At 69.0% G+C, this 115,343-nt stretch carries 88 protein-coding genes and 3 pseudogenes (1 of these 91 only partly in view); 39 read left to right on the top strand and 52 right to left on the bottom strand.

The features are described 5' to 3' along the window. The first annotated feature begins 562 nt into the window (after nt 1-562). Entirely contained in the window at nt 563-922 is a 360-nt protein-coding gene (locus POL72_RS15560) for a hypothetical protein (RefSeq protein WP_272096106.1), read from the top strand. 90 nt (nt 923-1,012) lie between these two features. After that, nucleotides 1,013-1,165, top strand: a complete 153-nt coding sequence (locus POL72_RS15555; protein ID WP_272096105.1) for a hypothetical protein — start codon at nt 1,013-1,015, stop codon at nt 1,163-1,165. A 197-nt stretch (nt 1,166-1,362) separates the two neighbouring features. Here the strand turns inward: POL72_RS15555 and POL72_RS15550 are convergent, their stop codons facing one another. The 3 genes from POL72_RS15550 to POL72_RS15540 all read right to left on the bottom strand — a co-directional run bounded on the left by POL72_RS15550 (nt 1,363) and on the right by POL72_RS15540 (nt 4,613). Next, nucleotides 1,363-1,494 (bottom strand): hypothetical protein, encoded by a 132-nt coding sequence (locus POL72_RS15550; RefSeq protein WP_272096104.1) that lies wholly within the window; start codon nt 1,492-1,494, stop codon nt 1,363-1,365. Between the two features lie 239 nt (nt 1,495-1,733). Further along, nucleotides 1,734-2,693 (bottom strand): ATPase, encoded by a 960-nt coding sequence (locus tag POL72_RS15545; protein WP_272096103.1) that lies wholly within the window; start codon nt 2,691-2,693, stop codon nt 1,734-1,736. A 756-nt stretch (nt 2,694-3,449) separates the two neighbouring features. After that, the gene (locus tag POL72_RS15540; protein ID WP_373372205.1) at nt 3,450-4,613 is read right to left on the bottom strand and encodes an IS481 family transposase; all 1,164 of its coding nucleotides are present in this window, start codon (nt 4,611-4,613) and stop codon (nt 3,450-3,452) included. A gap of 124 nt (nt 4,614-4,737) precedes the next feature. Here POL72_RS15540 and POL72_RS15535 point away from each other — a divergent pair. Next, nucleotides 4,738-5,064 (top strand): annotated as a pseudogene (locus POL72_RS15535) (hypothetical protein); the annotation flags it as partial. 23 nt (nt 5,065-5,087) lie between these two features. On the opposite strand, the gene POL72_RS15530 reads toward POL72_RS15535, so the two are convergent. Next, nucleotides 5,088-7,202: a recombinase family protein gene (locus POL72_RS15530; RefSeq protein ID WP_272096100.1), complete on the bottom strand. Its 2,115-nt coding sequence runs from the start codon at nt 7,200-7,202 to the stop codon at nt 5,088-5,090. A 295-nt stretch (nt 7,203-7,497) separates the two neighbouring features. On the opposite strand from POL72_RS15530, the gene POL72_RS15525 reads away from it, so the two are divergent. Further along, entirely contained in the window at nt 7,498-8,058 is a 561-nt protein-coding gene (locus POL72_RS15525; RefSeq protein WP_272096099.1) for a hypothetical protein, read from the top strand. A 275-nt stretch (nt 8,059-8,333) separates the two neighbouring features. Here POL72_RS15525 and POL72_RS15520 read toward each other — a convergent pair whose 3' ends face one another. From POL72_RS15520 to POL72_RS15490, 7 genes are all read right to left on the bottom strand, one after another. After that, nucleotides 8,334-10,610, bottom strand: coding sequence for a hypothetical protein (locus tag POL72_RS15520; RefSeq protein WP_272096098.1), 2,277 nt, complete (start codon nt 10,608-10,610; stop codon nt 8,334-8,336). A gap of 9 nt (nt 10,611-10,619) precedes the next feature. After that, on the bottom strand, nt 10,620-12,677 hold the full coding sequence (locus POL72_RS15515; protein ID WP_272096097.1) for a DCC1-like thiol-disulfide oxidoreductase family protein: 2,058 nt from the start codon (nt 12,675-12,677) through the stop codon (nt 10,620-10,622). After that, on the bottom strand, nt 12,674-13,903 hold the full coding sequence (locus POL72_RS15510; RefSeq protein WP_308738121.1) for a tryptophan 2,3-dioxygenase family protein: 1,230 nt from the start codon (nt 13,901-13,903) through the stop codon (nt 12,674-12,676). Before POL72_RS15510 ends, POL72_RS15515 begins: the two co-directional genes overlap by 4 nt. A gap of 124 nt (nt 13,904-14,027) precedes the next feature. After that, on the bottom strand, nt 14,028-14,711 hold the full coding sequence (locus POL72_RS15505) for a hypothetical protein (protein ID WP_272096095.1): 684 nt from the start codon (nt 14,709-14,711) through the stop codon (nt 14,028-14,030). 19 nt (nt 14,712-14,730) lie between these two features. Next, the gene (locus POL72_RS15500; protein WP_272096094.1) at nt 14,731-15,138 is read right to left on the bottom strand and encodes a hypothetical protein; all 408 of its coding nucleotides are present in this window, start codon (nt 15,136-15,138) and stop codon (nt 14,731-14,733) included. A 195-nt stretch (nt 15,139-15,333) separates the two neighbouring features. Further along, nucleotides 15,334-15,675, bottom strand: a complete 342-nt coding sequence (locus tag POL72_RS15495) for a hypothetical protein (protein WP_272096093.1) — start codon at nt 15,673-15,675, stop codon at nt 15,334-15,336. A gap of 931 nt (nt 15,676-16,606) precedes the next feature. After that, nucleotides 16,607-18,094, bottom strand: coding sequence for an MBOAT family O-acyltransferase (locus POL72_RS15490; protein WP_272096092.1), 1,488 nt, complete (start codon nt 18,092-18,094; stop codon nt 16,607-16,609). 355 nt (nt 18,095-18,449) lie between these two features. Between POL72_RS15490 and POL72_RS15485 the strand changes: the two genes are divergently transcribed. The 3 genes from POL72_RS15485 to POL72_RS15475 are packed head-to-tail and all read left to right on the top strand — an operon-like array spanning nt 18,450 to nt 20,604. After that, on the top strand, nt 18,450-19,010 hold the full coding sequence (locus POL72_RS15485) for a hypothetical protein (RefSeq protein WP_272096091.1): 561 nt from the start codon (nt 18,450-18,452) through the stop codon (nt 19,008-19,010). Between the two features lie 3 nt (nt 19,011-19,013). Further along, entirely contained in the window at nt 19,014-19,814 is an 801-nt protein-coding gene (locus POL72_RS15480) for a polysaccharide deacetylase family protein (RefSeq protein WP_272096090.1), read from the top strand. Nucleotides 19,815-19,860: 46 nt separating this feature from the next. Continuing rightward, nucleotides 19,861-20,604 (top strand): SirB1 family protein, encoded by a 744-nt coding sequence (locus POL72_RS15475; protein ID WP_272096089.1) that lies wholly within the window; start codon nt 19,861-19,863, stop codon nt 20,602-20,604. Nucleotides 20,605-20,651: 47 nt separating this feature from the next. Here the strand turns inward: POL72_RS15475 and POL72_RS15470 are convergent, their stop codons facing one another. Further along, nucleotides 20,652-22,301 (bottom strand): sensor histidine kinase, encoded by a 1,650-nt coding sequence (locus POL72_RS15470; RefSeq protein ID WP_272096088.1) that lies wholly within the window; start codon nt 22,299-22,301, stop codon nt 20,652-20,654. Nucleotides 22,302-22,585: 284 nt separating this feature from the next. Between POL72_RS15470 and POL72_RS15465 the strand changes: the two genes are divergently transcribed. Continuing rightward, nucleotides 22,586-23,443, top strand: a complete 858-nt coding sequence (locus POL72_RS15465; protein WP_272096087.1) for a CPBP family intramembrane glutamic endopeptidase — start codon at nt 22,586-22,588, stop codon at nt 23,441-23,443. A gap of 93 nt (nt 23,444-23,536) precedes the next feature. On the opposite strand, the gene POL72_RS15460 is transcribed toward POL72_RS15465, so the two are convergent. Continuing rightward, nucleotides 23,537-24,643, bottom strand: coding sequence for a hypothetical protein (locus tag POL72_RS15460; RefSeq protein WP_272096086.1), 1,107 nt, complete (start codon nt 24,641-24,643; stop codon nt 23,537-23,539). Between the two features lie 636 nt (nt 24,644-25,279). Here POL72_RS15460 and POL72_RS15455 point away from each other — a divergent pair. The 3 genes from POL72_RS15455 to POL72_RS15445 all read left to right on the top strand — a co-directional run bounded on the left by POL72_RS15455 (nt 25,280) and on the right by POL72_RS15445 (nt 27,443). Further along, entirely contained in the window at nt 25,280-26,185 is a 906-nt protein-coding gene (locus tag POL72_RS15455) for an FG-GAP repeat domain-containing protein (RefSeq protein WP_272096085.1), read from the top strand. Nucleotides 26,186-26,603: 418 nt separating this feature from the next. Next, the gene (locus tag POL72_RS15450; RefSeq protein ID WP_272096084.1) at nt 26,604-27,035 is read left to right on the top strand and encodes a hypothetical protein; all 432 of its coding nucleotides are present in this window, start codon (nt 26,604-26,606) and stop codon (nt 27,033-27,035) included. A 204-nt stretch (nt 27,036-27,239) separates the two neighbouring features. Further along, nucleotides 27,240-27,443 carry a sigma factor-like helix-turn-helix DNA-binding protein gene (locus tag POL72_RS15445; protein ID WP_272096083.1) on the top strand — a complete coding sequence of 68 codons (204 nt, stop codon included), beginning with the start codon at nt 27,240-27,242 and terminating at the stop codon, nt 27,441-27,443. A gap of 409 nt (nt 27,444-27,852) precedes the next feature. Here POL72_RS15445 and POL72_RS15440 read toward each other — a convergent pair whose 3' ends face one another. From POL72_RS15440 to POL72_RS15400, 11 genes and pseudogenes are all read right to left on the bottom strand, one after another. Beyond that, nucleotides 27,853-28,314 (bottom strand): DUF7919 family protein, encoded by a 462-nt coding sequence (locus POL72_RS15440; protein ID WP_444547640.1) that lies wholly within the window; start codon nt 28,312-28,314, stop codon nt 27,853-27,855. A gap of 14 nt (nt 28,315-28,328) precedes the next feature. Then, nucleotides 28,329-28,499, bottom strand: a pseudogene (locus POL72_RS52240) (DUF8616 domain-containing protein); the annotation flags it as partial. A 21-nt stretch (nt 28,500-28,520) separates the two neighbouring features. Next, complete coding sequence (locus POL72_RS15435) at nt 28,521-29,108, bottom strand: hypothetical protein (protein WP_272096081.1); 588 nt, start codon at nt 29,106-29,108, stop codon at nt 28,521-28,523. Nucleotides 29,109-29,446: 338 nt separating this feature from the next. After that, on the bottom strand, nt 29,447-29,797 hold the full coding sequence (locus POL72_RS15430; protein WP_272096080.1) for a hypothetical protein: 351 nt from the start codon (nt 29,795-29,797) through the stop codon (nt 29,447-29,449). A gap of 8 nt (nt 29,798-29,805) precedes the next feature. Beyond that, nucleotides 29,806-30,126 (bottom strand): hypothetical protein, encoded by a 321-nt coding sequence (locus POL72_RS15425; RefSeq protein WP_272096079.1) that lies wholly within the window; start codon nt 30,124-30,126, stop codon nt 29,806-29,808. A 459-nt stretch (nt 30,127-30,585) separates the two neighbouring features. Next, nucleotides 30,586-31,017 (bottom strand): hypothetical protein, encoded by a 432-nt coding sequence (locus POL72_RS15420; RefSeq protein ID WP_272096078.1) that lies wholly within the window; start codon nt 31,015-31,017, stop codon nt 30,586-30,588. Between the two features lie 12 nt (nt 31,018-31,029). Continuing rightward, entirely contained in the window at nt 31,030-32,493 is a 1,464-nt protein-coding gene (locus POL72_RS15415) for an RHS repeat-associated core domain-containing protein (RefSeq protein ID WP_272096077.1), read from the bottom strand. Between the two features lie 472 nt (nt 32,494-32,965). Further along, nucleotides 32,966-33,346, bottom strand: a complete 381-nt coding sequence (locus POL72_RS15410) for a hypothetical protein (protein ID WP_272096076.1) — start codon at nt 33,344-33,346, stop codon at nt 32,966-32,968. A 392-nt stretch (nt 33,347-33,738) separates the two neighbouring features. Then, nucleotides 33,739-34,104, bottom strand: a complete 366-nt coding sequence (locus POL72_RS15405; RefSeq protein WP_272096075.1) for a hypothetical protein — start codon at nt 34,102-34,104, stop codon at nt 33,739-33,741. A 169-nt stretch (nt 34,105-34,273) separates the two neighbouring features. Then, nucleotides 34,274-34,510 (bottom strand): CPCC family cysteine-rich protein, encoded by a 237-nt coding sequence (locus POL72_RS51710; RefSeq protein WP_373372203.1) that lies wholly within the window; start codon nt 34,508-34,510, stop codon nt 34,274-34,276. Then, nucleotides 34,507-36,813, bottom strand: a complete 2,307-nt coding sequence (locus tag POL72_RS15400) for an RHS repeat-associated core domain-containing protein (RefSeq protein WP_272096074.1) — start codon at nt 36,811-36,813, stop codon at nt 34,507-34,509. Before POL72_RS15400 ends, POL72_RS51710 begins: the two co-directional genes overlap by 4 nt. 220 nt (nt 36,814-37,033) lie before the next feature. Here POL72_RS15400 and POL72_RS51705 point away from each other — a divergent pair. Together POL72_RS51705 and POL72_RS15390 are read left to right on the top strand one after the other, a co-directional pair. Further along, nucleotides 37,034-37,153, top strand: a pseudogene (locus tag POL72_RS51705) (hypothetical protein); the annotation flags it as partial. Between the two features lie 88 nt (nt 37,154-37,241). Beyond that, nucleotides 37,242-37,421, top strand: a complete 180-nt coding sequence (locus POL72_RS15390; RefSeq protein WP_272096072.1) for an ATP-binding protein — start codon at nt 37,242-37,244, stop codon at nt 37,419-37,421. A gap of 304 nt (nt 37,422-37,725) precedes the next feature. Here the strand turns inward: POL72_RS15390 and POL72_RS15380 are convergent, their stop codons facing one another. The 3 genes from POL72_RS15380 to POL72_RS15370 form a co-directional block, all read right to left on the bottom strand. Continuing rightward, a complete protein-coding gene (locus tag POL72_RS15380) occupies nt 37,726-38,175 on the bottom strand; it encodes a hypothetical protein (protein ID WP_272097961.1) in 450 nt (149 codons plus the stop codon). 1 nt (nt 38,176) lies between these two features. Then, nucleotides 38,177-44,629 (bottom strand): RHS repeat-associated core domain-containing protein, encoded by a 6,453-nt coding sequence (locus POL72_RS15375; protein WP_272096071.1) that lies wholly within the window; start codon nt 44,627-44,629, stop codon nt 38,177-38,179. A gap of 345 nt (nt 44,630-44,974) precedes the next feature. Next, nucleotides 44,975-46,588, bottom strand: coding sequence for a sigma 54-interacting transcriptional regulator (locus POL72_RS15370; RefSeq protein ID WP_272096070.1), 1,614 nt, complete (start codon nt 46,586-46,588; stop codon nt 44,975-44,977). Nucleotides 46,589-47,145: 557 nt separating this feature from the next. On the opposite strand from POL72_RS15370, the gene POL72_RS15365 reads away from it, so the two are divergent. From POL72_RS15365 to POL72_RS15355, 3 genes are all read left to right on the top strand, one after another. Further along, nucleotides 47,146-49,716: a sensor domain-containing diguanylate cyclase gene (locus tag POL72_RS15365; RefSeq protein ID WP_272096069.1), complete on the top strand. Its 2,571-nt coding sequence runs from the start codon at nt 47,146-47,148 to the stop codon at nt 49,714-49,716. Nucleotides 49,717-49,786: 70 nt separating this feature from the next. Continuing rightward, entirely contained in the window at nt 49,787-50,146 is a 360-nt protein-coding gene (locus POL72_RS15360) for a hypothetical protein (RefSeq protein WP_272096068.1), read from the top strand. A 525-nt stretch (nt 50,147-50,671) separates the two neighbouring features. Next, the gene (locus POL72_RS15355; protein WP_272096067.1) at nt 50,672-51,040 is read left to right on the top strand and encodes a hypothetical protein; all 369 of its coding nucleotides are present in this window, start codon (nt 50,672-50,674) and stop codon (nt 51,038-51,040) included. Between the two features lie 159 nt (nt 51,041-51,199). On the opposite strand, the gene POL72_RS15350 is transcribed toward POL72_RS15355, so the two are convergent. Together POL72_RS15350 and POL72_RS15345 are read right to left on the bottom strand one after the other, a co-directional pair. Next, nucleotides 51,200-52,369: a protein-glutamine glutaminase family protein gene (locus tag POL72_RS15350; RefSeq protein WP_272096065.1), complete on the bottom strand. Its 1,170-nt coding sequence runs from the start codon at nt 52,367-52,369 to the stop codon at nt 51,200-51,202. A gap of 380 nt (nt 52,370-52,749) precedes the next feature. Then, a complete protein-coding gene (locus tag POL72_RS15345; RefSeq protein WP_272096064.1) occupies nt 52,750-53,427 on the bottom strand; it encodes a type 1 glutamine amidotransferase domain-containing protein in 678 nt (225 codons plus the stop codon). A gap of 125 nt (nt 53,428-53,552) precedes the next feature. Here POL72_RS15345 and POL72_RS15340 point away from each other — a divergent pair, with 125 nt between their 5' ends. Continuing rightward, entirely contained in the window at nt 53,553-54,455 is a 903-nt protein-coding gene (locus tag POL72_RS15340) for a LysR family transcriptional regulator (protein ID WP_272096063.1), read from the top strand. A 270-nt stretch (nt 54,456-54,725) separates the two neighbouring features. On the opposite strand, the gene POL72_RS15335 is transcribed toward POL72_RS15340, so the two are convergent. Together POL72_RS15335 and POL72_RS15330 are read right to left on the bottom strand one after the other, a co-directional pair. After that, a complete protein-coding gene (locus POL72_RS15335) occupies nt 54,726-55,850 on the bottom strand; it encodes a pectate lyase family protein (protein WP_272096062.1) in 1,125 nt (374 codons plus the stop codon). Nucleotides 55,851-56,075: 225 nt separating this feature from the next. Further along, nucleotides 56,076-57,365: an outer membrane protein assembly factor BamB family protein gene (locus POL72_RS15330; RefSeq protein WP_272096060.1), complete on the bottom strand. Its 1,290-nt coding sequence runs from the start codon at nt 57,363-57,365 to the stop codon at nt 56,076-56,078. A gap of 29 nt (nt 57,366-57,394) precedes the next feature. Between POL72_RS15330 and POL72_RS15325 the strand changes: the two genes are divergently transcribed. Beyond that, a complete protein-coding gene (locus POL72_RS15325; protein WP_272096059.1) occupies nt 57,395-57,559 on the top strand; it encodes a hypothetical protein in 165 nt (54 codons plus the stop codon). Next, on the top strand, nt 57,556-58,434 hold the full coding sequence (locus tag POL72_RS15320; RefSeq protein ID WP_272096058.1) for a hypothetical protein: 879 nt from the start codon (nt 57,556-57,558) through the stop codon (nt 58,432-58,434). Before POL72_RS15325 ends, POL72_RS15320 begins: the two co-directional genes overlap by 4 nt. 63 nt (nt 58,435-58,497) lie before the next feature. Here the strand turns inward: POL72_RS15320 and POL72_RS15315 are convergent, their stop codons facing one another. From POL72_RS15315 to POL72_RS15300, 4 genes are all read right to left on the bottom strand, one after another. Continuing rightward, a complete protein-coding gene (locus tag POL72_RS15315; protein WP_272096057.1) occupies nt 58,498-59,250 on the bottom strand; it encodes an SDR family NAD(P)-dependent oxidoreductase in 753 nt (250 codons plus the stop codon). Between the two features lie 111 nt (nt 59,251-59,361). Continuing rightward, on the bottom strand, nt 59,362-59,946 hold the full coding sequence (locus POL72_RS15310) for a TetR/AcrR family transcriptional regulator (protein WP_272096056.1): 585 nt from the start codon (nt 59,944-59,946) through the stop codon (nt 59,362-59,364). Between the two features lie 430 nt (nt 59,947-60,376). Next, entirely contained in the window at nt 60,377-61,882 is a 1,506-nt protein-coding gene (locus POL72_RS15305) for a carboxypeptidase-like regulatory domain-containing protein (protein WP_272096055.1), read from the bottom strand. A gap of 237 nt (nt 61,883-62,119) precedes the next feature. Further along, the gene (locus POL72_RS15300) at nt 62,120-62,833 is read right to left on the bottom strand and encodes a TetR/AcrR family transcriptional regulator (RefSeq protein WP_272096054.1); all 714 of its coding nucleotides are present in this window, start codon (nt 62,831-62,833) and stop codon (nt 62,120-62,122) included. Nucleotides 62,834-62,916: 83 nt separating this feature from the next. Between POL72_RS15300 and POL72_RS15295 the strand changes: the two genes are divergently transcribed. The 4 genes from POL72_RS15295 (at nt 62,917) to POL72_RS15280 (ending at nt 67,748) form a co-directional block, all read left to right on the top strand. After that, a complete protein-coding gene (locus tag POL72_RS15295) occupies nt 62,917-64,053 on the top strand; it encodes an FAD-dependent oxidoreductase (RefSeq protein WP_272096053.1) in 1,137 nt (378 codons plus the stop codon). Between the two features lie 74 nt (nt 64,054-64,127). Beyond that, nucleotides 64,128-65,690, top strand: a complete 1,563-nt coding sequence (locus tag POL72_RS15290; RefSeq protein ID WP_272096052.1) for an MYXO-CTERM sorting domain-containing protein — start codon at nt 64,128-64,130, stop codon at nt 65,688-65,690. An 87-nt stretch (nt 65,691-65,777) separates the two neighbouring features. Next, nucleotides 65,778-66,467 (top strand): helix-turn-helix transcriptional regulator, encoded by a 690-nt coding sequence (locus POL72_RS15285; protein WP_272096051.1) that lies wholly within the window; start codon nt 65,778-65,780, stop codon nt 66,465-66,467. Between the two features lie 120 nt (nt 66,468-66,587). Continuing rightward, on the top strand, nt 66,588-67,748 hold the full coding sequence (locus POL72_RS15280) for an epoxide hydrolase family protein (protein WP_272096050.1): 1,161 nt from the start codon (nt 66,588-66,590) through the stop codon (nt 67,746-67,748). Between the two features lie 212 nt (nt 67,749-67,960). On the opposite strand, the gene POL72_RS15275 is transcribed toward POL72_RS15280, so the two are convergent. From POL72_RS15275 to POL72_RS15265, 3 genes are all read right to left on the bottom strand, one after another. Beyond that, nucleotides 67,961-68,488, bottom strand: coding sequence for an RDD family protein (locus POL72_RS15275; RefSeq protein WP_272096049.1), 528 nt, complete (start codon nt 68,486-68,488; stop codon nt 67,961-67,963). A 209-nt stretch (nt 68,489-68,697) separates the two neighbouring features. Then, nucleotides 68,698-70,953 (bottom strand): hypothetical protein, encoded by a 2,256-nt coding sequence (locus tag POL72_RS15270; protein ID WP_272096048.1) that lies wholly within the window; start codon nt 70,951-70,953, stop codon nt 68,698-68,700. Nucleotides 70,954-72,115: 1,162 nt separating this feature from the next. Next, complete coding sequence (locus tag POL72_RS15265) at nt 72,116-74,053, bottom strand: RICIN domain-containing protein (RefSeq protein ID WP_272096047.1); 1,938 nt, start codon at nt 74,051-74,053, stop codon at nt 72,116-72,118. A 908-nt stretch (nt 74,054-74,961) separates the two neighbouring features. Between POL72_RS15265 and POL72_RS15260 the strand changes: the two genes are divergently transcribed. Continuing rightward, a complete protein-coding gene (locus POL72_RS15260; RefSeq protein WP_272096046.1) occupies nt 74,962-75,393 on the top strand; it encodes a hypothetical protein in 432 nt (143 codons plus the stop codon). Beyond that, nucleotides 75,369-75,905: an RNA polymerase sigma factor gene (locus POL72_RS15255; protein ID WP_272096045.1), complete on the top strand. Its 537-nt coding sequence runs from the start codon at nt 75,369-75,371 to the stop codon at nt 75,903-75,905. The genes POL72_RS15260 and POL72_RS15255 overlap by 25 nt, the downstream gene beginning before the upstream one ends. Before the next feature lie 13 nt (nt 75,906-75,918). Here the strand turns inward: POL72_RS15255 and POL72_RS51700 are convergent, their stop codons facing one another. Beyond that, nucleotides 75,919-76,110: a transglutaminase N-terminal domain-containing protein gene (locus POL72_RS51700; protein WP_373372223.1), complete on the bottom strand. Its 192-nt coding sequence runs from the start codon at nt 76,108-76,110 to the stop codon at nt 75,919-75,921. Nucleotides 76,111-76,184: 74 nt separating this feature from the next. Here POL72_RS51700 and POL72_RS15250 point away from each other — a divergent pair, with 74 nt between their 5' ends. Beyond that, complete coding sequence (locus tag POL72_RS15250) at nt 76,185-76,862, top strand: hypothetical protein (RefSeq protein ID WP_272096044.1); 678 nt, start codon at nt 76,185-76,187, stop codon at nt 76,860-76,862. A gap of 30 nt (nt 76,863-76,892) precedes the next feature. Here POL72_RS15250 and POL72_RS15245 read toward each other — a convergent pair whose 3' ends face one another. Next, nucleotides 76,893-77,300 (bottom strand): nuclear transport factor 2 family protein, encoded by a 408-nt coding sequence (locus POL72_RS15245; protein ID WP_272096043.1) that lies wholly within the window; start codon nt 77,298-77,300, stop codon nt 76,893-76,895. 229 nt (nt 77,301-77,529) lie between these two features. Between POL72_RS15245 and POL72_RS15240 the strand changes: the two genes are divergently transcribed. Beyond that, nucleotides 77,530-78,462 carry an AraC family transcriptional regulator gene (locus POL72_RS15240; RefSeq protein WP_272096042.1) on the top strand — a complete coding sequence of 311 codons (933 nt, stop codon included), beginning with the start codon at nt 77,530-77,532 and terminating at the stop codon, nt 78,460-78,462. A gap of 390 nt (nt 78,463-78,852) precedes the next feature. Next, nucleotides 78,853-79,224, top strand: a complete 372-nt coding sequence (locus POL72_RS15235) for a response regulator (RefSeq protein WP_272096041.1) — start codon at nt 78,853-78,855, stop codon at nt 79,222-79,224. Here the strand turns inward: POL72_RS15235 and POL72_RS15230 are convergent. Further along, a complete protein-coding gene (locus POL72_RS15230) occupies nt 79,193-84,688 on the bottom strand; it encodes an AAA family ATPase (protein WP_272096040.1) in 5,496 nt (1,831 codons plus the stop codon). The two genes, POL72_RS15235 and POL72_RS15230, sit on opposite strands and share 32 nt — an antisense overlap. A 782-nt stretch (nt 84,689-85,470) precedes the next feature. Here POL72_RS15230 and POL72_RS15225 point away from each other — a divergent pair. Continuing rightward, nucleotides 85,471-86,610, top strand: a complete 1,140-nt coding sequence (locus POL72_RS15225; RefSeq protein WP_272096038.1) for a hypothetical protein — start codon at nt 85,471-85,473, stop codon at nt 86,608-86,610. A gap of 66 nt (nt 86,611-86,676) precedes the next feature. Continuing rightward, on the top strand, nt 86,677-87,327 hold the full coding sequence (locus POL72_RS15220; RefSeq protein ID WP_272096037.1) for an NAD-dependent epimerase/dehydratase family protein: 651 nt from the start codon (nt 86,677-86,679) through the stop codon (nt 87,325-87,327). Nucleotides 87,328-87,528: 201 nt separating this feature from the next. Here the strand turns inward: POL72_RS15220 and POL72_RS15215 are convergent, their stop codons facing one another. After that, complete coding sequence (locus tag POL72_RS15215; RefSeq protein ID WP_272096036.1) at nt 87,529-88,554, bottom strand: hypothetical protein; 1,026 nt, start codon at nt 88,552-88,554, stop codon at nt 87,529-87,531. A 726-nt stretch (nt 88,555-89,280) separates the two neighbouring features. On the opposite strand from POL72_RS15215, the gene POL72_RS15210 reads away from it, so the two are divergent. Continuing rightward, nucleotides 89,281-89,814, top strand: a complete 534-nt coding sequence (locus POL72_RS15210; RefSeq protein WP_272096035.1) for a hypothetical protein — start codon at nt 89,281-89,283, stop codon at nt 89,812-89,814. A gap of 33 nt (nt 89,815-89,847) precedes the next feature. Here the strand turns inward: POL72_RS15210 and POL72_RS15205 are convergent, their stop codons facing one another. Beyond that, complete coding sequence (locus tag POL72_RS15205) at nt 89,848-90,297, bottom strand: DUF6640 family protein (protein ID WP_272096034.1); 450 nt, start codon at nt 90,295-90,297, stop codon at nt 89,848-89,850. 444 nt (nt 90,298-90,741) lie between these two features. Here POL72_RS15205 and POL72_RS15200 point away from each other — a divergent pair, with 444 nt between their 5' ends. The 6 genes from POL72_RS15200 to POL72_RS15175 all read left to right on the top strand — a co-directional run bounded on the left by POL72_RS15200 (nt 90,742) and on the right by POL72_RS15175 (nt 97,478). After that, complete coding sequence (locus tag POL72_RS15200; protein ID WP_272096033.1) at nt 90,742-91,857, top strand: lipase family protein; 1,116 nt, start codon at nt 90,742-90,744, stop codon at nt 91,855-91,857. Between the two features lie 24 nt (nt 91,858-91,881). Continuing rightward, a complete protein-coding gene (locus POL72_RS15195; protein ID WP_272096032.1) occupies nt 91,882-93,111 on the top strand; it encodes a lipase family protein in 1,230 nt (409 codons plus the stop codon). A gap of 200 nt (nt 93,112-93,311) precedes the next feature. Next, nucleotides 93,312-93,941, top strand: a complete 630-nt coding sequence (locus POL72_RS15190; RefSeq protein WP_272096031.1) for a hypothetical protein — start codon at nt 93,312-93,314, stop codon at nt 93,939-93,941. A gap of 245 nt (nt 93,942-94,186) precedes the next feature. Then, nucleotides 94,187-95,953, top strand: coding sequence for a CotH kinase family protein (locus tag POL72_RS15185; RefSeq protein WP_272096030.1), 1,767 nt, complete (start codon nt 94,187-94,189; stop codon nt 95,951-95,953). A 75-nt stretch (nt 95,954-96,028) separates the two neighbouring features. Further along, on the top strand, nt 96,029-96,592 hold the full coding sequence (locus tag POL72_RS15180; RefSeq protein WP_272096029.1) for a deaminase: 564 nt from the start codon (nt 96,029-96,031) through the stop codon (nt 96,590-96,592). Nucleotides 96,593-96,656: 64 nt separating this feature from the next. Beyond that, on the top strand, nt 96,657-97,478 hold the full coding sequence (locus tag POL72_RS15175) for a phosphodiester glycosidase family protein (RefSeq protein WP_272096027.1): 822 nt from the start codon (nt 96,657-96,659) through the stop codon (nt 97,476-97,478). Between the two features lie 94 nt (nt 97,479-97,572). Here POL72_RS15175 and POL72_RS15170 read toward each other — a convergent pair whose 3' ends face one another. The 5 genes from POL72_RS15170 to POL72_RS15150 all read right to left on the bottom strand — a co-directional run bounded on the left by POL72_RS15170 (nt 97,573) and on the right by POL72_RS15150 (nt 104,166). Further along, on the bottom strand, nt 97,573-98,139 hold the full coding sequence (locus tag POL72_RS15170; RefSeq protein WP_272096026.1) for a YaeQ family protein: 567 nt from the start codon (nt 98,137-98,139) through the stop codon (nt 97,573-97,575). An 11-nt stretch (nt 98,140-98,150) separates the two neighbouring features. After that, nucleotides 98,151-98,504: a DUF3817 domain-containing protein gene (locus tag POL72_RS15165; RefSeq protein ID WP_272096024.1), complete on the bottom strand. Its 354-nt coding sequence runs from the start codon at nt 98,502-98,504 to the stop codon at nt 98,151-98,153. A gap of 233 nt (nt 98,505-98,737) precedes the next feature. Next, nucleotides 98,738-102,517, bottom strand: a complete 3,780-nt coding sequence (locus tag POL72_RS15160; protein ID WP_272096022.1) for an FG-GAP-like repeat-containing protein — start codon at nt 102,515-102,517, stop codon at nt 98,738-98,740. Between the two features lie 480 nt (nt 102,518-102,997). Then, nucleotides 102,998-103,561, bottom strand: a complete 564-nt coding sequence (locus tag POL72_RS15155) for a hypothetical protein (RefSeq protein WP_272096021.1) — start codon at nt 103,559-103,561, stop codon at nt 102,998-103,000. Continuing rightward, a complete protein-coding gene (locus POL72_RS15150) occupies nt 103,558-104,166 on the bottom strand; it encodes a hypothetical protein (RefSeq protein ID WP_272096020.1) in 609 nt (202 codons plus the stop codon). The genes POL72_RS15155 and POL72_RS15150 overlap by 4 nt, the downstream gene beginning before the upstream one ends. A gap of 1,059 nt (nt 104,167-105,225) precedes the next feature. Here POL72_RS15150 and POL72_RS15145 point away from each other — a divergent pair. Next, entirely contained in the window at nt 105,226-107,565 is a 2,340-nt protein-coding gene (locus POL72_RS15145; protein ID WP_272096019.1) for a LysM peptidoglycan-binding domain-containing protein, read from the top strand. A 36-nt stretch (nt 107,566-107,601) separates the two neighbouring features. On the opposite strand, the gene POL72_RS15140 is transcribed toward POL72_RS15145, so the two are convergent. The 4 genes from POL72_RS15140 to POL72_RS15125 all read right to left on the bottom strand — a co-directional run bounded on the left by POL72_RS15140 (nt 107,602) and on the right by POL72_RS15125 (nt 114,301). Further along, nucleotides 107,602-108,447 carry a hypothetical protein gene (locus POL72_RS15140; RefSeq protein WP_272096018.1) on the bottom strand — a complete coding sequence of 282 codons (846 nt, stop codon included), beginning with the start codon at nt 108,445-108,447 and terminating at the stop codon, nt 107,602-107,604. Between the two features lie 370 nt (nt 108,448-108,817). Beyond that, nucleotides 108,818-110,182 (bottom strand): prolipoprotein diacylglyceryl transferase family protein, encoded by a 1,365-nt coding sequence (locus POL72_RS15135; RefSeq protein ID WP_272096017.1) that lies wholly within the window; start codon nt 110,180-110,182, stop codon nt 108,818-108,820. 16 nt (nt 110,183-110,198) lie between these two features. Further along, nucleotides 110,199-110,684, bottom strand: coding sequence for a hypothetical protein (locus POL72_RS15130; RefSeq protein WP_272096016.1), 486 nt, complete (start codon nt 110,682-110,684; stop codon nt 110,199-110,201). Nucleotides 110,685-110,686: 2 nt separating this feature from the next. Continuing rightward, complete coding sequence (locus POL72_RS15125) at nt 110,687-114,301, bottom strand: eCIS core domain-containing protein (protein WP_272096015.1); 3,615 nt, start codon at nt 114,299-114,301, stop codon at nt 110,687-110,689. 416 nt (nt 114,302-114,717) lie between these two features. Here POL72_RS15125 and POL72_RS15120 point away from each other — a divergent pair, with 416 nt between their 5' ends. Beyond that, nucleotides 114,718-115,343, top strand: the 5' portion of a protein-coding gene (locus POL72_RS15120; RefSeq protein ID WP_272096014.1) for a hypothetical protein. Its footprint extends 85 nt past the window's final position; the window shows 626 of its 711 coding nt (coding positions 1-626); its start codon is at nt 114,718-114,720; its stop codon lies off the right edge, out of view.

Genomic DNA, 115,343 nt, shown 5'->3' with positions numbered 1-115,343 from the left:
CCCTCGCCGCGCCCGCTTGCGGCCCGTTCACCCCCTCGTTCGCCGGGCATCTCCGCCACGGCCCGGCGCCGTCGCGCTGCTTCCTTGAGCGCCGGCGGCAATGCCGGCAGCCCTGTACGCGGCCGATACCCCGGAGTCCGGTACGACAGGATCGGAATCGCCTCGTTCTCATAAGGCGCGCGCTCCCAAGACGGCCCGCGCCTCCAACGGGCTCCGTGCGCTGCGGACGCCGCCGCTCCAGGGACGCGGCCGACGACGCCAGGATCGCGGACTCGATGCAGTACGCACATAATGCGAGCTGGATCGCCTGTTGACGCCGCCCTCCCATGGGAGAAGCATCCGGAGTCGGGGAAGAACATGAGGCACCGGCTGAAGGTGGAGACGCGCATGCCCGTGCGTTGCGGCTGTTCCTGTGCGCTCCTCGTCGATTCGGCGCCCGCCAAGGCAATCATCCAGTTGGCAGCCTGCCATTCCCGAAGGTTTGTTCCTACTCTGGGAATGACTAGGTCTCTGCGATCGGCCGTTGCAACGCCGACGAACCAGGAACATTGCCGAGGGCAGCATGGCGGACATCGAGAAGTTGCTGGTCGATTTCTACAACGGGGCACATATGGTCGACATCGTCACCAAGTGGGCTTTTGTGGTCACAAACCGACAGATGGTTCTTGAGAATCTCGCGTCGTTCGAACGGGCATACGAGCAGCTCGTCGAGCTTCGCGCAGCGGGGAAGCTCGGCGCCGGAGCGGCCGACTTCTCAGTGGAGAACCTCGACGTGGTCAAGCGCATCAACCAGCTGATCGCGCCGGGACTCGACAGCGACGAAGCGCGTCGATCGGCTCGAGAGATACATGATTTGGCTGAACGATGCGCGCGAGCGCTGCAAAGAAGCGACACGCCGCCCGCGGGACAAGGAAGTCAATGACCCCGAGGAGATGGGCAGCCCACGGGGTGTGAGAACCGTTGACGCTCACGCTGGCTCATGGTCCTGCGAGCAGGCTCATCAACACAAGGGATGCGGGAGGGCCCCCTGAAGACCAAGGCCCAGGCCGTACTCGCCTTCCTCGGGGCCTGCGGGCTGGAGGTCCCCGCCGACGTGCGAGAACGCGTCCTCGCGAGCACTGACCTCGGCGGGCTGCACCGCTGGAGCCGCCGCGACGCCGTGTGATCAGCGACGCCGAGGAGCTCCTCGCCACGGCGGACTCCTACTGCGGGAAGTTGCCCCGGATCAGCAGAAAACCGCCAAGCCGCCAAGTACGCCAAGGGGAGAGGGGAAAGGGGCATAGGCGTTAACCAAGCTTCGCGCCGCGTTCTCCTACATCCGAACGTTTACGTTTACGTTTACGTTTACGTTTACGTTTACGTTTACGTTTTCGTTTTCGTTTTCGTGGTCGTGATCGTGGTCGTCAACGATAGGTCGTGAACGACCACGACCACGACCACGACCACGACCACGACCACGACCACGACCACGTTCACGTCCACGACCACGACCACGTTCGTGGTCGAACGAGCTTGGTTAACGCCTATGGGGGAAAGGGGGCCGTCCGGGCGTCCCCCCTATTCCCAGGTTTTCTTGGCGCCCTTGGCGGCTTGGCGGTTTGCTTCGCCGGCCGAATTCCCGCAGTAGCGCTACGGCGCCGGAGGTGAGTCAGCGGGCGGGAGCTCTCCGGGACCGGCGCTCGCCGGTCGGGCGGGCTCGGGGTCGTCCGGTCAGGGATCCGTGAACCCCGAGCTCAGGGCGATTCCCCGTCATCGCCCGCCTCGCCGTCTCCCGGCTCGGCCTCCTCCGACTCGCCATCTTCCGGCTCGGCCTCCTCCGACTCGCCGCCCTCCTCCCCCTCCTCTTCTCCTCCGCCATAGGCGCCGCGGGAGGCGGGGAACGGCGCATAGTCCTTCATCTTGTCGGTGCCCGCGTACCAGTACTCCGCGGCGGCGCGCAGCCTCCGCTCGGCGTTCACGACGAGTGTGTACGCGGCGTCGCGGAGCTTGCGCGAGCGCACCGTCTCGAGAGAGAGCTTCTTGTCGGCGAGCATGCGCGCGAGCAGCGGCGAGAGCTCGCGGAGGCGGTCCGCCGCGGCGCCCTCGCCGCGAGGCGCCTTGTGAACGGCCTCCGCGTGCTCGGCGCAAAGCAAGAGGAGATCGGAGGCGTCCTGGACCAGATCCGCGTCGCCGCTGCCCGCCCGGATCGCCATGAGCCGCTTTTGCCCTTCGGGGCTCTTCTTGAAGCGGAGATCGAAGAAGCGGAGGAGCGATTGCTTAATCTGAACGGCCTCGGCGGCCGGCTTCACGAAGGCCGCGGCGGCCCGCTCCTGGCGCTGCTGCGCCGCTTGCCAGCGCGATTGCACGACGCGCAGGAGCTCGATCTTCTCACGAAGCCCGCCGATCTCCTCGGGCGTGAGCGGGGGCTCGCCCTCGGCGAACGGCGTGCGCACGAGATCCGCCGCGTCGCGCTCGGCGGCGAGCTGAATGCGGCTCGACCAGATGACGCGCCGAGCGAGCTTGCCTGGAAAAAGGGAGGCGTTATCGCCGAGCGACTCGGCCTCTCGGAGCAGCTCGGCCTCTCGCTCGGCGCTCAGCGTGAACTCGGGCGCACCGCCCGACGCTCGGCGCGCGCCTCCGGCGTCGCTCGAAGCGCGCGAGCTCTGGGCGTTCTTGGTCCTGGCTGAAGCGGTGGAGGGTGCCTTCGTTGCCATGGCGATGAAATGTCTCCTTGTCGAGGTCAGCGCCCCTCCGAGCAGAGGCGCGGTCGCTCGATGAGGAAATCGGCGGCGCCGAGGATTCGGGTCACAGGAGAGCACGATACCGACGCTTTCGTGGCGAGGTCGCAAGGAGACAGAGGCGCCGCGCAAACGGACACCGAGGCTGCGCAGCAGCGGTGCAGCAGCGGCAACGGCCATGCGCAGGCGTCGAGCCATGGTAACCCAGGGCAGCAACTGGGCGTGCAGAGGGGCGCTGGGGCTGCACAGGAACCACGCGATCGTACGATAGGACACCCCAATGGGTGCGCAGGAGGGTCGCGAGGGCCGCGCAGGAGCCACGCGATCGTACGATAGGACACATCAATGGGTGCGCAGGAGGGTCGCCGGGGCTGCGCAGCAGGGCGCCGAAGCCGCGCAGGAAGGTCGCCGAGCCTGCGCAGCAGGGCCGCCGGGGCTGCGCAGCAGGGCGCCGAGGCCGCGCAGGAAGGTCGCCGGGCCTGCGCAGCAGGGTTGCGGGGGCTGCGCAGTGTACGAGCGGAGCCCTGGTAACACTTCTGACCGGGAGCTGCGGTGACACTTCCTTGAGCTACAGGCCCATGCTCCGGGAGGACTGGAAACAGGGACCGGATCCTCGTCGGCGCGACACGCTCGCCGCGCTTTCTCGGACCGCCTGGATCTATACACGAACCGCTCCCCGTGGTCGCGGTACACACGAGCCTCTTCTCACGATCCGGCGTGAGTTCGCGCAGGTCACCGCGCCCTGGCCAGCTTCAGCTCCTTGTTCTTCAGGGTGACCTGCGCGAGCAGAACCGGGCCGTAGTACAGCTCCCAGACGTCATCGGCGCTCGGAATCAGCCCCACGGGCTCGCCGGCGAGCAGTGAGGAGACGGTGGTCTGCGCGCCCCCGAACAGCATCCGTCCTTGGTCGTCCAGGCGTCGAATGGCCATCGTGTCCGGGTACTCCGGCGACGAGGGCTTGCTCGGCATCGAGCGGCGCGAGGGCGTGTAGCGCGAAGCCGGCGTCCTCTGGCCGAGCGCCTCGTGCGGACGCTGATCATTGTACTCGTGCCGAAACCGATCGAAGACGCGCTGCTGCGCTGCCAAGTTGGCTTCTGGCGGCGATGTCGCCTCCGCCTTCAACGTCTTGTGCATTCGCTCGTGGCGGCCGTTCTGCTGCGGCTTACCGGGCTCGATCCGCTCGGGATGAATGCCGAGCTTGATCCAGCTGACCGAGAGCGCCGAGAGCCCACCGATGCCAATCGTGGCGAACGGCGGCCCGTTATCGGAGCGGATGCGGTGCGGCAGCCCGAACTCGCGGAACGCGCGCTCGAAGTGCGGCCGCACCGAGGCCTCGTCCGGCTTCGCCACGCCCTCGCACTTGAACAGGTACCGCGACGCCTGGTCCGTCAACGTCAGCGGGTGGCAGCGCGTCCTGTCGCCGAGCGCGAAGTGCCCTTTGAAATCGGCGCACCACGTGTCATTCGGCTGCTCGGCTGGAGCCAGCGGCGACGGCATCGCGGTCGTCGGCGTCACTACGCGGCGCCGACGGGGCCGGATCAGCCCGTGCTTCTTGAGCAACTCGCCGATGGTGCTCGTTGCTGGCAGCCCCTCGACGCCCAGGCTCTCCAGCCGCGCACGCAGCTTCTTCGGCCCCCACGTGGGGCGCTCCTTCCGCAGCGCGATCAGCGCGTCGATGAGCGCCGCTGGCGTCGCATGCGGGAACGAGCGCGCCACGGGCCGCCGCTCCTCCAGCCCGCTCGGTCCGGCCTGCTCGTAGCGCTCCACCCACTTGTACCCCGTCTTCCGGCTGATGCCGAACCGCCGGCACAGCTCCGCGAACGTCTCGTCCGACTCGTTGACCTGCGCGATGAATCGAAGCCTCTCGTCCACTGAACATGTCTCTTTCCAGGGCACCGGCGCTCCTCCGTCGCCGGTCCTCTACGACATGTGTCACCTAAGCTCCCGGTCCGTCCGGGTGCTACCCAGGCTCCCGGTCTGAACCGTTACCCAGGCCACCGGTCCGTACCGAGACCACTCCATGCCCTCAGTGACCCATGAAGCCCTGGTGGAGCTGTTCAAGAACCGGCCCACGCTCGCCGCCGAGATGCTGCACGACGCGCTCGGCCATCCGGTCCCGACCTTCACGGAGGCGCGCGTCGAGTCCTCCGATTTCACCGAGATCGTGCCGTCCGACCGCCGCGCGGATGTCGTCGTCGTGCTGCTGGCCGGCGAGCAGCAGCAGCCCGCGATGGCGATCGTGGTCGAGGTTCAGCTCGGGGTGGACGCGGACAAGCCCTACGTCTGGCCCGTGTACGTCACCCAGACGCGCGCCCGGCACCGCTGCCCAACCGGGCTGCTGGTGATCGACCACGCATGATGCATCTCCTGTCACATTTTCTTCGAGGACTTCCTGCTCGGCGATGTGGGGTGCTCGCGGCGGAGCTGATGGAGCCGCTGCAGCTCCAACTCGTCGGCGATCACCGCCCACTTCCCGTCGATGCGGCGAGCTCGCACCCAGCCACGGCGGAGCCACCCACTCAGGGTGACGACGGGCATCTTCAGCTCGCGCGCCAGGTCCGCAAGCCACCAGGCGTCCTCTGGCGGCGGTTTGGGCCCCCGCGGGACGGAGCCGTGGCGAGACAGCATCGCCCGGACCAATCGACCGTTGAACTGGTTTCGCTGCGTCGGGGTGAGCCAGCCGCCGGCGTTGAGTCGCTCGGCGATCCGTTCTGTCGTGAATCCCTGGCGCCGCATGTCGTGGATCGTCGCCATGAGCGCTTCCTTGTCGCCCATCTTGGCCAGGGTGTGAACAGGGCGGCGGAGGCGCTGGTGCGTCTGGTAGCCACCGACCCAATGCACGATGAGGTCCGTCCATGCCGTATCGGTTTTCGCCGTGGCGACTACATGGTCGACAAGTAGCCTCAACACAGTCTTGCGATCCACGACCGTCGTAGTAGGCGCATTCCAGAGAGCGGGTAGGTCCTCTGCAAGGGCGCGGATCGCGGCGAGGTCCTCCGCCGTCAGGCGTTGCGGCGTCTCCCGGGCGTGCCACTCGTACTCCTCGCGCAGCTGGCATTCGGCGCGGAGCGCATCCTCCCAGGCACGCTCAAGCGTGCGTGCTACGAGCCGGTTCTCGGGCTCTACGCTGTTATACTGACGTGCAGCACGCTCTGCTTCGTAGCGTGCACGTTCGAGGCGCTGCTGCCAAAGGGCTTCCTGCTGCGCGCGCTGCTTCTCCAGATCGACGCGGACCCGCAAGCTGATCTCCAGCGCGGCCGGCGTCAACGCCGAAAGCGCCAACGCCACGACTGTCCTATCTACGCAGGGGCCTGAGATGCTGGTACAGACCTGACCGCCATGATGGCTCGCTTCCTGGTCGCAGACGTAGCGCGGGTAGAGACGTCCGTTTCTCTTGTATGAGGAGTACTGCACCGTCATCCCTAGGCCGCAGCTTCCGCACCTGACGAGCCCCTGCAATAAGGCACTACCATGCCGCGCGGCCCCCGAGGCCGCCTTCGCTCGGTTGGCCCTCAGGCGACGCTGGTTTCGTTCGAATTGCTCCCAGCTGATATAGGCCGGAAAGCGATCACGAACGCAGGCCTGCCAGTCCGCGGGCTCGACAAGCGACGTGCGCCCCGTTGCGCGCCGACCTGGCTGCTGCCGACGTGGGTCCGTCTTGCGCCGGCCATACACATATGCCCCCGCATAGATGGGGTTGCGAAGCATATTGGCCACCATGCCATGATGAGGACGGTGCCATTCAAGGCCACCGCGGTCCGCCCCGATGCGACGACGCACGCCGATCTGGAGCCCCTGCTCGACGGTCGCGCGGAGCACGGCGCGTACGTTACCGAGGCGCTCGAACTGCTCGAAGATGAAGCGCACGACCGCCCGCACTGACTCATCGGGATCGAGGACTACCTCACCGGAGGATTGCAACAGGTAGCCCGAGGGGACGGGCTTGGTGAGCTCTCCACGGCGCGCCTTCTGCAGCTTGCCCTGGAGCAGTCGTTGACGCAAGATGTGTAACTCGGCCTCGGACATCGTCCCCTTCAGTCCCAACAGCAGACGATCGTTGTAGTGCGACGGATCATACAGGCCGTCCAAATCTGCGATTAGGGTGCCGAAGCGAGCGCATAGCTCGAGCAACTGGTGCCAGTCCTTGTTCGAGCGTGCGAGCCGCGACATCTCCACGCCCAGGATGATCCCAACATGATCCAGTGCGACCTCGGCTAACAGCCTCTGGAAATCCTGGCGCCCCGCCGCTGAAGCCCCCGACGTTGCAAGGTCGTCGTCGAGGACCAGGATCCGCTCCGCTATCCAACCGAGCCCGCGCGCCATCGCTTCGAGGCTGTATTGCAGTCGTGTCGACTCCTGGTTGTGCTGGACCTGGTACACCGATGACTGGCGTACGTAGACGATTGCGAGCCGGTCGAGGTGGCGGCTGCTGAGCTTTGTCGGGCGCGCCTCGATGCTCGCGCTGGGCCCCGCCATGGTTGTCATCGGCTGCCTCCCGGTGCGCCGCCAGGTAACGGCTCATCATGAGGCTGAGGACGCTCACGAGATGGGTCTGACCCTCCGGCGCCAGCGCCGTCCACAGCTGCTCCTCGCTGGTCCTCTGCTGGGGCATGGGGCACCGTCCGACCCGGACCTCGCCGCTCACATGGCTCGTCGCTCGATCGTGCACGTGTACGCAGCCAGCGTGCCAACGCCAAGAGCGCCTCTGCGGCAACGACCGGTGGCTCGCTGTGGGTTGAACCCTCTGTGACTTTTTCTGTACTCAGCCTGGCTGCTGGTCGTGACCATCAACGCAGCGATGGCGCGGTGGTGCTCGCGGCCGATCGACACCGGCCACCCTGGCTGGACGCTGACGCCGCTGGTGCTCGGGCCCCAGGGCGTCCCGGTCGTCACCGACGTTGAGCAAGCGAGGGCGGCGCCCGAGGTGGCCGTGCTCTCCGCGATGGCGCACGGACAGAGCGAGGCCGCCGAAGCCATCGGCGTGGCGTTTTTCGAGGCGGCGGACGAGCTCGATGAGGAGCGCCGGGCCGTCTACGGGGACCTGGTGCTATCCTCGCTGAACGCAGCGGCGAGGCGGAAGTTGGAGGCGATGATGAAGAGCGGTTACCAGTTTCAGAGCGAATTCGCGCGCAGCTACGTAGCGAAGGGCCGGCAGGAGGGAATCCTCGAAGCCAAGGCGCACGACGTGCTCGCCATCCTCGAGGCCCGCGGGCTCGAGGTCCCCGCCGAGGTGCGGGAACGCGTCCTCGCGAGCACCGACATCGACGAGCTGGATCGCTGGATCCGCCGCGCCGCCGTGATCAGCGACGCCCGGGAGCTCCTCGCCACGACCGGCTCCTGAACCGACGCCTCGGGCCCGAGGAGCAGCCGAGCGCGCTGCCCCAGTCGCCAGGCGGCGATGCAGGGTGTCCCCTGCCCCCCATAGGCGTTAACCAAGCTTCGCGCCGCGTTCTCCTGCATCCGAACGTTTACGTGGTCGTGAACGTGGTCGTGGTCGTGGTCGTCAACGATAGGCCGTGAACGACCACGACCACGACCACGTCCACGACCACGACCACGTTCACGTAAACGTTGGTGGTCGAACGAGCTTGGTTGACGCCTATGCCCCTGCACCCCCTACTTCTCCGCGCTCGCCTCCTTGAGCGGAGGCGGCAGCGCCGGCAGCCCCGGACGCGGCCGATACCCCGGCTTCCGGTACGACAGGATCGGGATCGCCTCGTTCTTGTACGGCGCGCTCTCCCCCGGCTTCGGGCACTGATCTCGCACCCAGTACACGTCGCACGCCACGATCTCGTCCTCCGGCCGCCCGGTCCGCTCATGATACCTGAGCAGGTAGTCCTGGAGGCCCGGCTTGCGAAATGCCTTGTTCCGATCGAGCCGGATCCTGTTGAAATAGTCCTGCTGGATCTGCCCGAGCCCCAGCCCCCGCGCGTCAGAGAGGTTCAGATCCGGCGGGAGCCCCGTGAACGGATCCACGTGCCGGCCATCGACGGTGATCGCGTCGACGCTGATCGACCCGTCCTCCGTGATCGGGTTCGGCGCGAACATCCCCCACCCCTGGAGGATCCGCGGATACACGATCGTCGCCTGCACGAAGCTCGGCTGAGAGTGCTTGAGGAACGCAGGCACGCTCTTGTTCTCGTTGATGGCCTGGCTCACCGCGCAGAGCCCGAGGTACGCGATCAGCGCCTCCCGCGCGATCGTCCTCCCGCGGGCGAAGCGCTCCCCGAGCGGCGACGGGCTCTCCACCACGCCCGCCGCCCTCCCGCGCGGCGCCCGGCCCAGCCCGAAATACCGCGCGATCTCGTCGCGCCGCCTCGAGGCGACCCCGAGCAGCGCGCCCGGCGCGCCGAGGGCCAGCGCCCAGACGAACGGCCAGGCAAAACGACCTCCAGGGAGCGCCCGCACGATCTCGCGCAGCGCCGCCGCGCCGCGGAACACCCGCCCGTCCGCCGGGTCGCTCGCGTCGCGCACCTCGAAGAGCTCCGGCCGGGGCTCCCCTCCCCCGGCGGCCTCCGCGCCGCCTGCCGGGACAGCGCGCGCCTCCTCGAACCGGAGCAGCTCCAGCGCATCGAGCCGGACAAGGAAGCGCATGAGGGCGAAGGCGAGCGGTGAATCGCCGTCATAAACGACGACCCGGGGCGCCGCGCGGCGGCGATACCAGCGCTCTAGCGCGTCCCAGTGCTGCGCCGTCGGCAGCAGGAACGACCAGGCGATCATGAACCACGAGAACGGGCCGAGGCGCATCATCACCCCGAACGACCCGTGCAGGGCCCACATCCCCCCCATCGCGAGCGCCCGCGTGAAGCGGCGGCCATAGGGCGAGAGGATCCACGTCACGAGCAGCGCCTCGAGCATCAGCACGCCCCAGGTGAGCCCCTTCGTCGCCCAGAAAGGGATGAGCTCCCGCGCGAGGACGGCGACCCCGGTCACCATGCGATCGAGGTGCAAGACGTAGTGCACCGTCTCGCCGTGACGCCAGATCTGGCCCGACTTGTTGACGACGTTGAAATAATAGACGGTCGCCAGGTTCAGGATCGCGAGGAGCACGATCCCCGAGACGTACGGCCGCTCGGCCCAGTCGGGGCGCCTCCGATCCGCGAGATCGGCGGCCGTCCGCTCCCGCCGCTCGCGGTAGGAGCGAATCAGCGCGTCGACGGAGAAACGCCTGCCGGTCGGCATGAACATGGCCCAGCAGGTGATGATGTTCACGACGACATAGCCGCCGTTCTCGATCATGACGATCCGGTTGTCCCTGCTCGTCACGAGGATGAACGACAGGATCGAGAACAGCCGCGTGTTCCATCCGACGAAGAAGCAGAGAAAGCAGAAGAGCGAGAGCGCGAACGCGACGTGGACCTCTCCCGTCGACGAGAAAGCGTGATACAGGCTGAAGTTGTATCCGCTGCTCGGGTGGAAGAGGTGATAGTGGTTGGTGAGCACCCCGTCGTTGCTGTAGATCCAGCTCGCCTCGGTCCAGTGGCGCACGCAGTCGGCCGAGAGGAGGAAGCCGAGCACCAGCCTGAACAGGCCGAGCGTGCGGACGTCGATGGTGCAGTAATGCTCCTTGATCCATCGCCCCACGCGCCGGAGGCGCCCCTCGGCTGGCCGCCTCGGAGCCCCGCCCTCGGGCGCTCGCGGCGCGCCCTCACCGCCCGGCGCGCTCTCCCGCGGCTCGCCTTCGCCGGGCGGAACATCGCCTGTCGGCGCGCCCTCATCGGGCGAAGCATCCCCTGTCGACGCGCCTTCGCCGGGCGGAACATCTTCTGTCGGCGCGCCCTCACCGGGCGGAACATCCCCTGTCGACGCGCCCTCACCGGGCGGCGCGCCCGCGCCACGTCCGAGCGCCGCCTCGGGGTCCGCGGCGCTCGGGTCCTCGTCAGGCCGACCCATCCGAGCGCCTCAGTTCGGCTTGCCGTGCCGGCGGAGGCTCGGCGCGAAGGGTAGGCCCCCCTCGCCCAGCTTTCCGGTGCCACCCCGCGAGTGCGAGAACAGCTTGTCGCGCTCGAAGCTGGTCGGCGCGGGCTCGCCCGGCGCGGGGATCGGCGCCGAGACCCAGTACGCGTCGAAGCCCGACAGCGACGCCTCGCGCCCCGTTCCTGACGTCTTGGGCCCGCCCTTCGCGAGGTAGTCGCGGAAGGCGCGCTGGTAATCGGACCACTCCGGCTGCCGGATGCGATCGAGGTAATCGGACCAGAGCTGGCCGAGCCGCGCCCCGGGGTTCCCGGCAGGCTGGAGCCGCGGCTCCTCCCCGGTCAGCGGATCGATCGGCTCCGACGCGCGCGTCTGGCCGTCGATCACCATCATCGCGTTGTCCCGCGGCGGCTCGGGCGCCATCACGTTCCACCGCGCCAGCATGCGCGGCCACGACGCCACGCCCGCGAGCACCGCCCCCTGCGGGACGGCCGCAGCGCCGGGCAGCGGGTTCTCCTTCGCCGTCTGCGCCAGCACCGCGGCGAGCACCACGAGCACCGCCGCCTCCCGCAGCGACCCCAGCGCGAGCCGCGCCGTCCGCACCGCCGGCGCAGGCGCCGGCGCAGGGCCGTCCGGAGCGGGGCCCGCGTCGCCGCCGTCCGCTTCGCCCTCGTCGGGCAGCGGGATCCCGCACGCATGCCGCCCGAGGAGCTCGCTGATGCGGTGCCTGCGGGCCGCGACCACATCGTAGAGCGCGTTCAAGAGGTGCGAGACGCCCGGCAGCTTGAGCGGCCAGGCGAGCCAGCCGAGCGGCAACGCCAGGAGCCCCTCGGTCACCGCGCCGCCTCGCGTGTAGACGCGACCCTTCCGGTCGATCGCGAGCGCCGTCCGATCCACGAGCTCCGGCGTGACCTCCTTCGGCATCGGCACGCGCTCCGTGGCGCCGGTCTGGTTGCGGACGTAGAGCTCGTCGAGCGCGACATTGCCCTGGAACGTCAGGTGCTCGCGCAGATCGAGCCGCTTGACGAGGCGCGCCAAGAGGAGGCAGACGCCGCAATCGGCGTCGTACACGAGCGTGCGCGCGCGCCCCTCGCTCCAGGAGCGCTCGTACGCGTCCCAGAGCTCGCCGGGGAGCACCATCGGCGCCGCGGCGGCGAGCGCCCAGCCGAACAGCCCGAGATCGAAGAAGACCCCGAGGATCAGCCCGTGCAGGACCATCAGCGCGGCGGCGGCCCCGCGCGTCCAGCGGAAGAGCGCCGGGACGAAGAGCAGCGCCGGGATGGCGAGCTGCATGGCCCACGTGCCGAAGGTGAGCCCGCGCAGCGTGCCGAGCGGCAGGGCGTCGCGGAGCCAGATGCCCGCGTCGCTCGCCAGGCGCTCGGCGTGGAGCGCATAGTAGAACGCCGTCCCGTCGCGCCACGCCGCGCCGCGCTGCTGGAGCGCCGTACAGAGGTAGATCAGGGCGAGCTGCAGCAGCACGGCCAGCGCGGCGAGCGACGTCGGCGACCACCCGGGCAGGCGCCCGGCCGCGATCTCGGCCTCCGAGACCCTCGACCTGTCGTTCAGCTCGGTGTCGCGCTTCTCGTCCCGCAACGCGAGCGAGGCGCGGAGGCTGTCGAGCGAGAAGCGGCTCCCGCACGGCAGGAACGCCGTGAGCGCGAGGATCGCGATCGCCGCGTAGTTGCCGGCGTTCTCGAGCAGGATGTTCCTCGACGTCAGGCTCACCAGCACGAGCACGGAGAGCACGTGAAAGACGCGCGTCCGGTGGCCGATGAGGAACAGGGCGTAGACGACGAGCGCCAGCGAGAAGGCGAAGTGGGCCTCTCCCTCCGTCGAGATGGCGTGGAACAGGCTGAAGACCTGCTGTTTGCCCCGGAGGTTGAAGAGGTGGTTGTGGTTCGGGAGGACGCCCTCGTTCGAGTAGAAGTCCCGCACCCATCGCCACCGCCCGAAGAGGTCGGCGATAAGGACCAGCCCGAAGGTGATGCGAAACAACCCGAGCGAACGGGCGTCAAGACGCAAGAAGTGATCGCGAAGTGATTTCACGGAGAGTCCTCGACACGGAATCCGTAATCCGATGCGTGCTCGAGCACAGGGACGCTCGGCTTACGCAAGAGCAGGGAGCGCACCGTCCAGAGATCGCCGAAGACGCGGTAGCGCAGCGCGGTCTGGTCGAGGTAATCGACGCCCGCGGAGCCGCCCGTGCCGGTGCGCCGGCCGATCACCCGCTCGACCATCCGCGCGTGGCGCTGCCGCCAGATGAGCATGGCCTGCTCCATCTCCAGGATGCGGTCGAGCACCTCGCGCGGCCACGCGAGCCGGGGCAGCTCGCGGTAGCTCTCGATGAAGACGATCGCCGCGCGGATCGCCCGGCGCTTCTCGCGCGTGGCCTCGTCGGCCGCCGGATCGTCCTCGGCGAGCAGGAACGCCTCGGCGGCCGCGCTCTCCGCCTCGTAGCGCGCGCGGAGCCGCTCGACGTCCGGCGGGGTGAGCGCCTTGTCGATCGCCATCTGGACGCGGCGCTCGTTCTCCTCGCGCATCGAGCGCGTGTAGCTGCGCAGGAAGCTCAGGACGCCCTCCGGCTCGCTCGATCCGTCGATCGGCGTCCGCGAGAGCCACTCGTACAGGGTGTGCTTGAGGCTCGGCCCGCTCGCGAGCCGCGCCTCCACGCGGCGCGTGGCCGCCGAGGGCGCGCCGTCCGCGGTCTTGAGCGCCTCCTTGTAGCTCCCCTCCCGGCCGAGCGGGATCCGGAGCGCGTCGTCGAGGCCCAGCACGAGCTCGATCTCGCGCAGCTGCGCCGACTGGAAGCCGCTCGCCGGGATGAGGCGATCGCGGAAATCGAGGTAATCGCGGGTCGTGAGCGTCTCCATGACCCGGAAGTGCTCGATCGCCTGCTCGAAGATGGCGACGACCCGCCGGAACGAGCGCGCCGCGGAGGCGAGCTTCTGATCGGGCACCGGGTTCTGGCGGAAGAGCTCGCGCGCCGAGGTGAGCTCCCGGAGGATGAGCTTGAACCAGAGCTCGTAGATCTGGTGGACGACGATGAACAGGGCCTCGTCGTTGCCGACCTTCTGCTCGTCGTCGTCGAATCCACCCTGGAGGGCGAGCAGCTCCTCGACGTGGATGTAATCCCAGTAATTCATGTCGTTGGTGATTCGAGAGGCGCCGCCAGCAGCGTTCGTGCGGCGTGTTCGCAGCAAGCGGTGCGCCCGCGCCACGAGCGGCGCCGGGAGTCTACTTCCCGCCCCCCAGGAAACGGAAGGGCCTGGCACGGGTCGCACGGATTGCGCGCCTGCGCAAAAAGCAACGTGATGCGCCGCCGGGCGAGCGCGCGCGGCGCGCCTTGCCGGGCGAGCGCGCACGGGCGGCCTCCACCGAGGAGCGTGCGCGGCGCGCTCAGGGCGCGCTCGCGCCGGGCGGCGGCTCGGCCGGGGCGCGCCGCACGCCGTCGGGGCCCATGTCGACGGGCGGCGCGTAGCTCCTGAGCTCGGCCCGCTCGTAGCTCGCGCCGCCCGCGGCCTCGATCACGACCACGCCGACGTCCGGGCAGAACGTCGACACGTAGCGCGCCGGCCTGTCGCCGAGGCGCTCCTCCACGGTCTGCACGCACCCCGTGAACCGCCCCGCGGGCACCTCGATCGCCACGTCGACCGCGGCGATCCGCGCGCGGCCGCCGTGCTCGCCGGTCCACGCGGTGCCGGGCGCGATCGGCTCCTTGAGCACGAAGACGCCCGTGTCGCTGCGGATCACGCCCTCGCCGGTGAACTCGAAGCGCTTCACCCCCGAGGGGAACCGGAGCTCGCCGCTGCGCGCGTCCGCGCGGTGCACGCGCGCGACGAGGAGGCCCTGCTCGCCGCCCTCGCTCAGGGTCGCGTAGTGGTAGATGTGCCCGTCGACGAGCGGGAAGTAGCGCTCGGCCCGCGTGCCCGAGGTAGCGCCCTGCTGCCCGTCGGGCGCCGCGTCCCACACAACGGGCCGACCCGGGCTGGCGGCGCCCCCGCAGGCGATCAGCGCGAGCGCGAGCGCGGCGAGCCAGCGCGCGGGGCGGCGGCCTGAGGGACGTCCGGGCTCGGCGTTCACCCCGCTGCCTCCTCGATCGTCACGGGGCCGCGTGGCCGTGGGACCAGTACCAGAGCGCGAGGAACGCGAGCAGCGCCATGGCCGCAAGGAGCAGGACGACGGCGAGCGGGTCGGGGTCGATCCGGCGCAGCAGCGCCCGCGCCGCGCGGCGGACGTCATCGTGCTCGGCCTCCTTCGCGAGCCGCCCCGCCTCCGCGCGGACCAGCGCGTAGTCGCCGCGCTCGAACGCCTGCTCGAGGCGCTCGATCTCGGGATCGCGAGGGCCCGCCGGCGCGTCGTTGCCGGGGGGCGGCGCCGCCTTCTCGTCGCGCCGCTTCCTGCGCTTCTTCGGCGGGCGCCGCGGCTCGGCGTCGGCCTGCGCGTCCGGCGGCGAGCTCGGATCCGGCTCGGGCCGGGCGTCGGTGTCGGCCTGCTCCGTGTCCGTCACGTACAGCTCTCGGTGGTGATGTAGGCCATGGCCGAACCCCGCGGCAGATCCCCGGGACGGCGCAGGCTACCCCAAGCCCGGCCGCGCGTGCCCGAAAAAGGCCGGAAAACCCGCGGTCCGCCGCCGCTTGCCGCCGGCGGCCCGGCCGGGCGCATCGGCCCGGGCGCGCAGCGCGCTCCTCCGATGCGCCCCGGCCTACTCGAACGGCAGCCGGTCCCGCTGCCGGTCGACCTCGGCCGGATCCGGGCGGTCTCTCCAGGGGACCATCGCCTCGCCCTCGCCGCTCACAACGCAGCGGAGCGCCTCGCAGGCGGCCCGGTAGTACGCCTTGCGACCGCAGCCGACGGCCTTGAAATGGCCGCCGAGCTGCTCCTCGATGCGGACGTCCCTGTCGGCGCAGTCGAGGTCGGAGGTGGCGCGCGCCCGGATCATCGGCATCGCGTTCGCCGGCACGTTGGCCACGCTGCATGACAGCGAGAGCGCGCCGGCAAGGAGGACGGCGAGGGGGGCGAGGGCGGCGAGAGGGGGCGGGCGCACGGCGAGAGCCTAGATCACATCGGGAGATCGCGCCGACTCATCTCTGCGTCGGCGGCGGCCATCCTCGTCCAGGCCGGGTGCGGTCGTCGTGCCGGCGGGGCGCGTCGTCATCGCGGGCGAGCCCGTGCTCATCCGCGGCCGTGGTCGACCCGACACGTTGCGTAGACCGCCGCTCCAGCAGGCCGCTACGCTCGCCGGCTCATGAGCAAGGTCACCGCGCTCGGGATGGACACGATCACCGAGAAGTCGGGGCATCGGATGACCGGCATGGCGGTGAGCGTATGCACCACGCCCGCAGCGCCGAGCCCGGTGCCATAGAGCGGATCGATCCGCTCGGCGCGAGGACGTCATACGCGTACGACGCGCGCGGTCAGGTCACCGCGATCACCGGTCCGGACGGCTCGGCGGAGCGGTTCGTCTACGACGCGCGCGGCAACCTGGGTGGGCCGACGTTACTCGACGGGCTGGGAGATCAAGCTCGATCGGGAGCATGGCAGCGGCGTCGCGTCGATGACGATCGAGTCGGCGGCGGGGGTCGAGCGCATCCGCATCGAGGAGGACGGCCTGGGCCGCGAGGCGGCGCGCGTGCGCGAGGGCGGCTATGCGATCCGCAGCACGCGGGACGATGGCGGGCGGCCGGTGGTCATCACGGTCGAGGACGCCGCGGGCCGGCCGCTGCGCGAGCGTCGGTATGCCTGGAGCGCGGCCGGGCCACGTTCGATCCATCGTTATGGCCGGGGCCCCACCTGCGTTGATCGCGGCCTGCTCCCTCCGCCCCGTCGCGCACGCTCTGCACACGCGCCGCAGAGCGGCGGTCACCCGCACAGGAGACGGGTCCAGATCGGCGTTTTCGGCGCGGAAGCGCACGAAAGGGAGCTGAGCACCGAAAACGCCGAGATGGGCCCGTATCCGAAGCGGGTGACCGCCGCTCTCAGAACTGGAAGTATACGAACGGGACCGCGGCCGCGCTCGCCGCCTCGTGGAGACCGATCGCGACGAGGAACAGCAGCGCGCCCTGCACCGGCGCCGGCGCCGCGATGAAGGCGCCGCGGGCGCGCTCGTAGAGGCGCTCCGGCACGTAATGGGACAGGAGCGCGACCCCGAGGAGCGCGACCAGCACGGGCGGGAGGTTCGGGTGGAAGGTCGTCAGCGTGCCGATCTGCCGCAGGATGAGCACGGCCTGCGAGAAGGTCGGCACGCGGAAGAAGATCCACGCGAAGCAGACGTAGTGGAACGTCAGCAGCACGCACAGCGCGCGGACGGGGAAGCGGACGAGGAAGGAAGCGAGGGGCGAGCTCGCGGTCGCGCCATCGCGCTCGCCCTCGCCGGCCGGTCGCCGGCGCTGGACGGCGCGCTGGAAGGCGCGCGTCACGGCGAGGCCGAGGCCGTGGAGGAAGCCCCAGAAGACGAAGTTCCACGATGCCCCGTGCCAGAGGCCGCCGAGCAGCATCGTGATCATCAGGTTGCGGTACGTCGCCAGCTCGGAGCCGCGGTTGCCGCCGAGCGGGATGTACAGGTAGTCGCGGAGCCAGGTGGAGAGCGAGATGTGCCAGCGGCGCCAGAAATCAGCGAGGTTGTGCGCCTTGTACGGCGCGTCGAAGTTCTTCGGGAACCGCACGCCGAGCAGGAGCGCCGAGCCGATCGCGATGTCGGTGTAGCCGGAGAAATCGCAGTAGATCTGCGCGGCGTAGCCGTAGACGCCCGCGAGGACCTCCAGGGCCGAGTAGTTCTCCGGGCGCTCGAACACGCGGTCGACGAGGTTGAGCGCGAGCTGGTCGGAGAGCACGACCTTCTTCACGAGGCCGATCGCGACGAGGAACAGCGCCGCCCCGCCCTCCTCGAGGGTGAGGCTCGGGGCGCGCTCGAACTGCGGGAGCAGGTCCCGCGGGCGCACGATGGGCCCGGCGACGAGGTGCGGGAAGAAGGCGACGAAGAGCAGGTAGCGGAGGTAGCTCTTGTGGGGCGGGAGCTCGCCCCGGTACACATCGACGACGTAGCTCATCGACTCGAACGTGAAGAACGAGATGCCGACCGGCGGCAGGAGCACCCGGAACGCGTGGCCCACGCTCGCCGGCTCGCCCGTGAGCAGCGCGCGGAGCGCCGCGGCGTTCTCGAGCGCGAAGTTCCAGTACTTGAAGAACCCCAGGAACCCGAGGTTCAGCACCACCGTGGCGACGAGCATCGCGCGCCGCGCCCGGGGCCGCTCCTCGCGGGCGATCGCGCGGGCGAGGAAGAAGTCGACGGTGGACGAGGCGAAGATGAGCGGCAGGTAGCGCCAGTCCCAGGCCGCGTAGAACCCGTAGCTGACGAGCAGCAGGAACACGAGGCGCGGCCAGGCGCCGGCGTACCGCACGAGCGCCCACGATCCGACGAAGACGGCGGCGAAGAACTCGGCGTAACGGAGGGTATTGAAGAGCACGGCCGGTCGGAGTCCGGGTCAGGCTGTGGCGAGGGGCGCGGCGCGCGGCAGGGCCGAGCGCGTTGTCGAGGAGGAGCGGGCTACCCGGGCGGTGGGGGCCGTCTACCACAGGGGGCGCCGCGCGGTCGCTCTCCTGGCGCGGCCCGATGGCGCCGCGCGGTCGCGCTCACAACGCGGCGCCCTGCGGAACGACGCGGAACGACGCGGAACGACGCGGAACGACGCGGAACGACGCGGAACGACGCGGAACGACGCGGAACGACGCGGAACGCGACCGCGCGGGGCCGCGTTTCAACGGCGCCATGGCGCCGCGCCATGTTGAACGGCGCCCCGCGTCGTGCCAAGGATGGATCTGATGCTGGGTCGCCTGATCCTCGGGGTTGTGAAGGGGCTCATCGTGGGGGGCCTGCTGGGCTTCGCGCTGGCGAAGCTCGGCTTCGCCGCGCCGGTGGCGATCATCGCTTACGTGGCCGCGGCGCTCGCCGGGGTCCTCGTGGGGCTGATCGCGGGCAAGCCCATCTGGGCGAAGGACGCGAAGATCGAGGCGGGGATGAAGGCCTTCGTCGGAGCGCTGCTCGGCGCTGGCCTGATGTACGCCGCGCGCAGGTGGCTCACGGTGCCGGTGCCTGTGCCGCTCGGCGAGCTCGGGGGCGCGAACCTGTCGCTCGGCGAGGCCGCGGGGAGCACCGGGACGTTCGGCGGCCTGGCGATCACGTCGCTCGCCGCGATCGCCGCGCTCCTCGGCGGCTTCTACGAGGCCGACAACGACCCCTCGGACGAGGAGAAGCCGGGCGCGAAGCCGGCGGTGAAGGCGGCGGCCGGGGGCAACAACAAGCGCATCGCCGCCTCCGCCGCGGCGGACGAGCTCGACGACGACCTCGAGGTCGAGCCCGAAAAGAAGCGCGCGAAGAAGTAACCCGTGCCGTTCGCGCGGGCCCTCCTCTATGCCGCGTCGCTGGGCGCGCTCGCGCTGGTCGCGCGCTCGCTGCTCGTCGCGCCGGTGCCCATCGCGGTCGCGTGCGCGGCCATCGCCGGCTACGTCGCCCTCATCCTGTGCGGGGTCTTCTTCCTCGGGCTCGGCATGTTCGTCGACGTCGTGAAGCGCGGCCCGCCCGGCGCGCGGGGCGTGGCGCTGACCTTCGACGACGGGCCGAGCCCGGAGCACACGCCGGCGGTCCTCGCGCTCCTCGACGAGGCGGGCGTGAAGGCGACGTTCTTCGTCATCGGCCGCAAGGCCGAGGCCCACCCGGAGCTCGTCCGCGAGATCGCGGCGCGGGGCCACGCCATCGGCCTGCACAGCCACGCGCACGACCGGCTCTTCTCGCTGCGCTCGGCCCGCCGGGTCGAGCGCGACCTCCGGCAGGGGCTCGACGTCATCGAGCGGATCACCGGCGCCCGCCCCACCTTCTTCAGGCCGCCCGTCGGCCACACGAGCCCGCGCATCGCCCGCGTGGTGGACGCGCTCGACCTCGACGTAATCGGCTGGTCGGTGCGGGGGTTCGACGGGCTCCCCGGGGCGGACCCCGGGCGGGTGGCGGGGCGGATCATCCCGGGGCTCCGCGACGGGGCCATCGTGCTGCTCCACGACGCGGCCGAGCGCGACGACCACGCCCCCGCGGGGCCCCTGGCGCTCCCGCGCATCCTGGCGGCGATGGAGAAGCGCAACCTGGTCGGGGTCCGCGTCGACGCGTGGCTCGACGACGGCGACCGGGACGCCTAGACCACCTCCATCGGGTGGCGCTACGCTCGGTCCAATGGCCGCGCCGGTGAGTCTGACGCTCTTTGCGCATATCGCCGGGAGACCGGAGGACGAGCTCGACCTCGCCGAGGCGGCGCTCCTGATCGACGACGCCGCGTACCCGGGGCTCGACATCCCGCACTACCTCGGCGTGCTCGACCGGCTCGGCGGCGAGGCGCGGCGCGCGGTCGATCGCCCCCTGCGCGCCGCGGAGGCGACGCCGGGCAGCGGCCCCATCGAGCAGCTGCTCCGCTGGTTCTACGGCGACCTCGGGTTCCACGGCAACTCCGGGGACTACTACGACCCGAAGAACAGCTACCTGCACGAGGTCCTGGATCGCCGGACGGGCATCCCCATCACGCTGGGCGTCGTCCTCCTCGAGGTGTGCTGGCGCGCGGGCCTCGAGGCCCAGGGCGTCTCGTTCCCGGGCCATTTCCTGGTGAGGACGCCGGTCCGCGGCGGCGTGCTGCTCATCGACCCGTTCGAGGGCCGCCTGCTCGGCCGGGACGATCTGCGCGCGCTGCACACCCGCGCCACGGGCACCACGCGCGATCCGGATCCGCGGCTGCTCGTGCCCGCGCAGAAGCGGCAGATCCTGGTGCGCATGCTGAACAACCTGCGGTCGATCTACTCGAGCCGCTCGGACGCGTCGCGGCTGCGCAGCGTGCTCGAGCGGATGCAGGTGCTCGCGCCGACCGACGAGCTTCGGAAGGAGCTCGATCAGATCGGCGGCGAGCGCCCCTGGCCGTCTGCAGGGCGGGACGTGAACTGACGCGAACTGACGTGAACTGACGCAAGCCGACGTGGGCCAGCGTGGCCTTACCGCGGCTCGCTCGCCTCGCGCTGCGCTGCGCCCGGCAGCAGCACCACGAACCGCGCCCCGCCGTCCGCGCCTCGCTCGACCCCGATCGAGCCGCCGGCCGCCTCGACGAGCCCCCGGCACACAGCGAGCCCGAGCCCCGTCCCCTCGCCGACCTCCTTGGTCGTGATGAACGGCTCGAACAGCGTCTCGCGGACCTCCTCGGCGATCCCCGGCCCGTTGTCCTCGACCTCGATCCGCGCGCCCCCGCACGCGCCCCGCGACGCGCGCACCGCCACGCGCCCCCCGACGCGCGGGACCGCGTCGGCCGCGTTCAGGAGCAGGTTCAGGAGCACCTGCACGAGCTGCCCGTGCGCGAGCGGCACGGCCGGAACGTCGGGCGCGACGTCCCGCTCGAGCTCGATCGCGCGGAACGCCCTCTGCGGCGCCACGAGCGAGACGACATCGTCGATCGCCTCCGCGACCGACCCGGAGGGGTGGCGCCCTGCCTCTCCATCGTCGCCGGCCTCGGCCGCGCCGCGCGCCGCGGGCCGGGCGAAGTCGAGCAGGTCGCGCAGGATCTTGTGGATCCGCTCCGTCTCCCGCTTCATCCGCTCGACGAAATCGCGCTCCTCGGCCGGCGTGAGGCCCCCGGCGAGCAGCAGATCCTGCAGGCCGAGGATCGCCGCGAGCGGGTTGCCGATCTCGTGCGCGAGCCCCGCCGCCAGGCGCCCCACGGACGCGAGCCGCTCCGAGCGGACCAGCCGCTCCTGCGCGCTCTTCAGGTCCGCCGCGTAGCGCTCGACCTCGGCGATCTTCGCCCGCAGCGACTCCTCGTCGGCGCGGAGGCGGCCCGTCATGAGCGCGAGGCTCGCGCCGAGCTCCGCGAGCTCCCGCGCGCCGGCCCGCGGCACCTCCAGGTCGCGCGCCCCGCCCGCCACGCGGCGCGCGGCCTGCGACACCGCGTCGATCGGCCGCACCACGAGGTGCGTCATGGAGATGTACGCGAACACGAGCAGCGCCAGCGCCACGATGCCCGTGTAGAGCGCCACGATCCGCACGAGCGGCGCGGCGGCCACCGTCGACGGGTCGGTCGGCACCAGCACGGCCACGGAGCCCGTCGACGCCGCGGGCGCCGGCTCCGCGAGAGGCGCCGCCTCGCGCGCAGGCTCCGGGACGACCACCAGGAGCGCATCGCCGCGCGCCGTCCGCACCGTCTTCAGCACCTCCGTGCCGGCCTCCACCGAGGCCGGCAGCGCCGCCGCGATCTCTGGCTCCCCGGCGCGGCCCGAGAGCGCCCCCGCCGCGTCGTAGACGCCGATCGCCGACGCCCCGTCCGGGCCGACCTGCGCCTCGAGCAGGAGCGAGAGCTCCGGGGCGGACCGCGTCGTCCGCGCCGCGGCCACGTGCCCGGCGATGGCGCGGCCGATCGCGCGGGCGCTCGACGCGCGCGCGCCGCTCATCGTGGCCCGCGTGAGGCTCGCCACGGCGAAGAAGAGCGGCACGAACGCCAGGAGGAGCAGCGCGCCGATCGCGAACAAGAGCTGAAGCCGGATCCCGAGCCGCACGGTGTTGTCTGCCCCCTGTCGTACCGCCCTCGCCCAGCTCGGCGCCCGCTCGTCCGTGGCAGCGCGCCGGGTTCGGAGGAACGACCTCTCTGATAGCGGCATGCGCGCTCATGGCAAAGCTCGCAGCTCGCGCAAAGCGCGCAGAGCGCGCGAAGCGTCGACCGACGGCTGGGCCTGCTGCCCCGCGCCTGCCGGGTGCGCGCCGCTGGAACCAGACGTAAGCGGCGTGAACGATCGGAACAACGTAAGCGCCGTGAGCGGCGTAAACAGCGCGAACAAACGTGAACAACGCGAACCGCGCTGGCTGCTACAACGGCGGACCTCTTCCGCGCTTGATCGCTCGCCGAGAGACGTGACATCATGGCTGGTTCAATGGGGATACTCTTATGAGCTTGCTCGAATCCTCCTCCGACGTGATCGACCCCCACCATGTTCCTTTCCTCGCCGGCTCCGCCGCCCGCGACGCGCGCCCGTCGACCGGTCGGCGCGACCGCTCGGCCGAGCGCGCTGGGCTGGCCGTGGCGAGCGACGCCGATCACGCCCTGCTCCGCCTCGAGATCGAGCTCCTCCGCCGCGGCGGCCGGGACGCCCTCGAGCTGCGTCGGGAGCTCGCGGCGTTCTTCTTCGTCGTCATCGCCCTCTTCGGCGTCGCGCAGCTCGTCCGGGATCTCATCCACCCCGATCTGCCGCCGCTGCTCCAGATGGGCTATTCGTGGGGTTTCTTGCTGCTGCTCCTCGTGCCGATCGGGTGGTTCGTCCGGCGGCAGCCGCTGCCGCTCGCGCGGCTCGGCGTGACGCTCTCGGGCGCGCGGCATAGCCTCCGCGAAGCCCTCGTCATCGCCGCCATGGCCTTCGCGGCGTGCCTCGCGCTCCGCGCGGGCCCCGCCCTGCGCGGCGAGCCGTTGCTCGACTGGGGCTCGGTCGCAGGGTACTCGCGCCTCGAGTTCGCGATCTTCCTCGCGAGCTACGGGCCGCACTGCCTGCTCCAGGAGTTCATCGCACGCGGCGTGATCCAGACCTCGCTCGAGCGGCTCCTGCCCGACGCCGGACGCCTCGCGCCCATCGTGGTCACCTCGGTGCTCTTCGGCGTGTTCCACCTCTACGTCTCGCTGGCCTTCGCGGTCATCACCTTCGCCGCGAGCGTCCTCTTCGGCCTCTTCTACGCGCGCCACCGCACCCTCGTCGGCGTCACCGCCGTCCATCTCACGGTCGGTCTCGCCAGCGTCGCCGCTGGCCTCAACTGACGCTCTCCTCGACAAGCACCCTTCCGCGAAACGGCTCGTCCCGGGCAGGGGCGAGGAGGCCGCGCGGGTGTCGTCGCGCCGAGGCTGGCTGTCCTACGACCCGCCCGCGCCGCCTTGACCTCCAGGGCTGCTTTGATCGCCGGGATTGATGAACCAACCTTGGCCGCCGGCGCCACCGGCACCGCCTTCGCCACCCGCGCCACCGGCACCGCCTTCGCCGCCCGTACCCCCCGCGCCGCCCGCGCCACCACCGCCCTCTCCGGGATCCCAGATCGGGCCCGGGCTGACCACCCCTCCGCCGATCGCGGCGAAGTCATAGGCGCGGTAGGTATCGAAATAGATACCGGTCGGCTTGAGCGCGCTGCCGGCGGCGATGATGATGCTGATCGGGCCGCCTCCCCAGCCCGAGCCGACGACGCCGACGATATCCCAGGTGAATTTCTTGAAGACCGGGTAGGCGGAAACCCGCGCATAGGCGCCCGTGGGGACCAAGAAGGTCGTGGAGGCCTCCAGATCGACGCTCTCGCCCACGTCGAATCCGACCGCCTCGGAGATCTCCTGAATCGACGGCGTGCAGCCGCCGAGCACGCCCGATGGATCGGTGTCCCAGGGCGCGTCATCGCCGCCCGCCGTGCCCGAGGAGGGCTCGGAGCCCAAGGAACCGTTGCCGTTGCCGCCACCGAACATGGGGTTGGGCTGGTTGCCCCAGGGCGTGCTGCTACCCGGCATGCCCGGGAAGGGTTGCGAGCCCCAGGGCGGGTTGCCGCCCGGCGTGCCCCACGAGGGCTGAGTACCCCACGGCATGCCGCCTCCCGGTAACCCCAATGGAGGCAGGAAGCCCGTGGGGGCGCGGCTGCCCAGCGCCCTCGATGAGGGATCGAGATTCGTGCTCGACGGGACCTCGGGAATGTTGGGCGTGATGCTGGTCTCGATGCTCACCGAGGCCTCGACGCTCGTCGCCACGGCGACTTGGAGCGCGCGCGGACCGAATCCCTCCGCGCTCGTGAGCAGGTGGGCATCATCCGCCCAGTAGTACGTCCCCGGTAGAGCCACCACATTCACGATCGCCTGCCCCTGACACAGGGCCGCACGGGCCTCGCCGACCTCGGCCTGCACGCCGCTGCCGTCCGCGCTCTCCGGCACGTCGCGCACCTTCCGCTGGCCCGCGCAGGAGAGAGTCGAAGCAAGTGACATCGCCATGACGAATGCTACACCCACGTAACGAATCGACATATACACTCTCCTTGATCGCAGACAGACTGGCAAACGAGCCCCGGAACCGAACCGCTCATCCGGCGAGCAGGTCGACGGACGGATTGTCTCCCTCGACGTCACGGTGTCCCTAAAGGCCTTTTCTTCCCGAGGCGGCGACCAGTGGCCAGAAGCGAGATCAACCGACGTGGTGCGCGCCCAGCGCCCTGGAGGATGCCCTGCTCGATGAGCAGAGGGGACCTATGACGCACTCGATGCAAGAAGCGGGGGATGGCCTACTGAGGTAACATGTGGTGACTACGCCGAGATCGGGCGCACGACATGGTCTCGATGGCCTTGCGCTTGCTATCGGCCGGCGTACGTGCTCGGTGTGCTCAGTGCCGCGGACCGGAGCGGATCTCCCGTGCCGGCATCTGCGCCCGCGCACGAGCCGCATGCGAGGCGAGTGTGAGAAGGTCTGCGGCTACAGGGGCTGCGCTGTGCGCGATCGCTGCGGTTCACCCCATGGCGGCCTGCACGCCGGGCATGGATCCGGACCATGACCGCTGGTCCGGCGAGCCGGCCGCGTCGTCCCTGGGACGCGCGACGCAGAGGGCGAGCAGGTATGGGTGGAAGGCCGTTCGTATGAATGACTTCAGCCGCGACGAGATGGTTGATGTGCTCTGGGAGCATCCCGAGAAGAGCCTGGCGGCGATCTGGCTGATGGAGGGGACCCAGGTGGTCGCGCCGGGGCCGGTCATCCCGGGGCCGATCGGCCAGGGCTGGGAGGCGGTCAATGCGGGTGACTTCAACTCCGACGGCATGGCGGACGTGCTCTGGCGCAACATCGACCAGAACCTGGTGGCCATATGGCTGATGGAAGGGAGCCAGCTGCTCTCGCCAGGGCCGATCATCCCGGGGCCGGTCGGCCGGGGCTGGAAGGTGATCGGGCTGTCCGATCTGAACCGCGACGGGATGGCGGATGTCATCTGGAACAACAAGGACCAGAACGTGATGACGGCATGGCTGATGGATGGACCGCAGCTGGTCGCGCCGGGGCCGGTCATCCCGGGGCCGATCGGCCACGGCTGGGTGGCACGCAGCGCGCGCGACTTCAACCGCGACGGCATGGCGGACGTGATCTGGGACAACGAAGAGCAGAGCCTGATGGCCATCTGGCTGATGGAGGGCGCTCAGCTGCTCGCACCGGGGCCGATCATCCCGGGGATCGGCCCCGGCTTTCACGTCGTCACCGCGCAGGACTACGACGGCGACGGCATGGCGGACGTGCTCTGGAACGACACGGAGCGGAACCTCATGGCCGTGTGGCTGATGGAGGGCGCCTCCCTCGTGATCGCGGCAGGGCCGGTGATCCCGGGGCCGCTCGGCCGCGGCTGGGAGGCGCGCCCCGCCGCCGACAGCAATTTCGACGGCATGGCGGACGTGCTCTGGTACGCCACAGGAACGAACCAGGCGGCGGTCTGGTTGATGGACGGCACTCAGCTGCTCGCGCCGGGGCCGGTGTTTCTGGGGCCCTACGACGGCGGGTGACAGGGCGCCGTCCCACGTCCGCTGCTCTGCCTCCGCGTCGATGGCGCCGGCGGCGACGCTGACGCCATCGACGCGGAGGCAGAGAGGAGACGGCGGAGCGCCGAACACAGCCGTGGTTGATCAAAAATTTCGGGCACTTGCGTCCGCGTCCCGGCCGCCCCCCGCGACGATCCCTCCGCGGCGCGCAGAAATGATGGATACAGCGTTGCTGTCCAGGAGAGGGCGGGCGATTTTTGTCGCCCCGAGTCAGCGCCGTGATTTGTCATTGACAGCCGCGGATCGCTTTGCTCTTCATTTTCATTCCGCCCTTCTGAGCCGACCGGGACGTACATGACCGCCGCATGCTCCGCGACCGCCCTCTCGTACGAATCCGTCCGGGTTTCGGGCCAGCGTGGCGTTCGTCGGGACGGAGGCGGCCTTGGCTCGCGGGATTGAGCTGGATCGTTCGCGCTATCCGCTGGTCGTGATGCGGGCCGGCGAGCACTACACCCAGGACGACTGGGACGTGCTGATGAGGGGCATGATCGAGCTCATCGTCTCGGGGCCGTTCGGCCTGATCAACGACACGCGCGGCAGCAGCATGCCGAACGCCGTGCAGCGGCGAGCCGTCGCGCAGATGTACGCCGACTACGAGAAGCAGGCGCGCGCGCACCTGCTCGCGTCCGGCATCGTGGGCGATTCCAGCCTGGTGAACGGCATCCTGACCGCGCTCAACTGGCTGAAGCCGCCTCCACATCCCGTCAGGGTCTTCTCGTCCATGACCGACGCGGAGCGCTGGGTGCTCCAGCATTTCAACTTCGAGCTCCGCCGGCAGGTCCTGGGACCGAGCGTCGAGCAAAGGGTCGGCTGACCTGCGCACGAGCGCACGCGAGCTGCCGGCGCGGTGCGAGCGCTGCGCCCTGGGCGGTGGCGATCGCCCGCCGCGTGTTCGCCGCGTGTTCATCGAGCACCTGCGCTCCACCCGGCACGAGCGGCTCGGCGCGCCCGACACGCTGGACGGCGCCGCGCCAGCGCGCACCGCGGTCGGCCCGACGAGGAGTTCGCCGCGCGCCGGATGGCGGGCGCGGTCGAACAGGTGCTCGGGGGGCTCCCGGCACGCCAGGTCGAGGCGTTCCGGCTGGTGGGCGACGAGGGGTGCGGCCTCGACGAGGTCGCGGCGCGGCTCGGGTGTACCGCGATGGCGGCCCGCCTCTGCGCCCACCGGGCGCGGGCGAGCATCTGCCGCCACCTCGGCGAGGCGTCGGGGGTCGCGGGGTGAACGAGGGGAGACGGGAGCAGGGAGGATCTCGCGGGGTGGGAGATCAGGAGAGCTGGACCGGATCGAGGGCGAGATGACCGGGGTGGGCGAAAAGGCCGCATGGCCAGGCGGGAGGTACCCGGTAGACGGACGGGCCGGTGAAGGTCGCCGGGCTCTTATGGGCGCATAGGGGCGTAGCTGGACCGGTGCTTCGCCTTCAGGATGATGCCAAGTGGTGCGCACGCGGGCGGCGAGCCGGCACCGCCCCGCATGCAGCGTCGTCGACCCCGGCGAAAGCCACAAGTGACCACGGCCATGGGGATGCGTGGGCGATGCCCCTTCTGACGCTCAGACCACACGCTCGACGCTATGTGTCCCGCCATCTCCCTGCGCAGGCGTGGCTCCATCCTCCTGGTTACGCTCAGACATATTAGCCTGCTGGCCGTGCGACCACCAAACCCTTTTCCTTTATCTTCTTCAAATACGCAAAAGACCTCATCTCGGGACAATCGAGAACAGCCTCCTGAAAGACCGGGGGCGGACAATAGTCGTGAGCATCAATGTAGTGCGCAATCAGACTCGGAGCGACGTACACCACAGCTTCGTCACGCGCAGGAACAAACAAATTATTCGCCCCGACAGAGATCGCCACATCTTCAAACCGAAGCTCGGCCGCCCCTCCAGTGAAGCGGCAATAGGGGCATGGCTGACGTCCCGCAAAAGCAACAGGCTGCCATGGATTGGAGAGAAGACGCATCAGCGCTCCAAAAAACTCCTTTGCCACAGGTCCTGTCGTAAACGAATGCCCTGACTCATGCCACCCGACCGCCCGCAGGATATCTTGCCAGCGACCAAAGTAATCACATGGACTCAGATCTGGATAGTAAACCACAACCCCTCCAATTCTTACAGCCCGCGCTTAAACAGCTCCCATTTACCGTAAGTATAATAGGTCCCCCATGATGTAACGTAGGCAAAGTCCGTTGGAGCTAGAACATCAACTCCCAGCTTGTTCGCGAGATTATTCGCGAGCCCCGTCGCGCAACCACCCGAGTTGCATGCGATCAGGCGAACCGGTTGCCCGTTGTAACCAGCAGATTACTGGATGAATTGAGCTAGCGCTCGATGGCTTATGCTCACCCACTCATTGTTACGGAGGACATAGGCAAGACGCTGGTCGGCGTGCGACACGATGTTGAAGTTGCCACCGCTTTGGGTTGGTATTCCGGGCCCAAACTGGGCCAACAGATCCACGTCATCGTAGAGCGTCGGTGCTGCCCGTGCAACTGAGGGCGCCGCCGCATCGGCACCTCCCCCGGTGCCGCGCATCACCTGCGCGCCCCACCGCGTGACCTGGTTGCCGTACCGGCGCGCGCCCTCGCCGATCGCGCCGGCGACGCCCGTGACCGCCCGCCATGAGGCCGCCCCGAAGCTCGCCATGCGAGCGCCCACGGCGGCGAATACGCCGGTCTCGGCCGCCATGCCGTACGTGGCGACCGTCAGCGCGACGTACGAGACGCCGAGCGAGACATTGATCGCGGCGTCGCCGTTCTCCTGCAGCCAGGCGTCGACGCCGTGATCGATGAGCAGCCGCGCGACCCTGTCGCCGCCGGCGTACCCCGTCCCGGTGAGTTGCGGCCCCGCCGGCGTGGCGCTGCGGTATGAATCCGGCGTCATGTCGGGCAAGTTCGCGCGGCTGGGACAGCGGCAGCGGACTGCCGCCCGCGTAACTCCCGAACGAGAGCTGGATCGGGCTGACGAAGCCGCACAACCAGGCGGGGACGAGGAGCTCGCCGCGCGCCTCGACGGCGCCGGCGACGCCCGTGATCGCCCGCCACGAGGTCGCCCCGAAGCTCGCGACGCGTTTGGCCGCCTGGGCGCCGGCGCGGGCGCACCGGAAGGCGCGCGCGCCGGCGGCTTCACCGTCAGTGCCTCACACATAGCGCTTCCGATCGGCAACGGATAGCACGTGAGGGTGGACTCATCAGCAGTCGCGCACGGTCACGCGACCTCGATAAGCCCGTTCAGCCAAGCTCCGTCTGCTCTGGCACGGTCACCGCGGTCTGCAGGATCCGAGTCAAAGTTTCCTCGTTCCACATGACCGACCACGAGATCCGGTGGCGGAGGTTGGTCACTGGGTCCGTCGCCCCGAACACGATGGATCCACCGGTCGAGGACGCCACCAGCCCTAGAACCCGCACCGCCCCCCAGCCCGGGTTCTGGCGCACCCACCACAACCAGTCGTCCGCGCTCATCGTTCCGAGTCCAGAGTCGAACTCGAATTTGTCGGCGAGTGCCACTGGCAACGGATTTTCCGGAGCCATCCACCACTCGAACAACGATCGTATCCGTGCCACTGCTTCCGTTTCCGTCATTGCTGCACCTAAAACTTCACCGGATATGCGGTGAAGCTGCCGAAGTCCCGAAGATTCCAGAATCGCTGTCCGGTTTGCGGGTCGAAGATCAGACTCTTCCCTTGGTTTACGATGCCTATGACAACGTGATTCGAGGTCGTCGCACTGCTACGTCGATATACCACAAAGAATTGCGTTGAATGCCCCGTAAGCAGCTGGTTCCACTGCCCGGAGCCGAATCTGGCTCCCGTTTGAGCCGCAATCTGACGGTTCGCAGTCATGATGCTGCCGAGGTTCTCCGCAACGTAAGCTCCAGCTTGCCGCGTGTTCGCCGCGTGTTCATCGAGCACCTGCGCTCCACCCGGCGCGAGCGGCTCGGCGCGCCCGACACGCTGGACGGCGCCGCGCCAGCGCGCACCGCGGTCCGCCCGACGAGGAGTTCGCCGCGCGCCGGATGGCGGGCGCGGTCGAGCAGGTGCTCGGGGGGCTCTCGGCACGCCAGGTCGAGGCGTTCCGGCTGGTGGGCGACGAGGGGTGCGGCCTCGACGAGGTCGCGCGCGGCTCGGGTGTACCGCGATGGCGGCCCGCCTCTGCGCCCACCGGGCGCGGGCAAGCATCCGCCGCCACCTCGGCGAGGCGTCGAGGGTCGCGGGGGGAAAGGAGACCGGGAGCGGTGAGGATCTCCCGAGGCGGGCGATCAGGAGAGCTGGGCCGGATCGAGGATTAGATGGCCGGCATGGGCGAAACAGCGGCGCGGAACTTGTCGATGAATCTCCAGGCCAGTTCTCAGGCTTTCTCGGCCTACGACGTTAGTTGGGCAGATACCTCCTGAGGGCGTCTACATCGCTCGATTCGATGCCGCGTCGATGGCAGGCCGACGCAATCTGTCGAGCAATTCGTCCCACCTGAGCCGCAAAATCAGACAATTCGATGTATTCCTCATGCACAACACCCGCACCGCGTCGATCCTCAGTGCAGCGCAACAGCGCGGCATTGCCATCCTGCCGCGTTAGTGTGAGCCAGTAGGGGCCGTCCATGAAGCGAAGCACCGCCTCGTGGTCAACGCCCCGCTCGAGCTTCTCAAGTGCGTCCAACCACCAGGTAGCGATGACCACCACGAAGTCGCTCCATCGTTCCTCAGGAAACGGATACCCACTGAAGTCGAAGTAGAGCACTCCGGTTATCGAGCGGCTCGCGTTGTTCCCTTGCTCGAGCGTTGATTCATCGAACACAATACGCATCGTCTGCTCCTATTAGAACTTCGACCAAGCGCTCTCGATCTCTTTCGTGGCTCGGTTGACCCACATCTCGATGGTCCCGTTCCCGAACGGACCGCTGACAAAGACTCGCTCGCCCTGGGACTGCAGCACATCTCCATTGCGATAGGCATTCCGCACGGCGCGCTCGACCTGCAATTCGCTCATACCCTCGAAGATATCCTTCTTGTTGCCGGGCGCGAGGCCCTTTCCGCCCGGCATATGTCGATCGCGGATGTGTTCCATGTTGATCTTCATCTTTCGCCACGCCGGCATGTTGACCCGCGACCCTGCCGCTACCCCCGTTGCGACCTGACTTGCCTCCGCCATCCTGCCAGCCTTCCCAAGCTGTCCCGCACGCTTCACGCTGGAATAAAGCTTGCTGGCATCGCCGACTCCAGGCGCAGCGGCCCAGAGGCTCATCGTCGCGTTCACCGCGTCGCCCTCCTCGGCATAGATGCAGGCATTGGCGACGTCGCATACCGGGCCGACCGGCGGCGGCGCGAAGCCACAGGTATCGAGGCAGACGTGCGTGAGCTCGCGCATGTCCGCCGCCGTCATCGGACCGATGCTGAACCCAAATTCTGTTCCTCTGTCCCCGTCCGACGGGGGGCCGCCCTTCACGCCTTCTCCGCCAGGACCTGCTCCACCGCCGCCGGAGCTCTCGATGGCGCCATCGTCTTCGGGAAGGGGCTCCTCACCGTCCTCGAAGACATCCACCTCCTTCGTGCCAGCGCCGTCGCCATCGATGATGACGCCCGGCGGCGGCGCGATCGTATCGGGCGTGATCGGCGTGCAGTTCGTCCCGTCGCACGGCTGGAAGCCCGTCGGATCCCTCAGGTTGAGGGGATCATTCAAGACGTAGGCATAGGGATTGTACCCTTGCACCGTCAGCGGCGACGGGATGACGGGATCGGACGTGAGGAACCGACGAAGGCTCGGATCGTAGACGCGCCCCTGCATATCGATCCAGCCGAGCTCGTCATCATGCTCGTGCCCGGTGAACCCGGTCCGCACGTCGCTGATCCCGAGGGGCAGACCGGCGAGCGGCCCCCCGTTCTCGTCGATGCGCCCACCGAACGGCTCGTAGAAGCTCCTCGAGAGCACGCTGCCATCCGGACGCAGCACCACGCCCACGCTTCCGAGCGCGTCCTTCTGCACGTAGCGGCGCTCTGAACTTTCGTCCGGGTGAACGAAGTGCTGCGCCACCTCCTCGCCGTCCGCGAATACATGGAAGACGTGGGTTGTTTGCGCTCCCGCCGTCCGCCGCTCGTACAGCCGACCGAGCGTCAATACCGTCTCCGCGCGGCCGTCCAGATAGTAATCGTAGTCGAGATCGTACACCCCAGCAGTCTGAACCCGATCCAGCCGCCCCGTGAGCAGCTCGTAGCTGTACGTCGTCTCGACAATTGCGCCCAGCTGAACAGAGAGCGGCTGTTCGTCGCTGTTGCGGCTGTTCATGCGAATAGGTAGGTGCCGTACGACCTGTTTCTTCGTCGGCGTGGTGGACAGACGGCTTCATGAGCCAACCCCCTCGCCGGGCCCTCGAAAGAGGACTCGCTCGCCTGGGCACCCAGCGGGCACATCACCGCTCGCACCGCAGGTCTGATCCTAGGCCAGTCATCGGTCTGGATGTCCACAAATGAGAGGTCGAAGCCGTGGTGCTCAGCAACGATAACCGGATCCTGCTGCGCCAGCGGTCTGCCTGCACCCGGGAGGAGCTGGTCCGCTTCGCGACGAGGTGGATGGGCCCCACGGTCTCGGTCGCGCTCGAAGCCACGACCAATACCTGGAGCACATGGTCTGCGAAGCCGTTCTCCAAGGGCGAGATGCGTCCTCGCTGCTGCCTGGTTGAATACCACTTCGCAACACCGTCCAGCGCAGGAAGTCTGGGCGGTGAACGCCTACGTCCGCGCTATACTACTGCTGCTCGTCATGGCTCTTCAGTGTCTGGAATCCAATCGGGCGACAACGGGCTGTACCAATCCTGCCGCGTCAGCCAATTCTCGTAATTTCGATAGATGCGTCGGAGTCCGCTCGGCGCCTCACGCTCATGGACGAATTTCTCCAACGTATCAAACAGGAACGCCATCGCAACGCTCTGACCCTCTGCACTCTTCACTTCGACAGGAGACCGCTCGCCAACACGTTCCATCAGGCCCAACACCAGCACTGGCCATGACAGGTTATTACCATCATCCAATTTCACAATGAGCCATTCTCGGAATCCCACAAGGAATCCCCCATGCAACGCCAAATCGTACCCTTCTACAAAGGCAACAACCGTGTCATACGAGACATTGCTCAGGTACATCCCCGGATACTTTCTAACGCTTTCAAAGACCGCTGGTAGGCTCATCTTGCTAGCTCCGAATTAGAACCCGAAATCAATGGCGTCCCGGTACTGCCCTGTCGGCCCAGTGAAGGTAGCCGGGCTTTTATGGCCGCATAGGGGCGTAGCTGGACCGGTGCCTCGCCTCCAGGATGCCGAGTGGTGCCCACGCGGGCGGCGGGCCGGCACCGCCCCGCATCCAGCGTCGTCGACCCCGGCGAAAGCCGCAAGTGACCACGGCCATGGCGATGCGTGGGCGGTGCCCCTTCTGACGCTCAGACCACACGCTCGACGCTACGTGTCCCTACCAAACGCACGAGGGAAGCGTCGATTATTGCTCCTCCCCATGCGGCAGAGAATCAGCGCGGCCGGCGCTACGGCGGCCACGGGACCTCGGCAGAGCGTGACAAGCTATCGCCACGTTCCCGCAAAAACTCCTCAAACAGCAAGAAGAACGTCCGAACATTCCGCTCACCGGGATCCTGCGTGGCAACCAGCGTAGGCCACGCAACATCTCGCGCATCGTCAAGCTTGGCGGCTAGCCATTTCTCAAATTCATCCAATAGCGACGATTCTGTGGCGCCGACCTCCGGCATTCCGAGATCGATGCGGGCTTGGCGGTAGCCATGAATAAATGTCGCGAGTGTCTTCACATTCTCGTCACCGAGGAACATCCCCGAACGCACGCTCACGCGCTTCAGAAACGCGAGCAGCCAGGGGTCATTGGGCGAAAATGGCACAGTAGCCTCCTGTCAGAACGCGGTCTCGATAACCCTTACGTACGGGGTGCCGAAGAAGTCCGAACCGCCAAGATCCTCGATGAATTCCGAGTACGACACGCCCAATCGTCGAGCCCCGGAGGCGGAGCGCGGCCTTCACGGCGAGGAAGACGCCTGATGTGGAGGGGCTTCAACGAGGGCGGGACTGACCCGGGCCGTACTGCCCAGGATCGCTCGTCCCATGCAGCGCAAAGTTGCGGCGTGCCGTATTGAGGCTAACCCGATTTGCTCCGCCTTCGTAATAAGGCTTCTCCTCCTGGAGCGGATCGTCTTCCCAATTGCACGTTGCGCAGATGTCGTAATGCCCTCGTCCGTCGAGAGTGCGTTGGCCGCAGCAAGGGCACTCGTAAAGCTCAGATTGCGTCATGGTCCATACCTCTCAACCTGGTCGGCCCAATAGCTCGCCCCATCGCGAGGGCGGAAAAGGGTCTCAATCGTCCCGTCCGGCTTCATCGTGGCGAATTCGTTCGTCTGGGAGTTGTATCTGAATGTCCAGCCCTGCTTTGAGGTAAAGCCTTGGACGTCACCTCCGACTGGTGAACGAAGCAGAGTCTCTGCCCGCTTCGCGTAGCCCATCTTCGTCATGTTGCCCGCCCCCCACTCCGAGGCATGCTTCGCAAAATGGCGCTCCAGATGCGCCTCAGATGCGAATCCGCGGACTCCTGACACCAGCTGTGGTGCCCTCCTTGCGGCCTGAGTTGCCTCCGCCATCCTGCCAGCCTTCCCAAGCTGTCCCGCACGCTTCACGCTGGAATAAAGCTTGCTGGCATCGCCGACTCCAGGCACGGCGGCCCCGAGGCTCATCGTCGCGTTCACCGCGTCGCCCTCCCCGGCATAGATGCAGGCATTGGCGACGTCGCACACCGGGCCGACTGGCGGCGGCGCGAAGCCACAAGCATCGAGGCAGACGTGCGTGAGCTCACGCATGTCCGCCGCCGTCATCGGACCGATGCTGAACCCAGATTCTGTTCCTCTGTCCCACTCCGACGAGGGGCCGCCCTCCCCGCCTTCTCCGCCAGGACCCGCTCCACCGTCGCCGCCGGAGCCCTCGATGGCGCCATCGTCTTCGGGCAGGAGCTCCTCACCGTCCTCGAAGACATCCACCTCCTTCGTGCCAGTGCCGTCGCCATCGATGATGACGCCCGGCGGCGGCGCGATCGTATCGGGCGTGATCGGCGTGCAGTTCGTCCCGTCGCACGGCTGGAAGCCCGTCGGATCCCTCAGGTTGAGGGGATCATTCAAGACGTAAGCATAGGGATTGTACCCTTGCACCGTCAGCGGCGACGGGATGACGGGATCCGACGTGAGGAACCGACGAAGGCTCGGATCGTAGACACGCCCCTGCATATCGATCCAGCCGAGCTCGTCATCATGCTCGTGCCCCGTGAACGCGGTCCGCACGTCGCTGATCCCAAGGGGCAGACCGGCGATCGGCCCCCCGTTCTCGTCGATGCGCCCACCGAACGGCTCGTAGAAGCTCCTCGAGAGCACGCTGCCATCCGGACGCAGCACCACGCCCACGCTTCCGAGCGCGTCCTTCTGCACGAAGCGGTCATGAGAGCTTCCGTCCGGTTGAACGAGGTGCTGCGCCACCTCCTCGCCGTCCGCGAAGACATGGAAGACGTGGGTTGTCTGCGCTCCCGCCGTCCGCCGCTCGTACAGCCGACCGAGCGTCAATACCGTTCCCGAAGGGCCCTCCTTCATCACACGGTTGCCGTCGGCGTCGTACCGGAACGAGGTCGTCCCGCCCGGGTGCGCTACCACCCGGGGCAGGTCAAACTCCGTGAACGTCACGCCCATCGGGGCGCGTGGCCCACCTCGGCTGGACAGGCGGCCGCGAACGTCGTACGAGAGCGTGTCCGCCACCGCGCCGCCGATCCGGACCTCGCTCGGCCTGTAAGGCGGCCCGAAGACGTATTCCTCCCGAAGCGCGCCGCCGACGGACACCTCCTTGACGTTTCCCAGGGCGTCGTACGAGTAATCCGTCCTCGTCGACGTCGTGCCGGTCTGCAGCTCCCACCACCTGAGCTGCTCGCGCGCGTCATACCCGAACGTCTCGTCCCGATTCGACTGCCTGTCGTAACGTCGCTTCACGCGGCCATCCAGATAGTAGTCGTAGTCGAGATCGTACGCCCCAGGAGTCTGAACCCGATCCAGCCGCCCTGTGAGCGGCTCGTAGCTGTACGTCGTCTCGACCGTCGCGCCCAGCTGAACAGAGAGAGGCTGATCGTCGCTGTTGCGGCTGTTCATGCGCCAGATCGGAAGAAAGACCGCGCTGCTGATCGTCCCATTCCCGGCCACAAGCCGACGGACGACCTCGTGAAGGTAGCCATGGGCGTTGTAGCGGTGCTTCACCTGAAACCCGGTCGCTCCCTCCACGGACGGGTACTCTAGCAGATCCACCCGCCCCAGCGCATCGTACGTCTGCTGAATGACGTACGCGTGGCCGTCGATTGTCCACGTCGTCGCCTCAGGCCGCCCGTGCTCGTCGTAGGCGAAGCTCTTCTGAACCCCGTCCGGGCTGGTAGAGCTGGCCAGCCGGCCGATGCCGTGCGGGGCCGTATCCCAGACGAGCTCGGTCTCGCCATCGTCGTCCACGATCGTCTCGACACGTCCCAGCGCGTCGCGCCCGAACGTGCGCGTGGACATCGAATCGGCGAGCGTGACCACCTCACCGAACGCGTTGTACGTCATGCTTGTCAGCGCCGACGCAGGCTCCTTGTACCACCTGCGCCGGCCGCGCTGATCATGACGTTGCTCCAGGAGCACCAGATTCCCGCTGGACTCGTTGATCACCTTGCCGAGCAGGCTGAACGGCTCGTAGTTTCGCGGACAGGCGGGCGTCGGCAAGAGCACGCTCGCCAAGCACCTCGGCTTCGCCGCGCTCGCCAAGGGCTACATCGTGCGCTTCACGACGCTCGCGGCGGCACTCGCCGATCAGCTCAGGCACGAGACGCTCCCCGCGATTGAGCGGCGCTTGCGCCGGTACACCGAGCCCGATCTGTTGATCTTGGACGAGCTCGGCTATGTGCCCTGCGACGCGAGTGCGGCAGACCTGCTCTTTCGCATCGAGCAAGAAGCACGAGAGCCGCTCCGTCGTGATCACGACCAATCTCTCCTACAAGCAGTGGGGCACCGTGTTTGGAGATGCGCCGTGCCTCGGGGCGCTGGTCGACCGCTCCGCCCAGCACTGCCACGTCCTCGACATCGACGCCGACTCGTGGCGCGACAAGGAGCGGCTGGAGAAGAAAGGCCGCGCGCCCAGGCCGCGCCGGTGACGACCCGGACCCCGGGCGCGGTCTCGTCTGCCGACGGCGAGATCGCGTCCGGAACCCGCGGATCGCGATGGCCGTCTACACGCGCCAGCCGGGCCGCGGCTGGCGCCGGGAGAAATGGGGGTCCCAGGGACCGGACGACCATGCTCTTGGGCGATCACGCGGCGCGTTGACCACCAAGCTGCACGTGGTCTGCGGCAGCCACGGCGTGCTGCTCGACGCGCTCGTCAGGGATCGAGGGGTGCTTGCGCGTACCGGATTCGTCAGACAGAGGCTGATACGTGACGTCCTGCGAGTTGCGGCTGGGTCACGGATTTCGCTTCTTCTCTTCTACCTGCTGCTCTATTCCAGAACGTATGAACGAAGCGCCAGGCTTGCTCCAGCCCGGAAAGCGGCGATCCAGCATGGAGTTGTCCAGCTGACGTATTTCCAAGCCTGCGAAGCTGATGGTGAATACCGGCATCAATCGCGATCCGCTCAGGCGAAGCCGGAATCCTTCGTCGGTGTCCTCTAGCTGCACGGTATCGACATTCCATTGATAGTGCCCGAAATCCGGCGCACGCTCGTGATGGCCGAACTTGACTGCGAACTCTGTGACGCGCTGTAATTCGACGATATAGACAGGCAGCCTTCTCGCCGGGAATGCTGTCGCCTCCATCGCGACCATCGCCAGTCGAATGCACTGATCCCAATCGGACATGTCGATATCAACGATATGAGCGTCTCGGAAGATGCTCAAGAGCAGCTCGCGGTTCACATCAGCCTCCTGGAATATGCCCGGCAACTTCGTCGCTGTCCACGATTCGACCTGATCTGTCGTAGCGATTCCCTCCGACGTCTCGAATATGCCAGTGAGGCTTTTGTCCGGGAGCCAGAGCTCGACCCGAGTCATAGAAGACTTCGGCACCAGTTTGGGAATTCTTAAACACGCGCCGCCCGGTATCCGTTGTGCGCTCCAGTACGAATCCCGCTCCCTCCAGCGCCTTGCGACCCGAGTTGTACGTCTCCCCGGCAAGGTTCACGCCCTCTAGCCCCATCCTACGCAGGTTCGCTGCGGCTGCTGCTCGCGATCCCCCCCTTGCGGCCTGAGTTGCCCCCGCCATCCTGCCAGCCTTCCCAACCTGTCCCGCACGCTTCACGCTGGAATAAAGCTTGCTGGCATCGCCAACTCCAGGCGCGGCGGCCCAGAGGCTCATCGTCGCGTTGACCGCGTCGCCCTCCCCGGCATAGATGCAGGCATTGGCGACGTCGCACACCGGGCCGACCGGCGGCGGCGCGAAGCCACAAGTATCGAGGCAGACGTGCGTGAGCTCGCGCATGTCCGCCGCCGTCATCGGACCGATGCTGAACCCAGATTCCCCTCTGTCCCACTCCGACGAGGGGCCGCCCTCCCCGCCTTCGCCGCCGGGACCCGCTCCACCGTCGCCGCCGGAGCCCTCGATGGCGCCATCGTCTTCGGGAAGGAGCTCCTCACCGTCCTCGAAGACATCCACCTCCTTCGTGCCAGTGCCGTCGCCATCGATGGTGACGCCCGGCGGCGGCGCGATCGTCTCGGGCGTGCAGTTCGTCCCGTCGCACGGCTGGAAGCCCGTCGGATCCCTCAGGTTGAGGGGATCATTCAAGACGTAGGCATAGGGATTGTACCCTTGCACCGTCAGCGGCGATGGGATGACGGGATCGGACGTGAGGAACCGACGAAGGCTCGGATCGTAGACACGCCCCTGCATGTCGATCCAGCCGAGCTCGTCATCATGCTCGTGCCCCGTGAACCCGGTCCGCGCGTCGCTGATCCCGAGGGGCAGACCGGCGATCGGCCCCCCATTCTCGTCGACGCGCCCACCGAAGGGCTCATGGAAGTTCCGGGAGAGCACGCTGCCATCCGGCCGCAGCACCACGCCCACGCTTCCGAGCGCGTCCTTCTGCACGAAGCGGTCCTGTGAACTTCCGTCCGGGTGAACGAGGTGCTGCGCCACCTCCTCGCCGTCCGCGAAGACATGGAAGACGTGGGTTGTCTGCGCTCCCGCCGTCCGCCGCTCGTACAGCCGACCGAGCGTCAATACCGTTCCCGAAGGGCCCTCCTTCATCACACGGTTGCCGTCGGCGTCGTACCGGAACGAGGTCGTCCCGCCCGGGTGCGCTACCACCCGGGGCAGGTCAAACTCCGTGAACGTCACGCCCATCGGGGCGCGTGGCCCACCTCGGCTGGACAGGCGGCCGCGAACGTCGTACGAGAGCGTGTCCGCCACCGCGCCGCCGATCCGGACCTCGCTCGGCCTGTAAGGCGGCCCGAAGACGTATTCCTCCCGAAGCGCGCCGCCGACGGACACCTCCTTGACGTTTCCCAGGGCGTCGTACGAGTAATCCGTCCTCGTCGACGTCGTGCCGGTCTGCAGCTCCCACCACCTGAGCTGCTCGCGCGCGTCATACCCGAACGTCTCGTCCCGATTCGACTGCCTGTCGTAACGTCGCTTCACGCGGCCATCCAGATAGTAGTCGTAGTCGAGATCGTACGCCCCAGGAGTCTGAACCCGATCCAGCCGCCCTGTGAGCGGCTCGTAGCTGTACGTCGTCTCGACCGTCGCGCCCAGCTGAACAGAGAGAGGCTGATCGTCGCTGTTGCGGCTGTTCATGCGCCAGATCGGAAGAAAGACCGCGCTGCTGATCGTTCCATTCCCGGCCACAAGCCGACGGACGACCTCGTGAAGGTAGCCATGGGCGTTGTAGCGGTGCTTCACCTGAAACCCGGTCGCTCCCTCCACGGACGGGTACTCTAGCAGATCCACCCGCCCCAGCGCGTCGTGCGTCTGCCGAATGACGTACGCGTGGCCGTCGATTGTCCACGTCGTCGCCTCAGGCCGCCCGTGCTCGTCGTAGGCGAAGCTCTTCTGAACCCCGTCCGGGCTGGTAGAGCTGGCCAGCCGGCCGACGCCGTGCGCCGCCGTATCCCAGACGAGCTCGGTCTCGCCATCTGCGTCCACGCTCGTCTCGACACGTCCCAGCGCGTCGCGGTCGAACGTGCGCGTGGACAGCGAATCGGCGAGCGCGACTACCTCACCGAACGCGTTGTACGTGACGGTCGTCGCCGCCGACACGGGCTCCTTGTACCACCTGCGCCGGCCGCGCTGATCATAACGTTGCTCCAGGAGCACCAGATTCCCGCTGGACTCGTTGATCACCTTGCCGAGCAGGCCGAACGGCTCGTAGAAGTAGCGCAGCGTCTGGGTCCCCTCCGTCGCGACCCGGGTGCTGGACACCAGGCGCCCGTCCCAATCGATCTTGGTGCGGTGCTCGCGCCCCTCGGCGTCGAAGGAGGTGGTCTCGAGGAGCGAATGCTCGTAGTGATCGCGGCTCCCGTCCGGGCGCCGCTCCTCGAGGAGCCTGTCGAGCGAGTCGTAGCTATAACGAGTGACCTGCACCGTCTCTTCGGACGTGGCCGGCCGAGTCGTCCGAACGAGGCGCCCCAGCACGTCATAGCTCTGGCGGCTGCTCGCGAGCGCTCCGTCGAAGCGCTCGTGGGCCATCTCGATCGGGCGTGAGAGCTCATCCAGGGAGAGGATTTCCCGACCCGCCGCCACGGCGCCGCCGCGCGCGACCGTCGCTCTCGTCCCCTTCACCAGCGAGCCCTCGCGAAGCGCTTCATAGGTCACGTTGGTGGGAGTGCCGCCCTCCGGGGTCTCGGCGCGCAAGCGGTGGAACTCGTCGTACTGACGCGTCACGGTGACGCCGTCGCTGTCCATCTCAGTGACCAGATCTCCGGTCGCCGGATGGTAAACGGTCCACCGCGAATGATCGATACCATTCACGTCCGTCCAGCTCTGCTTGGGGAAGACGCGCTCGTCGCCGAGCGACGCGTCGCCCCAGTCGATGTACTGCCGCCGGTCCTCACCGCTGACCGGCGAGCGCACGATCATCCACGGGAGGCCGTCCGGGTTACGGCTGTACGTGATCGAGATCGGAATCGACGCATTCGCGTCCCCTTTCTCGATATCCACGACGCGCACCAGGCCGCGATCGTCGTACGTCCACTCGACCTTGCGGGGCGCCGGGGGCGTGCTCCCGGTCTTGTACTCCGTCTCGAGCCGCTGCCGCGGGAGTCCGATGAGCCAGTCCTCCGTCAGGTTGTCGTACGTCGTCGAAACGATATGACGCTGCCCACCCGTCGTGAAGGTGGCCACCTCGGTGACGTTCGCGAACTCATCGAGGGCCTGCGACCCCACCTGCTGGCGCCGCGTGCTGGGCATGCTCGATGCTGCGTAGCTCACATGGGTCCACGCGAAGTCTTCCCGGTCGATGGTCGCCGCCTGCTCCCACTCGTTCTCGGTCCATGCGTACGGGTAGGCGAAGTACGTGAGGCCGGAATGCAGCAGCCTGACCGCATATTGCTTCACGGTCTCGACGATGCGCGTGGTGGGCGCGCTCGTCTCCGGAGGTACACCTACCACCGATGGCCCGAGGACGGGGGTGATCACCACCGTCTTGGACGGCAACCCGGCGAGAGCATAGCGGGAGTCGATCCGGGTCGTGTGGTCGTAGGTGATCCGCGTCTCTCGAGGGCGCTCGGGCTCCCACATACGAATCTCACCGAACCCCAGCGATTTCCGAGAGGACCAGTCGTACCGCAGATCACGGTAGCCGTAGATCGTCCGGCGGAACGCGGCGACTTGACTTCCCTGGTTCTCCCAGAGCTGCTGCACGACCGGCACCCCGCGCTTCTGGCATACTTGCGGATAGGTGCATGTGTCGGGAGAGTCGGGCCGCACACGCGCGTAGAAGAAGCGGACCTGTGGCTGCTCCGCGGACTCGTCTCTCACGGCGACCACGCGATCGGTGTCAACACCGCGGTTCAGCAGCACCTCCCAGTCAGACGTCGTGGAGTTGACGTGGACCAGGTCCGTCTGCCCATCCCCGTTGAAGTCGCCGACGCGCGACGCGCCCCAGGGCATATCTCCGTTGATGAAGAGCATACCCGAGTCGAACGGCAACTTCATGATCGGTCGGTAGCCGCCCCTGCTCGTCGACAGCGACACCTCGATCTCTCTGGTCGGGTAGTTGCGGAAGACGACGAAATCAGTGCGGCCGTCACCGTTAAGCTCGGCCGTCCGCAAGCCCTCGTCGGTGTTCTGCAGGGTATCAGGAATCGGTCCGTTCGGAACCGTTTCGACGGGCCCAAACCCTCTACCAGTATTCCAGCGTACACCAGTCGCGTCATCTTCGAATATCGGATAAACCAGATCGTCGAGCCCATCCGCGTTCATGTCGACGACGAGGTCGTCCCCGTCGCCGTAGAGGTCGTCGGCGTCCTCGACGACGATGGCTCCAGCGTCGGCGGCCGTCAGGAGCTGCTTTGATGCGCAGCCGAACAGAACGTCCCCACGCCCGTCGCCGGTCTTGTCCAGAACCCGCGCCGAGAGGGGGCATACCCGAACGGGTCCTTGGATGGTCTGAGGTAGTGAGTTAAATGAAGGAGCTCGGTTCCAGTGGATTTTCCACTCCCCTGAATCATCCTGAGCGTGATGAACGATATCTGCGCGACCATCGCCGTCGATGTCTGCCGCGACTGCGGACAACGGCATGAAAAAGTCCCCGGCCGGTCCGGAAACAGTCTTGCCTGGGAACGTCAGACCCGCGGAGTCCAGTCGCTTGGTAGACGGATTGAATCGGAGAAGCGGATAGCTCGAATCGAGTGCCGACCCCCACCCCTTCGCTGTGAATGCCATTTTCCCGCTGGCATTCACATCCACCTTGATGGAAGCTTCCACGGAGAATATGAGCGTATCGTCAACACCAATGCCGGCTAGCAGGCGAATGGGCGCGCCGAGGCCATCGGCGGTACCCAGGCGCAGCCAAAGCGAGTCTTCCGTGGGATCGTCGTAGCTCGGGGTACCGAAGTCTCTGTTGTGGCCAGCGATACGGTAGATGAGGTCATCGCGCCCGTCTCCATCCGCGTCGATCACGAGCGGCTTCGGCTCGGCGTCCAGCCAGTGCGGCTTCGGCGCGTCGTGCGCGGCGACGGGCTTCGCCTCGAACGCGAGGGGCCGATCATCGTACTCCATCACCTTGGCGCGCAGGCAAGACCCCTCGGCTCCGCACCGCTCAACCCGGTGGAGCCGCGAGCGTCCCGTCGTCGGGCTCTCCTCATACGATAGCCGGTACTCCCACGCCAGGGTTGTGTCGGGCGAACGCCAGCCCAGCGCGTACATCTCCAGCCGCTGCAACCGCCAGGGCTGGCTCAGGCGCACGCCGCTGATATATCGAAACTGATCGTCCGGGTTCGACTCGTACACGAAGCGGACCTTCCTGCGCGGAGCCTCTCCCTGTCGTGACGTGTACTCGATATTTCGTGGCGCATAGGCAAAATCGAACGGCGCGGAGCTATTCTGCCGCTTGTCGTACGAGATCGTGATCGCGTTGCCGGCGCGGTCCTCCACCCGCGCCAGGACCCACGCGACGCCGATCTCGCTCTCCTCCACGTAACCGGACGTCACCGTGGTCGGCTTGATACGCTTGGCTGCGAGGCGCTCGTAGGTAGAAATTCGCCCATCCTTGCCCCACACCTCGAAGCGAGTTGGGTCTGCCAGACCGCCATACAGGAGGACGCGGGCCATGGAGTCCCGCTCTGTCCGCATCTCGATCGCGTTCGGCAGGGCGGGGTTCGGAACAGAGAGCAATCTCTGTCCGTCCAGACAATACGCGTCCTTGTCGTCAAAACTGACTCCGCGCGGCCTTCCGTCGGTCGCTATTGTCCTCGCGCACCGCTTGATGGAGGACAACCCCGTCACGCTCCACCCCACGCCTTCTGGCCCGTTCCCATCGCCGCTTTCGTAGGAGAGCGCAAGGTCAGGCTGCATTCCTGCACGACCTTTCGGAACTTCAATGGGTATTCGAACTCTTGCGCGTCCTTGCTCTACGGCCCAGGTCGCCGGAATTGCGCCGACTCGGTCGCTCGTCGGCACGATCGGGTCGTCGGGCATCACGAGCGCCTCCGGCGGCGCCGGCGGATCCGGGGGCGGAGGGTTGAGAGCGTCGAGCGGGTCATCGGTAGGATCGATCTCACTCTCCGGCGGCGTGAGGTCGTCAGGATCTGCATCAAGCGCCTGTTGGACGTTGGACAGTGGCTCCCGGGCGTCCCCGCGCGCCGCCCCGTCCTGGTGGGTTCCGCACCCGGCGAGCAGCCAGGCGAGCCCCCACGCTAAATATCGAACCTTGTACATGGATCGCTCCTTGAGATGGTCGCGACGAAGGCGCACGGCGGCGTCGGGCTCGCAGCCTCGGGCGTTCGAGATCTGCGATCTTTGCCCTCGGCGAGCACCGCGCGGCGCCCGTCGAGCGGCGGCCCAGCGCGCCCTCGTCGGCCGCCGTAAAGCAGCTCCGGTGCCGCGGGACGAGTCGGCGCCGACCTTGGCCATTCAGCCCGTCATTGCCTCCGGCGCGGTCCGCTCAACCGTCCGTGGAGCGTCCATGAACCGTCCGTGAACGCTGGAGGACGGTTTCTGGACGCTTGAGTCGCTCGACCGCCCATGAGCCGGTCGGTCTGCGGACCGTCCGGCTCCCCGCGGTCAGTCCGGCGGCGCTTCGCGCAGCCGTCCGGAGCGACCGAGCTCCCGCAGGCGCAGCGTCAGCCCCCGCTTCGACACCTCGAGACGCGCAGACATGGCGTCGAGATCTCCGCCGCACGCGTGGTGGCAGCGCATCAGCTCGTCCTCCGGGATGTCCGCCGCCTTTCGAACGCGAGGGCTTCGCTCGATGAGACGGTAGAGGGCGGTGCGCGAGACGCCGAGCGTGGCCGCTGCGGGTCCGATCGACCAGCGGCTCTGCCGAAGCGCCCTGAGCAAGGCGTCCTCGTCGACCTCCCGGTCCATGGGGTGGTCCGCTGGATTGGCCGTGGAGGCGTCCGCATCTCGCCTCTCGGCGAGGCGCGGTGCATCCGACGGGGGCCGCGGTGTCTGACGCGCCTGCTCCAGCGTCCGTTCCAGGCTCTCATCGATGACGATGGCGTCGGCGCCGCGGCTGGAGATCACCAGCTGCCGCGCCACGTTCCGGAGCTCGCGCACATTGCCGGGCCAGCTGTGCTGGAGCAGCCGCACCATGAAGGATCGAGGAAACCACGGCAGCGCGCCGTCCGCGGGCGGCTCCAGCCGGCGCAGGTCTCCGACGCGCGCGAGCTCCTCGCGCAGAAAATGGAGCAGGAGACGGGGAATGTCCTCGCGGCTCTGGCGGAGCGGAGGAATGGTGATGGTATAGCCCTGTAGCCGATGGAGCAGCGGCGCGCGAAACCTGCCTTGCGCGATGGCTTGCTCCAGGTCGACGTCGGTCGCCGCGATGACCCTGACATCCACCGCGCGCTGCTCGGTGTCGCCGAGCGGCAGGATCGTGCCGGTCTCGAGCGCCCGGAGCAGCATCGCCTGGACATCCATCGACATGTCGCCGATCTCATCGAGGAAGAGCGTCCCACCGTGCGCGCGCTCGAACAGGCCGGCGTGGCGCTGGTGAGCGCCCGTGAAGGCCCCTTTCGCGTACCCGAACAGCTCCGCGGCCGCGGTGGTCGGGGCCAGCGCGGCCATGTTCACCGCGAGCCATGGGCGACCTGCCCGCGGGCTCGCCTGATGGATGGCCTGCGCGACGCGCTCCTTGCCAGCGCCGGTCTCCCCCCGAAGAAGGACGGGGACTTGCAGATCGGCGACACGCGCGATCGATCGGAGGACCACCTCGAGGGCGTCGCTGTCGCCGACGAGCCCGTATCTCGGCGCTGGGGGCGCGGTGGTCACCGCATGGACGAGGATCACGATTTTCCTGGAGAGCTGCAACAGCAGCCCTGCGCGCAGGACGTCCGGAGGAAACCGGTGGGTCTCGTCGATGGGCTGTCCATCGACAGACAGCTGTCCCCGCCCCGCGGGCGTGATGGTCACCGACTCGTCTGCGCCCCACGTCACATGGTGAGGTTTCCGGCTCACATGAGGGTCGCAGAGCGGCGCGCACTCGTGGCTGCGCGGCTGCGCGAACTCGGGCTCGAGGCGGGAGAGGGGTACCGCGTACCCAGGGACGGCCACCGTGGTTGCCCGCGCGCCGATCCGGCGCAGGTCCGGATGGTAGAGCAACGTGAAGCGCAGGCCATGGGCCACCCCGGATGCGCGACGCTCCGGCCCCGTGTCGACGCCATTCAGCGTCTCCACGTGGTGCCATGAGTCCCGCAAGGAGCATTCTGCCGAGTTCGGCGGCTCGCCTCGCGCTCCCTCGGTCATCCTTGTCGTAAGCGCGGACGCCTGAGCGACAGCCTCGAAGCTGTCACTGCCCCTGATCTCGGTGCTGCACTGACGCTGAGACACGATCCGTTACTCTATCGCTGCTCTCCCGGTGTTCGTCCAGCAACTAGTTAGCTGCCACACAATTGCCACACTCCTGCGCCGTGCCTCCCCAAGGCCAACCAGCCCCAGTCGATCTCGCGCTCCGCTCGTTCCAACCGTCCGCGGTCCCGTGGGGCAGCTCAGTCGCCCCTGCGAGGTCGTTCACGGTGCCCACCCCGGCGATCGTCGAGCCGCGCACGTGTCGACAAGGATCGTCGCCCCGCCTCCGCATACCCCAGCCAGGGCCCCTCGACCTCTCATCCATCGACGACTCCAGGTCACACCCTCACCCCCTCTCTCGCCTCTTTCCCCCCCATCGCGCAGCCGCCTCCGCAGGCAGAGAACTGGGCCCCGGCGATCGACCTCTGGTACCGGCATCCGAGCCGATGGCCAACCTGGTGCTCGCCGTGCTCACCGCCCGCCGTATCGCGCGCAACGCGGCGCCGCTCGCCTGCGCGCTGGCCCTCGCGGGGCTCGTGGTCCTCGACGCGGCCGCGCCGCTCCCGCCGCTCGCGGCCGCGACCGCGCTGCTCGTGCTGCTCGTGGCGCTCGTCCAGCGGGCGCGGCGGCGCGCCGCCGCCATCGAGGCGAGCGCCCTGCTCGACCTCGAGGTCGGCGCCCTGCTCCTCGTCGCCACGTTCGCCGCGGTCCTCCGCCTCGACGGCTCGCTCGACGGCGACGCCCACGCCGCCCTCTACGTCGTCATCGCCCTCGTGAGCGCGTTCGCCCGCCCGGGGGCGTCGCTGCTCGTCGCGATCGCCGCCGCCGCCCTCGAGATCGCCGTGCGCTCGGCCGCGGCCTCGCGCGGCGCGCCGAGCGTCCTCGACGTCACGCGCGCGGCCGCGCCGCACATCGGCTTCATGGCCGTCTTCTCGCTGCTGAACGCCACCATCCTCCGCGCAGAGCTCGGCCGCGTCAGGAAGGCCTCGCACACCCGCCTCCAGGCCGAGATCGAGCGGCTCCGCGACGACGCGCGCAGCTACCGCCTGCTCTCGGCCCCGGCCCAGGCGCGCGGCGTGGCCCAGAAAGGCGATGACGAGCGGCTCGCCCGCTCCGGCGTCGAGGAGATCCACCAGTCGGTGCTCTTCGCCCTTCGCCTCCTGCGCGAGTCGCTGGAGCTCTACACCGCCGTGCTCCTCTGGCAGAACGACGCCGGCACCCACCTGCGCATCAGCGAGCTCGCGAGCGACGCCCCGAACCTCTCCGAGGGCCCGTTCCTCTCCGGCGACGGCGTCTTCGGCGCGGCGATCACCCAGCGCGCGCCGGTCGTCCTCGGGGGCCTCAAGCCCGGCTACAAGCTCCCCTACTACGTCGGCCCCTCCCCTGTGCGCGCCGTGTGCGCGCTGCCGGTGTTCGAGCACGGCCAGCTCCGCGGCGTGCTCGTCGTCGATCGCGTCGAGGACCGGCCGTTCTCGCCGCGCGAGCTCGAGCTCATCGACGAGGCCTGCCGCTACGCCGTGCGGGCCATCCAGAACGAGCGCGTCTTCGTCCAGCTCGAGCGCGCCAAGGTGGAGCAGGGCAAGCTCTACCGCGCCGCCGAGGGGCTCGGCGCCGCCACGACCGAGGCCGGCGTCATCGAGGCCGGCGTCACGAGCGCCCGCGAGATCACGTCCGTCGATTTCGCGGCCGTCACGCTCTACGACGAGGCGCAGAAGGTCCACGAGATCCGCGCCGTCAGCGGCGACGGCGTCGCCGAGCTCACCGGGCAGCGCTTCCGCCACAACGCGGGGCTCGTCTCGATGGTGCTGCAGAACCGGCACCCGCTGCCGTACCGCGGCGAGTACGACGAGAAGCGGCAGGTCGTCTTCACCCGCCGCGTCACGCCGCCGTCGATGCCGTCGATCATCGTGCTCCCGCTCGTCGTGCACGACCGGCCGCTCGGCACGCTGGTCCTCGGCTCGCGGCGGCGCGCGGCCTTCACCGACTCGGTGCGCAGCACGCTGGAGGTCCTCGCCAGCCACATGGCCGTGTCGCTCTCGAACGCGCGCATGGTGCGACGCCTCGAGGAGCTCGCGACGATGGACGGGCTCACCGGGCTGCTCAACAAGCGCGCGATGCTCGAGGTGGCGGACCAGAAGATCACCGCGGCGCGGCGGTTCTCGCGGCGGCTCTCGGTGCTCGTCACGGACATCGACCACTTCAAGAAGGTGAACGACACGTACGGCCACGACGTGGGCGACGTGATCATCAAGGGGCTCGGCGACGTCCTCCGGCGCGCGAAGCGGACGACCGACGCGGTCGCGCGCTTCGGCGGGGAGGAGTTCGTCGTGATCTGCGAGGAGACGGACGCGCGCGGCGCGATGCTGCTCGCGGAGCGCGTGCGCGAGGAGCTCGGCCGGACGACGTTCCACGCGGCCGGGAGCAACGGGCCGGTGCAGTGCCAGGTGACCTGCTCGATCGGGATCGCCACCTACCCCGAGGCGGGCAGCACGTGGGAGGAGCTCTTCAAGGCCGCGGACGAGTCGCTCTATGTATCGAAGCGGTCGGGCCGGAACCGCTCCACGGCGTGGTCGCCGGCGGTGCGGTCGAACAGCGCGCATCCGCCCGCCGCCGAGGCGGGCGCTCCGGCGAAGCACGCGGCGGAGGCGGCCGGCGCGGCGAAGCAGGCGGCGGACGCGGGCGCCACGGCCACGGCGAGGCACGCGGCAGAGGCGGCCGCCACGGCGAGGCACGCGGCGGCGCCCGCGACGCGGCCCGCGGCGACGGCCGCGGCGGCCAGGGCTGTGGCGGCGAAGCCCGCGGCAGGGGCGCCCGCGCCGCAGCGCAGGCCGGCTGCAACGGGCGGCGCGGGCGGCGCCCCGGCGACCCCGGGACAGGACGGCGCGCCGTCCGCCGGAAGGCGCGCCGCGGCGGCCGCGCAGGCGCCGGGGAAGGCGCCCGGCGAGGCCGAGCCTCGGAGCAAGCCGAGGCGCCCGCCGGACGTCGATCCCACGAGCAAGCCGAAGACGGCCGCCTGAGACCCGCGCGCCGCTTGCGGCGCAGGCGCGGCGGGAACATAAGCCTCTTCGGCGAAGCCAAGGAGGCGCGATGAGCTCGGACCCCGATCGCGATGACCCCAGGGAGGATCTCAAGCAGGGGCTGAGCCTGCTCTGGCGCGCGGCGCGCAAGACGGCCGTGGACCTGCGCAAGGACCTCGATGGCACGAACGTCGGCAAGGCGATCGACGACGCCGGGCGCGAGCTCGTCCGGGCCGCGACGAACGTGGTCGGCCGGATCGGCGCCGAGCTGAGCAAGGGGCCGGCGCAGGCGCCCCCGCGGGACGAGCGAGCCGAGGGCCGCGGGGAAGAGGCGGAGGGGCCCGAGACGCGGCCCGCCGGGCCCACCCCGGAGGACCCGGGGTTCCGCATCGCGGTCGACCCGGAGGACAAGGACACGAAGCCCCGCTAAGGAGCGAGCGCGAGCGCGAGCGTAGCGAGGAGACCATCGACTCACCGGTAGGGTTCACGATCCTGCCCCAGAGGTCGATCGCGCTGCTGAGCCTGCCCGTGACCAGAAGCACGCCGGACGCGGTGAAGGCCAGGACGTTGATCGAGCCGCTGTCGTGGTTCAATGTCCGGCTCCAGACCGGCCGCCCCTCACCGTCGAGCAGATCGGTGGAATCATCGTCTCCGATGGCGAGGTTGGTGGTGGCGCAGGCGATGTTGCCGGCGTGATCGGTCGCCATGGCAACCACCGCGTCGGCGCCGAGCAACTTCCTCCAGAGCAGCTCCCCGCGGGGATCGTACTTGTACAGGCCGAGCGTGGGATTGCCCGCGCGCATCCATCCAGCATCCTCCAGGCGGTGAGCTGTCCGCGTGCCCCCCTGCAACGGCTCTATCGCCCCCTGGATCCGCTTGCGCCTCGACCTTGCACACCCGTCTAGCGATCAGCGATGGCGCCTCTGCGCAAGGACGCATGCTACGATCGTCCTCGATGAACGCCTCCCGTTCGTTCACGGCCCTCGATTGGGTCGCTGTCGTCGCCATTGGCCTGCAGTCGCTCGCGCTGCTCATGTTCCCGTTCACGATCGCGCCGTCGTTCGCCGGGATGTTCGCCGAGTTCGGCGGCGCGCTCCCCGTGGTGACACGCGTGGCGCTGAGCCCGTGGGCCTCTCCGGCGTTGGGCCTTCTGGTGGCCTCGCTCGCCGTGGTCGCGCTGGCGCTGCCTGCTGCCAGCACGCTCGCTCTCCGCCGCGCCATGGTGCTGCTCGCGTTTTTCGTTGGGGTGATCGCGCTCGCCGCGGCGATGTACGCCATGTACGCGCCGATCTTCGAGCTCGCCGGGAATATCAAGCCCGAATAGGCTCGAGGGTCGCGCCGGTGCCCGGTCATCGCGAGCGCTGACGTCAGTCGCAGGTTCCGTCGACAAAGGCGAACACGTCGCGCGTCATCCTGAAGCCCTCCTTGTCGGTGACCTCGACCGAGAGCTTCGTGTGTCCGCAGCCGCGCCTGGCCATCCGGGTCACTGAATATGAAGGGCCATCGGCTGACTCGCGAGCTCTCCGTTCGACACCGTCACCTGATAGTCGCCGGGCGGATACTCCTGGGTGATCAGGATCCTGCGGATGTTGCAGGCGTCGATGGGCGCGAGCTCGTCGATGCCGTTTCCGCTGATGCGCACGGTCGTCCAGCCTTCGACGAAGTTGTCCCCGATGACGTAGATCGGATACCAGACGGCGCTGTCGAACTGGTCCGACGCAAAGCGCCGGACGGTCGGTGGGAGGCCCGGATCGGGCGTGGGCTCCGGCTCGGCGCAGGGGCCCCACGGCGGACAGTCGCCGAGGACCCGGTACGGGTCGCGCCCGAGGATCTCCTGGACTCGCCATTCGGTCAGGAGCCGCGTGTACATGCTGCCATACGGGTTCAGGTTGGGCGGCGGCGGCTCCACGGGCACAGCGTCGAAGCACCCCTCCCCCAAAGCGTGGTCGCGGCACAACGCGACGTCGATGTCATCGGCGACGCTGAATTGAGAGAGCCACTCCGCGATCGGGAGGGGCCGCGACGGATCGATGGCGACGTCCAGGATCATGAGCTGCCCACCGACCCGGACCACGGGCGCGACGTGGCCGGACCACGTCACGCTTCCGGACGGCTCGTTGGCTGTCTGGAAGACCAGCCGCTTGCGCGGCTTTGCCTTGACCCTGGCAAAGTAGGGCGTCGGATAGTCCCATTGGTGGAAGAAGTAGACCGCTGCCTCGGCCCGCTCCTCGCAGCCGTTGTCGGCCGCGAGCCAGGGAATCCGCCGCAGAAACTCGGGTTGCTCCGGCATGGTGAGCAGCCGGCTGTCGCGGATCGCGGCGAACCCGGAGCTCAGCTGCTCCTCGGTCCACGTGGGAACGCAATCGGCTGCCAGGCTCCCGGGCGGGCCCTTGAGCTCATCGAACGAGCGCGGACCGTCGGGCAGCTGGCAGGTCCCGCTCGCGCTGCCCCCGGGGGATCCTTCGTCACCCGGCGAGCCCGCGCCGGACGGAGAGGAGTCGGCGGCGTCCTCCTGCAGCGCTCCCGTGTCGGAGCGCTCGATGTCAGGAGCCGGATCGGAATAAGCGCCCTCGTCGCCTCCACAGGCCGAGGCGGCCAGGGCCGCCCCCGCGACGCACAACACACTTGCAAGAGTAAAATAGGACTGTCGCATGAATCTGAGCTCCCTGCGTAAGATATGAAGCACCCCGAGAGGAGCCGTCACGCTCGGAGCATGTCGGGGACCGCGGGGTGCGGCGCACCATAGCGCCGCTCGCGGTACCCGCAAGGCGGACATCGGCGATTCTCGAGGCTCGGCTGGCTCCTACACCGCCGCTCGACGTTAACGGGTGGATTCCGGCAACCTCGGTCGTCCTTCGCGCAAAACGCATCGGACTGCGCCGTTTTCCTGCTGTGCGCAACCACGCACCGCGACGCGAGGACTTCCCTGTGCGGGTCGAGGCTCGTCAAGCCGGGTCGCGCGACCGAAGTAGTTCGACGCGCCGGTCCGTCAGCATGGGTAGAATGCGCTCACGACCGGATCGAGCGAGTTCATCACGCGACCTTCCGCAGAGCGGCGACGATCTCCTTGGCGAGAGGGCCGCCCGACGCCGGGTTTTGGCCGGTTATGAGCCGTCCGTCGACGATGACCTTCGGCTGCCAGGGAGCCGTCGAGTCGTACTCGGCTCCCTCCGCACGGAGCGCGGTCTCGAGCATGAACGGAACGTCGGCCTTGGCGTATCCCTCCTCCTCCGCATTCGAGAAGGAGGTGAGCCGGCGACCTCGAACGAGCGGAGTGCCGTCGTCGAGGGAGACGCCGAGGAACGCGGCGGGGCCGTGGCAAACGGCGGCCACGATCTTGCCGCCGTTCCAGGCGCGGAGGACGGCGCGCTTCACGTCCGGGTCCTTCGCGATGTCCACCATCGGCCCGAGGCCGCCGGGGAAGAAGATCGCGTCGTAGTCGAGGACGTCGACCTCGGAGAGCTTGCGGCTCCGGTTCATGCGGCGGATCGCTTGGCTCTCCCGGAAGGCGCGCTGCGCGGGATCCTTTGCGTCGTATCCGTCGTCCGGCGTCGTGCCGCCCAGGGGCGACGCGTACTCCACCGCGATCCCGGCGCCGTCGAACACCTCGTAGGGGTGAGCGACCTCCGGAAAGAAGAACCCCGTGGCGCGGTCGTGCGGGCCGATCTTGGCTGCGTTCGTCATGATGAAGAGGACATACTGAACACTCATGGCGCGGTCCTTTCGGTTCGAGGGATCCGAATCGTTCGGATGAGGAGCACTCTACGTGCGCTCTCGCGGGCGGGGCAGATTCACCGCGCTTGACGGATTGGCTCACCGGATAGGACAATCCGCGGATGCCCGAGGTGGCGTCGATCCTGGACGAGCTGCGCGCGATGGCGATCTTCGCGACCGTCGTACGCTGCGGGAGCTTTGCGGCCGCCGCGCGCGAGCTGGGGCTCACCCGTGCCGTCGTGAGCCACCACATTCGCGCGCTCGAGGCGAACCTCGGCGTGCCCCTCGCACAGCGAAATACGCGCAACTTCAGCCTCACCCCGGCTGGCGAAGCGTTCCGTGTGCACTGTGAGCGCCTCGTCGTCGAGGCGCACGACGGGATCCGCGGAATGGAGCTGCTGCGCGCCGAGCCGCGTGGAGAAGTCCGATTGACGTGCTCCCATCACTTCGGCGGCAAGCGAATCCTCCCTGCGCTGCTCGTGTTCCGGCGGCGCTACCCGGCTGTGCGCCTCTACGTGGCCATGTCCGACGCGAACATGGATCTCGTGCAGCAGGGGATCGAGCTGGCCGTGCGCGCGGGCCCCCTCAAGGACTCCTTGCTGCACGCGCGCAAGCTGGTCCACGAGGCCACGATGCTGTGCGCGTCGCCGACCTACCTGCGCCGGCATCGGTCGCTGAAATCCGTCGCGGATCTCGAGCAACACCGCTGGGTGATATATCCACCGAGCCAGCGGAGCGTCGTCGTGCGGTCGAACGGGAAGGACGTCGAGATCCCGGTCCAGGGGGACATCGTGACGGACAGCGCAACCTCGAGGCTTGCGTTCGTCCTCGCCGGAGAGGGCATCGCGCGTCTACCCGCCTACGACGCGGCCGCCCCGCTCGCGTCCGGCGATCTGGTCCGCGTGCTTCCGGAGGTCGAGACCGCCCCGCTGGATATCTTCCTGGTCCACACGAAGCGAATCGGTCCGAGCGCGCGGCTCCTGCGGGATTTCTTGCTGCAAACGGCACGCGAGAACGAGTGGTAAGTCACGTCGTGCGATGGCCCGGGGGGCGTGGTGTCCAGCAGGAGACGGGCGGCAGCGCCGGCTGGCACGTCCGTCAGCGGGACGGTGAACGTCGTGCACGATCGCCTGCCGATCGCCGGCTCCGGGTGCTGATAGCATGCGCCGCTCGGCCCAGGCGCGCGCCTCGGGGTAGAAAAAGCAAACGCCGGGTAGGTGTCAGCAAACTTCAGATCCTCCAGGCGGAGCCGGGCCACGGCTCCGTTCTCCGCGCTGGGCGACGTGGTTTGCCGCTCAGAGCTTTCCCACTCCTGCCGACGCGGGCACGAGCGTCTTCACGTCGTTCGTTTCGCTCGTCAGCGCAGAGGAGTACGCGTACGGGATGTCCGCCGTGCAATCGGCGGGATAGGCGCGCGACGTGCGGCTCACCTCGACGTTCGAGATGCGCTCCGTCTTCCCGGGTGAATCGGACGGCGTGTAGATCGAGTAGTGGAGGGCTTCGTAGTAGTTCCGCTCGACGCGCACGCACGTGATGGCGCGGATCTCCGTCGCGTCCTTCGCGCCGACGACGTAGTTGTTGAAGAAGTGCCCCACGGCGCCGCGGTACATCGGAACGCGGAGCAACACGTTCTTGTAATGGTTGTGGTGCATCGTCACCTTGCGATCGTCGTGGAGATCGTCGTCCGCGGCGCCCACCAGGCCGCCCTTGTGGTGATCGTGCAGGTACGTCCACGAGATGGTGATGAAGCCCGTCTGGCCCTTGATGTCGATCAGACCGTCGTACTTGTCCTTGTCGGTCTGGACGCTCGGATCCTCGGAGTACACCTCGCAGTGGTCGATCCAGATGTTCTTGCTGGTCCCCGAGATCGAGATCACGTCGCCCCCGTTCACGTTCGCGGGCGTGCTCGTCCCCACCAGGGTCGCGCGCAGGTTCTGCAGGATGACGTTGTTCTGGCTCGAGACGTCGATGCCCACGCCGTCGAGGAAGGCATCCTTGCCGATGCCGACGATCGACTTGTTGGACTTGACGCGGATCTGACCGCCGCCCGATCCGTTCGTGATGTGGCCCTGGACGAGGATGACGTAGGGTTGGCTGGCCTCCGCGTAGCTCTTCAGCTCGGCGTAGCTGTCGACCGTGACCGTCGCGCCGGCCTGGCCGCCGGTCGTTCCGCCGTTCAGCGTGGCGAAGCCGATCGGCTCCCCCACGACGCCGCCGGCGCTGCCCGAAGAGCCCCCCGTACCCGCGCCGCCGGTCGCTCCGCCGCTGCCGTCAGCGCCGCCGGTCGCTCCGCCGCCGCCGCTCGACGTGCCGCCCGTGGAGGGCTCACCGCTGCTGGCCGTTCCGCCCGTCGAATCACCGCCGCTCCCGGCGCCGCCGGCAGCGGAGCCTCCCGTCGTGGCGCCCTGCGAGCTGCTCACGCCGCCAGAGCTGGTCGCACCGCCCGCAGCCCGCTCTCCGCCCGTAGCGGCGCCGCCGCCTGAGCCCACCTGGTGGCCATCGTCCACGCCCTCGCCGTCGGAACAAGCGACCAGGATGCCCAAAGCGACCGGGATGGTTCGAGAGATCCGAAGTGCGCGGCGAGCAAAGCGAGAAGAAAGGATCATGATGGACCTTCGGTTGCCCGAGCGACCGGAAACCCCTCATCAAAGTCCATTCCCCTCCGGCAACACCCGGCCAGGCCACGCAGCCTCCACGGGCCTCGCGCCGACCGCCGCCGCGCTGAGCCCGTCGGCCTGCACCACGCACGCCTGGACCGGCCGGCCGAGCGACGCGCGCCCCGCCACGGTCCCGCCCTGCGCGTCGAGGAACGAGATCCCGCCGTGTGCGTCGCACAGCGCGAAGCCGCCGGCGTAGGCGGCGCCGCCGAGGAAGTCGGCCTCGCCGGCGTGGGCCCAGGCGAGCGCGCCGGAGCGCGCGTCGAGGCCGACCGCGGCCCGGTAGTACGTCGCCACGAAGCGCTCCGCCTCGATGCCCGGCGGACCGGCCGGCCGGGGGCGGGCGTAGAGCCGCGCCATGTCCCCGGCCGAGGCGGTCGGCGCGAGCACCTCGGTCCCGGCGGTCATCCAGACCGGCGCCCCGGGCAGCTCGCGCGCCGGCAGCCGCGCGGTCGACGCGCGCCCGGCCGCGCCGAGCCCGATCGAGGCGTCGAACCGCGTCGCCGCCTCGCCGCCGAAGAAGACCGCTCCGCCGAGCAGGAAGGCGCGGCTCACCTCGGTGCGGAGCAGCGCCCGCGCCACCTCGCCGCCGGTCTGCAGGTCGAACACCGTGACGTAGCGCCCTTGCCAGGGCAGGAACGCGTAGCGCCCCACGACCGCGGGCACGCCGATGGCGGCGGAGTCCTCGATCTGGCGCAGCACGAGGCCCTCGCGGCTCACCGCGAGCACGACGCTCGTGGCGCCGGTGGTCGACACGAGCGAGACCACGGTGGTCTCGCCGTCGTCGCCCGCGCCGCGGAGCTTGCCGCCGGCGCGCCGCGTCCAGAGCAGCTCCCCGGTGCGCGCGTCGAGGGCGAACAGCTCGCCCCGACCGAGCCCGACGACGACGCTCCCCGCGACGGCCGGGCGCGCGTCGAGCGGGTGCACGAAGGTCCACGCCGGGCCGCCGTCGAGCGGCACCCCGACGAGCTCGAGCGCCCCCGCGCCCGCGGCGACGCCGACCGCCACGTCGGCGCCGAGGGGGATGCGCCTGCCCGCGAACCGCTGCTGGAAGGCCGCGATGCCCGCGCCGCCGTCGTCCTTCCAGCGCGGGTCGAACGCCTCGCCCTGCGTCTGGCCGCCGCCGCAGGCCACGGACAGGGCCGCGAGGGCAGCGCACACAGGGACGAGCAGCGCGCGGGCGCAGGCGGCGGCACCGAGCCCGAGCAAGCGCGAGCGCGGGGTTCGACGGCGGGCCGTGGCCGGAATAGCCCTGTTCGAATCAATGATTTCGGGCATTTGTGTCCACGTTCCGGCGATCCCCCCGCATGCGATGTGTTCCTGCGCCGGTCGTAGCGTGGCTTCGGCTCGCCGAGCAAGCGAGGTGGCTCCTGCACGCGGGTCTCGGTACGGTGCTCGTCGACGACGACGACGCGGCGCCGCTGCTCGACGGTCAGGTCCTGCGCTCACCCGTGATAGGCATGCCGGCATGACGGTCCGTTCCGCCGAGCGCTTCTCCGTCCGCGGCTGCGAGGGGCACGCGCCCTTTCCTCTTGGAGCGTGGGTGTTTCCTGCAGAGCTCGAGGTCGTCCAGGAGCTCCACGCCGTGCTGCAGGCGACATTCCGTGAGCGGCACGTGGTCACGCCGGCCGAGATCGAAGGCCAGGTACCCCGCGCGTTCGCCCTCGACGACCTGCTCGGGTTCCTCGCGCGGCGGCGGCCGGCGTTTGACCGCGCGCTCGCCGGCATGCGCTCGCCCATCGAGGCGTCACGGCTCGCGACGCTCGCAGCGGTCCTCCGGCTCTCGCGCGACGAGGTGACGGCGGCGCTGCGCGCCCGCGCGACGGGCGCCGGCCTCGTCGAGGGATCGACCGTCGTTTACAACTCGCTCTCGCGCGCAGCGGAGCGCGTGGAGGGGCTGCGCGAGCTCGCCGCCTCCGACGCCATCATCGATTTCGAGCTCGAGCTGGCGCGCCTCATCGCGCAACCCTCGTGGACGCCGCAGATCGACTGGAGCGAGCTCGTGCCGGACGCTGTCGAGGCGGCCTCCTGCGTCGATCCTGCGTACGGGGCCGCCGAGGTCGACGTCGACATCGCGCGCCTGGTGCTGCCCGCGGCCCAGTGCTGCGTCGGCCCGACAGCCCACGCGGTGAGGGGCGACCACGACGGGCTCGTGTGGATGTCGCTCGCCGCGCTCGACGGCGATGCGCCGGCCCCGGAGCGCGCGCCGGGCACGATCCTGGTGCGACCCTCGGTGGCTGCCGAGCAGGTCGAGCGCCTCGCGTTCGCCGCCGTCCCTGCGGCGCTGCGGGCGATCGCTCCCGGGGGCGCCCTGCTCGCCGTCACGCTGGTGGAGGACGAGGCGTAGCGTCCGGGGCCAGGGCAGCTCAGCAGATGAGGGGAACCTCCCGGCGGTGGCGGCGTTGGCAGCTCACGCCATGAAGCCGCCGTCGATCGTCAGGCTCACGCCGTTGATGTAGGTCGACTCGGGCCGGGCCAGGTAAGCGACGAACCGCGCGATCTCGTCGGGGTCGGCGATGCGCTTCTCGGGGCTCTGGTTGCGCACCCAGTCGACGTGCGGGCCGTCGAGCGGCATCATGTCGGTCGTCGTCGGACCAGGCTGGATGTTGACGACCGAGATGCCGCGCGGGGCGAAATCCAGCGCCAGCCCGCGCACCAGCCGTGCGACAGCAGCCTTCGTCGTCCCGTACACGGTCAGGCCGGCGAGCATCGCGCGCTCGGCCGTGTTGCTGCCGATGACGAAGATCTTCCCGCCGCGCGAGAGGTGATTCGCCGCGGCCTTGGCGGCGACGAACACGCCGCGCACGTTGACGGCGAACATCCTGTCGAAGTCCTCGAGGCTGTATTCGTCCGCATTGCCGAAGATCAGGATGCCGGCGTTGTTCACGAGGACGTCGAGCCCGCCGAGCGCCCTCGCGGCCTCGGCGATCGCGCCCTCGAGCGCGCTCGCGTCGGCGCTGTCGGCCTGAAGGGCGATGGCGCGCCCGCCCTCGGATTCGACGGCCGCGACGAGCTCTCGCGCCCGGTCCGGACTGCTGACGTAGGTGAAGGCGACCGCCGCGCCCTCACGCGCGAAGCGCTTCACGAGGGCCGCGCCGATGCCGCGCGATCCGCCGATGACGATCGCCTTCTTCCCTGCGAGCGGCCCGATGTCCTTGTTCATGTTGAGCTCCTTTGTGTCGTTGGCTGTTGTGCGTTTGTGCGTTGGTATACTTGAACGATCAGTCAAAAATAGCGCGCGACGAGGGCGCGGTCCGGAGCGGCCGCCGCGCGATCAGCGCGGGCGCAGGCTCTGGACCGCGAAGGCCGCGACGTCGCGGAGGGCTTCGGTCGAGGCGCCCGCCTTGGCCTGCACCTTCATCCCGCTGAGCGTGGCTGCGAGGAAGCGAGCGGCCTCGAGGCTGTCGAGCGCGCTGCCGATGTCGCCCTGCGCCTTGCCGTCGTCGATGACGTCCTTCAGCACGGTCTCGAGCAGCGCGGCGCTTGTCGCGGTGAGCGCGCGCACCTCGTCGTCGTCGCGGGCGAGCTCGCAGACGGCGTTCACGCCCATGCAGCCGAGCGAGCGCGCCGCGCCGTGCTCCTCGGCGAGGTCGACGAGGACACGCTCGAGCGCCGCGAGCGCGGTCGGTCCGGCCCGGAGCGCCTTGATCACCGAGGCGATGCTGTCGGCGTTGTAGGCGCGGAGCGCCTCCAGGAACAGCCGTCGCTTGTCGCCGAACGTGTCGTAGAGGCTCTGTCGGCCGATCCCCATGGCACGGACGAGATCCTCGGTCGAGGTGCCGGCAAAGCCCTTCTCCCAGAAGACCGGGATGGCGCGCCGGAGCACCTCGTCGCGATCGAACTCCTTGGGACGGGCCACGGAGAGAGCATGAACATTATGGACTGCCAAGTCCAGAAAAAAGAGCAGGGCGCCGCGCCTGCTTTCCTGCTGCTCTGTCCGGCGGGGCGCCGGGAGCGCCGTGTGCTGAAGGACGCCGTCCCTGGGCCCCGGTCGAGACCCGTGCTGGGCAGGAGCCTCAGCATGCCGCCAGCATCGTCGCAGGGCCGGCGCTCCGGGCGCAGCTCTGCCTCGACGACCGCGGCCAGCGCTCGCCATGACGGGCTCGGGCGGCGTGCCCAGCTACGCCGCGTCGAACCCGAACGCCATCGGTTCCCACCTTGGGTCGCGTGCGGGTGCTGCCGTTCGCGGGGTGTGGGGGGGAGGTCGAGATGATCGAGGATGCGACGCACCGCTTTTGGGCCCGTGATCGTAGATGCGCGGCCGCTAGCGACGATCGCGCGGAGGACGGTCAGGGGGCAACCGACTCGGATCCTGGCGAGCAGTCCCCCGCGAGGGTGCTGCAGCTGAGCCGGTTCTGCATGAAGCTCACCCGCCGCGGGATCTCGACCTGCTTGACGAAATTCGACAGGACGCCGGTGCCGTCGGGGCCGGGGGTCGCGAACGGTGCCACATGATAGAAGGTGGCGAGCTGCTGGGTCTCCGCGTTATGGCACCCGTTGCAGGTCTGCCCGGCGAACGCGTGGCGCAGCGGCTCGTCCGCGCCGGGGAAGACCCATTTCGTGGCGGAAGGCACGACGTTGCCCTCCGCCTCGCCGCCGAGGAACGAGGGGTCGAGCGGCGTCGCGCCGGCGATGATCCCGGTGCGGTTCGCGAGCAGGAAGGCCTCGAGGCCGGCGTCGCCGTTGAGCTGCTGGTCCGGCGTCTGGGCGGTCTCCACGAGCCGAAGGAAGGCCTGGTAGCCCGTCGGCTCGGGGACGAGGTGGAACTCCCGCCACGACCAGGGAGCGCCCATGAGGTCTTCGCTCGTGCGGAGCTGGGCGAGCGCGCTCGCGTTGGGGTTGCCCATCGTGCTGCGCTCGGCGCCGCGCTGCGTGAAGAGATCCGTGATCTCCTGGAGCTGCTGGTTGTACTGGGCGCCGAAGGCGTGCTGCCCGAGCGCGTGGAAGCGGGCAATCCAGCTGTGCCGATCCGGCGCGATCGAGTTGGTCGGCAGGCGGTACTCGAAGATCACCGTCATTCCACCGATGAAGTGATTCGGCGGAACGATGCCGAACACGAAGCGCGCCTCGCCGCTGCCGCTCGCGTGCAGGTCGGTCCGGTTGAAGATGCCGAGGAGCCGGAACGGCGCCTGCGCGACATCGAGCTTGCCGTCCGGCCGCGTCGGCCAGAGGTTCAGCAGCGAGAGCGTCCCCCGGTTCGTCGTGGGATAACCGTTGATCGTCAGCGGCTGGAAGCCCTCCAGCCACTCCGCCACGAAATCCGCAGGATCGACGCCGCTCGGGGTCATCTGCTCGATCAGGTACCGGAAGCTCCAGGGCCCGCCGGTCGCGTTCGAGGTGCGCGCGTCCTGCGTGACCGACGGATCGACGATCGCGATCTCCTTGTAAGGATCGACGGCCGGGCCCGCGCCGCAGGCGCCGGCGCAGGTGAAGCTCTGGATCCGATCGGCCGTGACGCTGCCGAGGTTGACCGTGCTCGGCGTGATCGTCGCGCCCGGCTTGGACGGGGTGAGCGTGTACGTGCCCGCGGGCAAGCCGGTGAAGAGGAAGTTGCCGTGGCTGTCGGTGACGGCCTGCGCGCTCGCAGCGCCGCTGAGCTGGACGATGACGCCGCTCATCCCTGCGTTCGAGGTGTCGTTGCCGACGTGCCCCGCGATCGCGACGGCGCCGTTCAACGCAGCCTCGGCGATGTCCAAGGATGGCTGCTCCTCGATCGGCTCGACTCCGCAGGACGAAAGGACAAGGGCAGAGAGCGCGAGCAGGAGAGGGGGCAAGGGGCGTAACCTGGTTTTCATCGACAAGGATCCTTTCACGACAGGTGGAACGGGCGCGCGGCCGTGCTCGCCCGATCTTGGGCCTCTAAGAAGGTCGGGACCCCGGTCCGTCAAGAGATTTTACATTACTTCACAAGCTTCGCGGCCGCAGATCTCGTCGAGTCGATCGGTGTCGTTCAGCCTGCCGATGTCGCACGTAGAGCAGCCGCTGTTGATGGCCTTGCCAATCCGCAGATTTCTGACCCTCCTCGGGCATCATCACGTCGCTGAGGACGAGATCGGGCGGCCCGCGATTCCGGCGAGGATCAGGTCGATCCCGGCGAGGAACTCCTTGCGGTCGTCGTGGCCGGGGAGGTGGGCGGCGACGCTCCGCGTGAACGGGTACTCCCGGGCGTCGAGCTCGCTCCAGCGCGCCGCTGCCGCCTCGAGGAAGTCGACGCGGTTCGTCGACGGCGCGAGCTCGCGGCGCGCGAACTGGCTCGCCGTGGCGTTCTGGACGCTCACGCCGATGACGTAGCCGAGCAGCGTCGACGCCGCGGTGAACTGGGCGCGCCCGCGAACGCCCAGCGCCTCGACCTGGCGGCCGAGGCGCTCGTAGATCCGCAGCATCGCCGTCTCCCACGGAGCGCGTGAGAGCTGCGCGCCCACCCACGGATGCGCCTCGATCGCGTCGAACACGCCGAGCGCGATGCGATGGATCGCCTCGTGCGGCCTTGTCGAGCCGCGCACCTCGCCCATCGTGCGCGCGACCACGGCGTCGGTCGCGGCGACGAGGAGCTCGCCCTTGTTCGTGACGTGCCAGTAGATCGCGCCCGGGCCCGTCGCCAGGCTCGCCGCGAGCGCGCGGAACGTCAGCCCATCCTCACCGTCCGCGTCCAGCAGCGCGATCGCCGCATCGACGATCCGCTCGCGCGTGAGCGCATCCTCGCGGCGCCTCTCGCGCTCCGGCCCTCGCGTCGACTTCTTCGCCAAGGCTCCATCTTGACAGGTCTGGAGCGGCGTTCCAGATCAATGAGTGGAACGATGTTCCAGGCTGAAGGCCGAGAGGAATCACCATGACTTCTATCTCCATCATCGGCGCCGGACCGGGCGGGCTCACCCTCGCGCGCGTCCTCCACGTCCACGGGATCCGGGCGACCGTGTACGAGGCGGACGCCTCCGCCGAGGCGCGTACCCAGGGCGGTATGCTCGACATCCACGACTACAACGGCCAGCTCGCGCTCAAGGCCGCCGGCCTCTTCGACGAGCTCCGCCGCATCGTCCACGAAGGCGGTGAGGCGATGCGCATGGTCGATCCGCAGGGCACGGTCCTCCTCGACCAGCCGGACGACGGCGCCGGCGTTCGCCCCGAGGTGCTCCGCGGCGACCTCCGGCGCATCCTCCTCGACTCGCTCCCGCCCGACACCGTGCAATGGGGCAAGAAGCTCACGGGCGCGCGCCCGCTCGGCGACGGAAGGCACGAGCTCACCTTCGCGGACGGGTCGACCGTGACCACCGGCCTCGTCGTCGGCGCCGACGGCGCGTGGTCGAAGATCCGGCCGCTCCTCTCCGACGTGAAGCCCGAATACGTCGGCACTGCCTATGTCGAGACGTACCTGCTCGACGCCGACGCGCGGCATCCCGCCAGCGCCAGGCTCGTCGGCGGGGGCGCGCTCTACGCGCTCACGCCCGGCAAAGGCATCATCACGCACCGCGAGACGAACGGCGTCCTCCACACCTACGTCGCGCTCACGAAGCCAAAGGCGTGGTTCGAGAGCATCGACTTCACCGAACCGAAGGCGGCGCGGGCGCGCGTCGCCGCGGAGCTCGAAGGCTGGGCTCCGGCCCTGACCGCGCTCATCACCGACGGCGAGACCGATCCGGTCCTGCGCGTGATCCACAAGCTCCCCGCCGGGCATCGCTGGGATCGCGTGCCCGGCGTGACGCTCCTCGGCGACGCCGCGCACCTGAGCCCGCCCGACGGGGAGGGCGCAAACCTCGCGATGGTCGACGGCGCGGAGCTCGGCAAGGCCATCGCGGCGCACCCGGATGACCTCGAAGCCGCGCTCGCCGGATACGAAGAAGAGATGTTCGTTCGTGGAGCGAAGGCCGCTCCCGAGGCCGCGGCGACCTTCGAGCTTTGCTTCGGCGAGACGGCCCCGCACGGCCTCCTCGCGTTTCTGTCGGGCGGGGAAGCGCGGTCGAGCGGCTAGCTTGCCCCGTCGCGGGGGTCACACGTCGCACGCGCCGTCTTGACGGACGAGCGCGCCCGCGCATTCTGGCAGCCATGTCGCCACGCCGCGCGCCCGTCGCTCCGCTCGCCCTGCTCACCTCCCTCCTCCTCCCCGCCCCCGCCGCGGCGGCCGTCGTGCCGGTCGGCACAACCGACGAGCTCGTCGCCGCGATCGGCGCGGCCAAGGCCGGCGACGAGATCGTCCTCGCCTCGGGCACCTACGCCTTCGACGGCGTCTCCTGCGCGGCCGCGGGCACCGAGGCCGCGCCGATCGTCGTGCGCGCCGCCGAGCCGCTCGGCGCGATCCTCGAGCTGTCGGGCGTCGAAGGCTTCAAGGTCAGCGGCCCGAACTGGCACTTCGAAGACCTCGATATCCGCGGCGTCTGCGCCGACGACTCGGACTGCGAGCATGCCTTCCACGTGGTCGGGGCAGCGAGCCGCTTCACCCTCCGCCGCTCGAAGGTGCGGGACTTCAACGCCCAGCTCAAGATCAACGCTGCGCAGGTGGGCGGCGTCTGGACGGCCCCCGACGACGGGCTGATCGAGCGATCGGAGCTGTTCGACACCCACCCGCGCAGGACCGGCAATCCCGTCACCAAGATCAACATCGACGGCGGCAAGCGCTGGACCGTGCGCGACAGCTACCTGCACGACTTCCAGAAAGACGGCGGCGACACTGTCAGCTACGGCGCGTTCATGAAGAGCGGCGGCTCGGACGGGCTCTTCGAGCGCAACCTCGTCGTCTGCACCACCGCCGGCTCGCCGGACGGGGCGCGCATCGGGCTGTCGTTCGGCGGCGGCGGCACGGGGGCGCAGTACTGCGCCCCGGCCTACGACCCCGACGTGCCCTGCGAGGTCGAGCACACCGGCGGGACGATGCGGAACAACATCATCGCGAGCTGCTCGGACGTCGGGGTCTATTTGAACCGCGCTACGGACACGCAGCTGCATTTCAATACGCTGATCGCGACGAGCGGGATCGACTTCCGCTTCGCGACGACGAGCGGCGTCGCGCGCGGCAACGTCCTCACGGGCAAGATCCGCGACCGCGACGGGGGCACGCATCAGGAGAGTGACAATCTGGTCGAGGTAGGACTCGCGACGTTCCAGACGTGGTACGAAGATCCAGGCCTCGGCGACCTGCACCTCAAAGGGGATGTTGCGTCGCTCGTCGGCAAAGCGCCCGCCGAGGCCGCGGTGACCGACGACTACTGCGCGCGCGGGCGGCCGGGCAGCGGGAGCTTCACGCTCGGCGCGCTCGAACATTCGCTTGGCGACTGCGCGACGGTGCCGCCGCCGGGGCCCTCCGGCGAAGGGGGCGCGGGCGGCACTACCGGCTCGGGCGGGATGGGCGGCGGCACCGGGTCTGCGGGCGGGACGGGCAGCGGCGCCGGCTCCGCGGGCGGGGGCGAGGCGGGCGGCGCAGGCGGCACGGGCGCAGGCAGCGGCGCCGGCGCGGCCAGCGGGGGTGGCGACGCCTCCAGTGACGGCGAGGGCTGCGGCTGCCGCGCCGCGGGCGTCGGCGGGAATCACGCCCTTGGTCTCCTGGCGGCGGTCCTCGCCGCGCTCGCCCTCCGGCGACGACAGGCCTCCTCACCGCTGAGCGACGCCAGGTAGGTGGCGAGGGGCGACTGCGATCCACCCGGGCTCGCGGTGGACCGCAGGGTCGGCCATACTGGGCAGCATGACGAGGGGAAGCTGCCCATGAGGACCACGCGCTCCATCCGCGGCAGCGACCACGCGCTGGTGCAGCGGATCACGCACGTCGCCTATGGCGACGACACGCAGGACCAGTCCCTGCCCGACGGCTGCTGGGACCTTGTGTTCATGAAGCGCCGCGGCCGGCTGCAGGTGCTGCATACCGGTCTGATCACGCACCCGGTGGCGCTGGGCTACGAGACCGGCGACGAGTACCTGAGCATCGCCTTCCGGCCAGGCGTGTTCATGCCGGGGGTGCCGGCGATGGGCATGCTGGACCAGGGCGTGCTGCGCCCGCTGGCGAACTCGCGCTCGTTCCTGCTGGGGCCGCGAGCCTTCGAGGTGCCCGACTTCGAGAACGCCGACGATCTGGTGGCGCGCCTCATCGGGGCCGACCTGCTGGTGGCGGACCCGGTGGTGTTCCGCGTGCTGCAAGGCGATCGAGCCGGCACCAGCCTCCGCTCGGTGCAGCGCCGTTTCCTGAGCGCCACCGGTCTCACGGCCAAGCAGCTGTCGCAGATCCACCGTGCGCAGGCGGCGCTGCAGCAGCTGATGCATGGCAATGCGCCGGCCGACGTGGCTGCCGCCTGCGGCTACGCCGACCAGGCGCACCTGGGCAATTCGCTGAAGCGGATCATGGGCAGGACGCCCGGCGAAGTGGCGCGGGCTGCGGCCCGGCCCAGGGCCGGGCGCTGAGGGCCCAGACGGTCCGGCGAGTCCCGAGTCTGTCGTTTTCTTCCAATACGGGGCCCACGCCGGTGGATACGGTGGCATCGCCGGCTCGCACCGGCGAGCTCGACCACCCCGAGGACTCCCATGCACCGCGACTCCGAGATCCACCCCTTTCGCATCGACATTCCGCAAGCCGACATCGACGACCTGCGCGAACGCCTGGCGCGCACGCGCTGGCCGGCGCAGCTGCCGGGCGGCGACTGGGTGAGGGGCGTGCCGGTGGCCTACCTGCAGCGGCTGGCCGCGCACTGGCTGCATCAGTACGACTGGCGACGCTGCGAGACCCACCTGAACAGCCGCCCGCAGTTCACCACCCGGATCGATGGCCAGACGATCCACTTCGTGCACCTGCGCTCGCCCGAGCCGGACGCGCAGCCCCTGTTGTTGCTGCACGGCTGGCCCGGCAGCTTTGCCGAGTTCGACCGCGTGGCGGACGCGCTGTCCGACCCGCGCCGCCACGGCGGCGACCCGTCGCAGGCTTTCCACCTGGTGATCCCGTCGATCCCGGGTCACGGGTTCTCGACGCCGCTGGCCGACGCTGGCTGGAACCACGGCCGCTGTGCCCGTGCTTTCGCGGCGCTGATGCAGCGCCTGGGCTACACGCGCTACGGCGTGCAAGGCGGCGACGTGGGCGCGTTCATCGCGGTGGAGCTGGGCCGCGCCGACAGCGAGCATGTCAGCGGCGTGCACTGCAATGCGCTGGTGACGTTTCCATCCGGCGACCCCGCCGAGCTGGAGGGCCTGACGGCCTCGGAGCAGCAGCGCCTGGAGCGGCTGCAGAACTTCCGCGACCGGATGATGGGCTTCGCGCACATCCAGGGCACGCGGCCGCAGACGCTCAGCTACGGGCTGCATGATTCGCCGGTGGGCCAGCTGGCCTGGATCGTCGAGAAGTTCAAGGAATGGACCGATCCCGCGGCCGCGCTGCCGGAGGATGCGGTGGGCCTGGACGCGCTGCTGGACAACGTGAGCCTGTACTGGTTCACCGGCACCAGCGGCCCCTCGGCCAACCTGTACTATGAAGCCTTCAACGACCCGTCCGCCTGGGCACCCAAGCCGCGCGGCACCGTGCCCATGGCCGTGGCCGTGTCGCTGACGCAGGACGTGGCGGTGCGCCGGCTGGCCGAGCGCGACCACCACATCGTGCGCTGGACCGAGCTGGCGCGCGGCGGGCATTTCCTGGCGACGGAGACGCCCATGGCGCTGGCCGGCGATCTGCGGGAGTTCTTCGGTTCGCTGTCCTAGAACCTTCCTGTCCACACTCCAGGCATTCGGTTGCGCATTTGGGAGCTTCCCTGAAGCTCCACCCAACCCCGGTGGGATCGCGCCGCGCCTCATGGCTCACCCGGCCGCGACGCGCAGCACGTCGGGCCGGAGGTGAAGAGACGACGCGTGGACGTGGCAGACCAACGGCACCTGGTGGCCGAACAGGACCGCCAGGGCGATGCCGCTCGGGCCTACTTGCTTCGGTCCAGCTTCACGACGCGTGTGCCCGCGATGTGATCATGGACGCAGCGCCGATCCTTGCGAAAGATGAACAACGGGTTGATGATGCTGAGGACGCCGCCCACGTACGGGATCAGAGCCACTAGCGACATCGGCAGGAGCCGTCGCAAGGCGATCGTACCGAAGGCCGCGGGCTTGCCGTCGCTGGCGTTGACGATCTGTATGCCCAGCGCCTTCTTGCCGATGGTCTGCGCGCTGCGGGCGAGGAACGTGCCGTGCAGCACCAGGGTGATCGCTAACCCCGCCAGCGCCCACAACAACGATTGCCAGAACGGCGGCTCGGAGATCTTCGGAAAGTCGCGATAGACACCGGCGAAATACTGCAGCGGGACGAAGATGACGATCGCCAGAACCCCGTCGATCATCGCCGCCCAGAAGCGCGACATGCGCGACGCGCTGCCATCGCGGGCTCGCTCCGAGTCAGCCATCGGCTCGATCGAGGTCGGCGGTTGATACGGGTTGGGAGCGAATTGGGCCATGGCTCATGCAACGCCGACCGCAGCCGCGCGTCAATTGACAACCACGGTTCCGACGATGGTGCCCTGCCGCCGCTGCTGGTCGACCATCGAGGGCGACGGCCACCTCTCGGCGTCGACGGTGCGGACGCCGCCTCGTCCGCCATGTTCCCCCGCGCCCCGCCGCGAGGGCTGTCCGGTTGGCGCAGGAGCAGAGCGCGACACCGACGAAGCTAGGTGTCCGCCAGCAGCAAGCGCTCGGCGGCGTCGGCGTGCATTGCGCGGATGGCGTCCAGCCGAGCGCGCCACGCGGGGCTGTCTCGGAGTTGCTTCTCGACCTGCAGCGACAGCTCGGCAGCCGACAGCGCGGCCCCCAGTCCGCCATGCTGGATGAGCCAATCGACCAGGGAGGCGGCGAGCCCGGGATCCTTCAGCTTGCCGGTGGAGGGGATCCGACGCGCTGGCTGTTCGTCCACCAGGGCCAGATACTCCGACCATAGCTCCGTCGCGAACCTGACCTCGACGAGATCGACGTCGAGGATCTCCTTCAGCGAGGCGGCGGCCGTGAAGCGCAGGCCTGCAGCCTTCTGGGCCAGGCCGAGCGCGATCCGGAACGCCCGTGGCCTGGGCGCGAGCCGCGCCAGTCGGGCCAGTGCCCAGGTTTGACCGCCGCTCGCTGCTGCGACGAGCCGGGCCAGCGCCGCCTGCCAGTGGGGTAATCCGGCGTCGTCAGGGAGGCGGCTCAATGAGTCGACGGTCTGGACCAGGACGCGGCCGGAGGTGCGCGCCTCGGCGAGGAGCCTGGTAGCCAGACCAAGCCCTTCCGAGCACAGGTCATGCTGGGCGATGCAGACGCCCGCTGCCGTGGAAGCGATACGCTCGTCGCCGGATTCGACCAGCGCCTCGGCCAAGGCCACGAAGCCGCGGGCCACCTCGGATCGCGCCTGCGACTCGTTCGGGAACAGGAGCCTCGACCCGGGGTTGAGCAGCGGCCACATCTCCGGCACCGTCGTGATGCCGCCGATGAGCACCTGTCGGACGTCGGCCTGGTCGACGAAGCGCAGCAACCCCGCCAGGATGTCCGGCTGGATGCTCGGGTGCAGGTCGTCGGACCGCCACGCCCCCATCAGGAGGTCGCGAGCCTCCACGGTCGCAGAGGCTGAGACCCTGTTGGCGGCGTTCTTGCGGTTGACCACCGCGCAGTCCTTCGACAGCAGCAGCTCACGGTACGGCGCCAGATCGAACGGACCGGGCATACGCTCGGACAGCACGTTGAGGGCGCTCATCGCCGCGCGCCCCACCACGCCGGATCTTCGCGCGCGCTCCAGGAACAGCCGCCGGAGCTCGGCGGTCGGCGGAGCGATCCGGGCGCACCGCGCCAGGATCGCGGCGGCGACCGGCCCGGCCGCTCCCGGCAGCAGCTCGAGCAGCAGCGGCGCGTCGTCGACGCGGCCGATGGCCTTGACGCGCCTCGAGAGGTCGAGGCTGGCGTCCCGTGCCACCCGCAGGAGATGCTGCGTGAAGCGCCTGCGCTGGGAAGGCGTCCACCGCCCGGGGGCCGATCGTGAGATCGCCGCCACCAGATCGGTCTTGTGGGGATCGGTGGTGTCGTCCCGATCCAGCAGCTCGTCGACCAGGGCAGTCTCCTTCAAGCTGATCTCCGGGACGTATCTCATCACCTCGTCCAGCGGCCCGCCGCATGTGACGGGCTTGCGCGGAAGCCGCGGCGCCTTCGGTGTTCTTCCGAGGAGCAGGTCCAGGATGAGCCGCTCCGCCTCGGGCTCGTAGCGACCGACCGCCACCGGTCCCAGCATGGGTGTGGTGCCGTCGAGGCGAACGCCCTCGTAGGCCGCATGGAGCCGGGCGGCGAGACCTTCGGCGATGCGCAGCGGGCTGGGCAAATACTCCATGGGCGGCTTCTGGCCGGGCGCCGGCGCCTTGTCGGCGCGCCAGCGCACCCGGGGATCCAGGCGAATTTGAACCAGGAGCCCGAGCAGCTGCGCCGCGCGCGGGATGTCGTCCCGGAGGATCGCGGCGCCGATGGCCTTGTGCACGGCCCGCTCGGCCTGGGCCAGGGTGGTTGCGTTCGACTCGCGCGACTGCACTGTCGTGAGCAGGGCGTCCCGATAGGTCTGCACCGGGATCTCCGAGACCTGACGATCGGACAGCTGGGCCAGCTCGGCCATGACCAGATGGCGGCTGGAGCCATGCCATGCCGGCTCCACCTCGGCGAGGACGGACGCGCAGGTCGCCGGGTCGGCGCCGCGGCGGAGCGAACGCACAAGCGCAACCATCCGCGCCGCGCGTTCGCCCCGGTCCCTGGCCGCGCCCAGCGCCTCGTGCTCCGATCGCAGCTGGGCAAGGTCGAGGTGCTTCTCGATGGCCTGAAGCCGCTTGCGCCGCGTGTCCGGATCGACGGGAGGACTCAGGGACGCCGCCGTGAGCCGCGCGACGCTCGCCGGTGGCATCGTGGCCAGCCGCGCGTCCATGCCACGACGGGGCGACCATGCCGCCGTCGCGGCCTGTTCCAGCTCGGCGCCAAGGAGACGTTCGCGCTCGGTCAGAGGCAGGAAGCGGAAGAGCGGATCGGCGGAGGCGTCGAGGGGCTTGCACCGGTTCCGGAGCTCCAGCACGTCCTCGGCCGGCAGCGTCGAGATCGGCAGCAATCCGGAGGGAAGCGGACCATTGGCGAGAGGGACGGTCCAGTCGTTCCGGCGCAAGACCTCGAGCAGATCGGCCGGGCAAGCCATCGCCAGGGCGTGGATCGCCCTCCCATCCAAGGCATCCCGCCGCACGAGCAGCGCCAGGGCCTCCCTCGGATATCGGGTGCAGAACAGCGTGGCCTCGTCCGCCGTGATCTTACGCCTCGTCGCCAGTGCCACGCGAAGGCCCCGCTCCGGCGCACGCGCCACCAGCTCGCGCCACGCGGCCTCGTGCTCGGCCGCGTGATGTTCCAGCGTGTCGAGATCGCATGTCGCGAAGAGGCGTGTCGCGAGCCCCACACCATGCCTGGCGATGACCAGGGGAATGACCGCCGTCGCCTGGGCGACGAGACGGCGCCTCTGCATGATCATGACCCCCCCGCGCGCCTCGCGGCGATTCCCCTCGCGCAGCACCTCGAGCAACGCTTCGTCCGACACGGGCACCCGGCGCGCCGAAGAGAGCGCGGCCCGACGCATCATGGGGTCGCGTAGCGCCCTCTCGATGCGCGCCACGTCCCGACGATAGGTCGCCAGGTCCAGCGCCAGCCGCCGCTCGTCGCCGTCGCCCCCATCCAGCGCGGCCATGACCCGATCGGCCGTGGCCTGATCCCAGCCGCGGGCGAGCAGGGCAAGCGCCCGCCCCCGCTTCGCGAAGCTCAGGCTTCCGAGTCGACGGACCTCCGACAGCGGTTCGAGCATCCTCCGAGTCTAGACGAACGCGACGCCGACGACGACCACCCGATTGCCCGGTCGCAGGGCCGGGGCGGCGTGCTCCGGGCGCAGCCGTGCCTCGACGACGGCGGCGTGCGCTCGCCATGACGGGGGCGGGTAATGTGCTCAGCTACGTGGCGTCGAACCCGAACGCCATCGGCTCCCTCGTCGGGTCGCTGGCCGAGGCGCTCGACATCCGTCAGCAGCGCCGGCCAATGTGGCAAGGGGCGCGCGCTCCTCAGCGCGGGAGGAAGAGCTGCTCCGGGAGCGCGGTGTTGCAGGGCTCCTGAACGATATGGGCATACCCCGCGGTGCTGGCACCCTCGACGCTCAGGCACTTCTGGCTGTTCACGTTCATGATCGACCGATAAGCGCCCACCGGCCGCAGGACGAACTTCTGGTTGGGGTTGCCCGTGCAGGTGTATTGAATGAGCTCGGCACCGTCCTCGAGGCTCGAGTAATAGATGTCGAAGCAGAGCCCGCTGTGCTTCGGCTTGATGAACACGCTCCCGTCGGGGTCACCCGTCGGGATGAGCTCGAAGCTCTGGTTGGGGTTGCCGGTCGCAGGCCATTGGATGATCGGCGAGAGCGGCGTCGTCTCCGAGTAGTAGACATCCATGTTGAGGCCGCTGTTCTGGTTGGTGAAGGTCACCGCCGGGTTGGTGCTGCTCACGCTGCCAAAGTCCACGGTCGTGTCGAGCTTGGGGGAGACAGAGTATCCTTGAGGATGCGCCTGGACGTAAAAGAAATTCCAGTCGACATAGATCCCTTGGAGCACCTGGGTGTGCATGACGGAGAGCGGCACCTTGCCGTTGAACGAGCTCGGCGCGGAATAGACGGTCTGATACGTCGGCTGGAGGGTCGAGACCGCCAGGAACGGCAGCGTATGGAGCGTCCCGGTCCACTGGTCGACGAGGTCGACGGGGTTCCAGTACGGATGGCCCTGCGCCGAGGTCATCCGGTAGCTCCAGGCCGACGTCAGCCCGGTGCTCTGATCGATCGCGGTGAAGTCGGACAAGGACACCGTGGCGCTGTCCTGGAAGCTGCACGAGAAGCTGGCGCTGGCCGCGTCGGTGCCCCCCTGCGCGCCGACGCTGCAGCCGACAGAGCGCGTGAACGAGTTTTGCCCGTTCGGGGAGTTGGGCACGTGGGCGTACGGGCTCAGCGCCGTGCTGCCAGGCACGACGCTGACGTTCAGCTGCTGCTGGTAATAGCCCCGGTTGAAATTGCTGTTCGTGTTCAGCGGTCCCGGGTTTGCTCCCGCGCCCACGCCGGTGATGACCATGAATTTGTTGTTGGGCGTGGTGGAAGCGACGAGCTCGACCTCGTAGCTCAGATCCAAGGTCGCGACTTGCGAGGTGCCGGGGACGGTCCACCACGAGGAGCCGTTCACGATGAACTGGCGGTAGGTGCCTGGAGGGGCCGCGCTCGCGACGGAGAGGGCGAACGGCTGCACGACGGGCGCAGTCGCGAGCGTGCGGATGCGCGCCGCCACCTGGGCCGCGACCTCCTCGCGCGACGGACCTGCCGCGGGCGTGGCGCCCTCCACGGCCTGCTCGGCGTGCTCACGGCCCGACGCGCGCGCCGCCAGCTCCTCGGCGGGCAAGGTAGCGGCCTCGTGGCTCACCTTGAGCGTGGCGGAGGGGGACTTCACCGCCGTCGTCTCGATGTTCCCGTAGAGCTTGATATCGAACTTCGTTCCCCCGCGCGATGGCTCCACGATGGCCACGTCGCCCGCGACGCCGTAGCCGAACACCGCGGCCATGCGCGCCGAGTCGCGGACATTCTCGAAGACGAACGGGACCCCGGCCTCGCTCGCGGCCTCGACCAGCGACCGGTATGTCGCGAGGTCTGCCTCACCGAGCTGCTCCATGTCGGCGATCACCGCCCCCGTTCGGAGGAGGAGGTCGCTGCGCTCGGCGTCGTCGGAGCGGAGCGAGTCGAGAGCGCGCCGCGCCGAAGTCGCCTGGAGCTCGCCGGCGAGGTGGTGCAGGACCGGCGTCCTGTCCGCGGAGATCGGGGTCAGGGCGATGAACGCGGTGCGCGCGGCGGGCGCCACGGACGTCGTCGAAGCTTCATCGAACGGCTCGACGTCGGCGCTCCCGCAACCTTGTTGCAAGAATCCGAGGGCGAGCGTCGAGAGCGAGAACACCAGGCCGACTCTGGAACGGATCATGGACTCCTCCCTTTCGGCTCTCTTCGCCCAGGCGAGCGATCGAGCCGTCAGGTCCAGTAACGGCGGACATCGGCATCGGTTTCGCGAAAGCGCAAAAAAAGCCGGCAGCCCCGTCGAAGGAGCCCCGACGGCAGCGGGGGCACGCGCGCGCCGGGGGTCGTCGTTGCGCGACGTCGCAAACAACTCCCCGTCGAGCTGCCGCCCCCAGTCCAAGGCCGAGATCAGGGTCGGCTCAACTCGCACCGTGTCTGTCAAACCCAAGGTTCCCCTCGACGGAGGGAGAGCGCCATCCTGCCGTTAGCTGAGATCGCCCGGCCGACAGCTTTTCACGGCAGCCGACCTCGTGTTGCACTCCCTCCTGCCCCGAGCCCGAGCCCTCAGCGGAGCGCCCCTCCGCCGTCGCCCGCGCTACCGTGCAGGCACCGCGCGGAGCGCGAATCCAGGCCGCCGCGGGCGCCCGCGCAGCAGGGCGAAGCGCCTTTCGGCGCGCGAGCACGGTGCCACCCTCGCCAGGCGACGGCGGAGCTCCTTCGACGTGTCCGGTTGCGCGGCCTCGATCGGCAGCTGCGGGAACCAGCAGGCGAACTTCTGAGCGAAGGCCGGCTCCTCGGCTCCGTCGCGGTGGCGCTGGCCGTGCAGCGCACCGGTGCTCCGGTGGCGCCCGCCGTGGCGCCTCTTACGGATGCCCCCGATCCTCTCTCACGAAATCGTCACCCATCCGCCGGCAGCCCTGGTAGCCCCCGCGCGTTGCTCGTCCGGTCGGCGGCCGCGACGCCGTCGAGGTGAGCGTGCGGCGAAGGTCGTCGCTCGGACACGATCTCCCGCTTGACACAGCGGCGTCGCCTCGCGCGCGTGCGCGCGCGCAGGGCCTTGATCCAGCGGCCATCCCGTTCGTCGGTTGGGAACGCGTGGCGGTCGATATCGACGGCGCCCTGTTCATCGCCTGGCCCGCCGGCGTCGTCGCGCTCGCGATCTGGGTCTTCACGAAGCGCCAGCCCTGGGGCGTCCTGATCGCCTACGCAGCCGCCATGGCCTTCATGGTGGCGACCTACCCGCGCGGCGCAGACCTCCAGCGTCTCTATCTGGCCGTCGAGCTCGCGGCGATGTGCGCGTCGCTCGGATGTCTCCTGGTCTGGTTTCGGTCGCGTGAGCCGCTGTCGCTCAAGGCGGTCGCAACCGGCATCATCGTCTCTGTCGAGCTCGCGATGGTCACGGGTGGGCCCTACCGCGGCAACATCTTCCTGACCTGGCAGAGAGCCCAGCAGATCCTCATCGTGATGTTCATGGCCATCATCGCGGTCCACGTGGCAAGCATATGGCGATCTCGGGATTCGACGTAGCGCTGTGCCATCTCGTCCTCTTCGCGCTCGCGGCCATCTACCGCGCGGGGCGGGACTTCGCGGCAAAGCGCCTTGCGTCTGCCGAACTCGCCGCGCAGGTGGGCCTCGTCCGCGCCCTCGTCGCGCGTTACCTTCGAGGTACCCGGGCGACACACGAGGACGTCAAAGACCTCGCGCAAGACGTCCTCCTCGCAGCGTGGGAAGCTTCGGAGGAGGACCGCTACCGTCCCGACCCGGACGTGCAGCCCGCGGAGGCGCTTCGTGTCTGGCTGCGGGCGCTGGCCTATCACCGCGTCCGCCATCACCTCGAGAGTGCCCGGGTGCAACGAGAGGAGATCGTTGCGGCCCCGCCGCACACGGCGCACGAGGCACCGACTCCCGATCAGACAATCGAGCGCGAGGAGATGCGCCGGGCCTTCCTCGAAGCCTTGCACCAGCTGCCCGAACACGAGGGCGCGGTGATCGCCGCTCACGACATGTTCGAGATGCCGATGGAGGAGGCTGCCGAGTAGCAGGGCGCGCCGGTCAGCACGGCCTACCGCTGGCGCGCCCGCGGGATCGCGGCGCTAACCCGGGCGCTTCGTCCGCGGCGAGGATGATGAGCGGCGCTGCGTCGTGGTGGCTCGTGGACCGCGGTGTGAGCCGCGCCCCGTTGTGGCAGATCGAAACGGGCTCCGCGTACTCGTAGCTCGTGACATGCGTGACGCGATACGCGATGGTGAAACTGCCCGGGCGGCCGGAGCTTCGAGCATGACCCGGAACGCCTCGGCCCTCGTGCTATTCTCGAGCGCGTGGGGCAGCCTACCCGTGTCGCACCCGCTCTGATCCTGGTCGGGGTCTCCGCGTTTCTCGTCCTCACCGCGCTCGCCGCAGCCGCGTATCCGGGCGGCACCTTCTGCGACGCAAACGCGCCCGGCTACGAATTCTGGGGCAACTTCTTCTGCGACCTCACGCAGCCCGTGACCCAGCGCGGGGTGGACAACACGCGCGCTCGCTCGCTCGCGCAGGCCTCGTTCGTCTGCTTTTCCCTCGCGCTCGTCCCGTTCTGGTGGGTTCACGGCGCCCTGCTCGGCGGCCGGCTCGGCGGCACGGTTCGCGTGTTCGGACTGCTCTCCGCCGCAGGCACGAACCTGATCGCGTGGCTGCCGTCCGTGGTCTCGCCGCTGCTCCACGAAGTGTCGGTATTCGTCGCGACGATCCCCGGGCTGCTGGCAACACTCTTGGGCGTGACCGGCGCGTTTGCACGGGGCAATGCGGGCGAAAGCCGCTCGTCACCGTTGCGCTTTTCGGCGTGGCTCGGAGCGCTCTCGCTCGCGCTCGGCAGCGCGGACGCCGCGTACTACGCGTATGCGATCGCGGTGCCGGGCTGCCACGTCTTTTTGCCAGCGCTCCAGAAGCTCGCGGCGCTTTCGGTGATCGGGTGGATGGGCACGGTTGCGCTCGTGGGTGCCGCGCGTGGGGCGCGCTAGCGCGTCGCAAGGCGGTTCCCTGCTCAGCCGTCACCGTTGGCCGTCGACGAGAACGATTTTTGCGTACAACGTGTCGTGATACTCCTTCACGGCGACAATCTTTCCGTCTCTGAACGTGATCACGGAATGATAAAGGTTCTCGTAGTTGCGGCCCTCCGCCGTCACCGCGTGACCAGCCAATTCCACAGCGACGCGGTCGTCTTCCGCGACCAAGCCGGTGGGAACGAGCTTCAGTCCTTTTGGAAAAATCGCGCCGACGGCGTTCATCGCCTCAATAAATTCTGACCTATTCTTGACGCCGGAAAATGGAAGATGTTCGCCCCCGGCGCTCCACCAGGCCACGTCGTCACGGATCATCGCGAATGCGCCGGCCAGATCATTCTTGCTGACTCTTGCAAAAAACTCTTCGACAAGACGCTTATTCATTTGAATCGCCATGTTCTTTTTCCTTTTGAGTAGCCGACGCCAAAACAGGCGCCGCCATTGTTCTTACAAGTGAGGATCGAGCAGTGGGGCCTTCGCATCTGGACGGCCTCGTTCGAGCGCGGCGATGAACGCTCGGGCCTGTTCGAGGGCCGTCATGGCGTTGCCTCCCAATGACGTCATCATGCGGCTCCCTGGCTGGACTTTCCATAACGAGGACGCCACAATACTTTACGGATCGTACATGAAGCACCCGAGCGACCCCATGGAAGGCATGCTGGCGCTGCTGCGTACCGAGACCGTCCTCTCGGCTCGCATCGATGCCCGCGGACCGTGGGCGCTTCGCTTCGACGCCTCCCCCCACGTGAAGTTCGGGACGATCGTGCGCGGTCGCGTGTTCGTGAGCTTCGAGCGTAAGCGGCCGCAGGTGCTCGAGGCCGGCGACGTCTATGTGCTGTGCAATGCTCCGTCCTACCTGGTGGCCAGCGATCTCGACGCGCCGGTGCGCCCGGCCGAGGCCCTCTTCCGGCGGGCGCCGGGAGAGACGCTACGCATCGGTCCGAAGCGGGGTGTGGCCGAGGTGCAATTGATCGGCGGCTACTTCAACTTCGATCCCCAGCACGCCCACTTGGTGACGAGCGTGCTGCCGCCGCTGCTGCGCATCCCGGCGACCGCGGCGGGGGCAGCGCACGAGCTGGCACGGCTGCTCGTGCGCGAGGTGGGCGAGAATCAAGCGGCGCGTGGATTCGTGCTCGACCGGATCGCGCAGCTCATCCTGGTGAGCATCTTGCGGTCGCTGGACCGCACGAAGCTGCGCAAGCGAGTGGGGTGGATCGCCGCCCTCGCCGATCCGCACATCGGCGTCGCGCTGCGGTGTATTCACCGCGACCCGGCGTCCTCGATCGTCGTGGGCGAGCTCGCGCGCGCGGCCGGGATGTCGCGCACCGCGTTCGCGGCGCGCTTCAAGGCGCTGGTGGGGAGACCGGCGTACGCCTACGCGATCGCGTGGCGCATGAGCCTGGCGCGGGACGCGTTGGCCCGTGATCCGGCGCGCTCCATCGGCCAGATCGCGTTCGACCTCGGGTACAAGTCCGAGAGCGCGTTCAGCACCGCCTTTCGTCGCGAGGTGGGGATGGCGCCGCGCGCCTATCGAGCGGCCGCGTCGATGCGCGCCTGACGCAACGGCTGGCGAGCCGGCACGGCGGCAGGTCGTCACGATCACGTCGGTCGTGGGCTCGCAGGCAGAGCCAGGCCGCATGCCTGCCGTCGGACCTGCCTGGCGGCGGAAGGCGGTCGCCGAGGGAGTAACCGTCCGGCGATGACAGGCTTTTCTGAAGGCCGACGTGAATCGGAATGGCTATACTCAAACGGCCATGAGGACGCTCTCGGTTGAGTCCGCCTGCGCTGGCGCGCCGGAGGGAGGAATGGCTGTACATACAGCATAGTAAATGAGTGTTGATGGCCAGCGGCCAGCGGATCGATATTGAAGACAGCTCGACGGAGTCATCGGGCGCCCGCGCTGAGTAACGGGAAGGTGGCCTGAGCCCTCTCGGTCACTCTGGGGCTCATGGAGATCAAGGTGACGATGAATATTCTCGTTGCGGAAGATGACGACGACCTACGCGAGCTCGTGGCAATGATGCTCTCGGTGGAGGGATTCCATGTGCAGACGGCGCGGCACGGACAAGAGGCTCTGGAGAGGATAGGTGAACACATGCCCGACCTCATCGTGCTCGACATGAAGATGCCGGTCATGGACGGCCGGACCTTCGCGCGGGAGTTTCAGATCCGATACGGCCGGTCGGTGCCCATCATGGTCCTGACCGCGGCCGAGCACGCCGCCCTTCGAGCCCAGGAGATCGGCGCCGCAGGGTGGATCGCGAAGCCCTTTCACTGCGACCAGCTGGTCAGGATGGTACGGTCGCACCTTCGCATGTGAGGGGCAGGCGGACGTGGAAAGTGCTGCCACGGCCTTCCTCACTTTCGAACCACACCTCGCCTCCGTGGCGCACCACGATCGCGCGCGACAGGTACAGCCCCGTCCCCATCCCGCCGTGATCGTGGGGCGTATCGGTGTGGGCGCGATGGAAGCGCTCGAAGATCCGCGCCCGCTTCTCCACGGGGATCCCCACCCCCTGATCGCGCACGGACACCAGGGCGTCGAGCGCGTCCCCCATCCGCACGTCCAGCTCCACCTCGCCGCCATCCGGCGAGTACCGCAGGGCGTTGTCGAGCAGGTGCGCCACGACCCGCTCCAAGAGCTCGCGGTCCCCTCGGAGCACCACGGGCTCGGCGCACGTGACCCGGATGCGGCGCGACCGCGCCCCCTGCTCCAGGCGCGCCGCCACGCGGTCGACCAGCTCCCCGAGATCCACGCGCTCGAGCACCAGATTCAGCCGGCCGAGCTGGACCTGCGAAAGGAACAGCAGATCGGCCACGATCCGCTCGATTCGGCCGGCGCCCCGCAGCAGCCCGTCCAGGATCCGGCGCTGACTCGGCGGCAGCTCCGTCGCCGTGCGCAAGAGCATCTCGGCATAGCCCATGATCACCGTCACGGGCGTCTTGAGCTCGTGCGCGGCCACGCGGAGAAACTGGTCCTTGAGCCGGTCGAGCTCCACGAGCTCGGTGACGTCCCGCACGACCGCCACCGCGCCCACCACCTGCCCCCCCGCGTCGCGCATGGGCGACGCGCTCGTGTGCACGTAGCGGGTCCGCTCCGCGCCGGGGAGCGAGATCGTCCCCTCGTCCAGGGCCAGCGTCTCGCCGCCGAGCGCGCGCACGAGCGGCATTTGCTCCGCTTCGTAGGGCGTCCCGCTCGGGCGGTCGAAGCCGAGCCGCCGCGCCAGCTCCACGATGGGCCCGCGCGCCTCGTCCGGGCTCGCGAGCCCTGCGAGGCGCGCCGCCGCATGGTTGGCCAGGGTGACGCGCCCGGTCCGGTCGACGACGAAGACGCTGTCGACCATGTTGTCGAGCACCGCTTTGATCTCCATCTGGCTCCGTTCGAGGTCGGCGTAGAGCATGGCATTGTCGAGCGAGATGGCCGTCTGGGCGCCGAGCAGCTCGAGCACCCGGATCGTGCCGGCCGTGAACGCCCCCGTCGCGACGTTGTTTTCCAGGTACACAAGGCCGCTCAGGCGCGCCTGCCGAACGATGGGGAGGCACAGCAGCGAGTGCGGCCGTCTCCGGGTGAGGTGCTCGTCCGAAGCGAAGCGCGTCGCCACGGCGGCCTCGTCCAGGATGACGGGCTCACGCGTCCGCGCGACGTAGTGGAGGATTGACATCGGGAACGCCGCCGCCGAGGCCGGCACGCCCTTGTGGCTCGCGACGCGGATCTGCGTCCCGTCGGTCGTGGCCTCGGCGTAGACGGCGAGCTCGCCGTCGCGGACCAGGATCAGCGCCCCTCTCTGCCCGCCCGCCTGCTGGAGCACGATCTGCAGCAGCGTCTCGCTGAGCTTCGGCAAGAGGATCTCGGACGAGATGCTCTGCAAGGCCTTGACCACCGAGAACAGGTCGAGCTGCTCGGGCGCGGCCACGAACGTGGCGGTGAGCGCGACCGATGGTCGCTCGACGAGCTCGGGGTAGCATCGGTCGAGGCTCTGGACTTTGCCGTCGGCGCCCCAGCGGACGTAGCAGGAGCGGGCCTCGCGCAAGTAGGTATCGGCGAAGCGCACGAACCCTCGCGCCCGGTAAAACCGAGATGCGAGCTCGTAGGCCAGCGCTTCGACGTGGACCAAGCCGCTGTCGCGCGCCGAGTGGACGGCCTCTTCATAGAGACGCATGGCGTCGAGGTCCCGGCCCTCCGTGCGGGCGACCTCGGCCGATACCAGGGCGTAGCGGGTCCGGAAGTTCTCGGGGCAGTTGTCGGCCCAGAGCTCCAGCTTCTGCAGTTGCTTCTCGAGCGTCTGCGCGAACTGCCGCTGCTGCTCGGCAGGGGCCTGCGCATAGAGCGCCGTCAGCGTGAGCGCGTGGTAGAAGTGATGCGTCGCCTCGATCGCCATAGACGCCACCTGGCGCAGCATCGACGTGGCGCTGGTCGCGGACTCCAGCGCTTCGGCATATCGCTCATGGGTAAACGCCGCGATCTGTTTCATGATATAGTAGTATGTAACTCCGAGGCCGAAGCCCGCCTTCTTGAGGGCCGCGATACAGCTCTCCTCGTCGAAGGTGCCGTCGCTGAAGCTCGTGGGCGCCTGCGTCGCTCCCTTCAGGCTCGCTGCAAACTGCTCTTCGAGCCGGAGGATATGGTACACCACGTCATTGTGGGTCTGCCGGGCGAACGCGAGGTGCTTCCGCGCGACATCGATGGCATGAACGAGCGGCTCTCCGCTCTCCAGGACAAGCCATGTCATGTTGTAGGTCAAGTAGCCGGCAAAGACGAGATCGCCGATGTCGAGGCAAGCGAGAAAGGCCTGCTCCATGAGCGGGAGGCTGGCTGCGAAGCGCCCGCACCAGACCTTGATGACGCTCGCATACTGGAAGAGCAACTTCCCTTTCAGTGTTGCCGTGGCACTCTTGAATTTTTCGTTCAACCTGAGCGCCATCTCGGAGAACTGAAGCGCGCGCGGGATGTCGCGGTAGCTCGAGACCAGCACCATGCTGTAATTACTATAGATGAAAGAGGACTCTTCGGCGTGCCCGCACTGTAGGGTGACGTTCACCCCCTTGGCGGTGAGCAGGACCCAGAGCGCTGGTCGCGAGGTGTATACGATGGGGCACGATTCGGCGATCAGGCCGATGAGCGCCCGCACGCTCTCGTCGGTGGCTACAGGCGCATCGACGAGGTCGGCGATGGGGCGCCCGCGCAGGTTGATCGAGACCTGCCGGATCTCGGCCTCCGCGGCCATCTCGATCTCCTCATCGGACTCCGGGAGCACCACCCGGTAGAGCTGCAGGGCCTGGATCATGACCGCCGCGGCATCGCGGTGCCGTGCGGCGATCTGGTAGAGCCGCAGGCGCAATCGGTACGCCCTGGATCGGTCGGGCGCGGAGCGGGCGTTCTGGAGAATCAGGTCGAACAGCTCGTCGGCCCGCTGGAAGCAGCCGACGAGGTACTCGCACTCGGCGAGCTGCAGGTGGAGCGTGAATGCATCCTCGTACCGTGCGCTCCAGGCGTCCGGTGGCAGCAGGGATGTCGCCTGGGCCAGGTAGCTGCGAGCCGACGCGTAGGCCACCGAGGCCTTTGCCTTGGTCCCCGCCAGGAAGTTGAGCCGGCAGAGCGCCTCCTTCTCGCGCGGGTCGGTGATGAGGTGGGCGCCATGATTGAGCTGGTTTGCGACATCGAAGACCCGCTCTGCGATCCCCGGCTCTGGCAACCGAGACAAAAAGAGCCGGCCGAGCTGAAGATGCATCTCGGCGCGCAGGTCCTCCGGGATGAGCGAATAGGCCGCTTCCTGGATGCGGTCGTGGAGGAATTTGTATGTGCTGTCCACGCGGATGACGAGGCCCGCGCGGACGGCCTCCCAGAGGTCCGCATGTACGTCCTGCTCCACACCGCCGCGAACCATCGCCAGGAGGGCGACCTCGGCGCTATTTCCCAGACAGGCGAGCTGCTTCAGCGCTTCCTGGGTCTTCGCGGGCAGTCGCCTGAGCTTGCCGACCATCAGGTCGACCACGTTGTCGGTGTAGCCCTTTTCGCGGATCTTCGCGACGTCCCACCGAAAGGCTTCCGTGCGCTCGTCGAGCTCGATCAGGCGCTCATCATGGAGCGAAAGGAGGAACTGAATGACGAAGAAGGGGTTGCCGGCCGTCTTCTCGTAGACGAGATCGGAGAGCGGCGCGGCGTCCTCGAGGCGGCAGCGAAGCGCCTCGTCGACGAATGCGGCGCTGTGCTCCTGCCGTATCGGACCGAGCACGATGTTCGAGACGCGCACGCCGCCTCTCCGCACCTCGTCCAACGTCAGCAGGAGCGGGTGGGTGGGGGACACCTCGTTGTCGCGGTAGGCGCCGATGATGAGGAGATAGCGCATCTCAGGGTGGGCCAAGAGGTCCTTGAGCAGCCCGAGGCTGGCCGCGTCGACCCACTGGAGATCGTCGAGAAAGAGCGCGAGGGGGTGCTCCTTCTGGGCGAACACCCCGATGAAGCGCCGGAACACCATGCGGAAGCGGTTCTGCGCCTCGGTCGGCGGCAGCTCGGGGACCGGCGGTTGCCGTCCGATGACCAGCTCGACCTGCGGAATCACCTCCACGATGAGCTGGGCGTTGACCCCGAGGACGTCGAGCAGCTGCCGTCTCGAGGCCGCGATCCGCTCCTCGCTCTCGGCGAGGAGCTCGACCACGAGCTCCTGGAAGGCCTGGACGAGCGTGGCGTAGGGGATGTCGCGCTTGTATTGATCGAACTTGCCCGATAGGAAGAAGGCCCGCTCCCGGATGACTGGCTTATGCAGCTCATGGACGAGGGCGCTCTTGCCGATCCCGGGGTACCCGGAGACGAGCAGGAGCTCCGGCGTCCCCGTGGCGACCACGCGGCCGAAGGCCTGGAGCAAGAGGGCGACCTCCGCCTCTCTGCCATAGAGCTTCTGCGGGATCTGGAGCCGGCCTGTCGTGTCTCGCTCGCCCAGCGCAAACGGCTCCACGCGCCCGCTCGCGCTCCACTCTGCGAGGCACCTCTCCAGGTCGCGCTGGAGGCCGCGAGCGCTCTGGTAGCGATCCTCGGGCATTTTGGAGAGGAGCTTCAGGATGATGCGCGAGACCATCTCGGGCACCTCGGGGACGAGGTCCGACGGCGACGTGGGAACGCGGGCCACGTGGCAATGGACCCATTCGACCGGATCGCGCGCCTCGAAGGGGAGCCTGCCGGTGAGCATTTGATAGAACGTCACGCCGAGCGAGTAGAGATCGGTGCGGTTGTCGATGGCCCCGCTCGTCCGCCCCGTCTGCTCCGGCGATAGATAGGGCAAGGAGCCCTCGATGAGCCGGGGGGGCTGCGCGCGCTGCTGCTCGCGGGGGAGGCGGGACGCGACCCCGAAGTCGGCGATCCTGACCTCGCCGGAGGCGGGGTTGACGAGGATGTTGGCGGGTTTCAGGTCCTTGTGGATGATGTCCTGCTGGTGAACGCCCGCGACCGCCGCGCCGATGCGGATCGCGAGGGGGAGGAAGCGCTCGATCCCCATGGGCGTCCCGAGCAGGCGATCGAGGGACTTGCCGCCGAAGTCCTCCAGGATGAGGGCCGGCATGCCGTGGTACATCTCGAGCGCGAGCGGCTTGATGACGGCCCGGGAGTCGAGCAGCTGTCCGAGCTCGTACTCGTGCTTCAGCCGCTCGCGGTCCTTCGGGCGGCTGCGCCGCGGATCGAGCACCTTGAGGATTACCGGGCAGCGATCGGCGCTCCTGACCGCACGATAGACGACGGCTGTGCCATCGAGGGAGAGAGGCATGGTGATCGTGTACCGTGAGGCGAGGGGCATGGAGAGGGTTCCTGATGCGCGACACGCTCGGCGAGGACGATGAGGGCGCGTGCGCGGTGCTCCACGAGGCTCGGGCATCGTCGGCCGGGCCGCCGAGCCGGACCGAGAACGTGATTGAGCGCATCACGCGGGCTCGAATCCATACCAGCCGGGCTCGGCGCCCGGTGCCGGCAGGATCCTGTGAAGACGTGACGGACCGTGATGCCATGCGCTGTCGACATGAGTGTCGAATCTTGTGCCTCACCTCGCAGGCGTCATGTGTCTGCGTTCCATAAAAGGAAGAGCAGCCAACCAGGCAAGGCGGGTCCGGCTGCGCTTGCCCGGACGGCGAGCCCACACCCCGCCCATGCGCCCCGGTTTTTTGTAGGCGGATCGGTGGATCGTGCTTTCTGTACGTCATGTCAACTGCCGGTCGTTGCAGGAAATTCTTGACAGGTCGGAATGGCTTCGCACGGGCTATCCTCCGGGCTCCTGCTCGCGGCGCGCCGTGAGCGGTTTCTCCGGCGAGTCCAAGGAGCAGCTGGCTTCTGAAAGAACGAAGTTCTCCTGATCGCGGAGCAGCTGGCCGCTCCAGAGCGACCTCGGCGGCGCTCGTCGGGGTGTTCTGGTCGCTGGCGTTGCTCGCGCATGCTGCCGCCGCGATCGCAGCTTGGGCGCTGCTTCCCGGCGGTTTTCCCCTCCTTCACGCGCGCTTCTTCGCGAACCGCGCTCTGCCGGCGGTCGCGGTCGGGAGCGTGATCGCCGTCGGTGTTCTGGCCGCGCGACGGTCGACGGGCGCGCGTGTGTTGCTGTCGCTCTTTCCGGCGGCGTGGCTCGGGGTTGCTCTCGCCGCGGGGACCCTGTTCTCGGCGAGCGGCGGGACGGTCGCGTACGGTGCGGGTTGTCTGGCGGTGGTCTTGTCGCTGGGCCTCGCGGTGGCGTGGTGGCGGTTCGGGGTCCCGCCGCGGCTGACCTGGCTCGCCGCGCTGCCCGGTGTCGCTTTCGGTGCGGGGTTCGTGGCCGCGCAGCGGGCGCCGGAGCCTTCGACAGCTCCGTTTGCTGCGCCCGAAGTCGAGCCCGGCGGCGGTGGTTGGACGCGATCACTCGCCGGGCCCGCGTCGTTCGACGTGGCCCCGTGGCTTCGCGTGGTGCCGGACTCGGGTGAGGTCTCGGTGCAGGCGGGCGCGGTGGGCATCGTCGTCGAGCCGCGGCTCGAGTTCATCTCGCGCTCGCCGGATCGCTTCTGGACGGTGTTCGCACCCCTGCAATGGCGCGGCGACTCGCCCGTTCGTCGTTTCGAGCGCGCCGATCGCGAGCTCGCGGTGGACTACTCGGACGAGGGGAGCCTGCGCGTGAGGGCCACTTCGGATCAATCTGCCGCCATCGACGCACGAACCGCGCTTCAGGTGCCCGTGTTCTCGCACCTGAACTCCTTCACGCGCGTCTCGATCACCGGCCATCGCCGGCTCGGCTTGCGGTTCTCGCCTTGTCCCGAGGTCGTGGTCGAGGTGATCCACTTCGACTATCCGTTCGGCGCGCCCGCGCGCTTCGCGTACCTCGACGCCGGCGGCACGTTTCTCGTCGTCCAGGCGAGCGACGCCGAGAAGGGGCCGTTCACGACGCTCGGCCAAGGCCGGCTCGCCCGCGGCGAACCCCTGAGCGTCGCGCTCGTCGAGGAGGGAGAATCGCCAGCTCGCGAGCTCGCGACGATCGTCTTCCGCGACTGGTCACGGCAGCTCTCGACGGAGCTCTCGCCCACCGCCGGCTGGGGCCTGCCGCAGAATGCGTTCGAGTTCGGGCTCGCCTCGAACGACCCTTCGTCCGCGGCCTACCTCACGCTCACCCTGGCCGGGACGAGCGTGGGGCGCGGCTGGGACAGCGTGGGTCACGCCGCCGGCAGCTACACCAATCGGATCGAGATCCGGCTGCCGCCGTCCAGGTGAAAGAAAGGGCACGCTCGCTCGTTCTATGGTTTGCGCTGCCGGCGATTCGGGTCGAACATGGCGGCCATGAAGGTCATCGTTACCGGAACGACCGGCATGGTCGGCGAAGGCGTGATGCTCGCTTGTCTCGTGGATCCCACGGTCGAGCGGGTCCTGTCGGTGGCACGCCGGCCGTCGGGGCACGCGCACCCGAAGCTCGAGGAGTGCTTGATCCCCGACTTTCGCGAGCTCGGCGCCTTCGAAGCGCGGCTCTCGGGCTACGACGCGTGCTTCTACTGCGCCGGCGTGAGCTCGGTTGGCATGAGCGAAGCGGACTACACGGCGATCACGTACGATACGGTCGTCGCCTTCGCGGCGGCGCTCGCGCGCCTCAATCCCGGCATGGTGCTCACGCACGTTTCGGGTGCGCACACCGACTCGAGCGAGCAGGGCCGCGTGATGTGGGCGCGCGTGAAGGGCAAGGCCGAGAACGCGCTGATGCGCTTACCCTTTCGCAGCGTTTACAACTTCCGGCCGGGCTTGATGACGCCGGTGCCGGGACAGAAGAACCTGAAGCGAACCTACCGCTTCCTGCTTCCGCTCGTCCCGCTCATGAAGTTCGTGCTCCCCGCCCTGAAGCTCGAAGAAGTGGAGCGCGCGATGGTGCGCTCCGTGACGAGCGGGGCGCCGAAGCAGGTGCTCGAGGTCGCCGACATCAAGGCGCTCGCGTCGACGTAGCTCGCGCGCCCCACACCGGGCTCAGCCGACCACGGCGGGCGTCCGATCGGGCGTCACGAGAGAGCGCCACGACGAGCGAGGCGCGAACACGTCCGGTATTTCACGAGCGGGAGCTTCGGCGGAGGAATCGAAGCCGCAAGCCGGGCCAGCTTCTGTCCGCGCAGCTCGGCGAGGACGGCGAAGAAGGCGGAGGGAAGGGCTTCACGGGGCGCTCGGCGCGCAGGAGACCTCGACAATCACTGAATCCTCTGGGGACACGTTCGCGACGAAGAGACGCCCATCGGCTGAAGGAATCAGCCTACCCGTGAAATCTCCCTCGAGCGGCAAAAGCTCCGTGCCGCGCCGCTCCGCGAAGCGGAGCCCCGTCTGGCTCTGGGCCGAAACCAACGGAACATCGCCGCCGAGCGCCCATCCGTACGACACGCCCTCGGGAGGCTCCGGGAGCGTGGCAACGAGATCGAGCGCGCCGCCGCTCACGCGGTAGACGTCCCGCGCGCTTCCGCGGGAGAAGGACGGAACGTCAAGCCCAGAGCTCACGAAAATGCCGCTCGGGTCCACCGAGACCCTCGGGCAGAGGATGTCGTCGATCCCCTCCAACGTCGCCTCCTGGACAACCTGGCCCTCGGCATCGAGCTCGAGCAGCCGGAGCTCACCCGTGTCCCCGTCGATGATCGTCGCGACCACGCCATGGGCCGTGCCCGTGAGGGCGAAACATCGGTAGAGCGGACGGTCGCCCGTCTCGAGCAGGTGGATCTCGTCACTCACCGGCTTCCCGTCCCTGTCGAGCAGGACAATACGGGGATCCCACTCCCCGCTATGCGCATTGCCGACGGCGGCGCGCTCCCCATCGAGGGACCCAGCCGATACGTTGGTCGATGAGATCCGGTCGAAGATCTCGAGGACGGCGGTGGGCTCCCCTAGAAGCTCGCCGCTTTCGTCGAGGACCTGCGAAAAGAAGTGGTTTGCGAAGCCAACGTACCCCGCGCCGATAGTGATCCGAATGGCCCGAGGCTCCGCCGCTGTCCCGACCGCAATCGGAGTGGGCATGAGCTCGTAGGAGAAGTTTGGGCTGAGCGGGATAGACACCGATCGCCATTCATCGCGCTCATTGCCGATGAGCCATTCTCTGGTTTCATCTGTGGCAACGGGCTCAGTGAATATCACAAATCCGTCCTGCACCCGACGGACTTCCCCAGAAAGCTCCGGACTCCTCGTGAGCCTCGTCACCTCCACACATTCGCCGGGCCCCGGAACCGGACGCGCTCCGCCCACCCCCGCTTGCCCTCCGAAGCCTCCGGACAGACCTTCTCCGCCCTGTCCACCGACCCCCGCCCCGCCGACACCCGCCCCGCCGACACCCGCCTCACCTGCCGCGTGCCCCCCGCTCCCCGGCGCCCCTCCCGAGGTCCCGTCGGCGCCGCCCGCTTGACACCCGAGCGCTGAAGCCATGGCGCAAACTACCGCCAAGGGCGCTCTGGAGCCCGTTTGCGCAGACGGCCAGAGGCCCAGTCCCCCTCGACAATGGTTCATGGTGCGACCCTAGCAGAGTCTCTGGGGGCATCACGGTCGGGAGCTCAAACTCGACGAAGCACGCGCAGGCCCAAGGCATTCTCAGGGATGGACGCCCTGTCGCGTCATGAACGGCCCTGCCCTCTGGGCGGTGTGGCGCCGCCTCCGCCGTCGCCCGGCTCTACCCGGGCTCCTCAGCGCCCATCGGCGCGGAGAGGCTCTGCCGCTGGCGGCCCGAGCCGTCGAAGGTCGCGCCGGTAGCCGAGCTCGTCGAGCGCCCGCCGTACGAAAAGCTCGGATTTGTGGGGCTTTCGACGCGGAGCTGACGGCGAACGGTCGAGCTTTCGCTTTCGGCCGCGCGCTCCGGCGCCCGGTGATAGAACGACCGCCGTGAATCCGCACGCGGACGCTGGCCCGGCGAGCAGCGACTACCTCGATCGCCTGATGCGTCGAGGGTCTTTCGAAGCCCTGTGGCCGCTCTTCGCCAAAGCCACGCGCCCCGCCAAAGAAATGACCGAGAGCTATTCGGCGCTCGAGCACCTGCGGCCCTTCATGTCCGGCGCGCCGTGCCGGGTCATCCACGTCGGCGACGGCGCCCACGCCCGCACCGGGGCGTTGTTCGCGCTGAAGACGGAGGCTGAAAACGTCAGCGTCGATCCGGTGCTCAACGAGCCGCTGGTCGAGGCCTGGCGCACCAAGTTCGGCATCCGCCGCTTCGCCTGGCAACGCGCCGACGTCTTCGCGGCCATCGAACGGCTCAACGCGCTGCCCGACATGCCGGTGCTCGTCACGTTCGTGCACGCCCACGTCCCCATCGACGATGTCCTCGCCCGGCTGCGCTGGAACGTCGCGTACACGCTCGCCTGCTGCCAGCCAGGTCATCAGCTGAGCCAGCAGCACGACGTGCTCGCGAGCGGCGAGGACCCGTACGTGTTATCCAGCGGACGGCGCTTCCAGGTGCTCGCCCCGCGCGCGTGAGCGCGGGACGCCGTCTTTCTGGGATACGGCTTGTCAACTCTGCCGCACCGGGCCGCCCCGCGCCAGCGCGAGCGCCGCTCCGAGGAGGCCGAGGAGCACCACCGAGATCACGATCTGCGCGGGCAGGCCCGCGATCATGCCCTGTCCGGCGCGCTCCGGGTCCACGAAGGCGGCGCCGGGGAACAGGATGCTGCCCATCTGCGTGAGCCAATAGAGCGCCCCGAACACCACCGCGACGCGCAGGCTGGCGCGGGCGTCCGCGGCTCTTCGCCAGGCGAAGGCGATGGCGCAGGCGCCGAGGGCCGTGCCGAGGAGCATGGTCTGGGCGTTGTGGAACTTGGCGTGCGGCGGCCACCTTGGATTGTAGATGTGCGTCTCGTTCCAGTCGGCGAGGTACGGCCCGGCGAGCGTCGCGAGGGCGACCACCGTGACGAGGATCCTGGACGCGAGGGGCGTCGGCGAGCGGGCGTCTTCCGTGGGCATGGCGGCAGCGTAGGCAGGCGCTGCCGCCGCGTCTGCACAGAAGGTGACGCACGGCCCGCTCGACGTGGCGCGACGTTGGGAACAACCCCCCATCGAGCAGCCGTCCGCAGGGCAAGACCGAGATCAGGGTCGGCTCGGCGCACGAGCGATGGGCCGCGCCTCGATCGTCCGGTTGAGGTGGGCGAGAACGGCGACGATCCCCTTGCGCCCCGAGATGTCGGCGACGATCGCGCAAAGGCCGCCACAGGGGATGACAAAACCGTCCGCTCGTTCGACTCGACACCGCAGATCTGCCCACGACGAGCGAGCGCGCCGCCCCGCACGGGTGACGCGGGGATCACCCCGTGTCCTCACCAGCTCGCGTTTGCCGCGGAGGAGGCCGGCTGTCATGGTGGACCCCGGGTTCAAAGGTGACGTCGAGCGAACCAGCCGTCGAGATACGATATGGACTTCCAGAGCGCGCAAGCACCTGACTACCAGGCCTTCGTGGAACACCTCGCAGGGGCGAGTCTCGAAGAGGACCTCAAGGAGATCTTCCGACGCAATATCCCGAGCGACGACGCCCTCGCCGGCGGTCTGCTCGAGACAATCCCCGGGAGGTACGATCCCAAGATCGCGGCGCTCCTCGCCTCGGCGGCCGCGTGGGCGTACTCGGACGCCGACTCCATGGCCAGGATGCTGCGCGTCCGCGGTCTCCCCAACAACAGGACCGTGGCCATCCACTGGAACAACGAAGGTGTCTTGTTGGATACCACCGCGCACGTCGTCCAGAGCGGGACCGGGAAGGTCGTAATCCTCTGCTTCAGCGGGACGCGATTGACCAACCTCGTGCAGGTGCTGGCGTCGGCGGACATGCGGTGGGACCCCTTCTTCTCCGCGGGATTGGTGCACGGCGGCTTCTTCCGCGCGTTCCTGGCGCTCTGGCCTTCTCTCAAGATCCTCCTCGAGGGCGCCATGCAGGGACACTCCATCTGCGACATGATACGGATCGACGCCGCCGGGCATCGCTGCCATACGCGCTTCGACGAGGATGGCGCCGCGGGCACCGCGCCGTACGGCTCTCGGCCGGAGGGCGGTGGGGCGCTGGAGACGCTCTACATCACCGGGCATAGCTTCGGCGCAGCGCTCGCGGTCCTGGCCGCCGCGGCGATCCATACGGAGTCTGCCCTCGTCGCGCTCAAGGAGAAGCTCGGCGGCGTCTACACGTTCGGGCAGCCGATGGTCGGCGACGAGGTGTTCGCCGCCAATTTCTCCAAGATCTTCGGGGACCGCCTGTTCCGGCACGTCCAGAGGAACGACGTGATCCCCCGCCTGCCAGGGCGGATGAATGGACGGTTCGCCCATTTCGGATACGAGTATCGCGCGTCGGCCACGGGCTGGAAGCTGGCGGGCAAGGGCGCGACGCCACGCCAGACGATGTTCGGGGGGATCGCCACGCTGATCGGGATGCTGGGCTGGCTCTCAAATCTGCCAGTGCCTTATTCGATGGAGGATCACTTGCCGCTCCAGTACCTGCGCACCTCGATGCGCTCCGCCCCTGGCTCCGAGTTCCTCCCCTGAACGGTTGCCGCCGAGAGAGGCCACATGGATTACGAGAGCGCCAAGGCACGCGACTACACGTTCTTCACGGAGCACTTCAAGCGGCTGGGCCCGAGGGCGCAGAGGGATCTCGAGGACGTTCTCAAGGCGGAGCTCCCCCACGACGAGAGGCTCGTCCGCTACCTGGTGGACGTGCTGCCGGGGAAGTACGATCAGAAGGCCGCGGCCGTGCTCTCGGCCGCGTCCACCTGGGCCTACTCGGACGCGGACGTCATGGCCCGGATGCTGCGCCTCCGCGGCTTCACCAACAACGAGACCATCTCCATGCGTCTCAGGAACAACGCGCTCCTGCTGGACACCACCGTCCACATCAGTCAAAGCCGCGATGCCGAGCTGGTGTTCGTGTGCTTCGGGGGGACGGACCCGAACAATATCATCCACCTTCTCCTCGATGCGAGCGCGAAGACCGACTCGTACTTCTCCACCGGGGAGGTGCACGGCGGCTTCTTCCGCGCGTTCCTGGCCCTCTGGCCCCTTGTGAGGATCCTGCTGCGGGGAGCGCTGCTCGGGTATCCTATTGGCCTCCTGGCGGAGCTCAACAGGGTCGGCCACGGCGTCGCCCTGGCGCAGCCCGAGACGGGGTCAGGGACTACGGTCCCCTGCCTGGCGCCATCGGGCTCCGTGACGCGCGCACCCGAGGCGCGGCCAGCGTCGCCGATGGGCGAGATCCCGGAGGCGTCCGAGGAGAAGCTGAAGGCGCTGTACATCGGCGGGCACAGCCTGGGCGGCGCACTCGCGGTCCTGGCCGCCGCGGAGATCCACCGGGATCCCCTCCTCGCTCCCCTCCAGAGGAAGGTCCGCGGTATCTACACCTTCGGCCAGCCCATGGTTGGCGATGCGGTGTTCGCCCAGACGTGCGACGATCGGTTCGGAGAGAAGCTCTTCCGGCACGTCTACCGGCGCGACGTCGTACCCCAGTTCCCGCCGATCACGATGGGGAGGTTCGCGCACTCCGGGCAGCTCTACACCGCGCCGCCTCTCGACACCGGCTGGGCTCTGCAGCGCGCGCAGGCGAGCGCGAACGGGCTGCTTACGGGCAGCGAGCAAGCCCTCGCAGGGACAGCGGCGCTGGCGCTGGGGGCCATCGCCTGGCTCAAGGACCAATTCCCCCTCTTCTCGTGGCTGCCCCTGCCGTACTCGCTGGGGGATCACTCCCCGCTCAACTACCTCCGCACATCCCTCCAGGTCGTCCCTGGCTCCGAGTTCCGCCCTTGAGCAGCGCGGTGCCAGCATGGCGTAGACACCGTCGCATAGCCGAGTGAGCCCGTCGGATCTGTTGGTTTTACAGGCGGATCAACGGATCTGTGCTCGCAGGATTGACCTTGCGGGCGCCATGTTTCTATGATGTTTTCTCCCCGGCGGCGGTTCACCCCGCTTTCGCGATCGTCAGCCGGTGATGGTATAGGGCCTTATCCATGATCTCCCGTCGCGCCGTGATCGCCGCAGCCGGCCTGTTCTCCGCCGGCGCGCTCGCCCCGCGCCTGGCCCGCGCGGCGGGGCGCGTCCCCGCGCCCCTCCCGGCGTTTCCCCTCTCGATCGCGGTGACGGAGGAGGAGGCGGGGAAGCCCGTGCGCGACGACGCCTGGATCGACGCGCAGATCGCCGAGGCGGTCCGGCTGTTCGAGCCCGCCGGTGTGGCCCTGCGCAAGGTCGGCTCGCGCGCGCTCGCCCCGCGGTTCTCGCGGATCGAGACGCGCGAGGACCGGGACGCGCTCGCCTCGGCGATCGAGGCGCGCCGGATCAACGTGATGGTGGTCGCGTCGCTGCGGGACGTCGACGATCCGCGGCGCTTCCGGATGGGCGTGCACTGGCGGCACCGGCCGACGCCGGAGCGGCGCTTCGTCATCCTCGCGGCGAACGCGCGGCCCACCGTGCTCGCGCACGAGCTCGGGCACTTCTTCGGGCTCGGGCACAGCGGCGTCGACGACAACGTCATGAGCTACGCGCGCACCGGAGCGCCCGTCTCCTTCGACGCGGCGCAGATCGCGAAGATCCGGTCCGCCGCGCGCGGGTACGCGTCGAGCAAGGCGTTCGAGCCCGCGTAGGACGGGACCTCCGGGGCTCCTCCGTGCCCCGCCGCTCAGCCCCCTCCGACGCGGGACGCCGAGGGGTGGCGCGGGGTCGGGCGTCGGTTGGCGTCGATTGGCGTCGATGTCGCGAGCATGCCTACTCATCGCGAACCCTCCGACACGCGCAGGACTGGCCTGGATTTCGGCTCGATTCGAAGAGGACGCGAGACCCGTCACGCGCTCGTTCGAATTCACGAGCGACCCGAGTAAACTGTGCGGGAATGTTCGACCTATCGAAGCTCGTGGCGCTGCGCATCGCGGGGGTGTTCGTGTTGGCCTCGCTCGGGGGCTGCTCCAGCGAGGCGCGCGATGACGCGAAAGTGCCTGCGCCTACGGCAACGGCTACGCCTACGCCTGCGCCGAAGTCGTTGGCCGTCGTGTTCACGCCGAAGGGAGGCACCTTCCAGGCGTCCGAACCCGTGGAGCTCACGGTCGAGGACAAGCGCGCTGTGGTGCATTTCACGACCGACGGCTCGCTGCCCACCGCGAGCTCGCCTGTCTACGCCGAGCCGCTCGTGCTCACCGCGTCCACGCGGGTGCGCGCCCTCGCCGTCGTCCCTCACGACGCGTCTTCCGGGGAGGGGGGCAACGGGGGCAACGGGGGCAACGGGGGCAACGGGGGCAACGGGGGCAACGGGGGCAACGGGGGCAACGGGGGCGAGGGCAGCGACGGGGCCGACCTCCTCGGGCCGATCGCGACGGAGGCGTATTTCAAGGTCGACGCCGATAGCGCGGAGTTCAGCTCGGAGCTGCCGATCGTCGTGATCCACACCTTCGAGTCGAAGGAGCTCGACCCGCTCGGAACCGAGTTCGTCCCGGCCACGTTCATGCTGCTCGAGCCCAAAGCTGGGCAAACCAAGCTCCTGGGCCGCGCGAGCTTCGATAGCCGCATCGGCATCCACGTCCGCGGCGCGACGTCTCGCGAGTTTCCGAAGAAGCAATACTCCGTCGAATTTCGCGACGACGCTCTGGACACGGATCTCGACCGGGCGCTCCTGGGGATGCCGGCGGACTCCGACTGGGTGCTGAGCGATCCGGTGAGCCTCGACCGCTCGCTGATCCGCAACGCGCTCGCCTTCGAGATGAGCAACCGCATCGGCCGGTACGCGCCGCGTACGAGCTTCGTCGAGGTGTTTCTCGTCGACTCGGGGGCCGACGTGGGGAAGGAGAGCTTCCTCGGGTTCTACACGGCGATCGAGAAGATCAAGCGCGGTAAGGATCGCATCCCGGTGGCCAAGCTCTCGGCCGGCGACCTCACGGAGCCGGACGTGACCGGCGGCTTCATCTTGCGCGTCGACAAGGGCGACGATCAATTCAAGGCCGGCGGCCTGGACCTCCAGTTCGTGTACCCCGATCCGGAGGAGATCCTGGAGCGCGCGCGAAAGCCGCAGCTCGACTACATTCGCCGTTACATCGACGACTTCGGCGAGGCCGTCAACGCGGATGACTTCAAGCAGCCCAGCAGCGGCAAACACTATTCGAGCTTCATCGATCAAGACGCCTTCATCGACCACAACATCATCGGCGCCCTGACGAAGAACGTCGATGCCCTGCGGATCAGCACGTACTTCTTCAAAGATCGACAGGGCCTGCTCTCGGCCGGCCCCGTGTGGGACTTCGACCGGAGCCTCGGAACGCCCTACGACGAACGCGCGTTCGAGCCGGAAGAGTGGAAGCTCGAGGGCTCCGACGGGACCGACTACTTCACGGAGGGCTGGTGGGGGCCGCTGTTCCGCGATCCGGCGTTCAAGGCGCGGTACAAGGCGCGATTCTTGGCGCTGCTCGAGGGCGAGCTCGCGCCCGACGAGCTCGACGCCATGGTGGACGGCCTGGTGCGCAAGGCGGGAGCTCCGGCCGTGGAGAGAAACTTCGCGCGCTGGCCGGATTCCCCGCCTCTCGATGGGTCCTACGACGCCGAGATCAGCCTGCTCAAGGACTTTCTCCGCAGGCGGGCGAGCTGGATTCGCGACGAGCTCATGACGTGGTGAACGTGCGTTTCATGAGCACGGCCGAGCTTTCATCGCGTACACGGCCGGCATGAGGTAGGGTCATGCCTGCGTTCGATGAGCAACGACAACGAGAAATGGATGCGCCTCGCGATCGAGGAGGCCGAGCGGGCGCGCGGAGGAACGGGCGACAACCCTTGGGTCGGCTGCGCGATCGTGAGCGCCGCCGGGGAGCTCCTCGGCAGCGGGCATACCCTGGGGCCGGGTGAAGATCACGCGGAGATCGCCGCGGCACGCGCGGCGCACGCGCGCGGGTTCAGCGTGGTCGGAGCGACGCTGGTTTCGACCCTCGAGCCCTGCTCGTTCCACGGCCGCACGCCGGCGTGCTCGCGATCGATCATCGAGCGCGGCGTGGCCCGCGTCGTGATCGGGATGAACGACCCGAACCCGCGCGTCGACGGCGAAGGCGTTCGCATCCTGCGCGAAGGGGGCGTCGAGGTCGTCGAGGGCGTATGCGAAGCGGAAATCCGCAGGCAGCTCGGGGGTTGGGTGCTCGATCACCATCCTCACGAGCCGCTGCGGCGCGCGCTGACCTTTCCGGCATCGGACCGCGTCCCGCGGCTCGCGGAGATCTACGGCGTCGATCAGTCCCGGATCGAGGCGCTGCTCGCAAAGCGTTAAGGACCGCACAGAGATGGCTTCGCCGAAGTACTGGGCGCGCTCGCGGATCGAGTAGAGCAGGCTCGTGACGCTCCGCGCTTCCCCGAAGGCGCTTCTGTCGATGGCGGCGCTCGCGCTCCTCGGCGCCGCTGCGCTCGCGTCGTGGCGCCCCGCGCCGAGCGCGCCCGCTCCTCCGGAGCCCCCGCCACCCGCTCCCGCGACGCTTTCCCCCACGGAGGGCCCGGCGGCCGGCGCCCCCGTCCAGCCCGAGGTGATGACCGTCGAGGGCGAGGACTACCGCGTCCATGTCATCGCGTTCCGCCTCGCGAACGCCCATTTCGAGGTCGTCGACGTCGAGATGTCGCGCGACGTCGCGGGGGTGCTCGAACGCACCCGCGCGTCGTTCGTCATCAACGGTGGCTTTTTCGATCGACAGAGGAGACCCGAGGGGCTCGTCGTGGTCGATGGCCGGGAGCTCGCGCCGCTCGCGCCCTCGCTCGGGGGCGGCGTGCTGGTGGTCTCCGGCGGCCGCGCCGCCCTGCACGACGCCGCCGGGTTCGTCCTTTCGCCCGGCGCTCACCTCGCGGTGCAGGGGCTGCCCCGGCTGGTGGTCTCCGGCAGCCGGAACGTGCGCAGCGACGGCGGCCCGCGGGCGGAGCGGACGGCGCTGTGCGTGCTCGACAGGGGGCGGCGCATGGAGGCCATCGTCGCGCGCGGGGACCGGGCGCAGAGCGGGCCTACGCTGGGGCTGCTCGCCGACATGCTGGTGGCGCGCGGATGCGAGCAGGCCCTCAACCTGGACGGCGGACCCTCGACCGGCGTGGCGTGGCGCGAGGACGGCGGCGCGCGCGAGATGGCGCCGCGGGGGCCGATCCGGCACGCCATCGCGGTGCGGCTGGATCCCTGACAGAGGAATGCGGTTCTGAGGCCGGAGTGGACCGCTTGCGTCCTCTGCAGCGCGACGGCCGGAGGTTAGAACCTGGCCTCTTCTCTCGACGCAATCACGGCTCTTCGAGCCGCGAGCGGACGACCTCGCCGTCGAGCGTCGTGCCGTCGGCCTCGATATAGAGGTGATCGCCCACGATCGTGACCGCCCATTGACGCCGCAACCCCGTGTTCTCCGCGAGCGCGGCGACGAGGCGGTGGTCGACGGTGGAGAGCGAGATCGCGCCCGTGACCTTGCTTGCGCGCGAGGCGGCCTCACGCGCGCCGGACACGAGCTCCTCGCGCCGGCGCGCGTCCGAGAAGAGCGCGTGAACGGCCACGCCCGCGTTGTGCTGGACGACTCTCTTGAGCTTCTCGAACGGCGCCGCGCCGCACTCGATCCAGGTGAGGATGCGGCCCGCGGGATCGCGCGTCCAGAGGTCTGCCCCCTCGGCGTCGGCGAGCCCCGGGCCGAAGGCGAGGCCCTCTTCGTGAAAGAGGCAATACGCGAGCACCCGCAGCATGACGTGCTCGGCGCTCTCCGACGGGTGGCGGGCCACGATCACCCGCTCGCTCGCCTCGCGGCCGCGATCGACGTGGGAGAGGTCGATGCGGAAGTCCATTCGCGTCGAGGGGAGTGCCATCGATGCTCCTGCTAGCCTCGATGCGCCGCGCCGCTGTCGCCCGACGCGGCTTCGGGCAGCGCCGCTGCCTCTTCTTGTTGCTCCCGCCGCAGGTGGGCGTCGAGCACGAACGGGCCGAAGGGGATCAGCGACGCGAGGAGCGCACGGAGCCCCTGCCCCACCGACCAGCGCCCGGCGGCCACCGCCTCGATCACGCCGAACACGTAGAGCACGAACAAGAGTCCGTGCACCATACCGACGACGCGGACCGCTGCCGGAAGGCCTGCGAAGTACTTGAGCGGCATCGCGACCCCGAGGAGGAGGAGAAACGACGCTCCCTCGCCCAAGGCGACGAGACGGAACCTTCCGACCGCTGTGTTCAACATCGATGACCTCCGAAGCGCGCCGCTGTTCGCATCGCGCACGACCCGCGCTCCAGCCGGATACCACGCGAGCGAAGGAGAGGCCATCTGGAACGTGTTTCACCCCTCGCCGGGCGACGGCAAAGCGCCTCCGACGCGCCCGGCTGCGCGACCTCGATCGGCAGGCGCGGGAACCAGCAGGATCGACCTTGGGGACGCCACGTTCCGATGATGCCTTCTCGCTGACAGCCTCTCGCTCAGGGCACCGTCGTGTTGAGGAGGAGCTGATTCGCCTGGCTGTAATTCCCCAGCATGAGATCCAGGTCCCCGTCGCCATCCATGTCGCCGACGTCCCCGTCCGCCGTCAAGAGGAGGGTCTGGGTGAGCCAGGGGGCGTCGATCTGGGCGAAGTAGCCGCCGGAGTTCCTGTACAGCGAGTGCTTGCGCGATGACATCGAGGGGATGTCGCCCCGCAGCATGACGATGTCCACGTCGCCGTCCATGTCGAAGTCGCCGAGCTCGACCTCGCGAGCGTCGGCGTCGTAGGCGTGCATGCTGATCCGGCTCGCCGTCACGTTGACGAAGTACCCGGTCCCGTTGTTGTAGAGCAGGACAGTCTGACTTCCGCCTGCGGGGGCGAAGACCAGATCCAGGTCCCCATCGGAGTTGAGGTCCGCAGCCTCGACGTCGACCGACCCGAACGTCGTCACCGGCGAACTAGCGCTCAGACGACCGTTGGCGTTGACGAACGGGCCTCCCTGGGTGTTGCGCAAGAACATGGTCGTGGTGCCGGCCAGGATGAGCTCGGGGTAGATGGCGAGACGGATCGCGAGGCAATCCGCCTGCTGGGCCGGCGTCACCGCGCCGCTCGCCACGAGCCCGGCGACCGATCGCTTGGGATCGGAGCAGATCCCACACAGGGCAGCAGGGCGGCCAGCGCACGCGGAAGCGTTGACGTCCGCGATCTCCACGCACAGCGCCTTCTCCACCGTGATGCCCTGCGTCGCGGCGCCGAGCCAGAAGCTGCTCTGGTCGGTGAACACGCCGTTGCCCCCGTTGATGAGCAGCGTCGAGTTGCCCGGCGCGACGTTCCCGAAGAACGCGTCGAGATCGCCGTCGGCGTCCACGTCGCAGAGCTCGACCGCGCGATCCGACATCGTTGTCGATGGCAGGCGCCCGGTCGTGGCCACCGTGAAAGTGCCGCCGGAGTTGAGGTACAGGGCGGCCTGCTTCGACGCCGTCGTGCCCGTGGCGGAGTAAGCTGCCGCGATGAGGTCCATGTCGCCGTCACCGTCCACATCGCCGGAATCCACGTCGGTGTGCTTGACCAGCACGCTGGGGAATTGCAGCGCCGTGACGTCCACGAGGTGGCCGCCGTCGTTCCTGAGCAGGCGCGGCTGCATGAGAGCGGCCGAGTAGGGCGCGATGAACACGTCGAGATCACCGTCGTTGTCAATGTCGATCAGGTCGATGTCGCTGGTCGCGGTCGTCGTGCCCAGCGGGACGCGCCCCACCGTGCCGTCGGTGAACAGCGGCTGCGGAGGCAGCGGGGCGGTGAGCGCGGCGTGCGCGTCGACGATGCCGCCGGTGCGGGTGAGGCCGGCGAACGCGGGCAGCGGCGCGGCGGTCTGCTCGATCATCTTCACCACGCGCACGGGGTCGCCGCGCAGCTCGCTGTGCTGGGACAGGAGCAGCCCGGCAACGCCGCTGACCATCGGGGCGGCGAGGGACGTGCCGTTGGCGCCGAGGAAGGTGTTCGTGCCAGGCGCCGCGACCGAGACCGTCTTCGCGCCATAGTCGGACGACTGGCCGCCCGGCCAGACGGAGCGATTGCCGGACTGGTCGCTCGCCGCGACCACGATCTTGTTGGGCAGCCCGAGATGAGCGGGAAAGTTGGCGAGGAGCGGATTTCCAAACGAATCGACCGTGTCGAGGTTGGTCCCCCCGTTTCCCGCGCCGGTCACGAACAAGAGGTGAGACACGCCGAGGTCCCAGACGGCCTCCGTCATTTCTCGAAGGGCGTCCTCGGGAGTGTACGAGATGCCCGTCCAGCTGTTGAAGCTGCCGCCGAACGAGCTGTTGACGATGTGCGCGCCGTTGCGCGCGGCGTACTGGTACGCCTCGAGGATGGCATCGTACGTCGGGGCGGCGACGGTCGTCGGTGTGCCGTTCACGATGCGCGTCACCAGGCGCCCGTTGCCCAGGGGCATGATCTTGACCCGCTGCATCACGCCGGTGTAACCGGTGCAGTCGTCTCCGATCTCGCCGAGGGCCCCCGCCACGATGTCTCCGTGCGTGTTTCCGGTGTCCACGGGCGACGGGTCGTTCGGCCTGAGCGGGCTGCCGCCGAGGTCGTGTCCCGGGCGCGCGAACTGGAAGCCGCGGCAGTCGTCTGGATAGCCGTTCTCGTCATCGTCTCGCGCGGCCCCGTCGCAGTCCTGTCCTTCGGGCGCGCCCAGCAGCGCGCCCGGGGGCAGGGCGTTGCAGGCGACGCCGCCGGGGCCGATCTCGTCGGCGATCGAGCCGTCGCCGTCGTCGTCCAGGTGGTTCGTGTAGATGCGCGCTACGTCGGGATCGAGCAGATCCGCCGCGCCGTCGCCGTCGTCGTCCACTCCGCAGGCGCCGGGGCAGCCGTCGCCGTTCAGGTCCGACCGCGGGCAGGTCCCGCCCGTCGTGAGCGGCATGCAGTCGCTGCTGCACGGGGGCGCGGCGCAGCACTCGTCCGCGTTGAGGTAGATGTTGTCGACCAGCGGATGAGGGCCCGGGCCGCTGCAATTGTCCGTGCCGTAGTACGCCGCCTGATAGTAAATCACGCCGCTGTCGACCACCGCGACGACGACATCGTGGGATCCTCGCTGGATATCCCAGGCGGCGTCCACGTTCATCGCCTCGATGTACCAGTTTTGGGTATGATAGTATGGATCGTTCGGCGCGTAGGTCGGCACGGCGATCAGGTTGGGCAGGACGAGCCGCACCGGCTCGCCGCCCGCGAGGAGCGCCGAGAGCGCCTCTTTCTCCGTCCCCTTCGGCACGGTGACCACGCCCATGTCCGGCGTGATCTGCCGCGCGAGCGCGCCCTGCACACCGGAGAGGACGCTCCCGCGCTCCTCCGCCGACGTGCCGGAGCTGAACTTCACGATGAGCTCGCCCGGCACCATGGACGCCAGGGACACGACCACGATGTCAGAAGCGCTCTCGTTGCCGTCGATGTCGGTCGCGACGACGTGGACCCGGTTGGGCGTCAGGAACTCACCCGGGTCGTTCCGGAGCGGCAGGTCGATGGAGAACTCTCCTGCCGGCGTGAGCGCCGACGCCTGCGCTGGCGCATCGCCGACGCTGACGCTGACCGATCGCGCCAGCGTGTTGTCCTCGACGCGGCCTCGGAGGGTGAATGTCCCCTGAGCCACGATGTCCCCCTTCGCCGAGGACCTCGCGTAGTCCTCGGCGACGCGGAGCCTCGGGGCCTCGTCCGTCGCGCCGAGGCGGATGGCGTCGAGCCGGCAAGGGCCGTCGGCGCCCTGCGGGAGATCGAGCGCGATCTTGAGCCGCAGGTCGTCGTACTCTGTCTGGAGCGCCGCCACCAGCTCGGCAGGCAGCTCGAAATCGACGCGTGTGAACCGACCTGCCGCTCCCCGGGGGAGCGCGACCTCTTGGATGAACCGGCGCTCGATCCCCTGGGAGGGCAGCTCCACGAACAGGTGGACGTGCCCCAGCGGCTCCGCGCCGGGCGGCGCCTCCGGGAGCGACAGGCTGATGGAGAAGGTGGAGTGGACCGCCGCGAGGGTGCTGAGCGGCGCGCTCACCAGCTCGTGGTACCCGCTGCCGGGCACCTCGAGGCTCTTCTCGCCGTGCGCGCGCTGGTCGCTCGCCTGCGCGGCGCCGCCATCGAGCGTCCACGCGCTCGCGTCCTCGAACCCGAGGATGCTCTCGTTCGACGGTCGCGCCGCGCCGGCGCTCGGCGCGCCGCCCGGAGCGACGCTCGTGCCATCGCAGCTGCATATCAATGCTGCGACGGCGACCCATCGTCCACGTTTCATATCATTCTCTCGCTGATGCCCGAAGATTGAACCAAGATGGAAGTCGGCAGGTCCGCGATGGAGGGCATTCAGCGGGCGTGCTGCATGACGTGCCTGTCGCTGTCCTTTTGGACGCCGGCCCGCGTGACGGGCGTGCACCGGGCGCCAGGCAGGCATGGCAATGCTCATGCCCGCCGGTTCCGCACGCGCGGCCATGTGTTTCGGCCGGCTTCTCTCGCGAGGGCGGGCGTGAGGTGGCGCGATGTCACGGTGCGACGGCCCGCTGTCACGCGACAGTGTCACGTGACAGTGTCACGGGACAGGAGCCGGCCCGCCGCTCCGGCCCCCTCCACCTGGCGACGGCCGCTGTCGTCAACGCCGCATGGGATCTGTGGGCGAAGATCGCGGGCAAACCGCTCTGGAAGCTCCTCGTGGACATGACCCCGGAGGAGCTCGTCCGCTGCGTCAGCTTCCGCTACATCACGGATGTGTTGAGAGCTCTCACAGCGGCTCGATGCTCAGAAGATCGCCCGCCAGGTGATAAACGCGATAGTGGGCGCCGTGCGTCGTGAGCTCCCACGCTTTCTGCGAGACGACGAAGGCGACTCCGCCGATCGTGTAGCGCCATTGGCTCGGCATGCCGCCGCGGCCGTCGACGTGCACCTTTTGGAGCGGCCCCTGGGCGACCAGCGCGGGGCTCTGGGCGTACGCCTTGCGCCTCGCGCTGACCTTCCAGAACGTCAACAGCGCGCCGATACCGAGCAACCCGCCCAGCACGACGCCGCCCCCGCCGAGCGCGTAGAGCCCGTTCATGTCGGTGTCGGAGATCGGCTTCGAGTAATCGTCGTGGAGGTAGAGCGCACCTCCGACGCCCCCGGCGGCGACGAGTAACCCGAGCAGGAGCAAGAACACCCCGCAGCCGATGCCCGAGCTCTTGCCGCGCTTGGCCTGCGCCGGATGAAGGCGCCCTTGCCGGTTCATCTCGAGCTCTTCGAGCGTGAAGCCGTGGGCCGCTCCGAGGTCTCGGAGGTACGCCTGCCGCGGGTCGGAGGGCGAGGCCATCATGCGAACCTCGAGTGACCCAGGGCGACCAGGGCGTCAATGGGGGCTTCGAGCTCGGCGGGCTTCAGCGGCTGACCGCCGTAGGAGAGACAGAGCTCGCCGTTGTCATATGAGAGCCCGATCTGATTCATGGGCAGCTTGAGCAGCGCTGCCTTCACCGCCGAGTTCATGAGCGCACGAGAGAGGGCGGGCGAGTCGCTCCTGAGCGAAATCATGCGATCGAAGTTCGGGTCGCCCGTCGGCACCAGGTGGTACTGCGGGCCACCCGCGCCGCGCGTGATCTGGAGCGAGAAGCGATGCGGCGCCGGATACAACGAGCGCGCATAGAAGGCCGTGGAGGTGGTTCTGGTGTTGCCCACCATGCTCCAGGTGGAGATGACGCGGAGCGGCACGTTCTGCACGGCGCCGGTGAGCGACTTGGCGCGGCGCTGTGACGTGAGCGCGTTGCCCTCGTTCTGTTGATCGAAGGTCAGCCCGTACCTCGTCGCACAGTTCGGCCAGACCGCGTCCGTCGCGCGCGAGAGCTTGATCGCGCTCGCCACGATCGCGACCAGGACGAGGGCGCCCGCCCCGAGCCCCAACCATTGGAGAAGTTCATACGTGCTCATGTCGTGTTCGCTATCTCGGAAAGAGATTACTCGCCTTTGGAGAGGCGCGACAACGGGCCGCTCTCGCGCCGTCAAGAATTTCCCACCAACGAACGGCAGTTGACATAACGTGAAAATACAGATCCACTGATCCGCATACAAAAACCGAGAGATCCAACGAGCTCATTCGACCATGTAATATTTCTTACACCACGCTGAAAAAGACCCGAGCCGGGGTGTGCGATGGTCGGCCTGCGCGCCGGAGCAGCGGCGTTCCGGTGCCCGATGGATCTGGAGTTCCACCAGCTCGACCCCGAGAGCTGCGGCGTGAGCGTGGTCCCTTCGATGCATGGCCAGACTGTTGATATGGCGTTACTTTTTCAGGGGGTGTCGAATCGCATAGAAGGAATGTTCGGTCAACACGGGGGCAGGTCCCGCAATTGGGGCTTGATGTTTCCGATACGCTTGGAGTTCCTTCTCCCCGCGTTACTCGTTCGTCCTGGTCTTCGACCGGATCCTTGCGCGACCACACATTCGCGCATGACTCGGGCTTGTCGTGCAGCGCTCGGGCGGACCGCTGCACCGGCGGCGGACAGCGCTCTCGACAGGAACATCGCCGTGGGCATGCCCGTCAAGAGCTGGTAGGGTCCGAACAACCACGACGAGGAGAGCTCCTCCATGTTCTCGTTCGACCGGAAGCCGCGTCCATCTTTGGCGCCTTCTCCTGCCGCGAAGCCTGCGTCGCGGCGCCAGGTCAATGCGCCGCCGATGAACCCGCCCTGGTTTCGGCTGGCCACGTCGAGCAACGCCGGAGCGGCGACTTCGTCCGAGCTGACCGAAGCGGGACGGCGCGACTTCGAGCCGCGCTTACCCGCTCCCGCGAGCGCTCCCTGGTCGCGCGTCGCGCGCGCTGGTTCGGAGACAGAGGCGGAGGCCGAGGCGTCTCAATCTGTCGCACCGGGACCTGTCGCACCGGCTCCCCGGTTCGATTGGGCCCGCTTCGCCGTCAGGCCGCCGCCGATCCAGCGGAAGGCGACCATCAGCTCCCCGGGAGACCCGTACGAGCGCGAGGCGGACGAGGTGGCCGACAACGTGATGCGGACGGCGGAGCCGGGGCCCCGCGACTCGGCACCTGTTTCGATCCAACGTAAGTGCGCGGCGTGCAAAGACGAGGAGAGCACGACGATCCAGACCAAGCGCGCGCCGTCGGCGGGCGCCGGAGCCGGTCTGGACACCGGGGCCGCGGTGCGCGCGGCGGAGCGCGGCGGACAGCCGCTGCCGGCGTCGCTCCGCGCTTGGTTCGAGCCGCGCTTCGGGCGCGATCTCGGCGGGGTGCGAGTGCACACGGACAGCGAGGCCGCGGACGGGGCACGGGCGGTGCGGGCGCGCGCGTACACCATCGGGAGCGACATCGTGTTCGGCTCCGGCGAATATGCGCCCTCCACGGTGGAGGGCCGCCGGCTGCTCGCGCACGAGCTGACGCACACGATCCAGCAGCGCGCCCTGCCGAGCGGCGGTGGCCCTGGCTCAATCCACAGGCTCATCCAGCGCTCGTGTCACACGGTGGCAGCCAAGGAGACGATCTACGGGATCGCGTCGAAGTACGGTGTCACGGAGGAGGCGCTGCTCGATGCCAATGGCCTGAAGGCCACGGACACCTTGTCGGTCGGGAAGACGCTGGTCGTGCCCGACGGCAAGCCGTGTTCGCACACGGTGGCGTCGGACGAGACGCTCTACAGCATCGGGCGCATCTACGGCGCCACGGTAGACGACATCAAGGCAGCCAACAAGCTGACCAGCAACACCATCGCCCCGGGGCAGGTGCTGACCATCCCGGTCGCGGGCGGCCCCAGCTCGGTGAGCTACACGGTGAAGGCGAAAGACACGCTCTACTCGATCGCCAAGGCGCACGGGGTATCGGTGGCCGATATCCAGAAGGCCAATGGGATGACCGGGACCGACGTCGCGATCGGGCAGACGCTCACGATCCCCATGGCGGGCGGCACGCCGGCGCCGGCCAAGCCGCCGGCGACACCGGCGGTGACGCCGGCCAAGCCGCCAGCGACACCGGCGGTGACGCCGGCCAGTCCGCCCGCGACGCCGGCCCCGACCAAGCCTGCTGCGACGCCGGCACCGGCGAGCACCTCGACCGATTCCGGCCACGACCCCGGCAAGGACTATGCGAGCGGGGTGATGCGCGAGGACAGCTTCCTGCGCAAGTCGGACAAGGCGACCTATCAGGTCTCGGGTGGCGTCAGGCTGTTCTTCCAGACGGGTGCCACCGTGACGCTCAAGGCGAGCTCGGCGGACTGGATCGAGGTCGAAGGGCCGGTGTTCAAGGCGGGCAAGCCGGCGGTCGCGGCGGGAACGGGCAAGGGCTGGATCATGCGCGCCTGGACCTCGATGACGATGGGCGACTACAAGGACGTGCCCGTTGACGATCGCACGGAGGATTACGGAAAGCTCGCGTCGGGCTCATTGCCCAAGAAGGATGTGAACAGCGTGATTCTGCACCAGACCGGCAGCAGTTCGGGCAGCGGCACGCTGGCCGGCTACAGCAGCCGGATCGCGGCGAAGCAGACCATCGGCGCGCACTACCTGATCGACGAGAACGGGAAGATCACCCTGACCGTGCCGGTCGACAAGAAGGTGTCACACGTCGGCAAGACCAAGCCGGGATACGACACGTCCAGTAACTCTCACGCCATCGGCATCGAGCACAGCGGCGCCGAGGAAGCGCTCGATCTGCCGTCGAGCTCCAAGGACACCGCCACGATCACCGCGAACCGCGCCGCCATCAAGGCGATGGAGCTGTCGCCGAACCTGAAGGCGCGGCTGATCGCCATGAAGGACGCGGAGCTCTACCAGGTGGCGCGCGACAACAGGGACCCGGATACCAAGGTGAAGAAGTGGTACCTCTACGGCGACATCAACGCGGCCCAGAAGCGCTCGTCGTTCATGCTCGCCTCGAAGCTCATGGCAGACTTCGGGCTGGCAGAGAAGGATCTGCTCCCGCACGAGACGGTGTCGTGGAAGACCATCGGCGAGGGCGAGAACATCAAGGAGTACCTGGCCGCGCGCATCGCTTACCCCGGCCTCGTGATCAGCCTCAGGAAGCTGGTGAGCGGGGACGCCAAGCTGGCCGCGGACGCCACGCTCGCCAAGATCGTGGCCGACGAGGAGACCACGGTGGTGGCGCTGGCGGTGGACGCGACCGCGGCCGAGACCACGGCGCTCGCGACAGAGAAATCGGGCGGCAAGGGGGGCGTCGCCACCACGCGGGAGGCGCTGCGGACGGCCTTCTACAAGAAGTTCTGGGCTCGGCACGCGCAGCTCGTCGACCTGGTGAAGTTCCTGGGGGCGTCGGGCTCGAGCAAGCCGGCCGAGCTGGCCAAGAAGCTCTCCGCGTGGGTGACGTGAGCGGGCGCGAAGCTCACAGCGCCGGTGCAGGCGCTGTCAGTGTGTGGCGCCGTTGAGGTCGGCGCCCGCGAACAGGAGCTTCGCGACGTATGGGCGGCCTTCCCAGCCGCGCCACGTCTCCTGGATCAACACCGCCACACGGGTGTCATGGGGGCTCCGAAGGTAGCCGGGAGCGGTCACCTCCAAGGGGCCGATGCTCGGCGTCCCCGTCTCGGCCGGCGTCTCCGGCGACCCGCTGCGGTGAATCGTCGTGGTGCCTCGTGGGGTCGTGATATCGACTCGATAGCTCGTGATGTGAGCAAACCCGACAGGGGAGTCATCGCCGACCGTGGTGGTGTGGATCTGGACGCGCGGCCCACCGCCGTCAGAGGTCGAGAACGGCCGCAGCGCGGGCTCGTTGCTCCGGACGATACCGAGCTCGTGCAGGCGGGCGGAGAGCATGCCGCCGCGGGCCCGCCACACAGCCTGCAAGCTCGTGAGCTGATCGGGATCCCCCTCGCGGATCTCTCCGGATTCGTAGCGGTGCTCCCACGTGATCCGATGGGTGGCCAGATCTTGGACGATCAGGTGGAAGAAGTAACATCCACAGGCTTCGTCGGGTGGCTCGTAGACATAGGCGAACAGGCCGCTGCGCGACCAACCCAGAGGAAAGACGCGGCCCGGGAGGAGCACCGCGTTGGGGCGCTCGAACTCGGCGAGATCGGGGACGATGAGCTGGACGGGTGGCTGGGCGTCCCCGGGGATGCCGACCCGGGCGGGGATGCTGGCCTGGACGGAGGACGCCGCGGGCGGCGCAGGCTGGCTGCCGTGGCCGGACGCGCACCCCACCAGCGCCAGGGCCATCACGAGGGCCGGGCGGGCACACGCCGCGAGGGACTTCATTCCTTCAGGGTATCCGATCCGCGGCGCGCCTGCACGCGCGCGCTGAAGACACCCTATCTCTTCGGCCTGCTCGGCGGCTGTTCGCGGGTGTTCTGCCACGCGCAGTGGTACCTCGAGCGCGAGGGCATCGAGAGCCTCGTGCACGGCTTCCGCCACGGGATCCAGGAGCGGGGGCTGCCGCGCGACGCCTACAGCGATCGTGGAGGTGCCATGAAGGCCGCCGAGATGCGGGAGGGGCTCGAGCGGCTCGGCATCGTGCACTATCTCATGCTGCCGAACAGACCTCATCAGAGCGGCAAGCAAGAGCGCGCAGAGCTCGTTGACCCGCGCTCGGGCGGCCAAGGAGAGGCCGGCCAGACGACGCGCCCGATCACCGCTGCGCGTCACCCCCAGCTTCGGCATCGAAACCGGGCGACGCGCTCGAGAAGCGCCCTCGCCGGAAATCGATCTCCGAGCGCGACGACGGCCCCTGACGCCCCTGCTCCGGCGTCGCCCGAGGGCGATCATCTTCAGCGCGCGGCGCGGCTTCGGCGAGGGCATCCTCAGGGGCGCGCTGCGCGTCGCGGGCGACGCGGAAATAGAGCGCCCGCTCACGCGGCCTGTCGTCCGCCAGAAGCCGCGACGTCACCCTCGTCACGAGCAGCCCGCCCTCGATCCAGCGCGTATGGTCGGGCGAGAGCCCCGGGAAGGCGCGCGCCGCGAGCGCGCACACCGCCTGGAGATCGCGTTGCCCTCTCGGGACATGGAGCGACACGAGCCGATCGCTCGGCGCGTCGCGCGGCGTCGAGACGACGACCGACACCCCCGCCGACGTACGATGAAGGCGCGGCGCATCCGAGCGCTCCGCCGACGCCACGAAGTCGCGCACCTCGGCGACGTGCGCCGGCGCGAGGAGCACCCGCGTCGGGTCGGCGACGATCCGGTACACGAGCACGAGGGCGAGCAGCGCGACCAGGCACGCGGCCGCGGCGAGCATGCGAGCATCGCGGGCGCCGGCGGCGCCATCGACGAGCACGACGGCGAACGCGAGCTCTGCAATCGCCATCCAGCGGCTCGCCGAGAATGTGAGGAACGTCGGGCGCTCGTCGCCGCGCAGCCCTTCGAGGCCGAACCGGAAGACGGCGTACGATGCGAGGAACCAAGCGAACACCCGCCCTTCGGCGGCGAAGGGGAGCCCGACGAGCCCGACGAGCCCGATCGCGACGAGGCCGGTCGCCTCGAGGAGCTGCACAGGGAAGAGACGCACACCGACGAGGTGCTCGGGCAGGCCGCCTTCAGCGATCGATGCGTCGTAGACGATGCCGACGGAGCTCGGGCGGCCGTGGCAACAGCCGACGACCAGGCAGCCGAGCCGCCCCGACGCGAGGAAGAAGGTGAGGCCGAGGCTGACCGCGTCGAGGTAAGGCAAGATGGGCGCACCCATCGCGTGGAGCGTCGCCGCCGCGCACGCTTCGGCGATCCAGACGTGCTCGAGGAGCACGAGCGTCTCGCGTCCCGTGACCGCGCGACGGATCAGCGCCCATCCGAAGAACGACAGCGCGCACGCCGCCGAGACCGCGAGCGCGACGAGGAGCGAGCCGGCGCGAAGCACCGAGACGCCGACCATGACGACGAGCGCGAGGTAATAGCCGGCGATTCCCAGGCTCCGGAACGCGGGCACCTCGCGCGCATGGCGGCCGAAGACGACGCGCGGAAGTCGATCGAGTTTCGCGTTCAGGAAGGGCACGGAGGACACGGCAGCAGCATGAGCGTCACGGGAGGTCGAAGTCGCACGCGACGGCCCATCCGTGCGACTCGGCCCAGGAGAGCGCCCGGCGGACGTCATCCAGATCGTCGATCACGCGGAGCAGGCCGTGGCCGCTCCGCACGAGGACCAGGCGACCTGCGCTCTCGACGCAGACGCCGGCGTCGAGGAGCGGCTCGGCGGCAGGGCGGAGGGGGCGATCGGCGTCGTCCACGCACACGCGCAGGCGAGCGCCGACGTCGTCGACCAAGGCGCAGAGCGGCGAGAGCTCCGACGCGGCGAAGCGTCGCTCCTCGGGCTCCGCAGCGTCGTTCCGCTCGATGAGCGCGCGCGCGACCGGGTGCAAGCGGCCGAGCGCGTCGGAGAGGTCGAGCGCGTCGTGGACGCGCGCGCCGCCCCCGTCGACCACCCTGGGGATGCCGTCTTCTTCCGGCAGGCGGGGCGGCGCCGCCCCGCCCGGCGGCAGGAGGAAAATAGAGAGCTCGATCGCCATGGCTAGTACCGTCCCGAGGTGATGAGCTGACGCTCGACGAGGAGCTGCGCCAGATCGCGTATCTGGGTTCGTCCGAATGGCACCGCGGCCGTGTAGCCCCTCCCCCCCTGGGGCCCGATCGTCTGCTCCACCGCCGCGCCGCCGGGCGCCTCGGTCAGCTGTCCCGTGAGATCCACCTCGGTCGCGCCGTCCAGCGCGGTGACGCGGGTTATCCGAGCGAATGCAGGTCGACCGTCGATGGTGACCTGCGGCAGCCCGGCCGCTGTCGGGCCGCGAATGACGGCGAGGGCGCTTCGATTCTGAGCCGCTGCGTCGGCAGCCTGCGTACGGCCCGCCTTCACGTTGGCCACGGTGTGCACTTCGATCGAGGTGCCACTGGAAATGACAGCGGCGTAGTCGAGCTCGGTGATGTCGGTGTTCACGAGCGGACGCCCGTTCCTCCGGGCGAACGGCGTCGTGCCCGCGGCGTCGGTGAACGCGTCCCCTACGAACCGGATCCGGCGCAAGATCCGGCCTCCTGGCGGCACCGTCACGCGGACGCGCGCCAGCCATTCGGTCACGACCCCCTCGAACTGCGGCGCGCTCCTGGCGTCGAGCCACTCGGGCGAAGTGAGGATGCCGGCGGTCTCGAGCTGCGTCGATTCGGTGACGAGCGCGGGGTCGGCGGCCGCGCGCAGGCGCCCCGTCCTGCTCAGGTCGAGGAGGAGCTCCTGGGCGGACGCCCGCGCCCCGGGGCGCGCGAGGAGGTCTCGCACCTGGCGCCGCACCTGCGTGAGCGCCCACGCGAAGTCCCGCGTCGGTTCGCGCGCCAGGTGCTCGGTCATCATGCGGAGCAGCATCCGCTGCGCTTCCGCGCGAGTGACCGAGAGCTCGGTGAACAGCAGCTGGACGTCGGCGCCCGTCGGGTCGATGCGGATCTCGCCGGCCGGGCGCTCCCGGAAGAGGATGGGGCGCTCGCTCCCGAAGCGTGCCTCCACCGTACGCAAGCCCGTCGCCGGATCTTGCGTCCTCGTGACGATCGCGCCGGCGGCCCTCAGCGCATCGTAGAGCAACCCCGTCGTCCCCGACGCGTACGTGTGGCTGCGCGCCCCCGCGCGCTCGAGCGCGACCGCCTCCGGGATCCCGAGCGCGCTCGCGAGCAGCTCGGAGCCCGTCGCGTCGGCCATGTCGCGGATCGTGTCGAGCTCGTTCCGCAGGTCGTCGAGGTTGACGCGCCGATCGGCCTGCACCTCGCGCATGAGCGCCTGGAACTCGCGCTCGAGCGCCTCCAGGCGGCCGCGCGCCGCCTCGATCTCGGCGTCCGGCGCCCCGCGCTGCTCGAGCGCCGCGATCTCGGACTGCAGGCGCGCGCGCACCGCCTCGAGCCCGGAGAAACGGAGCCCGTACGCGTCACGGAAGCGGCGGAGCGCGGAGTCGGGCCGAGAGGCCGTCCAGCGCTGCACGACGCGCAGGCCGACGGAGAGCGCCACCATCGTGAGCACGTTCTCCGCCGTCATCTGGCCAAGCTCGGCGCGCGACGGCCACCGGCCGCGCTCCGCGCGGAAGCGGAGGATGCCGTACCCCTGGAGGATCGGGAACGGCGTGACGAGGTGAAGCGGTCCGGAGAGCACCTCGAGCTCCGCGGCGCGCAGGCCGCGCGTCGTCGCGGCGCCGGTCGCGCGGAGAACGGTGAACAAGCCTGCGTTCCACGCCAGATCGCGGAGCACGCTGCCGAACGTGGGTCGGTCTCCGAAGAGGAACGTGTTGAGCGTCGTGTTCACCCCCGTGAACACGAGCGTCTCCAGCGCGACGGTGCCGGCAAAGCTGAGCGCGCCACGGACCGTGATCCCCGTCGCCGCGGCCCGCGCTCCGCCGGCGAAGATGCCTCCGACGCCGCCGGTCGCGAGCGCCGCGATGTACGCGACCCCGATCCGCGCGATCAGCCGCGTCGTGCCCATCATCCCCGGGAGCGCGCGGTAGAACGTGTCGATGTGCTCGTCCTCCCGGACGCTCGTCACGCGGGCGCGCAGGTCAGCGACGTTCCCGGCGTAGAACGCGAGCCGGATCGCCTCCATACGATCACGGAGGCGGTTCATCGCGCTGACGGTCGGGGTGTCCAGCACCCCCGGGCGGTTCCGGAGCATGAACTCGAACGCGCGGAGATAGCGGTCGTACTGCTCCATGCCCTCGAGTCCGAGCTGCACGAGCTCGGCTTCGCTCGCGAGGGTGGACGCGGACGTCGACGCCGTCCTGCGCGCCTCCAGCGCGTCGAGGCGCGTGCGCATCTCCTGCATCCAATCGCCGAGCCGCTGCGACGGGAGCAGGTGTTCCCGGTTGAGCGCCGCGTGCCGCTCGATCGCGTCGAGATCCACGTTCACGAGCGCGCGCGGCAGGCGCTGCGCCGCGGCTTCCGCGGCGTCGAAGGTGGCGCGCGCGTCGGCCGCGAAGAGGCGGCCGAGCGCCTGCATATAGCTGGCCCGCACCGCGGACACGGCGCTGAGGTGCTCCGAGCGGCCCGCGAGCGCGCGCTCCTGCTCGTCGAGCAAGGGGAAGATGGTCTCGAGGCGCTCGAGGATCTCGAGGGCGGTGCGGACGCGCTCGGCGTCGGCCGTGCCGCCGACGAGCTGCGCGCGCGTGCTCGCGAGCTCGGTTCGCGCTCCGGTGATCGCCGTCGCGAGCGCGGTGTCGGACGAGCGCTCGCTCGCGAGGCGACCGAGGCGCTCCGCGACGAGATCGAGCTCCGACTGGAGCGCGGTGAGCCCCTGGGGGGGCGTGGGCGCCGCGCTGGACCCCGGCAGCGAGACCGCCGGCTGCGCTGTCCCCGTCGCGACGGTCCCCTGGCTCGACCCGACGGGCCCCTGGCTCGCCGCCGCATCGGGGGCGCGCGCGGGCGGAGCGCTGGTGGCGGTCGCCTGGCTCGCCTCCTCGTCGGCGTCGCCCCCGCAGCGGTGCAATCCGAGCGGGCTCACGAGGCGCGGGCGCGGGCTGGCGCGCGCGTCGTCCAGCGCGGCGGCCGCGACGCCGTGCAGCTCGGCGTGCGCGTGGAGCTCCGCAAGGCTCGCGTCGCCCGTGCTCAGCGCGCGTCGGCCAAAGAGGCCCATCGCCGTGCGATCCGCGTCGCGCTCGAGCGCCGCGGCCCCCGCCGAAGCGCCCCGGGGCGACGGCCGCTGCTGCGCGGCGTGCGCGAGCTCATGCAGGAGGAGGAGGTCGCGCGGGATCGCCCGCGGCGACCCGAGCACGATGTCCGACCCGAAGGACAGCGCATGCGCGCCGTGCCGGGCGGCGACCGCGGCGGCCGCTGGACCTTCGTGCACGCGGATATCGGCGAGCGGCAAGCCGAGATCGCGCTCCACGTCGCCCTGGAGCGCCGACGCGACCGGCCGCCCCGGTCCGAGCGTCGCGAGATCGCGCGGGACGGCCGGCCCCGGGCCGGGCGGCGTATCGAGCGCCCCGCTCGCGCGCCACCTGCGCACGGAGAGGCGGATTCGCTCATCGACGGCGGAGAGATACCCGTCCAACGTGGGCTCGCGGGGTCGCGCGTAGACGCGAATGGCGCGCTCGAGATGCTCGTCGGACGCGTTCACGTAATACGCGAGCCACGCTTCGATGAATGGACACCCCTCCGCGGTTCGCCCCACGTCGCGCAGCTCGGCATCGGCGGCGGCGCGGACACGGGACTCCAGGCGACTTCGAAAGCCGCGCATGTGCACCGGCGAGACGACGGCGTGGGCCTGTGGCGACGCTTCGGGCGTCTCGGCGCCTACACGCGCGCTCCTGACCTGCGTATCCCGCGCGTCGGAGCGCGCCGCATTGGCCGCTGTTATCGTCTCGCGCACGCGGATGCAGCATAGATCACCGCGTCGGCCCTCGCGAGGACAAAGGCCGGCTCCCGGCGCGGGATCGCGCCATAGCCACATCCGTAGGAGATCCGTACAGGCAAGGCGTCGGCGTCGACGAGCACGCGCGCCTTTCCTTGATGGATCGGGCGTTTGCGCGCCGGCGCCTGAAGCCGCGTGTCCTCGATGCGCGCAGCGCCGCTGGTGTATGTTCCACCGTGATGGTACAAAGCGCGTCGATGGGGAGGGCGGCGTGGGGGACGCACTGCGCGTGGACGCTCGTTATCGCGGGCAGCGCGCTGTCGTTCGCGTGCGGACAAGCGCGCGGACGCACGCCGCCTGGGGCGCGGCCGCCGGAGCCGTGCACGCTCGAGCGCGTGATCCCGGAGATGCTCTCCGGATCGGAGCCTGAGGCGCGCGGCGCAGCGCAGGAGCTCCGCGACGACGCGCGCCGCGGCGTCTGCGGCCATGCCTGCGCCGAGCAGACCCGCGCACGCATCCTCGACGCATCGAGGGCGCGGAGCCCGTTCGTCGCTATCTGGACGGGCAACTTCACCGATGGATCCGGGCGGCGCTTCGCGGTGATCGGACGAGGCGCGGGGGACTCGTACCGCATTGCATGGCTCGAATATCGGCTCGCGAGCGGGTCCGACGCGCACTCCGACGCGCACTCCGACGCGCACAGCGCGCAGCGGGGCCTGAGCCACGAGCGGATCGTGGCGCGGGACTGCTCGACCCTCGTCGATCTCCGCGACGAATGCGGTCCGAGCGGCATGCACCGCCTCTGTCAGAGCGCGACCTCGAGCCGCGCCGAGGTCCTCGACCTCGGCTGCGTCACCGATAC

This window comes from Sorangium aterium (genome assembly GCF_028368935.1).
Lineage (GTDB): Bacteria > Myxococcota_A > Polyangia > Polyangiales > Polyangiaceae > Sorangium > Sorangium atrum.
The sequence above is the reverse complement of the archived record's forward strand: the minus strand, read 5'-3'. Positions and strand labels throughout refer to the sequence as shown.

Excerpts from the sequence above, each read along its gene's own strand:
- POL72_RS15165 (WP_272096024.1), bottom strand. The coding sequence starts at position 98,504 with ATGTTGAACACAGCGGTCGGAAGGTTCCGTCTCGTCGCCTTGGGCGAG.
- POL72_RS15470 (WP_272096088.1), bottom strand. The coding sequence starts at position 22,301 with ATGCCGCTATCAGAGAGGTCGTTCCTCCGAACCCGGCGCGCTGCCACG.
- POL72_RS15375 (WP_272096071.1), bottom strand. The coding sequence starts at position 44,629 with ATGTACAAGGTTCGATATTTAGCGTGGGGGCTCGCCTGGCTGCTCGCC.
- POL72_RS15200 (WP_272096033.1), top strand. The coding sequence starts at position 90,742 with ATGGACTTCCAGAGCGCGCAAGCACCTGACTACCAGGCCTTCGTGGAA.
- POL72_RS15240 (WP_272096042.1), top strand. The coding sequence starts at position 77,530 with ATGAAGCACCCGAGCGACCCCATGGAAGGCATGCTGGCGCTGCTGCGT.
- POL72_RS15410 (WP_272096076.1), bottom strand. The coding sequence starts at position 33,346 with ATGTACCTGAGCAATGTCTCGTATGACACGGTTGTTGCCTTTGTAGAA.
- POL72_RS15340 (WP_272096063.1), top strand. The coding sequence starts at position 53,553 with ATGCCCGAGGTGGCGTCGATCCTGGACGAGCTGCGCGCGATGGCGATC.
- POL72_RS15230 (WP_272096040.1), bottom strand. The coding sequence starts at position 84,688 with ATGCCCCTCGCCTCACGGTACACGATCACCATGCCTCTCTCCCTCGAT.
- POL72_RS15530 (WP_272096100.1), bottom strand. The coding sequence starts at position 7,202 with ATGACAACCATGGCGGGGCCCAGCGCGAGCATCGAGGCGCGCCCGACA.
- POL72_RS15180 (WP_272096029.1), top strand. The coding sequence starts at position 96,029 with ATGAGCAACGACAACGAGAAATGGATGCGCCTCGCGATCGAGGAGGCC.
- POL72_RS15255 (WP_272096045.1), top strand. The coding sequence starts at position 75,369 with ATGGCGATCTCGGGATTCGACGTAGCGCTGTGCCATCTCGTCCTCTTC.
- POL72_RS15295 (WP_272096053.1), top strand. The coding sequence starts at position 62,917 with ATGACTTCTATCTCCATCATCGGCGCCGGACCGGGCGGGCTCACCCTC.
- POL72_RS15415 (WP_272096077.1), bottom strand. The coding sequence starts at position 32,493 with ATGAACAGCCGCAACAGCGACGAACAGCCGCTCTCTGTTCAGCTGGGC.
- POL72_RS15280 (WP_272096050.1), top strand. The coding sequence starts at position 66,588 with ATGCACCGCGACTCCGAGATCCACCCCTTTCGCATCGACATTCCGCAA.
- POL72_RS15205 (WP_272096034.1), bottom strand. The coding sequence starts at position 90,297 with ATGCCCACGGAAGACGCCCGCTCGCCGACGCCCCTCGCGTCCAGGATC.
- POL72_RS15155 (WP_272096021.1), bottom strand. The coding sequence starts at position 103,561 with ATGATGGCCTCGCCCTCCGACCCGCGGCAGGCGTACCTCCGAGACCTC.
- POL72_RS15560 (WP_272096106.1), top strand. The coding sequence starts at position 563 with ATGGCGGACATCGAGAAGTTGCTGGTCGATTTCTACAACGGGGCACAT.
- POL72_RS15160 (WP_272096022.1), bottom strand. The coding sequence starts at position 102,517 with ATGAAACGTGGACGATGGGTCGCCGTCGCAGCATTGATATGCAGCTGC.
- POL72_RS15345 (WP_272096064.1), bottom strand. The coding sequence starts at position 53,427 with ATGAGTGTTCAGTATGTCCTCTTCATCATGACGAACGCAGCCAAGATC.
- POL72_RS15545 (WP_272096103.1), bottom strand. The coding sequence starts at position 2,693 with ATGGCAACGAAGGCACCCTCCACCGCTTCAGCCAGGACCAAGAACGCC.
- POL72_RS15520 (WP_272096098.1), bottom strand. The coding sequence starts at position 10,610 with ATGGGTCGGCCTGACGAGGACCCGAGCGCCGCGGACCCCGAGGCGGCG.
- POL72_RS15245 (WP_272096043.1), bottom strand. The coding sequence starts at position 77,300 with ATGGCGATTCAAATGAATAAGCGTCTTGTCGAAGAGTTTTTTGCAAGA.
- POL72_RS15185 (WP_272096030.1), top strand. The coding sequence starts at position 94,187 with ATGTTCGACCTATCGAAGCTCGTGGCGCTGCGCATCGCGGGGGTGTTC.
- POL72_RS15365 (WP_272096069.1), top strand. The coding sequence starts at position 47,146 with ATGGCCAACCTGGTGCTCGCCGTGCTCACCGCCCGCCGTATCGCGCGC.
- POL72_RS15210 (WP_272096035.1), top strand. The coding sequence starts at position 89,281 with ATGCGTCGAGGGTCTTTCGAAGCCCTGTGGCCGCTCTTCGCCAAAGCC.
- POL72_RS51710 (WP_373372203.1), bottom strand. The coding sequence starts at position 34,510 with ATGACGCAATCTGAGCTTTACGAGTGCCCTTGCTGCGGCCAACGCACT.
- POL72_RS15315 (WP_272096057.1), bottom strand. The coding sequence starts at position 59,250 with ATGAACAAGGACATCGGGCCGCTCGCAGGGAAGAAGGCGATCGTCATC.
- POL72_RS15445 (WP_272096083.1), top strand. The coding sequence starts at position 27,240 with ATGGCGGGCGCGGTCGAACAGGTGCTCGGGGGGCTCCCGGCACGCCAG.
- POL72_RS15325 (WP_272096059.1), top strand. The coding sequence starts at position 57,395 with ATGCGATGTGTTCCTGCGCCGGTCGTAGCGTGGCTTCGGCTCGCCGAG.
- POL72_RS15235 (WP_272096041.1), top strand. The coding sequence starts at position 78,853 with ATGGAGATCAAGGTGACGATGAATATTCTCGTTGCGGAAGATGACGAC.
- POL72_RS15420 (WP_272096078.1), bottom strand. The coding sequence starts at position 31,017 with ATGCGTATTGTGTTCGATGAATCAACGCTCGAGCAAGGGAACAACGCG.
- POL72_RS15485 (WP_272096091.1), top strand. The coding sequence starts at position 18,450 with ATGCTGGGTCGCCTGATCCTCGGGGTTGTGAAGGGGCTCATCGTGGGG.
- POL72_RS15190 (WP_272096031.1), top strand. The coding sequence starts at position 93,312 with ATGATCTCCCGTCGCGCCGTGATCGCCGCAGCCGGCCTGTTCTCCGCC.
- POL72_RS15150 (WP_272096020.1), bottom strand. The coding sequence starts at position 104,166 with ATGAGCACGTATGAACTTCTCCAATGGTTGGGGCTCGGGGCGGGCGCC.
- POL72_RS15290 (WP_272096052.1), top strand. The coding sequence starts at position 64,128 with ATGTCGCCACGCCGCGCGCCCGTCGCTCCGCTCGCCCTGCTCACCTCC.
- POL72_RS15265 (WP_272096047.1), bottom strand. The coding sequence starts at position 74,053 with ATGATCCGTTCCAGAGTCGGCCTGGTGTTCTCGCTCTCGACGCTCGCC.
- POL72_RS15460 (WP_272096086.1), bottom strand. The coding sequence starts at position 24,643 with ATGGCGATGTCACTTGCTTCGACTCTCTCCTGCGCGGGCCAGCGGAAG.
- POL72_RS15330 (WP_272096060.1), bottom strand. The coding sequence starts at position 57,365 with ATGCCCGAAATCATTGATTCGAACAGGGCTATTCCGGCCACGGCCCGC.
- POL72_RS15220 (WP_272096037.1), top strand. The coding sequence starts at position 86,677 with ATGAAGGTCATCGTTACCGGAACGACCGGCATGGTCGGCGAAGGCGTG.
- POL72_RS15350 (WP_272096065.1), bottom strand. The coding sequence starts at position 52,369 with ATGCGACAGTCCTATTTTACTCTTGCAAGTGTGTTGTGCGTCGCGGGG.
- POL72_RS15465 (WP_272096087.1), top strand. The coding sequence starts at position 22,586 with ATGAGCTTGCTCGAATCCTCCTCCGACGTGATCGACCCCCACCATGTT.
- POL72_RS15555 (WP_272096105.1), top strand. The coding sequence starts at position 1,013 with ATGCGGGAGGGCCCCCTGAAGACCAAGGCCCAGGCCGTACTCGCCTTC.
- POL72_RS15305 (WP_272096055.1), bottom strand. The coding sequence starts at position 61,882 with ATGAAAACCAGGTTACGCCCCTTGCCCCCTCTCCTGCTCGCGCTCTCT.
- POL72_RS15270 (WP_272096048.1), bottom strand. The coding sequence starts at position 70,953 with ATGGACGCGCGGCTGGCCACGATGCCACCGGCGAGCGTCGCGCGGCTC.
- POL72_RS15360 (WP_272096068.1), top strand. The coding sequence starts at position 49,787 with ATGAGCTCGGACCCCGATCGCGATGACCCCAGGGAGGATCTCAAGCAG.
- POL72_RS15140 (WP_272096018.1), bottom strand. The coding sequence starts at position 108,447 with ATGAAGTCCCTCGCGGCGTGTGCCCGCCCGGCCCTCGTGATGGCCCTG.
- POL72_RS15320 (WP_272096058.1), top strand. The coding sequence starts at position 57,556 with ATGACGGTCCGTTCCGCCGAGCGCTTCTCCGTCCGCGGCTGCGAGGGG.
- POL72_RS15455 (WP_272096085.1), top strand. The coding sequence starts at position 25,280 with ATGAATGACTTCAGCCGCGACGAGATGGTTGATGTGCTCTGGGAGCAT.
- POL72_RS15130 (WP_272096016.1), bottom strand. The coding sequence starts at position 110,684 with ATGGCGATCGAGCTCTCTATTTTCCTCCTGCCGCCGGGCGGGGCGGCG.
- POL72_RS15275 (WP_272096049.1), bottom strand. The coding sequence starts at position 68,488 with ATGGCCCAATTCGCTCCCAACCCGTATCAACCGCCGACCTCGATCGAG.
- POL72_RS15430 (WP_272096080.1), bottom strand. The coding sequence starts at position 29,797 with ATGACGGAAACGGAAGCAGTGGCACGGATACGATCGTTGTTCGAGTGG.
- POL72_RS15170 (WP_272096026.1), bottom strand. The coding sequence starts at position 98,139 with ATGGCACTCCCCTCGACGCGAATGGACTTCCGCATCGACCTCTCCCAC.
- POL72_RS15285 (WP_272096051.1), top strand. The coding sequence starts at position 65,778 with ATGAGGACCACGCGCTCCATCCGCGGCAGCGACCACGCGCTGGTGCAG.
- POL72_RS15355 (WP_272096067.1), top strand. The coding sequence starts at position 50,672 with ATGAACGCCTCCCGTTCGTTCACGGCCCTCGATTGGGTCGCTGTCGTC.
- POL72_RS15195 (WP_272096032.1), top strand. The coding sequence starts at position 91,882 with ATGGATTACGAGAGCGCCAAGGCACGCGACTACACGTTCTTCACGGAG.